General features: G+C 46.9%; 101 protein-coding genes and 1 pseudogene (2 of these 102 running past the window's edge). 22 read left to right on the top strand and 80 right to left on the bottom strand.

Annotated elements, in window-relative coordinates:
* The 19 genes from KFF03_RS03650 to KFF03_RS03560 form a co-directional block, all read right to left on the bottom strand.
* On the bottom strand, positions 1 to 1,837 hold the 5' portion of the coding sequence (locus KFF03_RS03650) for a polysaccharide biosynthesis tyrosine autokinase (RefSeq protein WP_255858959.1). The gene continues 353 nt to the left of window position 1, outside the view; the window shows 1,837 of its 2,190 coding nt (coding positions 1-1,837); its start codon is at positions 1,835 to 1,837; its stop codon lies beyond the left edge, outside the window.
* Between the two features lie 12 nt (positions 1,838 to 1,849).
* Positions 1,850 to 2,407, bottom strand: a complete 558-nt coding sequence (locus KFF03_RS03645; RefSeq protein ID WP_255858957.1) for a polysaccharide biosynthesis/export family protein — start codon at positions 2,405 to 2,407, stop codon at positions 1,850 to 1,852.
* Positions 2,408 to 2,491: 84 nt separating this feature from the next.
* Positions 2,492 to 3,694 carry an outer membrane beta-barrel protein gene (locus KFF03_RS03640; RefSeq protein ID WP_255858956.1) on the bottom strand — a complete coding sequence of 401 codons (1,203 nt, stop codon included), beginning with the start codon at positions 3,692 to 3,694 and terminating at the stop codon, positions 2,492 to 2,494.
* Entirely contained in the window at positions 3,691 to 4,113 is a 423-nt protein-coding gene (locus tag KFF03_RS03635; RefSeq protein WP_255858954.1) for a VanZ family protein, read from the bottom strand. Before KFF03_RS03635 ends, KFF03_RS03640 begins: the two co-directional genes overlap by 4 nt.
* Positions 4,114 to 4,142: 29 nt before the next feature.
* Positions 4,143 to 5,480 carry an undecaprenyl-phosphate glucose phosphotransferase gene (locus tag KFF03_RS03630; protein ID WP_255858953.1) on the bottom strand — a complete coding sequence of 446 codons (1,338 nt, stop codon included), beginning with the start codon at positions 5,478 to 5,480 and terminating at the stop codon, positions 4,143 to 4,145.
* Positions 5,481 to 5,864: 384 nt separating this feature from the next.
* Complete coding sequence (locus KFF03_RS03625; RefSeq protein ID WP_255858951.1) at positions 5,865 to 7,031, bottom strand: nucleotide sugar dehydrogenase; 1,167 nt, start codon at positions 7,029 to 7,031, stop codon at positions 5,865 to 5,867.
* Positions 7,032 to 7,103: 72 nt separating this feature from the next.
* Positions 7,104 to 8,588 carry an MBL fold metallo-hydrolase gene (locus KFF03_RS03620; RefSeq protein WP_255858949.1) on the bottom strand — a complete coding sequence of 495 codons (1,485 nt, stop codon included), beginning with the start codon at positions 8,586 to 8,588 and terminating at the stop codon, positions 7,104 to 7,106.
* A gap of 96 nt (positions 8,589 to 8,684) precedes the next feature.
* The gene (locus tag KFF03_RS03615; protein ID WP_255858948.1) at positions 8,685 to 10,052 is read right to left on the bottom strand and encodes a phosphomannomutase CpsG; all 1,368 of its coding nucleotides are present in this window, start codon (positions 10,050 to 10,052) and stop codon (positions 8,685 to 8,687) included.
* 20 nt (positions 10,053 to 10,072) lie between these two features.
* A complete protein-coding gene (locus KFF03_RS03610; RefSeq protein ID WP_255858947.1) occupies positions 10,073 to 11,497 on the bottom strand; it encodes a mannose-1-phosphate guanylyltransferase/mannose-6-phosphate isomerase in 1,425 nt (474 codons plus the stop codon).
* Between the two features lie 122 nt (positions 11,498 to 11,619).
* Complete coding sequence (locus tag KFF03_RS03605; RefSeq protein WP_255858946.1) at positions 11,620 to 12,645, bottom strand: acyltransferase family protein; 1,026 nt, start codon at positions 12,643 to 12,645, stop codon at positions 11,620 to 11,622.
* The gene (locus KFF03_RS03600; RefSeq protein ID WP_255858944.1) at positions 12,638 to 13,639 is read right to left on the bottom strand and encodes a right-handed parallel beta-helix repeat-containing protein; all 1,002 of its coding nucleotides are present in this window, start codon (positions 13,637 to 13,639) and stop codon (positions 12,638 to 12,640) included. The genes KFF03_RS03605 and KFF03_RS03600 overlap by 8 nt, the downstream gene beginning before the upstream one ends.
* Positions 13,636 to 15,063 carry an oligosaccharide flippase family protein gene (locus KFF03_RS03595; protein ID WP_255858942.1) on the bottom strand — a complete coding sequence of 476 codons (1,428 nt, stop codon included), beginning with the start codon at positions 15,061 to 15,063 and terminating at the stop codon, positions 13,636 to 13,638. The genes KFF03_RS03600 and KFF03_RS03595 overlap by 4 nt, the downstream gene beginning before the upstream one ends.
* Positions 15,064 to 16,062, bottom strand: a complete 999-nt coding sequence (locus KFF03_RS03590; RefSeq protein ID WP_255858941.1) for an acyltransferase family protein — start codon at positions 16,060 to 16,062, stop codon at positions 15,064 to 15,066.
* A 2-nt stretch (positions 16,063 to 16,064) separates the two neighbouring features.
* Positions 16,065 to 17,060, bottom strand: a complete 996-nt coding sequence (locus tag KFF03_RS03585; RefSeq protein ID WP_255858940.1) for a glycosyltransferase — start codon at positions 17,058 to 17,060, stop codon at positions 16,065 to 16,067.
* A complete protein-coding gene (locus tag KFF03_RS03580; protein ID WP_255858938.1) occupies positions 17,053 to 18,204 on the bottom strand; it encodes a glycosyltransferase in 1,152 nt (383 codons plus the stop codon). Before KFF03_RS03580 ends, KFF03_RS03585 begins: the two co-directional genes overlap by 8 nt.
* A gap of 9 nt (positions 18,205 to 18,213) precedes the next feature.
* Entirely contained in the window at positions 18,214 to 19,392 is a 1,179-nt protein-coding gene (locus KFF03_RS03575) for a glycosyltransferase family 4 protein (RefSeq protein WP_255858936.1), read from the bottom strand.
* A gap of 4 nt (positions 19,393 to 19,396) precedes the next feature.
* Positions 19,397 to 20,488: a heparan-alpha-glucosaminide N-acetyltransferase domain-containing protein gene (locus KFF03_RS03570; protein WP_255858935.1), complete on the bottom strand. Its 1,092-nt coding sequence runs from the start codon at positions 20,486 to 20,488 to the stop codon at positions 19,397 to 19,399.
* Positions 20,485 to 21,726 carry an O-antigen ligase family protein gene (locus KFF03_RS03565; RefSeq protein ID WP_255858933.1) on the bottom strand — a complete coding sequence of 414 codons (1,242 nt, stop codon included), beginning with the start codon at positions 21,724 to 21,726 and terminating at the stop codon, positions 20,485 to 20,487. The genes KFF03_RS03570 and KFF03_RS03565 overlap by 4 nt, the downstream gene beginning before the upstream one ends.
* Positions 21,726 to 22,619: a glycosyltransferase family 2 protein gene (locus KFF03_RS03560; protein ID WP_255858932.1), complete on the bottom strand. Its 894-nt coding sequence runs from the start codon at positions 22,617 to 22,619 to the stop codon at positions 21,726 to 21,728. Before KFF03_RS03560 ends, KFF03_RS03565 begins: the two co-directional genes overlap by 1 nt.
* Before the next feature lie 351 nt (positions 22,620 to 22,970).
* Between KFF03_RS03560 and KFF03_RS03555 the strand changes: the two genes are divergently transcribed.
* The 3 genes from KFF03_RS03555 to KFF03_RS03545 all read left to right on the top strand — a co-directional run bounded on the left by KFF03_RS03555 (position 22,971) and on the right by KFF03_RS03545 (position 25,482).
* On the top strand, positions 22,971 to 23,483 hold the full coding sequence (locus KFF03_RS03555; RefSeq protein ID WP_255858931.1) for a hypothetical protein: 513 nt from the start codon (positions 22,971 to 22,973) through the stop codon (positions 23,481 to 23,483).
* A 67-nt stretch (positions 23,484 to 23,550) separates the two neighbouring features.
* Positions 23,551 to 24,816 carry an O-antigen ligase gene (locus KFF03_RS03550; RefSeq protein WP_255858930.1) on the top strand — a complete coding sequence of 422 codons (1,266 nt, stop codon included), beginning with the start codon at positions 23,551 to 23,553 and terminating at the stop codon, positions 24,814 to 24,816.
* Positions 24,817 to 24,822: 6 nt separating this feature from the next.
* Complete coding sequence (locus KFF03_RS03545; protein WP_255858929.1) at positions 24,823 to 25,482, top strand: metallophosphoesterase; 660 nt, start codon at positions 24,823 to 24,825, stop codon at positions 25,480 to 25,482.
* 43 nt (positions 25,483 to 25,525) lie between these two features.
* Here KFF03_RS03545 and KFF03_RS03540 read toward each other — a convergent pair whose 3' ends face one another.
* The 5 genes from KFF03_RS03540 to KFF03_RS03515 form a co-directional block, all read right to left on the bottom strand.
* Positions 25,526 to 26,692, bottom strand: a complete 1,167-nt coding sequence (locus KFF03_RS03540; protein WP_255858928.1) for a hypothetical protein — start codon at positions 26,690 to 26,692, stop codon at positions 25,526 to 25,528.
* 142 nt (positions 26,693 to 26,834) lie between these two features.
* Positions 26,835 to 29,447, bottom strand: coding sequence for a LuxR C-terminal-related transcriptional regulator (locus KFF03_RS17670; RefSeq protein WP_304941522.1), 2,613 nt, complete (start codon positions 29,445 to 29,447; stop codon positions 26,835 to 26,837).
* Positions 29,448 to 29,459: 12 nt separating this feature from the next.
* Entirely contained in the window at positions 29,460 to 33,182 is a 3,723-nt protein-coding gene (locus KFF03_RS03525; RefSeq protein ID WP_255858927.1) for a hydantoinase B/oxoprolinase family protein, read from the bottom strand.
* 93 nt (positions 33,183 to 33,275) lie between these two features.
* Positions 33,276 to 34,793 carry a phospholipase D family protein gene (locus tag KFF03_RS03520; RefSeq protein WP_255858926.1) on the bottom strand — a complete coding sequence of 506 codons (1,518 nt, stop codon included), beginning with the start codon at positions 34,791 to 34,793 and terminating at the stop codon, positions 33,276 to 33,278.
* Positions 34,794 to 34,902: 109 nt separating this feature from the next.
* Entirely contained in the window at positions 34,903 to 35,493 is a 591-nt protein-coding gene (locus KFF03_RS03515; protein ID WP_255858925.1) for a cytochrome c, read from the bottom strand.
* Positions 35,494 to 35,863: 370 nt separating this feature from the next.
* Here KFF03_RS03515 and leuS point away from each other — a divergent pair, with 370 nt between their 5' ends.
* From leuS to KFF03_RS03495, 4 genes are all read left to right on the top strand, one after another.
* Positions 35,864 to 38,437, top strand: coding sequence for a leucine--tRNA ligase (gene leuS, locus KFF03_RS03510; protein ID WP_255860824.1), 2,574 nt, complete (start codon positions 35,864 to 35,866; stop codon positions 38,435 to 38,437).
* A 171-nt stretch (positions 38,438 to 38,608) separates the two neighbouring features.
* Complete coding sequence (gene lptE / locus KFF03_RS03505; protein WP_255858924.1) at positions 38,609 to 39,151, top strand: LPS assembly lipoprotein LptE; 543 nt, start codon at positions 38,609 to 38,611, stop codon at positions 39,149 to 39,151.
* A complete protein-coding gene (holA, locus tag KFF03_RS03500; protein ID WP_255858923.1) occupies positions 39,148 to 40,152 on the top strand; it encodes a DNA polymerase III subunit delta in 1,005 nt (334 codons plus the stop codon). The genes lptE and holA overlap by 4 nt, the downstream gene beginning before the upstream one ends.
* A gap of 330 nt (positions 40,153 to 40,482) precedes the next feature.
* Entirely contained in the window at positions 40,483 to 41,076 is a 594-nt protein-coding gene (locus KFF03_RS03495) for a hypothetical protein (RefSeq protein ID WP_255858922.1), read from the top strand.
* Positions 41,077 to 41,122: 46 nt separating this feature from the next.
* Here the strand turns inward: KFF03_RS03495 and KFF03_RS03490 are convergent, their stop codons facing one another.
* The gene (locus KFF03_RS03490) at positions 41,123 to 41,947 is read right to left on the bottom strand and encodes a sugar nucleotide-binding protein (RefSeq protein ID WP_255858921.1); all 825 of its coding nucleotides are present in this window, start codon (positions 41,945 to 41,947) and stop codon (positions 41,123 to 41,125) included.
* Positions 41,948 to 42,095: 148 nt separating this feature from the next.
* On the opposite strand from KFF03_RS03490, the gene KFF03_RS03485 reads away from it, so the two are divergent.
* Complete coding sequence (locus KFF03_RS03485; RefSeq protein WP_255858920.1) at positions 42,096 to 43,442, top strand: OmpP1/FadL family transporter; 1,347 nt, start codon at positions 42,096 to 42,098, stop codon at positions 43,440 to 43,442.
* An 85-nt stretch (positions 43,443 to 43,527) separates the two neighbouring features.
* On the opposite strand, the gene KFF03_RS03480 is transcribed toward KFF03_RS03485, so the two are convergent.
* Positions 43,528 to 43,902: a hypothetical protein gene (locus KFF03_RS03480; RefSeq protein ID WP_255858918.1), complete on the bottom strand. Its 375-nt coding sequence runs from the start codon at positions 43,900 to 43,902 to the stop codon at positions 43,528 to 43,530.
* A 177-nt stretch (positions 43,903 to 44,079) separates the two neighbouring features.
* On the opposite strand from KFF03_RS03480, the gene KFF03_RS03475 reads away from it, so the two are divergent.
* On the top strand, positions 44,080 to 44,817 hold the full coding sequence (locus tag KFF03_RS03475) for a glutathione peroxidase (RefSeq protein ID WP_255858917.1): 738 nt from the start codon (positions 44,080 to 44,082) through the stop codon (positions 44,815 to 44,817).
* 27 nt (positions 44,818 to 44,844) lie between these two features.
* Here the strand turns inward: KFF03_RS03475 and KFF03_RS03470 are convergent, their stop codons facing one another.
* On the bottom strand, positions 44,845 to 45,945 hold the full coding sequence (locus tag KFF03_RS03470) for a GGDEF domain-containing protein (protein WP_255858915.1): 1,101 nt from the start codon (positions 45,943 to 45,945) through the stop codon (positions 44,845 to 44,847).
* 188 nt (positions 45,946 to 46,133) lie between these two features.
* A pseudogene (gene glpK, locus KFF03_RS03465) lies at positions 46,134 to 47,620 on the bottom strand (glycerol kinase GlpK).
* Between the two features lie 150 nt (positions 47,621 to 47,770).
* On the opposite strand from glpK, the gene KFF03_RS03460 reads away from it, so the two are divergent.
* Both KFF03_RS03460 and KFF03_RS03455 read left to right on the top strand, forming a co-directional pair.
* Entirely contained in the window at positions 47,771 to 49,321 is a 1,551-nt protein-coding gene (locus KFF03_RS03460) for a PAS domain-containing methyl-accepting chemotaxis protein (protein WP_255858914.1), read from the top strand.
* Between the two features lie 40 nt (positions 49,322 to 49,361).
* Entirely contained in the window at positions 49,362 to 50,294 is a 933-nt protein-coding gene (locus KFF03_RS03455) for a LysR family transcriptional regulator (RefSeq protein WP_255858913.1), read from the top strand.
* Between the two features lie 185 nt (positions 50,295 to 50,479).
* Here KFF03_RS03455 and KFF03_RS03450 read toward each other — a convergent pair whose 3' ends face one another.
* Together KFF03_RS03450 and KFF03_RS03445 are read right to left on the bottom strand one after the other, a co-directional pair.
* Positions 50,480 to 52,012: an ATP-binding protein gene (locus KFF03_RS03450; RefSeq protein WP_255858912.1), complete on the bottom strand. Its 1,533-nt coding sequence runs from the start codon at positions 52,010 to 52,012 to the stop codon at positions 50,480 to 50,482.
* A 52-nt stretch (positions 52,013 to 52,064) separates the two neighbouring features.
* Positions 52,065 to 52,805 (bottom strand): response regulator, encoded by a 741-nt coding sequence (locus tag KFF03_RS03445; protein ID WP_255858911.1) that lies wholly within the window; start codon positions 52,803 to 52,805, stop codon positions 52,065 to 52,067.
* Between the two features lie 396 nt (positions 52,806 to 53,201).
* On the opposite strand from KFF03_RS03445, the gene nrdA reads away from it, so the two are divergent.
* From nrdA to KFF03_RS03415, 6 genes are all read left to right on the top strand, one after another.
* On the top strand, positions 53,202 to 55,475 hold the full coding sequence (gene nrdA / locus KFF03_RS03440; protein ID WP_255858909.1) for a class 1a ribonucleoside-diphosphate reductase subunit alpha: 2,274 nt from the start codon (positions 53,202 to 53,204) through the stop codon (positions 55,473 to 55,475).
* 81 nt (positions 55,476 to 55,556) lie between these two features.
* On the top strand, positions 55,557 to 56,687 hold the full coding sequence (gene nrdB / locus KFF03_RS03435) for a class Ia ribonucleoside-diphosphate reductase subunit beta (protein WP_255858907.1): 1,131 nt from the start codon (positions 55,557 to 55,559) through the stop codon (positions 56,685 to 56,687).
* Between the two features lie 11 nt (positions 56,688 to 56,698).
* Positions 56,699 to 57,166: a class I ribonucleotide reductase maintenance protein YfaE gene (gene yfaE, locus KFF03_RS03430; protein ID WP_255858906.1), complete on the top strand. Its 468-nt coding sequence runs from the start codon at positions 56,699 to 56,701 to the stop codon at positions 57,164 to 57,166.
* A 128-nt stretch (positions 57,167 to 57,294) separates the two neighbouring features.
* Positions 57,295 to 57,573: a hypothetical protein gene (locus KFF03_RS03425; protein ID WP_255858905.1), complete on the top strand. Its 279-nt coding sequence runs from the start codon at positions 57,295 to 57,297 to the stop codon at positions 57,571 to 57,573.
* A gap of 157 nt (positions 57,574 to 57,730) precedes the next feature.
* On the top strand, positions 57,731 to 58,207 hold the full coding sequence (gene bcp, locus KFF03_RS03420; RefSeq protein WP_255858904.1) for a thioredoxin-dependent thiol peroxidase: 477 nt from the start codon (positions 57,731 to 57,733) through the stop codon (positions 58,205 to 58,207).
* Between the two features lie 84 nt (positions 58,208 to 58,291).
* Positions 58,292 to 59,194, top strand: coding sequence for a hypothetical protein (locus KFF03_RS03415; protein WP_255858903.1), 903 nt, complete (start codon positions 58,292 to 58,294; stop codon positions 59,192 to 59,194).
* On the opposite strand, the gene KFF03_RS03410 is transcribed toward KFF03_RS03415, so the two are convergent.
* The 43 genes from KFF03_RS03410 to fliE form a co-directional block, all read right to left on the bottom strand.
* Positions 59,167 to 60,183, bottom strand: a complete 1,017-nt coding sequence (locus tag KFF03_RS03410; RefSeq protein ID WP_255858902.1) for an AraC family transcriptional regulator — start codon at positions 60,181 to 60,183, stop codon at positions 59,167 to 59,169. The genes KFF03_RS03415 and KFF03_RS03410 overlap by 28 nt on opposite strands.
* Positions 60,184 to 60,265: 82 nt before the next feature.
* Positions 60,266 to 60,511: a hypothetical protein gene (locus tag KFF03_RS03405; protein WP_255858901.1), complete on the bottom strand. Its 246-nt coding sequence runs from the start codon at positions 60,509 to 60,511 to the stop codon at positions 60,266 to 60,268.
* 173 nt (positions 60,512 to 60,684) lie between these two features.
* On the bottom strand, positions 60,685 to 61,059 hold the full coding sequence (locus KFF03_RS03400; RefSeq protein WP_255858900.1) for a DUF2802 domain-containing protein: 375 nt from the start codon (positions 61,057 to 61,059) through the stop codon (positions 60,685 to 60,687).
* A 9-nt stretch (positions 61,060 to 61,068) separates the two neighbouring features.
* The gene (locus KFF03_RS03395) at positions 61,069 to 61,551 is read right to left on the bottom strand and encodes a chemotaxis protein CheW (protein WP_255858899.1); all 483 of its coding nucleotides are present in this window, start codon (positions 61,549 to 61,551) and stop codon (positions 61,069 to 61,071) included.
* A 178-nt stretch (positions 61,552 to 61,729) separates the two neighbouring features.
* Positions 61,730 to 62,665, bottom strand: coding sequence for a chemotaxis protein CheW (locus tag KFF03_RS17665; RefSeq protein ID WP_304941521.1), 936 nt, complete (start codon positions 62,663 to 62,665; stop codon positions 61,730 to 61,732).
* Complete coding sequence (locus KFF03_RS03380; protein ID WP_255858898.1) at positions 62,658 to 63,131, bottom strand: hypothetical protein; 474 nt, start codon at positions 63,129 to 63,131, stop codon at positions 62,658 to 62,660. The genes KFF03_RS17665 and KFF03_RS03380 overlap by 8 nt, the downstream gene beginning before the upstream one ends.
* 1 nt (position 63,132) lies before the next feature.
* Positions 63,133 to 63,909: a ParA family protein gene (locus KFF03_RS03375; protein WP_255858897.1), complete on the bottom strand. Its 777-nt coding sequence runs from the start codon at positions 63,907 to 63,909 to the stop codon at positions 63,133 to 63,135.
* 150 nt (positions 63,910 to 64,059) lie between these two features.
* The gene (locus tag KFF03_RS03370; RefSeq protein ID WP_255858896.1) at positions 64,060 to 64,770 is read right to left on the bottom strand and encodes a flagellar motor protein MotB; all 711 of its coding nucleotides are present in this window, start codon (positions 64,768 to 64,770) and stop codon (positions 64,060 to 64,062) included.
* A 1-nt stretch (position 64,771) separates the two neighbouring features.
* On the bottom strand, positions 64,772 to 65,512 hold the full coding sequence (locus KFF03_RS03365; RefSeq protein ID WP_255858895.1) for a flagellar motor protein: 741 nt from the start codon (positions 65,510 to 65,512) through the stop codon (positions 64,772 to 64,774).
* An 11-nt stretch (positions 65,513 to 65,523) separates the two neighbouring features.
* Positions 65,524 to 66,540, bottom strand: coding sequence for a chemotaxis response regulator protein-glutamate methylesterase (locus tag KFF03_RS03360; protein ID WP_255858893.1), 1,017 nt, complete (start codon positions 66,538 to 66,540; stop codon positions 65,524 to 65,526).
* A 100-nt stretch (positions 66,541 to 66,640) separates the two neighbouring features.
* Positions 66,641 to 68,887 carry a chemotaxis protein CheA gene (locus KFF03_RS03355; protein WP_255858892.1) on the bottom strand — a complete coding sequence of 749 codons (2,247 nt, stop codon included), beginning with the start codon at positions 68,885 to 68,887 and terminating at the stop codon, positions 66,641 to 66,643.
* Between the two features lie 12 nt (positions 68,888 to 68,899).
* Positions 68,900 to 69,694, bottom strand: coding sequence for a protein phosphatase CheZ (locus tag KFF03_RS03350; protein WP_255858891.1), 795 nt, complete (start codon positions 69,692 to 69,694; stop codon positions 68,900 to 68,902).
* A gap of 15 nt (positions 69,695 to 69,709) precedes the next feature.
* The gene (gene cheY, locus KFF03_RS03345) at positions 69,710 to 70,096 is read right to left on the bottom strand and encodes a chemotaxis response regulator CheY (RefSeq protein ID WP_255858890.1); all 387 of its coding nucleotides are present in this window, start codon (positions 70,094 to 70,096) and stop codon (positions 69,710 to 69,712) included.
* 234 nt (positions 70,097 to 70,330) lie between these two features.
* Positions 70,331 to 71,062, bottom strand: coding sequence for an RNA polymerase sigma factor FliA (locus KFF03_RS03340; protein ID WP_255858889.1), 732 nt, complete (start codon positions 71,060 to 71,062; stop codon positions 70,331 to 70,333).
* A gap of 3 nt (positions 71,063 to 71,065) precedes the next feature.
* Positions 71,066 to 71,884 (bottom strand): MinD/ParA family protein, encoded by an 819-nt coding sequence (locus tag KFF03_RS03335; RefSeq protein WP_255858888.1) that lies wholly within the window; start codon positions 71,882 to 71,884, stop codon positions 71,066 to 71,068.
* 6 nt (positions 71,885 to 71,890) lie between these two features.
* Entirely contained in the window at positions 71,891 to 73,327 is a 1,437-nt protein-coding gene (flhF, locus tag KFF03_RS03330; RefSeq protein WP_255858887.1) for a flagellar biosynthesis protein FlhF, read from the bottom strand.
* 59 nt (positions 73,328 to 73,386) lie between these two features.
* Positions 73,387 to 75,594, bottom strand: coding sequence for a flagellar biosynthesis protein FlhA (gene flhA / locus KFF03_RS03325; protein ID WP_255858886.1), 2,208 nt, complete (start codon positions 75,592 to 75,594; stop codon positions 73,387 to 73,389).
* Positions 75,595 to 75,697: 103 nt separating this feature from the next.
* Complete coding sequence (flhB, locus tag KFF03_RS03320; RefSeq protein ID WP_255858885.1) at positions 75,698 to 76,852, bottom strand: flagellar biosynthesis protein FlhB; 1,155 nt, start codon at positions 76,850 to 76,852, stop codon at positions 75,698 to 75,700.
* Between the two features lie 6 nt (positions 76,853 to 76,858).
* Positions 76,859 to 77,635, bottom strand: coding sequence for a flagellar biosynthetic protein FliR (gene fliR / locus KFF03_RS03315; protein ID WP_255858883.1), 777 nt, complete (start codon positions 77,633 to 77,635; stop codon positions 76,859 to 76,861).
* A gap of 12 nt (positions 77,636 to 77,647) precedes the next feature.
* Entirely contained in the window at positions 77,648 to 77,917 is a 270-nt protein-coding gene (locus tag KFF03_RS03310) for a flagellar biosynthetic protein FliQ (RefSeq protein WP_255858881.1), read from the bottom strand.
* 29 nt (positions 77,918 to 77,946) lie between these two features.
* Complete coding sequence (gene fliP, locus KFF03_RS03305) at positions 77,947 to 78,720, bottom strand: flagellar type III secretion system pore protein FliP (RefSeq protein ID WP_255858879.1); 774 nt, start codon at positions 78,718 to 78,720, stop codon at positions 77,947 to 77,949.
* Entirely contained in the window at positions 78,717 to 79,178 is a 462-nt protein-coding gene (gene fliO / locus KFF03_RS03300; protein WP_255858878.1) for a flagellar biosynthetic protein FliO, read from the bottom strand. Before fliO ends, fliP begins: the two co-directional genes overlap by 4 nt.
* Entirely contained in the window at positions 79,153 to 79,740 is a 588-nt protein-coding gene (fliN, locus tag KFF03_RS03295) for a flagellar motor switch protein FliN (RefSeq protein WP_255858876.1), read from the bottom strand. Before fliN ends, fliO begins: the two co-directional genes overlap by 26 nt.
* 13 nt (positions 79,741 to 79,753) lie before the next feature.
* On the bottom strand, positions 79,754 to 80,722 hold the full coding sequence (fliM, locus tag KFF03_RS03290; protein WP_255858875.1) for a flagellar motor switch protein FliM: 969 nt from the start codon (positions 80,720 to 80,722) through the stop codon (positions 79,754 to 79,756).
* 9 nt (positions 80,723 to 80,731) lie between these two features.
* Entirely contained in the window at positions 80,732 to 81,268 is a 537-nt protein-coding gene (locus KFF03_RS03285) for a flagellar basal body-associated FliL family protein (protein ID WP_255858874.1), read from the bottom strand.
* Positions 81,269 to 81,496: 228 nt separating this feature from the next.
* Positions 81,497 to 82,750, bottom strand: a complete 1,254-nt coding sequence (locus KFF03_RS03280; protein ID WP_255858873.1) for a flagellar hook-length control protein FliK — start codon at positions 82,748 to 82,750, stop codon at positions 81,497 to 81,499.
* Between the two features lie 89 nt (positions 82,751 to 82,839).
* Positions 82,840 to 83,184, bottom strand: coding sequence for an Hpt domain-containing protein (locus tag KFF03_RS03275; RefSeq protein ID WP_255858872.1), 345 nt, complete (start codon positions 83,182 to 83,184; stop codon positions 82,840 to 82,842).
* On the bottom strand, positions 83,184 to 84,881 hold the full coding sequence (locus KFF03_RS03270; RefSeq protein ID WP_255858871.1) for a fused response regulator/phosphatase: 1,698 nt from the start codon (positions 84,879 to 84,881) through the stop codon (positions 83,184 to 83,186). Before KFF03_RS03270 ends, KFF03_RS03275 begins: the two co-directional genes overlap by 1 nt.
* Before the next feature lie 18 nt (positions 84,882 to 84,899).
* Positions 84,900 to 85,205, bottom strand: a complete 306-nt coding sequence (locus KFF03_RS03265) for an STAS domain-containing protein (protein ID WP_255858870.1) — start codon at positions 85,203 to 85,205, stop codon at positions 84,900 to 84,902.
* A gap of 75 nt (positions 85,206 to 85,280) precedes the next feature.
* Complete coding sequence (locus KFF03_RS03260; protein WP_255858869.1) at positions 85,281 to 86,321, bottom strand: chemotaxis response regulator protein-glutamate methylesterase; 1,041 nt, start codon at positions 86,319 to 86,321, stop codon at positions 85,281 to 85,283.
* Positions 86,322 to 86,380: 59 nt separating this feature from the next.
* A complete protein-coding gene (gene cheD, locus KFF03_RS03255; protein ID WP_255858867.1) occupies positions 86,381 to 87,049 on the bottom strand; it encodes a chemoreceptor glutamine deamidase CheD in 669 nt (222 codons plus the stop codon).
* Complete coding sequence (locus KFF03_RS03250) at positions 87,046 to 87,897, bottom strand: protein-glutamate O-methyltransferase CheR (RefSeq protein WP_255858866.1); 852 nt, start codon at positions 87,895 to 87,897, stop codon at positions 87,046 to 87,048. The genes cheD and KFF03_RS03250 overlap by 4 nt, the downstream gene beginning before the upstream one ends.
* Before the next feature lie 35 nt (positions 87,898 to 87,932).
* Entirely contained in the window at positions 87,933 to 90,671 is a 2,739-nt protein-coding gene (locus KFF03_RS17660; RefSeq protein ID WP_304941520.1) for a methyl-accepting chemotaxis protein, read from the bottom strand.
* 64 nt (positions 90,672 to 90,735) lie between these two features.
* Entirely contained in the window at positions 90,736 to 91,239 is a 504-nt protein-coding gene (locus KFF03_RS03235) for a chemotaxis protein CheW (RefSeq protein ID WP_255858865.1), read from the bottom strand.
* Positions 91,240 to 91,262: 23 nt separating this feature from the next.
* Complete coding sequence (locus KFF03_RS03230; RefSeq protein WP_255858864.1) at positions 91,263 to 93,458, bottom strand: chemotaxis protein CheA; 2,196 nt, start codon at positions 93,456 to 93,458, stop codon at positions 91,263 to 91,265.
* A gap of 5 nt (positions 93,459 to 93,463) precedes the next feature.
* Complete coding sequence (locus tag KFF03_RS03225; protein WP_255858863.1) at positions 93,464 to 93,826, bottom strand: response regulator; 363 nt, start codon at positions 93,824 to 93,826, stop codon at positions 93,464 to 93,466.
* 29 nt (positions 93,827 to 93,855) lie between these two features.
* Positions 93,856 to 94,143, bottom strand: a complete 288-nt coding sequence (locus KFF03_RS03220) for a lipid asymmetry maintenance protein MlaB (protein WP_255858862.1) — start codon at positions 94,141 to 94,143, stop codon at positions 93,856 to 93,858.
* Between the two features lie 183 nt (positions 94,144 to 94,326).
* Positions 94,327 to 94,782, bottom strand: a complete 456-nt coding sequence (gene fliJ / locus KFF03_RS03215) for a flagellar export protein FliJ (RefSeq protein WP_255858861.1) — start codon at positions 94,780 to 94,782, stop codon at positions 94,327 to 94,329.
* A gap of 12 nt (positions 94,783 to 94,794) precedes the next feature.
* Positions 94,795 to 96,135 carry a flagellar protein export ATPase FliI gene (gene fliI, locus KFF03_RS03210; protein WP_255858860.1) on the bottom strand — a complete coding sequence of 447 codons (1,341 nt, stop codon included), beginning with the start codon at positions 96,133 to 96,135 and terminating at the stop codon, positions 94,795 to 94,797.
* Complete coding sequence (locus KFF03_RS03205; RefSeq protein WP_255858859.1) at positions 96,125 to 97,123, bottom strand: FliH/SctL family protein; 999 nt, start codon at positions 97,121 to 97,123, stop codon at positions 96,125 to 96,127. The genes fliI and KFF03_RS03205 overlap by 11 nt, the downstream gene beginning before the upstream one ends.
* Position 97,124: 1 nt before the next feature.
* A complete protein-coding gene (gene fliG / locus KFF03_RS03200) occupies positions 97,125 to 98,162 on the bottom strand; it encodes a flagellar motor switch protein FliG (protein ID WP_255858858.1) in 1,038 nt (345 codons plus the stop codon).
* Positions 98,155 to 99,882 carry a flagellar basal-body MS-ring/collar protein FliF gene (gene fliF / locus KFF03_RS03195; protein ID WP_255858857.1) on the bottom strand — a complete coding sequence of 576 codons (1,728 nt, stop codon included), beginning with the start codon at positions 99,880 to 99,882 and terminating at the stop codon, positions 98,155 to 98,157. Before fliF ends, fliG begins: the two co-directional genes overlap by 8 nt.
* A gap of 14 nt (positions 99,883 to 99,896) precedes the next feature.
* The gene (gene fliE, locus KFF03_RS03190) at positions 99,897 to 100,289 is read right to left on the bottom strand and encodes a flagellar hook-basal body complex protein FliE (protein ID WP_255858856.1); all 393 of its coding nucleotides are present in this window, start codon (positions 100,287 to 100,289) and stop codon (positions 99,897 to 99,899) included.
* A 258-nt stretch (positions 100,290 to 100,547) separates the two neighbouring features.
* Here fliE and KFF03_RS03185 point away from each other — a divergent pair, with 258 nt between their 5' ends.
* Positions 100,548 to 102,155: a GMC family oxidoreductase gene (locus KFF03_RS03185; protein WP_255858855.1), complete on the top strand. Its 1,608-nt coding sequence runs from the start codon at positions 100,548 to 100,550 to the stop codon at positions 102,153 to 102,155.
* Positions 102,156 to 102,234: 79 nt separating this feature from the next.
* Here KFF03_RS03185 and KFF03_RS03180 read toward each other — a convergent pair whose 3' ends face one another.
* The 4 genes from KFF03_RS03180 to fliS form a co-directional block, all read right to left on the bottom strand.
* Entirely contained in the window at positions 102,235 to 103,602 is a 1,368-nt protein-coding gene (locus tag KFF03_RS03180) for a sigma-54 dependent transcriptional regulator (RefSeq protein WP_255858854.1), read from the bottom strand.
* A 51-nt stretch (positions 103,603 to 103,653) separates the two neighbouring features.
* Positions 103,654 to 104,898, bottom strand: coding sequence for a PAS domain-containing sensor histidine kinase (locus tag KFF03_RS03175; RefSeq protein ID WP_255858853.1), 1,245 nt, complete (start codon positions 104,896 to 104,898; stop codon positions 103,654 to 103,656).
* Between the two features lie 227 nt (positions 104,899 to 105,125).
* On the bottom strand, positions 105,126 to 106,586 hold the full coding sequence (locus KFF03_RS03170; RefSeq protein ID WP_255858852.1) for a sigma-54 dependent transcriptional regulator: 1,461 nt from the start codon (positions 106,584 to 106,586) through the stop codon (positions 105,126 to 105,128).
* A gap of 313 nt (positions 106,587 to 106,899) precedes the next feature.
* Positions 106,900 to 107,370 (bottom strand): flagellar export chaperone FliS, encoded by a 471-nt coding sequence (gene fliS, locus KFF03_RS03165; protein ID WP_255858851.1) that lies wholly within the window; start codon positions 107,368 to 107,370, stop codon positions 106,900 to 106,902.
* 279 nt (positions 107,371 to 107,649) lie between these two features.
* On the opposite strand from fliS, the gene KFF03_RS03160 reads away from it, so the two are divergent.
* Positions 107,650 to 109,560, top strand: a complete 1,911-nt coding sequence (locus KFF03_RS03160) for a class I SAM-dependent methyltransferase (protein WP_255858850.1) — start codon at positions 107,650 to 107,652, stop codon at positions 109,558 to 109,560.
* 303 nt (positions 109,561 to 109,863) lie between these two features.
* On the opposite strand, the gene ung is transcribed toward KFF03_RS03160, so the two are convergent.
* The gene (ung, locus tag KFF03_RS03155; RefSeq protein ID WP_255858849.1) at positions 109,864 to 110,541 is read right to left on the bottom strand and encodes a uracil-DNA glycosylase; all 678 of its coding nucleotides are present in this window, start codon (positions 110,539 to 110,541) and stop codon (positions 109,864 to 109,866) included.
* 175 nt (positions 110,542 to 110,716) lie between these two features.
* On the opposite strand from ung, the gene KFF03_RS03150 reads away from it, so the two are divergent.
* A complete protein-coding gene (locus KFF03_RS03150; RefSeq protein WP_255858848.1) occupies positions 110,717 to 111,208 on the top strand; it encodes a hypothetical protein in 492 nt (163 codons plus the stop codon).
* Between the two features lie 42 nt (positions 111,209 to 111,250).
* Here the strand turns inward: KFF03_RS03150 and lysS are convergent, their stop codons facing one another.
* Positions 111,251 to 112,792 carry a lysine--tRNA ligase gene (gene lysS / locus KFF03_RS03145; RefSeq protein WP_255858846.1) on the bottom strand — a complete coding sequence of 514 codons (1,542 nt, stop codon included), beginning with the start codon at positions 112,790 to 112,792 and terminating at the stop codon, positions 111,251 to 111,253.
* Positions 112,793 to 113,041: 249 nt separating this feature from the next.
* Positions 113,042 to 114,137, bottom strand: a protein-coding gene (gene prfB, locus KFF03_RS03140) for a peptide chain release factor 2 (RefSeq protein WP_255858844.1) whose coding sequence is annotated in 2 segments (ribosomal slippage) — positions 113,042 to 114,064 and positions 114,066 to 114,137 — 1,095 coding nt in all. Because the reading frame shifts where the segments join, the coding sequence is not laid out codon by codon here.
* A 285-nt stretch (positions 114,138 to 114,422) separates the two neighbouring features.
* Here prfB and KFF03_RS03135 point away from each other — a divergent pair.
* Positions 114,423 to 114,617 carry a (2Fe-2S)-binding protein gene (locus KFF03_RS03135; RefSeq protein ID WP_255858843.1) on the top strand — a complete coding sequence of 65 codons (195 nt, stop codon included), beginning with the start codon at positions 114,423 to 114,425 and terminating at the stop codon, positions 114,615 to 114,617.
* 233 nt (positions 114,618 to 114,850) lie between these two features.
* Positions 114,851 to 115,343 carry the 5' portion of a GlxA family transcriptional regulator gene (locus tag KFF03_RS03130; RefSeq protein WP_255858841.1) on the top strand. It continues 488 nt past the right edge of the window, so the window shows 493 of its 981 coding nt (coding positions 1-493); its start codon is at positions 114,851 to 114,853; the stop codon falls past the right edge of the window.

The following is a 115,343-nucleotide window of genomic DNA, read 5'->3' as shown; positions in this document are numbered from 1 at the left end:
TGACATCAATATTGAGATCATCAAAATGATGAATACTATTATCCAGCTGCTCGACATCAAGAATAGCATTGGATAAACCAGGTGCCGCCGCAGCCATTTGCAATTGTTTAGCCACCGTTGGCCGGCGCATATCCGCATCAATTAATAATACTTTTTCCACCTGACCATAAGCCGCAGCCAGATTCAATGAAGTCGTCGTTTTGCCTTCACCAGGCACTGAAGAAGTAAACAACAGCACCTTATGCGGCGATTGTAACGATGCCAGTGCCAGACTGGTCCGCAGTGTACGAACGGATTCTGAAAAACCGACATGTCGATCGCTGATGTAAGCTTTGGCCATATGGTTAACAGAGTCTTCAGCTAGTTTTTTATCCAGCTTTACAAATGGTATTAAGCCAACAATGGAGGTCGATAACTTCTTCGTAACGTCGTCACTGTTTTTAATCGTCGCATCAAGCGCATCTTTAAGAAAGACCAATGCAATACCAAACATAAAGCTGGCTACCATCGCCAGAGCAACAATTAATTTTTTCTTCGGTTTTACTGGGAAATCCGGTAAAACTGCCGGGTCAACGATACGTGCATTCGCCGTTTGCAAACCACCTGTCGCTGATGTTTCACGTACACGATTAAAAAAAGCATCATATAAAGATCGATTCGCCTGCACTTCACGAGTGTACTCATTCAGCTCAAACTCTTTGCGATTCAGTTGCTGTATCTTTTTCTTAATGTTCTGGAATGACTGCTCAAGTGATTGCTCCTGAGTTTTAGCCACCAGATAATCCTGTTCAATACCGTCAGCAATGCGCTTCATCTGAATTAATACAGAGTCTTTTACTGCATCTACATCCGATTGTGCTGCAATCATACGCGGGTGCTTGGGCCCATAACGCTTACTCAGTTCAGAAACCTTCAGCTCAGCAATCGTCTCCTGTTCACGCAGACGCACAATCAAAGGGTGCTTCAGAATTGCAGGCAGTACGCTCAGATTTTCATAGGTCAGGTTTGGTAATGATTGTAACTGCTTAAATGTACTTTCGATGTTAGAGCGGTTATTACGAGCATCAACCAACTTCTCCGTGATGCGTTCTAATTCTTTAAGATAAAAGGTATTTACGCCTTCAGCATCGACCAAACTGTTCGCTTCCCGAAACTGCTGCAACTCTTGTTCTGACTTTTCTAACCTTTCTTTAAGCCCACCTAAACGGCCACCCAACCAACCTGAAGCCTGGTTGTTCAACCCTACTTTTGCTTCCAACTGGCTATCAATATAGGCATTCGCGACCGCATTAGCTGCCTCTGCGGTGAAGGCCTTGTTCCGGCTTTCAACCGATATCTTAACCAGTTGTGTCTTCCTGACAGGAGAGATCGTAATTGACTTCCAAAAGTTATCGATCGTTACCTTAATGATCTTTTCCGGGGCTGGAAGCTCCTCTTCATCAATGATCAGAGATTTAATACTAAAGCCTTTTTCTGTAGCTGGATGAAAGGGATTAAATTCAGGGTTATCAATCAGATTGAGGCCTTCAACAACTCGTCTGGCAATGTCACGCGACTTCAGGATTTCAAATTGAGTCAGAAAATACTCTTTGGAATCTGAAGAGATACCATACACTTCCTCGATGGATAGCAGGTTGGTTTCTTCTGCCTCAATCAGCAGTGTTGTAGTTGCAACATATTTAGGTGTTAACGAGAAAACCACCAGTGCCGTGATAATGGTAACAACGGCAGATAAGGCAATAATAGTCGTTAGATTTCTGCGAATAATATTCCAGTAATAAGAAAGATCGATCACCTCAATCACTGGCTGACTGGTTAGTTCAGACCTTTGATTCATATTCCATATTCCTCAGAAAAAGCTTTGCTCGACAGTGATCACGCTGCCAGGCTGAACAAAATCAAACAGTTTTACTTTTTTTCTTTTTTGTTCATCTTCAACACTGTCTGGCTGCATCAGTTCTTTTAACTTCTGCTGATCATCAATCACATAAATGCTGGAGCGAGAGGCACGATCGGTAAAGCCTCCGGCAATCGAGATAGCACGATTAACGGTAAGACCCGGATGAAAGGCATAACTACCCGGCTTTTCCACTTCACCAATCACATAAAATGGACGATATTCAATAATTGAAACAGTGATATTAGGGTCAATCAAGTATGGGCCTTTCAGGCCGGAGGTCAGCTTTTTTTCAAGCTCTGAAGGGCTCAGGCCTGAAACCGCAACATCCCCCAGAAAAGGATAAGAAATAGAACCGGATAGACCGATGCGCATTTCAATATCGAGGTCGGGTTCATCGTATACACTGATACTTATAAGGTCACCGGCACCAAGTCGGTAGGCATCAACTTCTGCAACAGAGAATAAAGGAAAAGCAACGAAAAAAAGAAGACATAAAAAGCGCGACATGAGTACATCCTGTAACTTACTGCGAGCAGAGGGCTTACAGCAGCCAGCCCTCAGAATCTGAATATTACGTTAAAAGCAGAAAAATTATAATGCTAAAGTCACAGAAACATTGAATACCTGACGAGAGTAATCCAGATTGTCCGCTTCGGAATCACGGTTCTCATGTTTCAGAGAGGCCTTCACATCCATCCAGATACGCGGTGAATAGGTTACACTAGCTGATAGTGAGGTTATGTCATCTTCACGCTCGGAACCCACATAATCATCATGAGATAAGCTACCTTCCAAACCCGCAGCAATAAACGTAGAGAAGCTGTGATCCCAGCTTATTTGGCTATAACGGTTATCTATATAGTTACCAACACGATAAGTTTCATCGTTACTTTGTGCCGAATAGAAAGCTACGGACGACTGCAGTTGAGGCTTCCAGGTTAAATCAACCGACCAACTGAAGCGTGTTTCAGAATCTGCATCACCATTTTTGAAGTCCCGGGTTGAGGTACCAAATTTTGCTTCACCAGTTGTTTTACCAGTAATATCCCAACGGAAACCTGCTAATGCACGAATAGTTCCGCCTTCACGAAAGTCATCACTGTCTTCTTTATAACTCACTTCCGTATTTGAAAGTTCCACCACCGCTTTAGTTGCCGGGCTGATAGTGAAGTCCATACCTAACAATGCATTCCATTGATCATAATCGCGATCGGCATTGGAAATGTTTATACCATTTCGGGTTTCATTGTCTTCAAAGCGCTTCTGGTAACTGCCAAGCTTGGCATTAAAATCAGCCAAAGACTCGTCAGCGCCATATTTATATTCCAGATTAGCATCGTATTCATCATACTCATCAGGAGCCTCAAGAAACAGAGCCAAACCGCCTTCAATAGAACCTGCACCCCGTGCTTCATGCCCGTCGTGGAAACCCGCATCAAATGCAATCTGATGATAGCTATTCAGTTCATAATCAAGATCCACATTAAGATCCTGATCAAAATAGTCATCATCACCATCTTCACTATAAAACGCTTGTTCAAAGCGATAACCTGCCTGCCATTGCAGCGCTGGCATGTCACCTTTAAAAGTTACTCCGGGTGAGACTCGCGTAATTACAGAGTCTATTGTGTTATTTTCAAGCAAGTAGATATTATCGTTATGCTCAACTTCGGCTTTAACATCAGGGTAGACTGCAATACCACTACCAAGGCTTCTGCCGATTGGCTCGACAGCCAATACAGAGCCACTGATCAACGCCATAAAAAAAGTGATACCCGTGTTAAGTTTCATCATCGCTTCCCGATGCTCCCTATTATCAAACCATGACGCCGCATAATGCATGACAAGCGGAGTAATACTTGCCAGAAGAAAAAAACTAAAGCGCCAGCCATTACACCAGCAACTCCACTCAATGTATCCCGCCAATCAAAATGCCTTGAGCCAATCCAGAATTGACTTAGCTCATCCAGCCCTAAAATCAGAACCAGGAACAGTAAAGCGTATAACGCATCAGAATAAGCTTTTCTACCTAGCTGATGCAAAACCACAAGCAGCATCAGTGACAAAGGTATCGATAAAATAAAATGCATCCATTTGTCACCAAACATAGCTCGCTCGAGAGCCAGAATACTATCGGTGTGATACCCCAGTGACTTGCCTATACTTAAGCTCATTAAGAATATGGTATACAAACATAATGCAACTTTAGCCATCTGTTGCTTTTCTCTATTTAGCAGAAATTTCAGCGAGCATCGTTGCCAACAAACCCTTTAAAGAAAGTTAAAAATACAATTTTAATATCCATCAGTAATGACCAGTTTCGAATATAGTCCAGGTCATAATCAACACGCCCTTCCATTTTATCCAGCGTATCGGTTTCACCACGATAGCCATTGATCTGAGCCCAACCTGTGATACCGGGTTTTACTTTGTGACGCAACATGTAATAAGGAATAAGCCGGCGGTACTCTTCGTTGTGTGCTACAGCGTGTGGTCGAGGGCCAACCACAGACATTCTACCCTGTAATACATTAATAAATTGTGGCAGTTCATCCAGAGACGTTTTTCGGATAAATGCTCCAACGGCTGTAATACGAGCATCATTCTTTTGAGCCTGTACGACTTTGTTGCCATTATCCATCGTTGTCATGCTACGGAATTTCCAAACCTGAATCTTGCGTCCATCTAAGCCGTAGCGATATTGCTTAAAAATCACTGGCCCAGGTGAAGTTAACTTCACTGCCAATGCAATTACCAGCATAGGTAATGCAATCACCATCAAAACACAGCTTGAAAATATGATATCAAACAAGCGCTTCAAGATATCGTTAAAGCCCGCAAATGGGGTGTCGTAAATACTGATGGTTTGCACATTGCCGACATTGCCCAGCTGAGCATTGATCAGGTTATAAGTGAAAAAATCGGGAATCAGATGAACACTGGCAGTGGTATCACCACAACGTTCCAGAATTTGAGCAATTCGCTTTTGTGCTTTGAGTGGCAAAGCGATAAAGATCAGATCAAATTCACCGGATTTAGTGCGATTTAATAAATCTTCAATAGTGCCTTGCAACTGCTCATCCGGAAAATCTGAAGCACACCGCTGATGGCTACGATCATCAAAAAAACCTTCAAATCGTATACCAGTCTCAGGGCTATTCATTAACTCGCTTTTCATGCGAATTGCGTTGTCATTTAAGCCAACCACTGCAGCATGACGACTGTTATACCCCTGGCTTCGAAATACTTTTAAAATTTCCTGTAATAACAAACGCCAACTCAAGAGCAAAACCATGGTCGATAACATCCAAGTACCAATAACTAACCTCGAGTAATCAACACTGGCCTTGGCAAAAAAACCAACCAGTAACAACAAACAACAGCAGACACTCCAAGCAATGATCGTTGTCATGAACATTCGCAATGACGAAGCTGCTCGCCAGGAACCATACAGACCAGAAGATTCAGCAATAAAATAGAAACCAATAACACCCAACAAACAAACCAACAAATAGCCTGCATCAACGGTGATATCATAAATACCAGAAGAAACGATCAAACAGCTTATGATAATAAGCATATCTATAAGACGATAACCAGCAGAAAAACTTCCCTGATTAGAGCGTATCATTCCTTGATGGGTCATAAGAATCATCCTTGACTGATTTACTTTTCAGTCTGCTTCCAAATCCATTACATTGGAAATGTAGTCCGTGAAATCGGAAGCTATCACATCATTTTACAATTAACTACTCCCTGTCGCATTAAGTCATATCAATTTAAAAAAAACGTCATATTAAATGCATAAAAAATGGCCAAAACGGCCATTTTTTAATACTTATTTGCTAAACAATGAAAACTAATGATTTAGTGCTTTTTTCTTTTTATAAATCTCATTTCGCACCATCTTTTCTTACAGAATAGATTTATAAAAGCATAAAACCAATACATTATTATTAATTTTTTAATCACTGCCAAATAAATCACGAGTATAAACTTTGCTTTCTACGTCATTCAGCTCATCAGCCATACGATTGGCAATAATGACATCACAATCTGCCTTAAACTGAGTAAAGTCCGATTCAACCCGGGAACGGAAGAACTCAGATTCAGACATAGTGGGTTCGTAAATGACAACATCAATGCCTTTGGCTTTAATACGTTTCATAATGCCCTGAATGGCCGATGCGCGGAAGTTATCAGAACCAGACTTCATAACCAAACGATATATACCTACCACCTTCGGGTTACGAGCAATAATTGAATCTGCAATAAAGTCTTTTCGGGTGGTGTTAGCATCGACAATCGCGCGTACCATATTACTCGGCACATCCTGAAAATTTGCCAATAACTGCTTGGTATCTTTTGGTAAGCAGTAACCGCCATAGCCAAATGAAGGATTGTTGTAATGATCACCAATACGTGGATCCAGGCCGACACCTTCAATGATCTGACGACTGTTCAAGCCGTGCACTTCGGCATAACTGTCCAGCTCATTAAAATAAGCCACACGCATTGCCAGGTAGGTGTTAGAGAATAACTTAACGGCTTCAGCCTCAGTCGAATTCACAAACAGCTGATTGATGTCCTGCTTAATAGCACCAGCTGCCAGCAGAGCTGCGAATGTGCGGGCACGTTCGCTGTCTTCACCCACAATAATACGTGATGGGTACAGATTATCGTACAAGGCCTTACCTTCTCGCAGGAATTCTGGCGAGAAGATAATATTATCAGAGCCAACTTCCTGCTTAATTCGCTGCGTGAAGCCAACCGGAATGGTAGATTTAATGATCATCACCGCACTCGGGTTAAAGGTCATCACATCCTTGATCACAGCTTCAACACTGGAGGTGTTAAAGTAGTTGGTCTCAACATCGTAGTCTGTCGGGGTAGCGATGATTACAAAATCAGCGCCGTTATAAGCGGCTTCTTTATCCAATGTCGCATGAAAGCTGAGATCGTCTCGGGCCAAAAACTCTTCAATTTCTTTATCAACAATCGGTGACTGGCGATCATTTAATAAAGCCACCTTGTGTTCATCAATATCCAAGGCCACGACATCGTTATGTTGTGCCAGTAACATCGCATTGGATAAACCGACGTATCCTGTGCCTGCAACAGTAATTTTCATATTGCTTCCTGTTTAATTTTTAACCTACGCCGTAGCTTTACAGCCACGACTATAAATTCTGCGCACACCATATCACTGCGGAATCTGTACATCCACATCCTGAGCATGGTCATCATACAATTGGAGATAAACTGACTTTAACTGCTGCTTTGCATCCTCGTCACCATGCACAATACGAATATGCTTGGGCCAATGGCGCATGCGCTTAACAAAGTTGACCAGGCCAGCCTGGTCTGCATGGGCGCTATAGCCACTGAGTGTATAGATACCCGCGCGTATATCGACTTTCTCAGCAGAACCACCTTGCTGATCAAAGACGACATATCCCGGTGGTTTACCCTGACTAAAACGAGGACCATAGCGCTGAATATCACGCCCGGGCGTGCCTTTTGCCTGATACCCCACAAACACCACATCGGTGCGCTCATCAGGTAGCAGTTGTTGTAAATAGTTCTGCATCCGGCCCCCCGCGCACATGCCACTGGCAGCAATGACAATCGCCGGGCGACCACTATCTTTCAGGTATTGCACCAGCCTTGTATGCTCCTGATGCGTATTCACTGTTAACAAGTTTTCAAAGGATAAGGGATGTCGGCCAGAGCTTACTTTGCGCCGCGCCTCAGCATCCCACAGATGCTTTAAACGTTGATAGTGCTCGGTAAAACGGGATGCCAGTGGCGAATCAACAATGACATCCAGATGATGCCAAAGCGTATCGCCTTCAATGCGATCAGTCTGGGCGATAATATCTTCCAGCTCGTACAGCAGCTCCTGAGTGCGACCAATGGAAAACGCCGGGATTAAAACCGTACCTTTGTTCTGTAAACACCGCTCAACCACGGCTTTTAAACGCTTGCGGCGTAACTTTCGCCCTTCGTGCATTCTATCACCGTAGGTACTTTCAATAATCAGCTCATCACAACGATACGGCGATTTTGGAGCTGGCAATAAAGGAGAATAAGGTGCCCCCAGATCACCGGAGAAGATGACTCGTTTTGACTGCTCCCGTATTGACATCACTCTATCAGGCGATTGCCGGCCAGCAGTCTGCTGCATCGGAAAGACATCCAGCTCAATATAAGCCGACCCCAGAATATGCCCCGCCACTTTAAACCTGGCTTTTAAACCCGGCATCACTGCCTGCCAGTCATTATAATCTACTGCAACCAGCTGTTTTTTAAGCCTGCGTAATACCGAAGTAATAATCTGGCGATTACGGGAAACGCCTACCTTAATGGCATCTTCGATAACCTGGGGTAATAACTCAGCAGTAGCGCGGCTGGCATAAATCGGGCCGTTGAAACCAGCGGCTAACAAATAAGGGATACGCCCAACATGATCGATGTGGCAATGGGTTACCAGTAACGCTTTTACATTCGAAATATCAAAATCAATTTGCTTTTGGCCAAAGCCAGAATCTTCAGATTCACGATCAAACGACTCTGCGCCCTGAAACAAACCACAATCAATCAGAACACTACCACCAGAATCCAGCGTTAACTGATGGCAAGAACCAGTCACACCGGATACCGCACCATGATGACGAATAGAATACATAAACACCTCCGTGTGTTTTTGTGGGTTATTCCTAGCACCGCATCTATTTAATCATAGAGCGCCACATGATTCTGACTCCATCCAAGTATTGGCACATCAAACCAACTCAATCATCCGCTCAATATCAGCTACCAATACGTCAACGAGTTGAGCGTCTCCACGGGTTTCAATATTCAAACGCAACAGCGGTTCGGTATTCGAGGCACGAATATTCATACGCCACTCGGGCATTTCAAGGCTCAGGCCATCGGTGGTATCTATTACCGGATTCTTGGCAGCAAAATGCACTTTCACAGCCGCCAACACAGCTGGCACATCCGATACGCGATAGTTAATTTCACCACTGCATGGGAAGGCTGCCATACGCTCACCAACCAGCTCTGACATCGTCTTACCCTGAACACACAGCAGCTCAGCCACCAACAACCAGGGGATCATGCCACTATCACAATAAGCAAAGTCGCGGAAATAGTGGTGCGCGCTCATTTCACCACCGTATACGGCGTTTTCAGCTCTCATCCGCTCCTTGATAAAGGCATGGCCGGTTTTACTCTGAATCGCAACACCGCCACTGCGCTCAACCATATCGATAGTATTCCAGGTTAAACGTGGATCATGGATGATTTTTTCACCTGGATGCTTTAGCAAAAAGGCTTCGGCTAATAAACCAACAATGTAATAACCTTCAATGAATTCGCCGTTTTCATCAAACAAAAAACAACGATCAAAATCCCCATCCCAGGCAATGCCCATATCGGCCTTGTGCTCAACCACTGCAGCCGCCGTGGCAGAACGATTTTCGGGTAACAGAGGGTTGGGAATACCATGTGGGAAACTGGCATCAGGCTCATGGTGTACTTTGATAAATTCAACTGGCACACCACGCTGGTTCAATGCATTTTCAATGGCATCAATGCTTGGCCCGGCAGAGCCATTACCCGCATTTACGACTAATTTCAGCGGTTTAAAATTGCTTAGGTCAACATAACCCAGCAAGTGATCAACATAGGCTGACATCAAATCCAGAGAGGTAACTGACCCCTTATGCTCTACCTTGTTGAAGTCGCCAGATTCAGCCAATGCCTGAATATCTTTTAGCCCGGTATCGCCACTAATCGGTTGAGCACCACGGCGTACCAGCTTCATGCCATTAAAGTCGATGGGGTTATGACTGGCCGTCACTTCAATACCGCCATCCACATCCAGATGGAATGCCGCAAAATACACTTGCTCAGTCCCTGTCATTCCCAGGTCAATCACATCGCAACCGGCATCCGTCATACCTTGTGCCAGTGCTTGCTTAAGCGCTTCACTGGTTTCCCGAACATCACCGCCTACCACAACTTTTTTAGCATCCAGAAACTGGGCATAAGCCCGCCCGATACGATAAGCAATATCGGTATTTAATTCTTCGCCTAAACGGCCACGAATGTCATAGGCTTTAAAGCAACTTAACTGCGTCATAATTTCTATTACCTTTTGTGTCAGGCGCGACCGTATTTATCTTTGAGGCGAACGATATCATCTTCACCTAAATAAGAACCCGATTGCACTTCGATCATTTCCAATGGAATCACGCCAGGATTTTCCAGCGCATGCACCTGACCAATAGGGATATAGGTGGACTCGTTTTCAGTCACCAGATAAGTGTTATCACCATTGGTAACACTGGCGGTTCCTGAAACCACAATCCAATGTTCCGCACGGTGATGATGCATCTGCACCGACAATTTCGCGCCTGGTTTAACGGTAATGCGCTTAACCTGGTAACGCTCGCCATTATCGATGGAGTCGTATTTCCCCCAAGGGCGATACACTTCGCGATGACTGTAGTGCTCAGTACGACCTTGTTTTTTAATCTCGGCTACGATTTCTTTAACGTTTTGTACTTTATCTTTATCAGCGATCAAAATGGCATCCGGTGTATCTACCACTACCAGGTTCTCAACACCCAACGTTGTGATTAAACGATTTTCACTGAAGATGAAACTATCACGTGTGTCTTTTAATATCGCATGTTGATGAACGTCTTTACCAAGTAAAACATTGCCATCAGCACACTTCTCACCAATTTCCCACAGGGCAGACCAACTGCCGACATCACTCCAGCCAGCATTCAGTGGTGTAACCACCACATTACCGGTCACGGATAACGGCTCCATCACTGCGTAATCGATGGATTCATCCGGGCAGGCTTCAAATGCTTCTTTATTAACACGGGTAAAGTCCAGATCCTGCGAAGTATCCATCATGGCTTTTTCACAAGCCTGATAGATATCCGGCCGATACTCCTTTAACTCTTCCAGATAACGATCGGCACGAATCATAAACATGCCACTATTCCACAAGTAGTCATTTTCGAGATAAGTTTTCGCAGTTACGGCATCGGGCTTCTCAACAAATTGCTCGACATCAGCCACCACGTCAGAAGAAGCACGTTTTATATAGCCGTAACCCGTTGCAGGCTCGGTTGGCACAATCCCTAGCGTACCAAAATTACCCGCTTCAACATCTGGCAGTAAGGTTAATACTGATTGCTGAAACGCCTCAGTATTTTGAATAATATGATCAGAAGCCAACACCAGCATAACCGGAACATTATTAGGATTGTTTTTTAATAACTGAAACGCAGCCAGAGCGATCGCAGGTGCCGTATTACGACCGACCGGCTCCAGTAAAATATCCCCCTCAAGGCTCTGCTGACGCATTTGCTCTGCAACGAGAAAACGATGCTCTTCATTGGTTATTACCACTGGCTTGCCAGAGTGCAGGCCATCCAAACGCGCCGTAGTTTGCTGCAGCATGGTTAGCTGCTTACCTAATGCTAGGAACTGCTTAGGAAACGCCGTACGTGACATGGGCCATAAACGAGTACCGGAGCCACCGGCCATGATAACAGGAGTAATCATACTAGTAATTCTCAAATATTAACAACATGATACATACAACAATAATACATGGATGAAATCTTCTTAAAACACCCAACAAAAAAGGTAACACAAATAACAGTAAAATTTATCAGTTTCTCATTTTATTTCCTATACAAATAAAGCATTGACAAAAAAACATTCCTCTTGACCAGCTCAAAAATCACTATTGGGGCAACGATACTTATTATGAAAGTAACAAAAGCAATCAACACTGAGGGCTCTACAAACCTAGTGATAATCTTATTGGAGACAGCACCTAGATAGACATGAAAAATCAAAATAAATAGAGATGCCTGCCCTAAACGAATAAAAAAATTAGATAAAAACGATACTTTACTTAATAAATAGGCAACCTGAACCATCAAATAAATCCCTGCAAAAGAAGCAACAACCGAGTACATCGGGAACTCAAAGATACGACGGTTTAGGTCCACCTGAGGTTGAACAAATAAAACGATACTGAAGAAAACTGCAATTGCCAGAGTCGCGGCTACCAAGTTAGCTTTAAACTGCAGAACATATTGCTTTAAATAACTGCCAAGCAAAAAGTAAGGCAAGCTCACCAGAATAATATCTAAAGAATGAGGTAAGCCTGAAAAGTAAACTTTTTCGCCTAGTGTATTGGGGCTATACATCAATGAAAGGTTGTAAGCACCGACTAAAAGTATTGCTATTAATATAACAACAATAGATAAAGTACTTTCAATCTTATATAAAACAAAACTATAGAAAAGTTTTGCTAACACATAAATCCAAAACAGATGCACTAAAAACCATAAGGGCGTCCATTTCAAAGTATCTCCATTACCATAGAGAATACCTAGCGCTTGAATCATAAACGACTCACCCTGCAAAATAGTACTTGCTAAAAGAACAAGTACAAGAGTTACAAGGTACGGTTTTAATAATGCTGAGGCTTTTGAACTAACAATTCGATTCAGGTCTGTATTTAAATTAAAAAAAAGCCCCGATATAAAAAAGAAGAAAGGCATTCTTAAGACACTTAACGCATCCATAAATGAAGGGAAATACAGACTTACTTTACTATGAAATAACGCCACAAGAGTGATCGAAATACCTCTAGCAACATCAACGTGCGTTACTCTTTTTTTCTTTGATTCACTCATTTGAATAGCCCAACCCACCCGACAAAGTATTAGACTCAACTTCTATGTAATCAAACGCGGTAGCCTTCAACGAGTCATAGAATCTTATAAACAAGCCCCCCTCATTTTTGACATCATTACCTTTGATCAAAGCACTTCCATTACCAATAGCTATGGCATTGGCAATGTAGCCATTTCTATTTACAAAATTAGAAATTCTATTATTGAGTACTCGATACTTACCATCTACTTTTGGGAATTCAGAGGTAGATAAGGTAATGACACCATTAAACGCCAAATCAATATTATCGATACGATTATTTTGGATTAATACGTCAGATACATTGTATTTAATATCAATCGCTTCATTAGTCGTCTCAGATATGGAATTCCCATTAATCAGCACAGTCTCTATGCCACAAAGAGATGCCTTACCTGAACCAATATAAATGCCCTCACCGTATTGAGGGTTTTTCCTGCCTGTTGTCAAAATACGGTTTTCACTGATATTAAAATTGCCCGAATCGGTACTGCATTTATCAACAGTAGCAAGAATGGCTTCTTGCCCGACATTCTCGATCCAGTTTCTTTGAATAACCAAATCATGACTATCTAGAGCTCTAATGCCATAAAGCCCTCCAGAAACTTTAAACCCTTCAATACGAATGTAACTACTCTCCCTTAAACTAATACCTGTGCCTTTATAATCAGACAACGAAATATGAGCGCCCTTATCCACTATTGATTTAAGAACTATGGGTGAAGACTGAGTCGCATGTACATTTTCAATTGAGATTCCAGAGTATTGCCCTTCTTCAAAGCACACGATATCACCCGGCTGCAGCTTATCTTCTATATCCGCAAACGTCTGAAACTCATTAATAAAAGGAATATATGGAAAAAAAGATGCAGTCAATTGATAGGAACATCCAGTCATTGGCGTTGCACTGACTTTGCCAACAACGACGATCACGAGAATAAGACTTAAAAACATTCCTGCTGATCTGCTGTTCATCCGAATACCTTTTTACTCATAAAGAAAAAAACCGCAGAAAAAGCGATAGAAATACATGTCACAAAAGAAGCATCCATAAACGAAGTTAAAAGCTGATCTGGATAAACGTCTGAAACAGAAAAGAAGAACAAATTACAGTAAGGTAATAAACACAGAGTGAGTAAACAGAGAAACTTTATAGGCTGAACAGCTATAAATACCGACTTATGCATCAGCCAAAAACACTGAATAAAGTTCAGAATAAAGACCCCAATCAATAAGAAACATAGCCACAAAATATCATTCATAGCTATCCCTATGACAATAGCGGATACATTCACAACCGATGAAAAGACACCACAAATAAACAAGCTCTTGGTATCCCCAAAGGCTTGATAAATCCCCCCTGTGGAACTTAGCACCATCTGTAAAGGGATGGACACCGCAAGTACTTTCAAAATATCAGTCGCACCAAACCACTGATCACCAAACATAATAAAAAGTACATCGGCAGCACACCAATAAAGAACATTTGATGCAAAAAGCCCTACAACCGCTAACTTAGAAGCCACTCGATAAAACTCTTTCTGCACTACATCAGGTTGATCTTTATATTTAGTTAACACAGGTTGTAAGGCAGGCGTAATTGCAAAGGTGAACAATTGCAAAGGATAACGCATTAATTGATAAGACTTATCGTAAAATCCAACCACCGCGGTACCGAAATACTTAGTGACCAACAAGGTATCTAAATTGCGTGAAAAGAAATTTAAAAAGTTAAATAACACCTGAAATTTTGCAAATTGATAGAGCTCTCCGAATGCGCCAACATCCTTACCAATTCGAGGTCTTCCCAGTTGAGTGTTACTAGAAAAATAGAAATAACATACAAATCGTAGAAAAGGCGTTAATAGAATCTTAATGGCTAAAGCTTCGAGCCCCCATTGATAATAGAAGAATAAAAATAGGCATACACTCAGCAAAACAAGCTCTGCAATTACCTCGGCTGAGGATACCTTAATAAACATTTCATCTTTTTGCAGAGCAGCCACAGGCAACATCGAAACGCTGGCAAATAATATGTTTATCGATAGTAAAATCGTTAACATCCAGCTGTCTTCAATACCAAGCCAGATCAAAAAAGGAGAAGAGCAGAATGCAAAAAGAATGGCCAATACGACCCCGATTAAGATCGATGCACTAAAAATTCCATCACGTTTATCATCGGTTAACCCATCATGAAACACCACTGCTGGAGCTAGTCCTGAGGTTGCAACCATCTGAAAGAAAAGAGCAATTACTTGAACCGCAGCAATAACGCCAAATTCTTCTGGAGTAAAAATTCGAGACAGTAGGATAAGAGACAGTATTTGTATAACGTATAACGCGTATTTACCTGTAATACTTCGAATAATTGCTTTATTTAAATCTTTGGATATTGCCATTTATCTATAGGCTCCAAGTAACGTACCAGTTCTACTTTTTAGGAAGAACCTGAAACAATAAAAACTCATAACAGATAAACTAAGCACTAAAATAAAAACGATAATAAAACCTAAAATATCTTGAGGTAGAAAAGTGAACTTAGCGAATAGAGCTCTGAATACGGCCATGAAGTAACCATGAATAAAAAATAGATAAAAAGATAAGTCCGCCATCAAACCTAAAAACCTATTAGGTGAATTCGCTAAACGATAGAAACCTGAAAAAAGCATCACGCCTATAGCAATTTTCAAAAGTAAATCCACTCGAGAGTCCCATTCCCAAATAAAATAAATCGATGTAAGCAGCACTAAGAAGAAAAAGAAGTACAAATAGAAATAACGGGACAAGCTCTGATACATGACTTTATGGTGAAAAATGGCCATCCCCATCAACCAAACAGGTAAGAAATAGAAAAATGATTGAAGAGTATTATCGTTAGCAAGAGGCCTGCCTAAATAAAGAGCAGGTATTAACGCAAGTACAATTACAAGGGGTAAATAACGACTACTCGATAAGGCCTTAAAGATAGGAAAAGCCAAATAAAACAAAAACACCATAGGCATAAACCAAAGAGGCCCGAGATGTGCTCCCGTAAACAAAAAGTACAGGGTTTGTCCTATCAAACCATAGCTTTCTTTAAGTGCAGCTAAATCCACCCATGGATGAGCGCTCTTGTACCCTAACAAATAAATGGCCAATGCAGGCAGCGATATCACCATGTAAGGAATAACGACTTTTTGAAGTTTATTCACCAAATATGATTTATAAGTGTATTTAGAGACCAGATAAGAAAATAGCCAGCCGCCAATCAATACAAAAATAACAGTGCAATTTCTCAGCAAACTACGAATGACATCGGCAAACTCTGAATTACTGAAAGGAACAACAGAAATCACATGGGCGGAAATAACTAACAAAATAGCTAGTCCACGCAAGTTATGTACATATTGATAAAACATAACTAAGCCCTAATACACACTTTATGAATTTGCTTAGCAAATACCCTGTTCGTAATATCTCTAGAGACGTTATATCGAGGCTGAGTCAATAAGTCTTCAACACTTAAACTGGGTAACGACTCATTAGGGTATACAACATTCATAAGCGGATGATTAATCTCTTGTGCGATTTGAAGTTGATGGTCATCCGAAAACTCAGAAAATTTCTCAACTCGAGGCACAAAAAATACTCGCTTTTGATAGCTGAGCATCAAGTTAATACTTCCAATACCACAATGACTGACAACCAAACTCGCCTCTTTTACATACGCCTCCATATCCTGACGTGAGACTAAATTCACAACTTCACCGTTAGCCGGGTGTTTTTTCACTTCATTATCACCTGCCTGAATCACCCATCGAACCTTGGCACTTTTGTATAAAGGGTGCTCAGAAATGAGTTCCAATAAGCGCTGAAATTGATAGTCGGAAGTGCCTAACGTTACCAGTATTAAAGGTATTTTTGGCGAGTCTAACGGGGTGATTGAAACGTGTTCTTGGTTCTCATTAAGAATATCGAAACACTTGCCTATGTACTGAACATCATTTCGCTTAGCGATCTGCTCCCATTGAGAGAAAAATAAGTTAAAGAGCTTATATTTTCGGATCAGCTTTCCTGTGTTTGATAATTCAACCACGCGAGAAAGGGTATCAATAAACACAAATCTAAAGCGCAAAACCTTGGCCAACAAAGCGAAAGGTAAAACGATAGGGCCACCAGTACTTAAAATCGCTTTTGGTCGATGTCGTAATAATATAAATAAGGCAAAAAATACATTAATAAAATGTATAAACGGATTAAATTGAGTATCAAATATTTGATAAGCGCGATTGATACGATCGTCCGTTATGGTTATTTTGTTGCTCACCAAAACTATATCGTCAAACTCACTTGTAGCACACATGGCTTGAGTCAAATGACCACCTGCAGAAGCCACGATCAAAACTTTATTACCCATACATGCTCCCTCTTATAATCGAAATATAATGATCAATTATATTTTTGGTCAAAAATTTCTTTGAAGCTTCTGATTTATTAAATTCTCTTACGCCTGAAATATAATAATCAATATTATTAATAAGTTCTTTTAGTTGAATTTCAATTTCCTGATGATTTTTTGATTCTACTGAGACCCCAACATTGAATTCATCAAAATAGCCATCAATACCAGTTTTCTTATGATATAAAATAGGAACACCAGAAAATAACGCTTCAATATAGACCATACCAAAAGTTTCATTTGAGGCAGGTAATAATAACCCTCTTGAATTTTTCATTGATACTAACAAGCTTTCTCTACTTACCTCACCTTTTAAGCTTACCAAATCACCACAACCTAAATTGTCAATATGATTTCTTACTATTTCAAAATTCCGTTCATCACCACCACCATAAATATCAAGATAAACATTAATACCTTTATCCTTTAGAGAAGAAATAGAAGTTATAAGAGGTATTACCCCTTTCCTTTTGTATTGATGAAAACTTAAAACACTTATAAAATTTTTATGCATTAAAGAATCCTTATAAGAAAGTAAATCACCTGAAAGTTCACATACATTAGGAAAATCACTTGAATTTTTCACATTAAAAAAATCTGAATAAGAGCTCTTCATCCAAGGACTAACAAAAAATATATGTTTGGCATTGAGAGCTACTTCTCTAAACTTTTTCCTCGAACACGGCAATCGATTTATATTATGACTATCTGACCCACCCCTTACCGATATTAAATAAGGAATATTTAAAAATCGAGATAACCTATTGGCTATTAGCCCTTCTGTTGTCAACTTATGACCATGAATCAAGTCAAAGTTTTTATTCCTTAAAAATTGATAAAATATATATGACCAAACAAAAATTACTGGCATATATATATAAGGAATTGGTAAAGCCCAGTACACAATAGATAATCCTTTATCAAACTCCTTGACAGATACTTTAAATGGATTCGAAGTTCTATTAATTGACAGAACGAAATGACTCACTTCATGCGTTTCAAACTCAGTTGCTTCAATTAAATTGGAAACCGCCCTTGTAAAAGGATATGGCCTGCCATCTGGATAATCTTGATGAATGTGTAAAATCCGTTTACTCATCATTCAATACCTTTAGCTTTGCACCTTATCTAAAAGGCTGGTTGATACCGTTGTGGAATCGAAAGGCTCCACATGATCAGTGAGCAATTGAGAGTTTCGTGTCACCACAGAATGAATATTTTTTCTGAAGGTGGTATTAGAAAATCGCTCCGCATTGGCCCTAATATCTTCAACGCTCAAGTTATCCGATAGCGTTTCAAAACGGTTTACAGCAGCCTGAATAGATGCCGAAGTTTGCTCCTGAAAGTGCATGCCGGTTACGCCATTGCGAACAGTTTCCAGGCATCCCCCTTTACCATAAGCAATAACTGGAGTCCCACATGCTTGCGCCTCAACAGGTACAATGCCAAAGTCTTCTTCAGCTGCAAAAACAAACGCTTTGGCTTTTTGCATATGCGTGACCATGGCTTCATTCGACTGATACCCTAAGATTTCGATATTCGGGGCATTCTTGGCTAAATTCTTAATCTTACTCATATCCGGGCCATCACCGATGACCTTTAACTTTTTATCGGGCATATGAGTAAATGCCTCAACGATAAGATCAATACGCTTATAAGGAACTAAACGGGAGGCAGCCAGGTAATAGTCATCTTTTTCTTTACACACCTGAAAGCGTTCTACATCAACAGGTGGATACACTAGTAATGCTTCCCTGCGATAACACTTATAAATCCGCTTTTTAATAAAACCTGAATTAGCAATAAACTCATCAACACCGTTTGAAGTACGCACATCCCAAATTCTAAACTTATGCAGAAAATAACGAGCAATAATTGACTTCAAGCCCCGCTCGATGGCACTTTCTTTTAAGTATTGCGCCTGCAGATCCCAAGCATAACGAGCCGGTGAATGACAGTAACTGATATGAACTTGATCAGGGCCAGTAATTACCCCCTTAGCAACCGAATAACTCGAAGATATAACCAAATCATAATCAGATAGATCAAACTGCTCGATCGCAATCGGAAATAACGGAAAATAGTTACGATACTTGTTTTTTGCGAAAGGCAACTTTTGAATAAATGAAGTGGTCACCTTTGCATTATTCAACCAACCACGCTCTTTTTCAGGTAAGAAATCCACTAATGTAAAGATATCCGCATTCGGATACTGAATCAGTATTTGTTCTAGAACTTTCTCTGCTCCGCCATTTACGACGAGCCAATCATGGATTAATGCGACTTTCATAAATTCACCTGTTCGCTATAGGCATCAAGAACTTAAATTGCCAGATGGAATGTCCATTTCGCTTCTGCTCGTCTCGAATAACGATCAAAAGATAAAAAAGAATCATCAATAAAATAAAGGTAAACACTTCAACCAATTTATTATGACTCGGTGCCAAAGCAGCTAACGGCACAGAGAAATAAAGTGCATAGTGCAATACATAAGAAGCAAGAGAATTACGGCCAATGGTATCTACAACCGATTTAATTTTTGCAATCCATCCTTTAAATTGACTGAGCACTGCAACCAGCATGGTCACAGCAATAGAAAGCCCTAAGTAGAGACTCATATAAAGAGGATGTGGCGGCGCCTTATATTTAGCTAACGCAAGCTTTATGAGTGGCTGATCATCTATCAGGTTGAAACCAATAATTGATCCTATAATTAAAAATGCTGAAAGAGAGCCGTAAACTTTCACAACGGTAAGGTTACTTAAAGATCTAAAGTCTTTAGCGATTAACATACCGATAAGCGCTAAGGCGAAAAAAGGAAAGAACGGATAAACGTTATAAAACAGAACTCTAAACAAGTTACTGTTATCAGCAGCACCAAATGATAAGCCGATAGCATAAGAACCAATATAAAGACTGAAAATGGATACTAACGCGGTGCTGGTGTTAACTCGTTTCATCCATAAAATTGCCAGCGGAGCCAAAGCAACAGCCATCAAATAAAAGGTCAGTATCTCGCCCCCTTTCGCAAACTGTTGATAAATCATGATCGTGAACAGCTGATCCATCATCTCTGGAAAACGAAATGCTAAAATCAGAACGATCATTTCCCTAGCTATGAATATCTTAAAAATACGAACTTTTAATTTTTGATAAAGAGAAGGCATCGATGATAAACCATCAACTTTTCTTGAGTAGGCAATAAAAAAGGTAAACCCAAAGATTAAAATAAAGTATGGCGTCGCAATTCGGAAAAACGCTTTTAACCAGTTCAAAACCTCTTCCGAGATAATTCCTCTTGACTCTAAAGCACCAATATAATGAGCAAAAATTAGCAATATAATGGCTAATCCTCTGCCTGTATCCAGCCAAGTAATACGACTCATAACTTTGCCTTCTCCAACTTAAAACACGTAGAAGTGATAACTATTAAGCACAATAACCAAATCATATTCTGATCTCGAAAGATCGAAGATTCCGTTAAGTTGTGAATGATAGGAATGGCCATAGCAGAGACCTGCCAGCCGTAAGAAAATCCTTTAATTAGATAGGCAATAAAACAAAGTACGAAAAGCGTCAGGATATATCCTAATTGGAGAATTAATTCCAAATAGCCATTATGTGCCGTCGTAATGCGTTTAATAAAACTAAAGTCATCGTCAAAATAAAACGGTATAGATCCTGTACCAAAGTAGCCACCATAACCATAACCGAGCAGTACCTTGTCAAAGGTCTTGATGTCAAAATACAACGTATCCCAAATAAACCCCCTGCCCGTTAAAGCATCAGGTTCTAAAGACATGCCTGGGTTCCATTCAAAGTTCAATGTCAGAGTAACCAAAGGTACTATTACAAATAACATTACTGCACCAGTAAACAGAGAAAGCACTACTGGGGTGGAAAACACAGGACGTAGCCAAACAAGAAAAAAGAAAAGACACGCTATGAATATGTTGGTTTTGCTTTTGGTCAGTATAAGCAACGCCATCAAACCAAAAGTCATCCAGAGTAATTCTTTCCTTGCACCCATATGAACAATCAAAAGCGTCACAAGTGCAATCAGAACGATGAGGTTAATGGCATTAACATTTTTTCCAGCCACATAAGCAGATAATGCGCCAGACGGGGTAAAACCAGCCCCAAGCGCAATGGAGATGAGCGTTAACAGAAAAACCACGCAAACTGCCACCACCACGGAACGGTATAAACCACCGCGTTGATAACTGTAATAAAACGATAAACAAACCGTAAAAATGAAACAGAGCTGAAAGAAAGACCGCTTAATCACGTAGCTGGACTGTTCAGCCCAAATCGCGCTAACTAAGGCCACCGAGGGTAAGACCAACAACCAAAATAGCTTTTTGCCCAATTCTTTGGACGCTAAACTATTAACTAGAAAAAAACGACTGATATAGAAAAGGAAAAAGCTAATCCAGAAGAGTTGTTTGATGAAATTGCCGCCGGATTTATTGGCCATCCTTTGTGAAAAGTCAGCCTCCATCATACCGCCTTTACTCGTTAAATCAGCCTGAAAAACACCAAGGCAAAACAACAGCACGAGACAGAAACCGTATTTCTCCCATAGGTATGAGATAGAGCTGCCATTCCCTTCCAGCAGCCTCATCAGTACAACTCAACCACACGTTTAGAAAATAGCGCTTTTAGCTTTCCGGCTTTATCTACAAAACCAAGTAACGGTTTAAAATATGAATTTTTCCCCATTGGCAAAAGCAACAACATCCACACTAAAAACACCAATCCCTTTAGAGAGTTTTCAGCCATATAACGAATTTTCTTAGAAGAGGCTTGATCAAGCAGTCGATAGCGTGTGTATGTTTCACCAACTCTGAAACATTTTTTTAAGATATACGATGAATTAAGTCGATCTTGGGCGACCTCTTCTGACACGGTAGCATTATTAGATGTAACTAATTTAGCTCCCAGCTCGTGCATTCTATGGAATAAATCGGCATCTTCACCGCCGGTAAGACCATAAGCCTCGTCAAATTTTAGAGCGTTATGATCAAGAAAAGCTTTATTGACCAAAGTGGAATTAGTGCCACCACTCGTTACAACAGAGCCATCAGGACGTGTAGGTCGCTCAAAGGCACCAGATTTAATCACCCATTGAGGCGTATTTTCTGGATACAAAGAAATAACACGGCCAAAAACCACATCCGCCTGATAAGCTTCAGCAGTGGCTAAAAGATGTTTAATCCATTGCGCATCAGCAACTTCATCATCATCGATAAAAGCAAGCCACTCGCCAGAAGCATTCGCGATGGTTTTATTTCTAGCTTTTGCAATATTTTTCGCCGTTTCCTGAGCGTAAACTACAGGAACCACCATTTTCTTAGCTTGATTTAAAACTAGATCTCTTGCGAACGCACTTTCGTCATTATCAACTACCACAACTTCTAGATTGATACCTTCAGGCAATTGTTGTTGATCGATACTTTTCAGCGTTTCGACTACATGCAACCGCTTATATGTGCACATACAAACTGAGATAAGCATAATCTGTCCATAGCGTGTCATTCAAAATATTAGAATCCCTAGTCATCAGAACTTTACACATCCGCTCTCATTTTGTGAATGACTTACTCTAAAAAACTTGCCATTTACCGCCATTTTTACCGGTAGTCTCAAAATATCTAAACACTTTTCTATTTGTCATATATCGATCATATTTTTTGCTTATCATTGGCCAGCTAATGAATTAGAACTAGATATTAAGCCCTGATGAAAGTGATCAAATTACGCCACTTTCACTTGGCTTATGGAGATATAACCATTAGACTTCCAATGTATTCGTTCTGCACAAGAGGGATCTTACTAATGAGAACTTTACTGCTTCTTATGACTTTTATGACAAGTCTGTCAGCCTTTGCCGATTTAAAAACCGATTTAACGACCCTTTCTCCCGCTGAAGCCATGCAAAAGGCCGTTGATGCTTGTAGTAGTGCTTCTTGTGCACAAGACCTGATTACAGAAATGTTAGACGCAGGTGTATCGCTCAATGACACCATGGCTGCTGCTATTGCTGCCGGCATTCCTGCCGCGGATGCCGCCAGTGCTGCATTAGCCAATAATCAGTCAGTTGCTGATGTTCTTGCCGCTACCACTGCCGCTGGCGTTAGTAATGCTGACGCCGTCGCTGCTGTTAATACGGCCGCACAAAACAACCAAATTGATAGTGCATTAGTGGTTGCAGCAGCACAAAACCAGAACATTTCTGAAGCTGATATTGGTGCTGCGATAGCACAATCGCAATCACAAAGCCCTGCTACCGGTACTGTTACAACAGCACCTGTTGGTGGTTCGACACCAGCTCGTCCTGCCCCAGTTGTCGGTGCCCTACAACCCGTTAGCCCTAACTAAGTTTTAGGCTTTGTAGTTCATATCTTTATTACCCGGCTTGCCGGGTTTTTTGCTTTATGCTGGCCTTATGAGTAACTGGAAATACTATCTGCTTGTTTTATTTACATTGCCTCTGCCATTTTCTGGTAATGTTGATTGGGCCTGGCCGTTGTTTTGCGCCGCTGTCTTTTTCATGCTTTTTTATGAATTAAAAACATCGGTTTATCCCCTGGTTTTAACCAAAGCCTCACCCGTCTGGCTCTTGTTATTAGTTGCTCAACTGTGGGTGATTATACAAAGCCTGCTGTTGGATAACCGCCATGATATCCAACATTCTTTATTACAGGGCCTGGGGCTGGTCGCTTTTTTTGTACTGACATTGTTGCTATTAACAACTCGTGAGCGTATCAAGCGTGCGATTTGGGTTGTTATTCTCGCGGCCAGTTTTCAGGCCATTTACGGGGCACTGATGGTACTGAGTGGTCTGGAGTGGAGCTTTTTTACTGAAAAGTCCAGTTACCGTGGCACAGCCACCGGCACCTTTATTAACCGCAACCACTTAGCGGGCTACCTTGAGATGAGTCTGGCGCTGGGTATTGGTTTCTTATTGTCGCAGTCAGCACGTTATCGAGGTAGCTGGCGACAACGCCTACGGCAAACCATTGATACTATATTAAGCCCTAAAGTGATTATGCGCTTATTATTAGCCGTAATGGTGATTGCGTTAGTATTAACCCGCTCTCGTATGGGCAATACCGCTTTTTTTGCCAGCTTGATGATCACTGGTGCCCTTGCACTGCTGCTCATGAAAAACCGTTCGCGCGCCACTACAGTTCTGCTAACCAGCTTATTGGTGATTGATGTTGCCATTGTGGGCACTTTTTTTGGTGTCGAAAAAGTAGCCGAACGCCTGCAAAACACCAGTGTTGAAAAAGAAAGCCGCGATGAGGTGGCACGCGATACTTATCAGATGTGGCAGCAAAACCCGGCATTGGGTATTGGTGCGGGCAGTTATCAATACACCTACCCGGCCTATCGCAGTGCTGATGTCACCGTCCGGGGATTATACGACCATGCCCATAATGATTATCTGCAGTTTTTAGCCGAGTTTGGCCTGCCTGGTTTTATTGCTTTGATGTTAGCCGCTGTCTGGTGTGGCTGGCTGGGGCTGGTTGCTATGCGTAAACGGCACAGTAATTTGATGAAAGGATTAGGTTTTGCCTCGACCATGGGCCTGTTAGCCATTGCGATTCATTCCAGTGTGGATTTTAATCTACAGATTCCGGCCAATGCCTTTATGTTTGTCTTTTTAATGGCCATGGCTTGTATTGCCCGCTATACACCATTGCGATAACTCATTATGAAACTGAGTGCCTCTAAATTAACACTGCCGGTAAATACCTCTGGTCGAGACTTTGTGGTGGGCGACTTGCACGGCTGTGTCGACGGCTTGTATCAACAGCTGCAGCAACTAAATTTTGATAAGCAGCAAGACCGGCTGATTTGTGTGGGTGATTTGATCGATCGAGGCCCTCAATCACAACGTGCCTTGGAGTTGTTGGAAAAACCCTGGTTCTTTTCGGTATTAGGCAATCACGAATACCTGATGGTGAATGCGCTGAAATACCATAACAATCAAGACAAAATGTTATGGCTGCAGCATGGCGGTGATTGGATCACAAGTACCGATCCTTGCCATTGGCCAGATTGGTTCTGCGCTATCGAAGCGATGCCAATTGCCATTGAGGTACACAATGCTTCGGGTTTGGCGTATGGCATTGTTCACGCTGATTATCCGCTGAATGATTGGCACCAGTTTGAAACACTAACAGAGCATGAATTGAAGCAATGTATTTGGGGACGAACGCACTTTAAGGAGCGCAGCCAGCATGTCGTTGCCAATGTCGACTGCCTGGTTCATGGTCATAATATTTCTGAGCAGGAGTTGCAGCTGGGTAATCGCTTGTATATCGATCAAGGGGCTTACCTGGGTAACCCGCTGACCATTAAGCAGTTGTAGCTATAGCGTCGTAAAGCACCCATGTCGTTGAATGCCCGTGTCGCTAATGTTCCGTTGGCATACGTTCAACCAATTTATTTAACAGTGAAGCATCAATCTGTTTCTGATTGAAACTTTCTTCAACCAGTGTCAGAAAGTCTTTCAATTCGCGGTCTAACGTCATCCCACTATTAAATATCTTATTGGTATCGAGAATGCCGGTTTCCATAATTTTCTGAATGGCCATTTCCTGGCTTTCATCCAGTCCTAAAAAGTGCACGCTGTTATCCATGCCTTCTGCCATAGTTTCAACCACATCGACAATTTGTCGCATCACTTCCTGATAAGAATCATCCACATGTTTCATCAACTGGTTCATTTTTTGGGTCATTTGTTTAACCAGAGCACCTTCTAATTCAAGGTTTTTCTGATTATCCAGAGCCACCACACGTGCATGAGTTCCCTGTAATAATGAAAATACATTGTCTTTAATCGCGCCGTATTTTTTTTCATCGTGGATCGGCATGTTTTTAACCAATAACGATACGCTCTCATAATTCATAATGGATCGATGGCCAAAATCCACGTAACGGCCCTGATTTTTGCATTGTTCCAACAGTACCGATTCCATCGCTTTTGCCATGCCATTGGCTTCCATATTTTTAACGCCATGCGTACTGCGCATTTGTAAACTGCAGTTCAGCCCGTAACTCTGCAATGCCTGAAACAATCGCATGCCGAGTTCATCCAGGTTATTACAGGTATTGCAGTCGAGTAAAAACTGAACATTCACCCCCAGGTCGGAGGTATCTGACATGGCAATAAAGGCCATTTCATTGGCTTGCTGTAGCTGAGTTTTTAATTGCACGTTGGCCAGTTTATTAAAAACAACCCGATCTAATCTGGCTTTTAATTCCCACATCGAGTCGTGGCAAATAAAGTCATCAAAACCAGCGGCCAGTGCATCCATACGGTCTGCCAATTCGTCGCGGCTTGCCAATACAATCACCGAGCTATCCTGGTATTTGGCATGTTGCTTTAATAACTCACAGCTTTGGATTGCCTGACCCATCCCCAAACTAACGGCATTGATGACAACCACTGAAAAATCCATTGTTTTTTCATGGATATTATCAATGGTCGCAATATGAGTGAGTTCATAAGCAGAGCCAAGTTGCTGATCAAGATTCTGGCAATCTGTCACGCCAACCAATAACGCAGGGTAAGCCATTATTAAAGCCTGAGTAGTTAACTAATTACTCAGGTTTAGCTAATGACTTACTGATATGCCAATTCAAACAGGCTTTCTGATCGTTTTTTTAACAACTGCTATGAGGAATAATATTTCTATCTCGAATGGTTATAAAAACAAATCAGATAAGTAGTAACTCTTTGGCTCGGTGCAATGCTTGTGTTCGACTTTTAGCACCTAGCTTAACGTTAATTTTACGCGCATGTGTTTTCACGGTATGAAGGGAAATAAACAATAAATCGGCAATTTCCTGATTGGATAACCCCTGGTCTATTTTGCGCAATACTTCAAGCTCTCTCTCACTGAGCGATACATTGTCTGGTACTTTGGTGAGTAGTTCGACGTCTTCACTCCAGTTAGTATGCAGATTAGGTATCCATTGGCTCATATCCATACCAATGCCTTCGCGATCAAGGATTGTTTGCAGGTGGCGTAACTGGGCTTCTCCTTCGGCTGGTTTTTCTGCGCGCAGCGCCACCGCTCGGAGCATCATGATAACCACACTCATTAAATTCTGACTGTTGTTACGTAACCATTGATCCGCTTCAGCAATACAGGCTTTGGGGTTATTCGCTTTAAGATACAAACGTGCACGGGTAACCGAGATAAAGTCGGGCAACATTGGAAATACGTCCGAGCGTACCAACGGGCCATTTTCCTGCATTTTTATGAATTCATCGATGTAACTCTGAGCACGGGTCAATTTACCCTGATAAATCCAGACATTGGCCTTCACCATTGCCAGCCATTGGTAGTTTTCAATACGTACCTGCCAGCGTTGCATCAGACGCTCAACCTGATCCAGCAAATCCAGTGCTTCGTCGTATTGGCCCACTTCGGCCTTGGCCATGGCCAGGAAGGCATAACCATAACAAACGGCAGTATCATGACTGCGACTGCTGGCTGAGATACCCTGCTGCATCATATCAATCAGTGGCTTACGGTCATGCCCCATCAGCCACAGCATAAAGGCTTTGTATGACAATAAACGGCCTAATGAAATACCACTGTTTTTGTTCGCCGTTAATAACGTCAGCCCCTGTTCAATCACTGCCAGGCTACGTTTAATATGGCCGCGATTTAATTCAATCCGACCATAATCAAACAATACCTGAGCTTCCATTGCCGGTACCTGGTGCTGGCGCGCCAGATCCTGAGCAAAGCGATTCCAGATTCTGGCCCCATCCGCATCGTTATTGACCAGACAAAGTAAAGACAAGCTGGTACCCATCAGAATACGGATGGTAAAACGATCTTCAGGTAAATGTTCTAAGGCAAACTTACAGCGCTCTTCGGCATGTTTGATATCACCATCCAGGCGCGCCAGATAACCCTGCAATGCGGCTTTTTCATACTCTGAAATCTGCTCGCTCTGAATCAGCGTATTCACCAACGGCAAAGCTTTATCGCGTTGTTGAGTAAATAACCATGACCAGGCGGCAATCATCATCAGATGAGAAGAGCGGCGTAATAACTCATCCCCTAATCCCTCAAGCCACTCAAGCATGGCAGCAATATCCAGACTCCCAATCAGATGGTCGACCTGTTCTTCAACCCAAGGAATGACCTGTTGGGATAAACCCGCTTCTTTGGCATGAAACAGTGCAGCCATTCGATCGTTGCCACGTCGTAACCAATCGTATGCCTGAGCATGAAGGGACTGACGCGATGCCTGCGGTAACTGCTGACTTAACAGGGAAGCCATCACCGGATGAAAGGCATACCAACCCGGCCGGTCTGACAGAGGTTCAATAAACAAATTTTGTGACAGCGCTTGTTGTAATAAGCCGTGGAAGTTATGGCTGCCAAGGCAGTGTTCCAGAAGCGATTCATTGAATGTCCCCACCACCGCCGCTTGCTGGATAAATTGCTGCATATCCGTTGATAATGCATGTAAAGCTTCGCCTTGCAGGTAATCGCTCATTTCCAGCTGCCCCAGGAGCACCGGCGGTTCAGACGGTTTACCTAACGCCCGGAAACAACCGAGCCACAAACTCAGGCCAGCGGGCCAGCCCTGCAAGCGTGAATGAATTACCGGTACCAGGCGACCCGCCTGCTCAACGTCATTATTCATCAGAAAACGTTGAACCTGATCATCATTAAAGGTCAGCTCCTGACTACTCAACCAGACAATATTCTGTTGCAGCCGTAAACGTCCTAATGATTGTGGCAAGTAACGTCCGGCCAGCAGCAACTTAAGATTATTTGGCCGTTCCGATATAAGGCGGGCTAATAACGATTGAACATCATCACTTTTTAATAAGTGAACATCGTCCAGACACAAGACAACGGGTTGCTGATACGCCGCGATTTCATCCAACCACAACAGCAGGGATTGATCCGCATCAACCGTGGTACTGGGGTGCTGGGCAGCAGACAGTTGCCGATGCGATAACGCGAGATTTTCTATCTCCATTAGTTGCGCCGCACACACTTCCAGCAAGTTATCCAGAAATGCCATCGCGGAGGCATCACGATCATCACAGCGAAACCAGATGACATGCGATTGCTGATCACAGTATTCCGCCATCAACAAGGTCTTGCCATAGCCTGCCGCGCAGTTGAGCCAGACAATATCCTGCTGCTGAAACGCTTTTGTTAACAACTCCGACCGTCGCCAGAAATGAGGAGCAAATACAGGGCGTCTGGCCTTATTATGAATAACCGCCTGGCGAGCACGCTGTTCCAGCTGTTTTTTCATCGTTTGCGGATCGATTGTGTGTTTCTCCGTCATTTTATTGTTCCATCACTCAGCGGTAGATTGAGAGGTTGGCTCACCAAAACCACCTCCTCCCGGAGTATGAATGCAAAACACCTCTCCCGCTTGTAATTCAACATCGGCACAACCTGCTAATTTCTCCAGCTTGCCAGAGCGACGTTTAACAAAATTAAAACCAACCTGCCCGGAGCTGCCCCCATTCAGGCCAAAGGTGGTTTGTTGACGATGGCCACTGATAATATTTGCCCGCATATTTTTTAAAAAACGAATATGGCGCTCAACTCCATGACCACCATTGAACAAGCCGCTACCACCGGATAACGCACGCAAGTGAAAATGTTCCAACATCACAGGAAAACGTTGTTCTAAAATTTCCGGGTCGGTTAAACGCGAATTCGTCATATGACTGTGGACCCCACTGGCACCATCGCCCTTGTGGCTGGCACCCACCCCACCGCATAAGGTTTCGTAATATTGGTGGGAGTCATCACCAAAGGTGAAATTATTATTGGTGCCCTGACAGCCCGCCATTAGCCCTGACGCACCCATCATGCAGTCGGTTAAATATTGCGCGGTTTCTACATTACCCGATACCACCGCCGCTGGATAAACCGGAGCAATAATCGATTGCGGCGGAACCTTAATGGTTAACGGTTTAAAAAATCCGGCATTTAATGGCATGGGTTTATCTACCAGCGCGCGGAAGCTGTATAACACCGCAGCATAAACCACCGAGGTAGGGGCATTAAAATTACCGGGATGCATTAACTGATCTGGGCGGTAGCCGGTTCCGGAAAAATCAATCACCGCCGTTTGAGTGGTTTGATCGACCTCGATAGCCACCTGAAACTGAGTGCCGTCATCCATGGCATAACAAAATGAACCGCTGGGTAAATCCGCTAAGCAATCGCGCAGGGTTTGTTCGGCATTTTCCTGAACGTATTGCATATACGCCAATACCGTTGGCAAGCCATATTCAGCGCAGACACGTTGCAGTTCACTGGCGCCTTTCTCACAAGCCGCCACTTGTGCGGTTAAGTCGGCAATATTTTGTTGGGGATTTCGTGCCGGATATTTAGCCGCAGACAATACGTCTAGAATGCTTTGCGTTTGAAATTCGCCATCACGTATCAACACCAGATTATCGAGTAACACTCCTTCTTGTTCGATATGCTGGCTATTGGCAGGCATTGAGCCGGGAGTAATACCGCCGATATCGGCATGGTGACCACGGGCTGCAACATAAAAGTCGGGTTTTTCATTTATCAAGTTCTGCTGAATAAATACCGGTTTTACAACAGTTACATCCGGCAAATGCGTACCGCCGTTATAGGGCGTATTTAATACAAAAGCATCGCCGGGCTGCATATTCGGATGATCTTTTATCACCACTTTAATGCTTTCGCTCATTGAGCCTAAATGCACCGGAATATGCGGCGCATTCGCCACCAGCTCGCCATCACCATCAAAAATGGCACAAGAGAAATCCAGACGTTCTTTAATGTTGACGCTGGTTGCGGTTTTTTCCAGTACAAACCCCATTTGTTCAGCGGCTGACATAAAAATATTATTAAATATTTCTAATCGTACTGGGTCGTTCTTAACAGCATCGTTTTTAATGCTTTCAGGCTCTGACGTCAGCGCGCTTTTTTGCACAGCGCTTTCCGCTGATAAAGATTTTTTAATAACTAACGCGCCGCTGGTTAATACTTCCAACTGCCAGTTCGGTTCGATCACAATCGTGCTATTGGCATCGGTTAATAACGCAGGGCCTGCCAAGCTAAAACCAGCGGGTAATTGCTCACGAGCATATACATTGATTGCGTGTTGTTGATTGCCAGAGAAAAGTTCGCTGGTTTCTGTCACAGCAGGCTGACCCGATGGTAAAGTTTGTGGCTCTGGCTGATAACCCCCGGCAACCACTTCGAGTTGCACCGCATCGAGCAATAATTCTTTGTCGCGGTAAATAAAACCAAATAATTGCTGGTGTTGCTGTTCAAAGTTTTCGCGCATGGCAGGCGCATCAGAAAACTCAACCAATAAGTGCGTGTCCGAACCGTCATACCGACAATAGGCACGACGCGTTTCGGTTGCTTGAGAGCCACTTATGTCCGACTGTTGCTGAAGTGTTAAAAAGGCCTGCTCTGCTGCGGCCAGTGTCTCTAGAGGTTCCTGACTCAGAGACTTTTCAACCGCTTCTTCTCCCAACCAGCGTTGTTCAGCCAGACCAATACCATAAGCTGATAATACGCCGGCCAGAGGATGCAGATAAACATGCTCCATACCCAAAGCATCGGCAACCAAACACGCATGTTGCGCGCCCGCGCCACCAAAGGCATTGAGTGCATAATTCTGAATATCATAACCACGCTGCACGGAAATCTTTTTCACGGCATTGGCCATATTATCGACCGCAATGGTTAAGAAACCTTCAGCAATCTGCTGTGGTGTGAGCTGCTGGCCACTTTCCTGTTGAATCTGTTCTGATAACTGCCAGAATTTCTGCTCAACAATTTTCTTATCCAGCGGCTCGTTTTGTTGTGCACCAAACACATAAGGAAAGTGTTGCGGTTGAATTTTTCCGAGCAACACATTGCAGTCGGTGACCGTTAACGGCCCACCATTACGATAACAGGCTGGTCCGGGGAACGCGCCAGCTGATTCCGGCCCGACCTGAAAACGACCATCGGCAAACTTCACAATCGAGCCACCACCGGCGGCCACCGTATGAATATTCATCATTGGCACCCGCAAGCGGATACCGGTTACCTGTGTTTCGGTTTCACGCTCAAGTTCACCAGCCCTCTCTCCTTTTTCACCTGCGGTGTAGTGGCTGACATCGGTGGAGGTGCCACCCATATCAAAACCAATAATCTGGTTAAAACCATCTTGCTCGGCAGTGCGCACCATGCCCACCACACCACCGGCCGGGCCGGATAACACCGCATCTTTGCCATGAAATACGTCGGCATCGGTTAAGCCGCCATTGGATTGCATAAACTGTAAATCGGTTGGCTTACCGTTTACGGAAACCGGCAGTCCATTTTTTACTTGCTGTACGTAACGCTTTAACACCGGGGATAAATAGGCATCCGCCACCGTAGTGTCACCCCGCGGCACGAATTTAATCAGCGGGCTGACCTGATGCGATAACGAAATCTGAGTAAAGCCCATGTCACGGGCAATATCAGCGACCATTTGCTCATGCTGCGGGTATTTATAAGCGTGCATAAACACTACCGCCAACGATGTTAGCCCCTGCTCGCGGGCTTCACGCAGGATGACCTGAACCCCTTCTTCATCCAGTGGCATATCCACCGTGCCATCGGCTAATACTCGCTCCGGTGCTTCATACACACAACGATACAACAACTCTGGTTGTTCAATATGAATGGCAAAAATATCCGGCCGGGTCTGATAGCCAATTTCCAGCTGGTCGCGCAAGCCATGGCTAATTAACAGGCAAGTGTCTTCACCTTTGCGTTCCAGCAAGGCATTGGTGGCTACTGTGGTGCCCATTTTCACCGATTCAATCTGACCGCTACCGTCTTGCGGAAACTGGGGGAATTCGGCACGAATACGGCGAATCCCCTCAACGGCGGCATCTTGGTAATGTTGTGGATTTTCGGATAACAGCTTACGGCTTAATAATTCACCATCCGGACGACGGGCAACAATATCAGTGAACGTGCCGCCCCGATCGACCCAGAATTGCCAGAAAGAATGATCAGAAACATCAGAAGCAGACATGAGAGTACAACCGGAAACCGAATAAAGAACAAACCGCGATAGTAGGCAGTCGCTACGCCCAGTTCAAGCATCAACACCAACTAGCAAGCCCGGCTATAACTCCGATTCAATTGGCAACCACCCCAGAAACCATGATTGCAGGCGACGCCAGCTGCTGGCCTGAGGGTCGCTGTCATACGTTTTTTCGACACAGTCCTGGCGCTGCTCATGCCAGGTCAGTTGGTTATCCTGTAACGATAAACGATATGCCTGGGTTGGTAATTGCTGTGCCATCACACGTCGGATTTCAGTGGCCATCTGAGCCTGCTCAAACAACAACCCCATCTCAGTATTCTCAACAACGGATCTTGGGTCCAGATTCATGGAGCCCACAAAAATATAACGCTGGTCAGCCACCAGCATCTTGGCGTGTAAACTGGCGGATGAAGAGCCACTCCAGGAAGTCACCGGCTCTTGTCTCAGGTCGGGTTTCAGTTCCCATAAACGAACACCTCCTTGTAACAAACCACGGCGGTATTTTTTATAGGCAGAGTGCACCGCCGGAACATCCGTCGCAGCCAGAGAGTTCGTTAGTACGGTAACCTCTACACCGCGATCAACCAGTTGCTTCAGGTATTTCACTCCCTCATCACCTGGTACAAAATAAGGCGATACCACCAATAAACTCTCTGTGGTCTGATCACTGATCTGGCTGATATTGTCAAAAACCGCGGAGTGACTTTCTGGCTTAAGCAGTTTGTCAGGGGAATCTCCCAGCAGATAGGCCTTTCCTTGTCGTAATTCTTGTCCGGAACTCGGCACAGAACCTGACCCGACTTCCACACCCGTCTTCAGCCCAAGGTCCGAGACTAATTCACCGGCTCGTTTTTTTAATGCCTTTAAATACGGGTGTTCTTGCTTGTTTTGAGCCCACTGCTCGAGCTTTTGACGAGAGGCGGTTAACTGTTCAGCGCTAATGTCTTCCTGATACAACTGCTCCACCGGAAAACTGAGCGAGCTGTTCCAATAGCGATCAAAAGAAACCGAGGCATCACTGACTACCGGGCCTGTAAATAAAACATCAAGGTCACCAAACACCACGTCATCGCGAGCGGCATTAAAGTATTCATCGCCAATATTTCGCCCCCCCACAATCGCCATCAGATTATCGGCAATCATCGCTTTATTGTGCATGCGCCGGGTGGACACGCCATAACGGGTGATGAACTGTAGTTCTCTGGAGTATTCACGGCGGAACGGATTAAAAAAACGAATATCAATATTTGGGTGAGCTGCCACCTGAAACAGTGCTTCGTCTTTTCCACGGGTCGCCATATCATCGAGCAATAAACGAACACGCACTCCACGATCAGCAGCCTGCAATAAGGCCAGTGTCAAAGCACGTCCGGTCAGATCGTCATGATAAAGATAATATTGCAGATCCAGTGTTGACGTTGCAGCCTGGATCAGCGCCAGTCGGGCAATAAAGGCATCAAGACCATCGCCTAACAATTTTAAACCGGCCTGTTGGCCCGAAGCGTCAGACAATGTCGGCACAGAAGCCAGGTCAGTGACAGAGCGAAGTTCAGTGACAGAAGTCGAAGCAACAGATGAGGGCTGCCATTGCTGCAAAGGTGAATGCTCGGGTGCAGAGCGATGATATTGTGGCGTGAGATTAGAATATTCAGGGAAAGATGCGCAGCTACTCAGTAGCCACGCACAAAAAATAAGGCAAAAACAGTTACGGCATGTGCGCCACATAGGCTGCTACGTCCTTCATTTGCTGTTCATTCATATTCTGAATAACAGAAGACATCGGAGAGTTCTGGCGTTCCGGGTCTTTGTGCAAAAACTTCATCAGCGTTTTTTCCAGGTATTCGTACGGTTGCCCGGCAATACGCGGATACTGCTGATTACCATACCCATCATTACCGTGACAGGCAAAACACATGGAACGGTAAATCTGCTCACCTTTGGCGTTGCTTTCAACCGGTTGCTGACGTTTTGCCACCGGGCTTTGCGAAAAATACAAAGCAATATTGATGCGATCTTCTTTGCTTAAATGGCCGGCCAGTTTACTCATCACATAATCTTTACGAGTGCCATCGGCAAAATGTTCAAATTGAGTGAACAGGTATAACGCATTCTGACTGGCCAGATTCGGGATGTAATCACGCTTGGAGTTACCATCATCACCATGGCAGCGAAAACACAGTTGTCCACGTTCACGACCATCGGCAACCGCGGCCTGCATCAGTGCCGTATTGTTCTGAATCATGGTCATTTCAACCAGCATATTCTCGACCGTCTCTGCATACGAGGGCAGAGTCATAGATAGAGATGCTGCTATCAGGGTACGGATCAGATACTTCATACAGGGTAAATTTTTCAATATTTGATATTTGGTGCAGCGAAAATACGCATATTGCTGGCTCAGGCCAAGTGACATTATTTGCCAACCACCTGAAAAATGAATCTTGCCTGACTTGTATCAAGTATCACCCGGCGGTTATTTCTTTTTAAGTCGCGTGATTACGACCTTGGTTTATGACACGGCGGGCAAGACTTCTCATCAGCGACTGCTCGGATTTGGTGTGATCCGGGGTCGGATTCGGGTACACTTTCGCGCTTTCTTATTTCTTCTGTTTAGTCAGTATCTGCCGCCGTCGCTGGCGCAGATCAGAATTTATAGTGACGCCATGATGCAAGAGACTTATCAACCAAAAGCCATTGAAGCCTCAATCCAGAGCCAGTGGGAAGAACAACAGGTATTTAAAGCCGTCGTCGATGCCAATAAAGAGAAGTTTTATTGCCTGTCGATGTTCCCTTACCCAAGTGGCCGTCTGCACATGGGTCACGTGCGTAACTACACCATTGGTGATGTAATTTCGCGCTACGAGCGTATGCAGGGAAAAAACGTGATGCAGCCAATGGGCTGGGATGCGTTTGGTCTGCCAGCGGAAAACGCAGCGATCAAAAACAACACAGCACCGGGTAAGTGGACCGACGAAAACATTGCCTACATGAAAGGCCAGCTGAAATCGCTGGGCTTTGGTTATGACTGGAACCGCGAACTGGCGACCTGTAAGCCTGAATATTACCGCTGGGAACAGTGGTTCTTCACCAAGCTGGTTGAGAAAGGTTTAGCGTACAAAAAAGTTTCTGCGGTTAACTGGTGCCCACACGATAAAACCGTTCTGGCCAACGAACAGGTGATCGACAACTGCTGCTGGCGTTGTGATACGCCGATCGAGCGTAAAGAAATCCCACAGTGGTTTATCCGTATTACCGATTACGCCGAAGAGCTGTTAAACGATCTTGATCAGCTGAAAGGCTGGCCGGAGCAAGTGGTTGCCATGCAGCGCAACTGGATAGGCAAGAGCCAGGGCGTTGAATTACATTTCGGTATAAAAGATCGTGAGGAAACCCTTGAGGTCTACACCACTCGTCCGGATACCTTAATGGGTGTGAGCTACGTGGCCGTTGCTGCGGGTCACCCATTAGCCGCCGAAGCCGCTGAAGGTAATGCGGAGCTGGCTGAGTTTATCGAAGAATGCAAAAAAGGCGGCACCGCAGAAGCGGACATCGCCACCATGGAGAAGAAAGGTTTCGCCACCGGTCTGACTGCGATTCACCCTGTATCTGGCAAAGAAGTCCCAATCTGGGTCGCGAACTTTGTACTGATGGATTACGGCTCTGGCGCTGTGATGGCGGTTCCTGCACACGACCAGCGTGACTTCGAATTCGCTCAGAAGTATGGCTTGGAAATTAATCAGGTAATTGAAGCGCCTGCAGACTTTGATCTGTCGGCGGAAGCCTTTACCGAAAAAGGTAAGCTGATTAACTCCGGCGAGTTTGATGGTCTGGATTTCGATGCCGCTTTTGATGCTATTGCCAAGTGGTTATCGGATGCGGGTAAAGGTCAGGTCAAAACCAACTACCGTCTGCGCGACTGGGGTGTGAGCCGTCAGCGTTACTGGGGTACCCCGGTTCCAATGATCAACAAAGCCGACGGTGAGCAAGTACCCACACCAGCCGATATGCTACCGGTAGAATTGCCAACCGATGTGGTGATGGACGGCGTCAACAGCCCGATCAAAAACAACCCGGAATTCGAAAACATCGAGTTCGAAGGCGAACAGGCCTTCCGTGAAACCGATACTTTCGACACCTTTATGGAGTCTTCCTGGTACTACGCGCGTTACTGCTCTCCGTGGGACGACACACAAATGGTCGACCCAACCGAAGCTGATTACTGGCTACCAGTGGACCAATACATCGGTGGTATTGAACACGCCATTCTGCACCTGTTGTATGCCCGCTTCTTCCACAAGCTGATGCGTGATGTGGGCCTGGTTAAAGGTGATGAGCCATTTGCCAGCCTGCTGTGTCAGGGCATGGTTCTGGCGGATGCGTTCAGCTATCAGAATGAAAACGGCGGCAAAGAATACGTTGCACCCAAAGACGTAGAAGCTGAGCGTGACGAAAAAGGTCGTCTGATCAAAGCCATGTGGAACGGCCAGGAGCTGAAACACGAAGGCATGATCAAAATGTCGAAGTCGAAGAACAACGGTGTTGATCCTCAGGAAGCCATCGATGTTTACGGCGCCGACACCGTACGCTTGTACACCATGTTCGCTGCGCCACCGGAGCAAACGCTGGAGTGGTCTGAAAACGGTGTTCAGGGGGCACAAAAATTCCTGCAGCGGGTATGGCGTTTAAGTTTCGAACTGCTGCAACAGGAAGATCGTTCAATCGTTGCTGCTGATCAGCTGAATAAAGCCGAAAAAGATGCACGCCGTAAAGTGCACGAAACCATCCAGAAAGTGAGCGATGACATCGGTCGTCGTTATTCTTTCAATACCGGTATCGCTGCCATTATGGAACTGATGAACACTTTGCAGAAGCTGGATCTGTCCAGTGCCGGTGGTCGCAGCGTGATTGCCGAAGGCCTGAATGCGGTTGTCCGTATGTTAAGCCCGATGGCACCACATATTGCGCAGGAACTGTGGACGGCCTTTGGTAACGACGGTTTAGTTCTGGATGCGGCATGGCCAGTTGTGGACGAAAGCGCGCTGGTGAAAGACAGCATCGTACTGGTTGTTCAGGTGAACGGTAAAGTTCGCGCCAAATTGGACGCGCCAGCCAACGCTTCTAAAGATGATCTGGAAGCCATGGCCATGGCCGACGATGCAATTCAGAAGCAGATTGACGGCAAAACCGTGCGTAAAGTGATTGTGGTGCCGGGTAAGCTGGTTAATATTGTTGCTAATTAATCTGTAAAAACGACTGGAAGCATACTTCCTTACTTCAGCCGGAGGGAGGCATCCATTATTTAAAGCAGCAGAGGGACTCTGCGGTAGCGCGGCAGGGCCAGGGATGGCCCTTCGGCGCGGTGACTAAATAATGGATACCTCCCACCGGCTTTGACCCGATCAGGAAAAACCATGCGCTTAATCATCTGGACCTTAATGCTTTCAATGCTCACCGCTTGCGGCTGGCACCTGCGGGGTGTATCACCACTGCCTAAGGAATATCGCGTTTTATTCCTGCAAAGCCAGGCCGGTAACAGTTTTGATCAGCAATTAATCCTGCAGCTGGAGTTTAACGATGTGTTACTCACACAAACGGCTGCCGATGCACCGGCTATCCTGCAGGTCAACAAAGTTGAAATCGATAAGCGCACACTATCCGTCAGCAGCTCCGGGCAAATTTCCGAATATGAACTGAATGGCCGTTTAGACGCTCGCCTGATTCATATTGAGCGTAACAGCGAACTACCGATTCAGGTGAAGTCGCGTCGCCGCCTGACCAATGACATTAATAATGTTGGTGGTACCGCCAGCGAAGAAGCTGTCCAGCTGAAAGAAATGGAAAAAGATCTGGTGCGTAAATTGATGCGTCGCCTGCAAAGAGCACAAGCGGATGCCTTTATTGCGATTCCTGCGCCTGCTGCAGCAAAACCTTCCAGCGTACAGGCTCAGCCATGAAGATCCGTCAGGATCAGCTGACAGCCACCCTACAAAAAGGCTTGGCACCCTGCTATCTGGTATCCGGTGATGAACCCTTATTAGTCATGGAAGCGTGCGACCAGATTCGTATGGCAGCACGCCAGGCGGGGATCGAAGATCGGGAGTTATTCCATACAGAAGCAGGCTTCGACTGGAATCATCTGCGCGAAGAAGCCAACGCTATGTCACTGTTTGCCAGTCGTCGGATTCTTGAAGTCCGTATCCCCAATGGCAAACCGTCGGATAAAGGAAACGCCTTACAGGATCTGGTAAAGCAACCCAACCCGGATAATCTGCTGCTGATTATCTGCCCACGGATTGATGCTGCCACCCAGCGAACAGCCTGGTTTAAAGCGGTTGATAAAGCCGGTGTCTTTCTTCCCGTTTGGCCGATTGAACGCAATCAGTACCCTGGTTGGCTGAAGCGCCGCTTACAAGTGGCGGGCTTACAAGCCGAGCCTGCTGCCATTGCAGCATTGGCACACCAGACCGAAGGCAATTTATTGGCCGCCGTTCAAGAAGTGGAAAAACTGCGCTTGTTAGGCGCATCAACCATCACTGAAGAAATGATCAACGACGCCATTGGTGACAGTTCACGTTTTGATGCCTTCAGCCTTGCTGATGCATGTCTGCTGGGAAAACAGGCTGAAGCCAGCCGGATTCTTTCTCATCTTCGTGGCGAAGGCGTTGAGCCAATTATGATCTTAGGCGCGTTAACCCGGAAAGTACGCCAGCTGATCTCCCTGAAAAACACCTCGGGCCAACAACTGAGCGAAGCCTTTAAGAAGAATAATATCTGGCCCAAACAACAGCCCCCCTACAAAAAAGCCCTGCAACAACTCAGCATCAGTGACCTACACAGTGCTCTGCAAAAAGCCACCGATATCGACAATGCGGTCAAAGGAAGTGGTGAAGATCCCTGGTTACTGTTAAGTGAGTTAACCCTGCTGTTAACAAATGTAAAACTGCCAACCAGTTAACTTCAGAAATACACACAAGTGCACATCGAACTATCCGGTTCTGCGTCATACTAAGAACTATCAACATGCTCTGACTCTGAGAACGATCACAGACTTTGAGTTTTATCAGCATTTAGTATGCATAGCCACACTGGCTTAACAGAACGATCCGGCTCAACAGGACAATCTGAGACAGAAGCGTGAAGCAGTGCTCATTCTTTTGTCATCAAGGTGACAATTTTGGTCACCTTATGTCAAAGTAAGACCAGCAATGTGGTGTATTTGCTAAACTAATTTGAGATTCGCGTGACTAAATAACACTCGATTCTCATAACAAAGGGGTAAACATCAATGAATAGTATGGCAGGTCAACAAAATGCTGACCTGGTTTGGGACTTACACACCCTAAGCCAGCACCAGCGGGCCATGAATTTTGTTAAACAGTTTGAGAATCGACTGTGTGTATTTTCTGGCTCAGTAAAACAGCTATACACCAACTACAGCATCTTCTTTCCTGAAGAAGCCAACCGCCAGATGGTGATCCTGCCAGACCCGTATGCATTTCATGATACATTCAGCCACCTGAATGCTGATGCAGTCCAGTCCACTGGTCTGCACGTCATTCCAGGCAACCTGATTGGTAAGCAGGGCTTGTATCTGGTGATCTCGCACAAAAACAAAAACGTGCGCTCTGTCCCGATTCCGTTTCAGGAAGGTATGCGCCAGATTTTACGCCGCTCGAACAGCGACGATCCGTTTTTGCCGGTTCTGATGAAAGGTGATTTACGGGAATTTAACGATAAGCTGCCTTGTCTGCACCTGAATCGTCTTCGTCTAAGCGAACTGAAGTCTCTGTCCAGCCTTGAACGCGAAGGTATTCGTACGGTGATCACTGACAAGCTGATGGCCCTGTACCAGGAATCCACTGCTCTGAATCTGGCATAAACCACTGTTACAACGATAACAGCGGTTTAGCTAACACGACTTTGACTCAGGATTCTTCAACCCGGTAATACTTCTGAAGCTGACGCCCCAACCCCTGGCGCCAGGCTTTAGGCTTAACACCAAAGGTATGAAAAATCCGGGTATTGTCTGATGATACCGCCCATGGAGATGGCATCATTCCTCCCTCTTGAGACCCCAGCTCAACCTTTGACAGGTCTTCATACTGGCTAGCCAGCGCCATTAATGCTTCAGCGAAACCGAATGCCGATACTGGTTCAACGCCACTGAAGTGGTAAGTGCCAAAAAGCTCATCGCTGCAAGCTAGCTGACGTAAAACTGCCAATAAAACATCCGCGACATCATCCACCGGCGTCGGATCAAATAAGCGCTGCATATCAACACTCAATGGCTCTGATAAGCGGGCTTTGGCCAATAGCTGACTAGCAAAGTCATCGTTTTGTAATGAGAACAACTGGCCAGTCCGCAAGATAACATGACGTTCATTTTCACGAGCCTTGCTTTCCATTGCTAATAATCGATTGGCCACTTCCGTATCAGCAACATTTGGGTCATCTTCTGTGACAACGTTATCCGCGCGATACGCAAATAACGCCAGTGAGGACAATAACACCACCCCGGCATCCATTTCTCTGGCGCGTTCCAGCCAGAAATCAACGGAATCTGATTGCTCATTCAATGGTGGCGTGATCACAAAAAAAGGCTGACCGGAAGAAGAAGCCGTCAGTTTATCGCGACTCTCCAATGTGATGCTCTGATACATCAGCCCCTGAGAGTTTAAATTCCGGACCAACTGCTGACCCACAGGCTGATCGGCACCAATAACATAGGTTTGGAACGCACTACTGCTCACGACATATTCCCATAGAAAAACCAATAAGCCTGAACCATAACCATGTGGCTTTTTTTGGTCAATTCCTCACAGAGTGCGCATTTACCTCTTGATGATAATCTCACTTAATGTACCTTGGTACCAAATTAGATTGAGTAAGGGGATTACAATGACAAAAATAAAAATCTTAGCTGCGGCTATGGCAGCCATAGCTGCCTCACAGGGACATACACAGGGCTTTTATGTCGACGAACAGTCTGCCATCCGTTTAGGCGACGCTTTTTCGGCCGGTGCAGCTGCAATCAGTGATGCTTCCGTTGCGGCATACAATCCGGCAGCCATGCTGGCCACTCAGGAAGAGCTGGCAATTAACCTGTCCGCCATCTCGGTACAATCTGAGTTTAAAGGAGATGCCACCACACTCAACAACACACCAATTCAAGGCAAAAAAGCTGAAGCGAATAACTTTGACCTGTTACCCACTCTGTATTTCGTCACTCACCTGGACGAGAGTTTAGCTATGGGAGCCTTTATCAATGCCCCTTATGCCACCGGTACAGACTTTGGTGATGACAGTGTTGCGCGTTACGCGGTTACGGAAAGTGAAATTACCGGTATCGATGCTGGTGTTTCTTTTGCTTTTCAGGCAACCGAAACAACATCTTTTGGCTTTAGTATTATTTCCCAATACTTAAATGCAAAAACGGCAGCAGCCATTAACCTGACTGCTGCTTGCCTAGCCGAAGCCCCTGAAGCAATTTGTGCAGCAACTGGAGTTCCAGCATCAGAACTGGGTGACACCACTCATGATGGACAGTTTGAGATAGAAGGTAATGACGTTGCCTTTGCTTTTGCCGCCGGGGTATTTACTGATTTTCAGAATGGCGGTCGGCTTGGCCTGAATTACCGAACCCGGGTCGTGCACGACATCAAAGGTACCGCCAAAGTTAGCTTCAAAGAAAGTACCAACAGGTTTGTTGAGTTAGCCGGGCTGGAAAACACGACAGCACAAGGCAAGGTACAAATTACCACCCCTGAAACAGCCAACATCAGTTATTCCCATGAATTCGGCAAGCTGACGCTGCAATCAGATGTTCAATGGACCAAATGGTCGCGTTTTGATCAGATCAAAATTGAAAGCAGCAACTCAACCGTCAGCGCGCTGACGGCCATCCCTCAGGAACACAACTGGGAAGAAAGTTTCCGCTTCTCTTTAGGGGCGAATTACGCGCTGTCAGAGCAACTTACCCTGCGGACCGGTATCGCCCTGGATCAAACCCCAATCCCAACAGAAACAGCCAAGGTTGATTTCGCGTTTGACGACTACAAAGCCATGTCGATCGGGATGTCGTACCAGTTAACGGAAGATTTGGCTCTGGATGCAGGCTATCAGCACACCCTGGCACAGGAGCGTGCAATTACTCAGGATGAACTGGCATCAACAGGCTCTCGCTTACAAGGTGACGTTAGCAACGATATCAACTCATTTGCTCTCGGATTACGCTGGGCAATGTAAAAGAGGCCCTCAAGACTGGGTTAGTTGCCATCAGTTAACCCAGTCTCATTGCTACCCCCACCTTATTTCTACATCAGCTTTATTTCTAGCCCAGCTTCATCCGGGTCACTTCATTCTGATTACGCAGTGCATCCTGCTTTGAAGGAAACATCTGCACATCATTTAATGTAATCAACAATACACGCCCATCACTCAAGCCAACGTAGCCCGCTCGGTGCTCCTGAAGATAACGATCATTTTCCAGAGGTAAACAAAACGCTTCAGGCAATGCCACACTGCGAATCAGGCCATTGCCCAGTTCATTACCAACATCTTCAGGCCTTACGAACAAAGCCAACGCATCATCACTGATGACCAGAACCTGACCGTTTACCAATACAGCCAGGTCAACCCGCTTACCGGATGACAAAGATCCCGGCTGAACACTCTGAATCAAATCAGAACTGTTTTCTATCAACATACTTATAACTGCTCTATTGTGTATCTGGCGGATTATACCTGACGGATCGAAGAGTAATAGACATGCCATTACCAAAAACTAACACACCAATAAAAACAATTGATTTTAGCAATGAACTATTTTTGATCCATACTAAACTCATTGAATTAAGACACACACTCAATAAAGGGAAACATCATGTCTGCATTTGAAAACAAAGAAGGCCAAAACGTTCCTTCGGTTAGCTGGCCAACTCGCTCAGGTGACGATTGGGTAACGGTCACCAGCGATGAGATCTTTAAAGGTCGTACCGTTGCTGTTTTTTCATTGCCAGGAGCATTCACACCAACCTGCTCAAGCACACACCTGCCACGTTATAACGAATTGGCGAAAGTCTTCGCCGATAATGGTGTCGATGAAATTATCTGCATCAGCGTTAACGACACTTTTGTGATGAATGCCTGGGCGGCGGATCAGGAGTGCGAAAATATTCGTATGATCCCGGACGGTAATGGTGAATTTACCGAAGGCATGGGTTTATTAGTAGACAAAGCGGAGTTAGGTTTTGGCAAGCGTAGCTGGCGTTACAGCATGCTGGTTAAGGATGGCGTGGTCGACAAGATGTTTATTGAGCCACAAAAACCTGGCGACCCGTTTGAAGTATCCGATGCCGACACCATGCTGGAATACATCAATCCAAGCGCTCAAAAGCCTCAATCCATTGCCGTATTCAGTAAGCCGGGTTGCCCATTCTGCAAAAAAGCGAAAGAAGACCTCAAAAATGCGGGTCTGGAGTTTGAAGAAGTCTTAATGGGACGTGATGCAACTCTGACAACGTTGCGTGCTATGAGCGGAAGAGAAACGGTGCCTCAGGTATTTATTGGTGGTAAACACATCGGTGGCAGTGAGGAGTTGGCTGAATATCTGAAAGCGTAAACGGCCATTCACTGAATATCAGCAGCCTCAGAGTGCCTCTTCACTAAAAAGAGACAGCTCCTGAGGCTCTGCTTTTACGCGATTTCGTCCACCACGCTTTGCTTCATACAATAGCCGGTCGGCACGGTTTAACATCACCTCAGCACCTTCGTTAAGGTGATGCTCAACAACACCAACAGACACGGTTAACGGGATATTCATGTCGGTATAGCGTTGTTCTGACACCTGCATCCGTATACGCTCTAACGCCGTTCTTCCCGCGTCCAGATTGACCCCACTTAACAACAGCACAAACTCTTCACCGCCATAACGCGCGGCCACATCCACTTCGCGTACAGCGTCTTTTAATAGCAATGACAACTCTGTAAGAACCTGATCCCCGACGCGATGCCCATGTATATCATTGATTTGCTTGAAGTGATCAATATCGACAAAAGCCAGTACAAATGGCAGACCTTCACGATTGGACAATGCCTGCTGTTTATCCAGCATTTTTAATAAATAGCGTCGATTAAATAATCCGGTTAATTCATCGGTGATCGCTAACTCTTCAATTTTCACCAAAGCACGCCGCAATTCACGATTTTTCTGACGATAAGCATCCCTGAGAATACTGAATTCTTTACCAATAACGGTGTAAGCCATAATGCAGGCGAGAAAGGCCAGCCCCGCCAGTAATTCCATTTCCAGGCTCCATACAGAAAGCTCATAGACATGGAAGTAGCTCAACACACCGCTGTAACAGGCTAATACAAACAGACAAATACACAGATACTCTTTCCAGCTTAAACGAAACACGCCAAATGGCATGACCGCCAGGTAAGCCATGGTCCAAACAGGCCGTAATACATCGGAATTAATTAACATCAAGGTGATAAAGCTGATACCTGCCAGCATAAACGGAATCATCAGGCTCGGATCCTGATACCGTTTACTCCGCCCGGATATCACCAGATACAGTAAAAAACCATGCACACACCAATAACTCATTAATAAAAAAATGAGTTCATGAAGCGCTAACGGCGTCAGGCCAAAAAGATAACTGATGCTAAACAATACACTGAATAACAGAGCGGCAGCTGAAGCCTGAGTGTGGCGACGAATGATATCCCGATGAAGCTGTTCCACTAAAGCGTCCTGTGCACAAGAACAAAACGCAGATTATAGGGATTAAAAAATAAACAACCATGGCGTATGCCATAAAGTTATTAAAGAAGGGAAGTTGCCATGCACAAACTGGCCATAGCTTTTTTTTTGTCCTCAATGGGCCTCTGAAACGTATCAGTTTCAGAGGCAATACATATCCGCTTATGCCATTAATGCTGAACCCTGACACGCTCAACAGCATCTAACCAGCCCTGATAAAGACGTTCTCGCGTCGCAATATCTTGCTGACAAACAAACTCTTTTTCATGCGCCCAAAGCTGCGCCAGTTGCTCCAGGCTGTCGTATATTCCCACCTGCAAACCCGCCAATAATGCGGCACCCAGCGCCGTTGTTTCCGTTACTTGTGGCCGGGTAATAGGCATTGCCAGTGTGTCTGCCAGAAATTGAATCAACCAGTCATTCACCACCATGCCACCATCAACCCGTAAGGTTGCTGGTTTAACACCGTCTTCGGCCATGGCTTCCAGCAAGTCACGTGTCTGATAACACACCGCTTGTAATCCGGCCGTGACAATTTCTTTAATCCCGGTATCCCGGGTCAGGCCCATAATGGCGCCCTTCGCTTGTGGGTCCCAGTAAGGCGCGCCCAATCCGGCAAAAGCAGGTACCATGTAAACCGGATTGTCGTAACCGGTCGCTTCCGCTAATGGTTGCGTTTCTTTGGCGTGGCCAATTAAATGCAAACCATCACGAATCCATTGAATCGTTGCCCCCGCCATAAAGATGGAGCCTTCCAGGGCATACGTCGTTTCACCATTAATGCGGTAACCGACTGTTGTCAGCAATCGATTCTTTGATTGCAGTGCTTCGGTCCCTGTATTCATCACCATAAAACAGCCAGTGCCATAGGTACTTTTCGCCATGCCCGGGCTAAAGCAGGCCTGGCCAATCAATGCGGCTTGTTGATCACCGGCGATGCCACCAATCGGTATGCCAGCTCCCAAGAGTGCCGCATGGGCACGGCCAAAATCTGCGGCACTGTCCTTCACAACAGGCAACATAGCCGCAGGTACACGGAAAATTTCCAGCAGTTCCTCATCCCATTGCTGAGTATGAATATTGAACAACAAGGTTCTTGAAGCATTGGTCGCATCGGTGGCATGGCTTTGACCATTGGTCAGGTGCCACAACAAATACGAGTCCACCGTACCAAACGCCAATTCTCCCTGCTCTGCCCGCTGCCGGGCTCCCTCAACGTGATCGAGAATCCAGGACACTTTGGTGGCAGAAAAATAAGGATCCAGCAATAGCCCGGTTTTGTCAGAAATCCGCTGTTCCAGCCCATTCTGCTGCTTAAGTTCAAGGCATTGATCCGCCGTTCGGCGATCTTGCCAGACAATCGCAGGATAAATGGTTTTGCCGGTTTTACGATCCCAGACTAAGGTGGTTTCGCGCTGATTGGTGATGCCAATTGCAGCAATATCTTCCGCCGTACAAGCCGCTTTTCAATCGCTGCGCGGGCACTGGAGATCGTGCTCTGCCAGATCTCGTCCGGGTCATGTTCTACCCAGCCAGGTTGCGGAAAATGTTGCGTAAACTCCTGTTGCGCAGTCGCAATAATGTCTCCCCGATCAGAAAACACAATCGCTCGTGAACTGGTGGTTCCCTGGTCCAGGCTCAATAAATAACGTGGCATGAATGACTTCCTCTTTTTATGACACGCATATTACTGTGAAGCCATTTCTGCTGCCAGCTTATGCAAAACACATTTGCCTGAGACCGTTCATCCAACAAACACCGTCAATTCAGCTACACTTTTTAAAATGTACAAAAAGTGAACAGCGCCATGAAAAATAATCAACCGGTAACACAGCAGGAAATTAAGTTAAAACAAGGTTGCCATCTGGTTTCATCAACCAACCTCAAGGGCGTCATCACCCATTGTAATCAACACTTTATCGATATCAGTGGTTTCGAAAGAGACGAGTTAATCGGTTCACCACACAATATTGTCAGACATCCGGATATGCCAGCCATTGCGTTTGAAGATATGTGGCAAACCCTGAAATCGGGCAACCACTGGATTGGCTTAGTGAAAAACCGTGCTAAAAACGGCGATCACTACTGGGTGGATGCTTATGTCACTCCGCTATACGACCAGTCTGAAGTGGTTGGCTATGAATCCGTAAGAGTCATGCCACAGGCGGATCAGATCCGCCGTGCCGAACAAGCTTATCGCCGTATCAATGAAGGGAAAAAACCCATTCCGGGAAGACGTTATCTGAAATCCCTGTTGTATTTTGCTGTTCCCTGGCTGATCACGGCGATCGTGTCAGCAATCAGCACAGCTCCTGCATGGTTAACCTGGCTTGTGGTTGCCATGGCAACCTTGTCGTTCAGCACTAACCGACGATTATTTAACAACATCAGCCAGGCAACACAAAAGGTCAGTAATAACGAGCTGATGACCTGGATCTACACAGGTAGAACCGATGCATCCGGAGAGATTGAGTTCACCATGCATACTCTGGAAAGGCGCTTACAAACCGTTCTGGTAAGAATTGCGGATAACTCAGAGCATTTATTACGCACCACAGCCACGACGGTCAATATCTCTCAGGAAACACTGCAGCGTGTCCGCCAGCAGCACACCTATACCCAGCAGGTTGAACAAACCAGTCAACAAATTGTGAGTGCCGCAACGGACTTAAGTGATAACAACACGCAATCCGGTAACGCCAGTAATAAAGCCACACAAACGGCCCAGCAGGGAGAGCAGGAAGTCGAGGTCATGGTGGAACAGACCAACAACCTGCAACAGCAGCTGAAGACTACCGCCAATGCCATTGGTGCCCTGGCTCAGGAAACCCAGGCCGTCAATCGGTTTCTTAAAGCCATCACTGAAATCGCTGAACAAACCAATTTATTGGCGCTAAATGCAGCCATTGAAGCAGCCAGAGCCGGTGAACAAGGCCGTGGGTTTGCCGTCGTTGCCGATGAGGTACGTAACCTCGCTCAACGCACACAAGAATCGGCAGGAGAAATTCAAACCATTGTTAACGGGCTTAATCAACACAGCGACCATGCCGTTGATGCCATGGAAAAAGGCCTGCAATCCACAGAAAATACACTGCACAAAGCACACAAAGTGACCGATGTCTTTGCCGCCATCCGCAACGAGCTGGACGTTATTCATCAACTGAATCATTCCAACAGCACGGCTGTGCAACAACAAAACCAGGCCGCCAATGATATCGGCAGCAACCTGCAACAGTTAGAAGCGTTATCCGATGAAGCAGAAACCATGGCAGAAGACATGCACCAGCATTGTGAGCAGCTATCCCAGCTGATGCGTGACCAGGGCAATATTATTCGCCGCTTCCAACGAGGACTATGAATGTTTAACATAGCTTAATCTATTAAGCTGAGATTTGCTCATGTCCACTCTGGATATCAAACACCTGCGCACTCTGACTGCCCTGCGTGATGGGGGAACACTGGTCGAAGCTGCGCGTCGCCTGCATCTGACACAGTCTGCGCTTTCGCATCAATTGAAAGATTTGGAAGAGCGCCTGGGCGTTTCGTTATTCTTACGCAAAACCAAGCCTTTGCGCTTTACCCGAGCTGGGCTGGAAGTGCTGCAACTGGCCGATCAGTTGCTTCCTCAGATTCAGCAAACCGAACGCAATCTGAAAAAGCTTGCTGGCGGAGATATTGGCCGATTGCACATGGCGATTGAATGCCATAGCTGCTTTGACTGGCTGATGCCCGCCATCAATGCTTTTCGTGACCACTGGCCAGAAGTGGAAATCGACCTGAGCACCAGTTTTAACTTTGAGCCTCTGCCTGCACTGGTTCGTGGCGATATTGACTTAGTGGTGACCTCTGACCCACATGAGCATAACGATATTTACTACCACCCCCTGTTCCGCTACCAGTCCATGCTCGCGATCGCTAACCAACACCCCCTGGTACAGCGCAACGTGATTCAGGCAGAAGACCTGCAAGATCAAACTCTCATTCACTATCCGGTGGATCGCAAACGGCTGGATATTTTTGAACGTTTTCTTGTGCCTCGGGGCATTGAACCGCATATGACACGACAAACAGAATTAACACTGATGATGGTTCAGTTAGTGGCCAGCGGTCGTGGAGTGGCGTGTTTACCCAACTGGGCATTACAGCCCTATTTAGATGCTAAATTAGTGGCAAGTCGACCATTGGGGGAACAAGGCGTTTGGCCAACCTTGTATGCTGCTATTCGCAAGGAGCAGAAAGAAGCCACTTATATTCAGGATTTTCTTGATCAGGCGCTACAAACCTGTTTTCAGTCTTTACCCGGAATCCTGCCTGCCAATGGCAATGCGTGAGGCTTTTTCTTCAGGCATAAAAAAAGGGTTCAGAAACCTGAACCCCAAAAAGCGAATTTCTTCGCTACATTCTCACCACGTCTCCTAAGGATACGCAAGGTCCATATTGCCGTTAATAACGTGTCAAATCTGTTGTAAATGCGTATATGAATGTAACCAAATGTATACACACGGCTAAAGTATCGTTAATCCTGATGTTTTCGTGGCCAGATCAGACTGAACTTGGCCCCTCCTAACACCTCACTGCGTGACACCATTGCCCGACCACCGTGCCAGTAGGCTATCCGCCGAACAATCGACAGTCCTAAACCATAGCCACCGGATGCCCGGGTACGGCTGTCATCAAGGCGAGCAAACGCGGTGAATACCCGATCCCATTCATCTTCCGGAATACCCGGACCATCGTCTTCAACATCGACCCGACAGGTATCGGTTCCAACACTGCAATTCACTAATACCCGAGAATTGGCATAACGTCCGGCATTGCCCACCAGGTTCTGAATGGCGCGGTGCACATAACGGGGTTCAACCTCTGCAGTTTGGCTGATTTGAGGGTTAATCCCGACATACTCGACCGTAATATTTTCAGGCGGGCGTGCCTCTTCAACAACCTGTAATGCTGTATCCGCAATATTCACCTGTTGGAAATCCAGAATCGGGCCACCCTCTTCCAGGCGTGCATAGGTCAGGATTTCATCAATCAGCTCATCCAACTCCTGAATGTCAGAGTCCATGCCTTTTAGCTGCTTGGCAACAAACGGATCATCAAACAGAGTATCTTCGATGATCTGTACGCCAAACCGAATCCGGGCCACCGGGGTTCTTAATTCATGGGAAACGGCACGCACCATTTCACGCTGAATCGAAATCAGGCGCTGGATATGTTCTGCCATTTTATTAAAGGCTGATCCCAAACGACTGACGGCATCACCCGAGGTGATTGCCACACGGGCGTTCAGGTGGCCCTGTGCCAAGCGACTGGTGGCCTGCTCCAGTTTGCGTAAGCGAGTCTCAAAAGAATTCACCACCCAATACACACCCAAACCAATCAACATGGTACCTATCACGGTAATAACGGTGATTGCTTGCCAGGAATATGGGTTAAACGCATTGATGGGGCCTACAACTAATGCCTGATCTTCACCAGGCAACTTGGCTAAGGCCTCTGCACGGTTTCCTTCAATAGAAATACGGACCAAAATATCGCCATACAACATCCTGCCCTTATCCGTTTCAGTGAGATTGAGTTGTTCATAGGGCAGTACTTTCAGAGGAAAACCAAAATGGGGCTGCATCTGCTGCAAAAACGCGTCAATGCTGAGGCCACTGCGACGAAAATCCTGCATCAGCAGAAACGCAACCGCCTGGGCCTGTAAATCGGTCACGGCGTTCAGTTCGATATACAACAAACGTTGTCCACTGAGAGACTTTAACAGGCGAACGCTGCGTCCTTCATTGGTATGAAAAATCAACGCCTGCCCACGCGATAAGCGATCCTGCTGATAACGGTCAAGGTCCGGAGCGGCATCCTCATATGCTAACAGACGCATATCTGCATCAAATAAGGCGGCCAACTCGGTTAAAGCGGCGGGGTTATCTTCGAGGCGCTGCGACAACATGTACAGCGTCCCCTGAGCGATTTCTTCGTTAAACTGAGAAGTCCGGACAAAGTTGACCAGCTGCAGCGCAGCCGTGCATAACAATGCAACGACCAGCAAAGCAGCCAGCAGACCGGAGTAAACACGGATAAAGATACGCTGTCTCCTGCGATCAGATTTCCTTCACAAACAGGTATCCCTTGGAACGTACGGTTTTAATACGTTTAGGGTTCATCGGGTCATCGCCGACTTTCGGGCGAATGCGCGACACACGAACATCAATAGAACGATCCTGTCCATCGTATTCAATGCCTCGTAACTGGTGGAAAATTTCTTCCCGGGTCAGCACCCGGCCAGCACTGGAACTCAGCAACCACAACAAATCAAACTCGGCACTGGTCAAGTCAATGCTCTGACCATCCAACCAGGCTTCGCGCATAGCATTGTCCACCACCAGATTACCGAAGGTCAGACGGTTATCACTGGTGGTTTCAACTTCTTCCTGCTCCGGTTCTTCTTTAACCCGGCGCAATAAGGCTCGAATACGCGCCAACAATACTCGCGGACGAACCGGTTTGGCCACATAGTCATCCGCGCCCATCTCCAGTCCAAGCACCTGATCCAGATCTTCAGTACGGGCCGTCAACATCAGAATCGGGCCTTTGTAATAAGGGCGAACGATGCGACAAACGGCCAAACCATCCTCACCCGGTAACATCAGATCGAGTACCACCAGGTCGGGTTGTTCTGTTTTGATACGCTCAATCGCCCGGCTACCGTCACCTTCCACGGATACTTTCAGGCCATTGCTTTCCAGATAATCCTTGGTCAGGGTTGCTAAACGCTCATCATCCTCAACAATCAGAATGCGCCAGTTTTCTTCTGGGTTATGACCACTTTCTTGTTTCAACATGGTTTATTACCAATCCTTAAACTACTTCGCCAACCGGCTGCTTCTTTTTAACTTTAGACCCAGTTACGCTTTGTTGCATAGTAACGGAAAAACATTTGTAAAAATGCGCTTATCTGACCAATCCAGACAGGATAATGGCTGCATAAAATCATCAAAATGCTGTCCACCAACTACACACAAGTTATCCACATGAGATTTTACAAACACACTATATATTGGGGTTGAAAACCCACCTGCACCGCATTATCTTGTGCTACGCGCTTTAGAAATCCATCGATAAGTCAGTCACTTAGACAAGCTCTACAGGGTTTTTCATCCAGCGTCAATCATATGGATCCACAACATTTCTATCAGGGATAGATGGAGTAGTTTCCCTTGAATACAGGCACAATCAGCATGAACAGTCAGCTCCAAGTCAGCAAACGTGACGGGCGCAAGGAATCTCTCGACCTCGAGAAAATTCACAAAGTAGTTACCTGGGCCGCCGATGGCCTGGACAAAGTGTCCGTTTCTGAAGTTGAGCTGAAAGCCCATCTGCAGTTTTTTGATGGTATTCAAACCTCTGAAATTCATGAAACCCTGATCAAAGCAGCGGCTGACCTGATCTCTGAAGAGTCTCCGGACTATCAGTATCTGGCAGCACGTCTGAATATTTTCCACCTGCGCAAAAAAGCCTATGGCTGCTTTGAGCCACCCGCGCTGTACGACCATGTGACCAAAATGGTCGACAGCCAGCGTTATGACCAGCATTTGCTGGAAGACTATACCGCTGAAGAATTTGCCGCGATGGATGCGTTTATCGACCATTCGCGCGATATGAACTTCAGCTACGCTGCGGTTAAGCAGCTGGAAGGCAAATACCTGGTACAAAACCGGGTAACCGGCGAAGTGTATGAAAGTGCTCAGTTCCTGTACGTGTTAATTGCTGCGTGCCTGTTCGCCTCGTATGACAAAGAGCGTCGCCTGGACTACATCAAACGTTTCTACGATGCGGTATCCACGTTCAAACTGTCGCTACCAACCCCAATCATGGCCGGTGTTCGTACGCCAACACGTCAGTTCAGTTCTTGTGTATTAATTGAAGCCGGCGACAGCCTGGATTCTATTAATGCCACCGCTGGCGCCATTGTTAAATACGTTTCTCAACGCGCTGGCATTGGCATCAATGGCGGTCGCATTCGCGCATTGGGCAGTCCAATTCGCGGTGGTGAAGCCTTCCATACCGGTTGTATTCCGTTCTACAAACACTTCCAGACCGCGGTGAAGTCCTGTTCTCAGGGCGGTGTTCGTGGTGGTGCAGCGACCTTGTTCTACCCATTGTGGCACCTGGAAGTTGAAAGCCTGCTGGTACTGAAAAACAACCGGGGTGTTGAAGAAAACCGTGTGCGTCACCTGGACTACGGCGTACAGATCAACAAAACCATGTACGAGCGCCTGATCAAAAACGGCAATATTACCCTGTTCTCACCATCGGATGTACCGGGTCTGTATGATGCTTTCTTTGAAGATCAGGAACTGTTTGACCAGCTGTACAAAAAATACGAAGCCGACGACAGCATTCGTAAGCAAACTGTCAAAGCGGTTGATCTGTTCTCGGCCATGATGCAGGAACGTGCCAGCACCGGCCGTATTTATGTACAAAACGTCGACCACTGTAATACCCACAGCCCGTTTAACCCGAAACGCGCTCCGGTTCGCCAGTCAAACCTGTGCCTGGAAATTGCCCTGCCAACCAAACCATTGAATGAAATCAATGATGAAAATGGCGAGATTGCCTTGTGTACGTTGGCTGCCTTTAACCTCGGAACGGTCGAAGACCTGAACGAACTGGAAGAACTGGCTGACTTGATTGTACGCGCCCTCGACAGCCTGCTGAGTTATCAGGACTACCCGGTAACGGCCGCTCAACGCGCCAGCCTGGGCCGCCGTACTCTGGGTGTGGGCGTGATCAACTATGCCTATTACTTAGCCAAAAACGGCGTGAAATATTCCGACGGCAGTGCCAACGGCCTGACCCATCGTACTTTTGAAGCGATTCAGTATTGGTTGTTAAAAGCATCGAATGAACTGGCCAAAGAACAAGGTAAGTGTGAACTGTTTGATGACACCACCTATGCCCAGGGCGTATTGCCAATCGACAGCTACAAGAAAGAAGTCGATAGCTTCTGTGATGAAGCACTGCAACTGGATTGGGAATCCCTGCGCAGCGACATCAAAGAACACGGCCTGCGTAACTCCACACTGACTGCTCTGATGCCTTCTGAGACGTCCTCTCAGATCAGTAACGCTACCAATGGTATTGAACCACCGCGTGGCTATATCAGTGTGAAACAAAGTAAAGACGGCATCCTGAAACAGGTGGTGCCGGAATACGACAAGCTGAAAAGTCAGTACGAGTTGTTATGGCAAATCCCGGACAACCAGGGCTACCTGCAACTGGTCGGCATTATGCAGAAGTTCGTCGACCAGGCGATTTCGGCCAACACCAACTACGACCCATCGCGTTTTGGCGGCAAGGTACCGATGCAACAACTGCTGAAAGACCTGCTGACAGCGTATAAAAATGGTTTAAAAACTCTGTACTACCACAACACCCGTGATGGTATGGAAGACCCACAAGCGGCCGAACCAGAAGATGACGGCTGTGAAGGCGGCGCTTGTAAGATCTGATTCCTGCTCAGGAATCCACACACTACAAAACGACAAATCCGGCGGTGCTGTTTCTGCAGCACCGTCATCGAGAAGAAACGAATGGCTTATACCACTTTTAACCGCAACGAATTTGATACCTTTGCTCAACCGATGTTTTTTGGTGAGCACGTCAACGTCGCACGTTACGACCAACAAAAACACAAAATTTTCGAAAACCTGATCGAAAAACAATTGTCGTTTTTCTGGCGTCCGGAGGAAGTGGATTTAACCAACGACCGTAAAGATTTTCTTGATTTACCAGAGCATGAGAAACATATTTTTGTTTCTAACCTGAAATACCAAACGTTGTTGGATTCGGTTCAGGGTCGCTCGCCAAACGTAGCACTTTTGCCGGTGGTATCTTTGCCAGAGCTGGAAACCTGGATTGAAACCTGGTCATTCAGTGAAACCATTCACAGCCGTTCGTACACCCATATCGTGCGCAATATCGTGCCTAACCCGGCCGAAATTTTTGACGATATCACCAAGAACGAACACATCACTAAACGTGCGGAATCGGTCACCAAGCATTACGACGACTTTATCGCGTTGTCTAACTATTACATCCAGTTAGGTGAAGGTACACATACGATTAATGGCGAGACCATTGAGGTCAACCTGCGTGAATTAAAGCGCCGTATGTACCGCATGATGATTTCCGTTAATGTACTGGAAGCCATCCGTTTTTACGTTAGCTTTGCTTGCTCATTTGCGTTTGCCGAACGCGCCAAAATGGAAGGCAATGCCAAAATCATCAAGTTAATTGCTCGTGATGAAGCCCTGCACTTAACCGGTACTCAGCATATGCTGCAGATTATGGCTCGTGGTAAAGACGACCCGGAATTTGCAGAAATTGCTGAAGAGTGCCGCGGTGATATGGTCACTATTTTCCGTGAAGCGGCGGAGCAGGAAAAAGAATGGGCTGAATACCTGTTTAAAGATGGCTCCATGATTGGCCTGAATAAAGATATCCTGTGCCAGTACGTAGAATACATCACCAACCAACGCATTGGTGCTCTGGGTTTTGACCCGATCTTTGAAACCAAAAACAACCCGCTGCCATGGATTAACGCCTGGTTAAACAGCGACAACGTGCAGGTTGCCCCACAGGAAGCAGAAATCAGCTCCTACCTGGTGGGTGCCATCGACAGTGAAGTCGATACCAGTGACTTTGGTGATTTTGATCTTTAAGGTGACACGGGATGTCTGCTGCATTAGCTATGTCGGATAAAAAAGACGATACCTTCCAACTCAATGCTGAGTCGTTTAAAGCGGATCAGTTTGAGTTGGAGCCTGTGATTCCGGAAACTGACGAATCTGCCCTGCAAGGTGAACTCTACTTACCGGAAGGCAACGCCGAACAGCCTGAAGTCAATCCTCAGATTGAACTGGATGGCATGGCCAAACCGGTTTATGCCGTAAGTGTTGAACAAGGTGCTGATGTTCAGGCTGTTCAGTTCCAACACGCTCATACCTTGCTGGAGTCGCTTGAGTCGCAGAATGTTGATGTGCATTACCAATGCCGTGAAGGTTATTGTGGCAGCTGTCGGGTTCAGCTGCTGGAAGGTGACGTGCACTACAATGAAGAACCAATGGCCTGGGTGAATGAAGATGAAATTCTGCCTTGTTGCTGCATCCCTAAATCGAATCTGAAAATTAAGATCGACTAAGCTCTGTTCCCTCAATTTATGTAGGGTCAATTACCTGCTGTAAATCAATTATTGATAGCGGCTCTTGATCTACCATCAAACTTGTCTTTAATAAATCAATTAACAACAAGTAGAGAAGGGAACCCAGCATGTCTTATATCTGTATTACACCGAATGTCGCCATGGTTCGTATGAGTGCACGCGATCACCTGGAAGAAATTCCAGGCGATTTCTACATCAATCTGAACACTCTGGTTGAAGCCCGTATGCGCCCGGTGCGCGCAGAACATGACGGTGATTTTTGCGCCGATGTATTACTGGTAATGGAAAATAAAACCCATGAGTTTTTATTCCGCAACAGCCCGGCAGGCAATAAAGCCAAAGAAACTCTGACGTCTTACCTGAAAGATCAGTGCATTAACCTGTAATGCACTAAACGGTAATGCTTTGCTGCATTAAAATGAAAAAACAACCGTGAAAACCCTGCTCTTTTCGCGGTTGATTTCTTCCCGCCATACGATAGCCTTAATCACAACGTCCATATCATAAAACCCATATCATAAAATACCGTAACAAGAGCATTGTATGAGCAAGTTAAACCTGCCTGAAATTGGCAAAGCTGCACCGGATTTTTCAACCCTTGATCAGGATGGCAATAACGTCTCGCTGAAAGACTTACGTGGCAAAACGGTTGTTTTGTATTTTTACCCAAAAGCCATGACCCCAGGTTGCACCGTACAAGCACAGGGTATTCGTGATCATAAATCTGAATTTGAAAAGCTGAATGCCGTAGTACTAGGCATCAGCCCGGATGAAACCAAACGCCTGGTAAAATTTACTGAGCGCGACGAGCTGAACTTCACCTTGCTATCGGATCCGGAACATAAAATTGCCGATGATTATGGCGTGTGGGCTCTGAAAAAGTTCATGGGCAAAGAATATGAGGGGATTCATCGCCTGACCTTCATTATTGATCCTGAAGGTAACCTGGTACACATCATGGAAAAGGTGAAAACCAAAAGCCATCACGATGACGTCCTTGAAATTCTTAGAAGTCTTTAACACAGCTCAGGTCGCAACGGAATCGTTCTGAACGACCTTCAAGAACTGATTCTGTCCGCCGATAAACGAGCAATGAAAGTCTTTTTGTTGCTCGTTTTTTTATCCTTGCCTGCCACGCTCCAGGCCCGCCATCTTGTTGGTTGTGGGCCAGTATTTATCAGCGCCACCCTGCCAATGTCAGACATACTGACCTCTTCAGCAGATCAATACCTCGCTGGTGCCTGTTATCTGCGGCAAAACCCAACCACTGGAGAAAACCGCTGGTTTCCTGATTTACCTGAGTTACAAGGATTGAGCGCCATTCCCAGTGAGTTTTCTGAAGCAGGAGCGGATGCTCAATTCCAGCAATTCGGCATTCGTTTACCCATCAGGCGCTTTCAGCAATTCCAGTTGGCATTCGTCGCGGACTATCAACAGCAACAGCTGAAAAGTGAGCTGAAAGAAAATACCTACTGGTCACGAACTCAACAGGTGATCGCCAAAGGACAAAACTTATTCATTGAACGCCAGCAATTACGCTACGGTATTGATCTGACATTATTGGATGCCCAACAGCCACTTAACACGTTGCGCATTGCTTACGAACAGAACAAACAACCGGTTCATATCCAACAGCAACAACCGGGCGAAGTAGAAGTCTTAACCCCCGCCCTGTTTAACATCACACAAATATCCGGCGGTTATCAGGGACATCACTGGGGCTGGAATCTTAATTGGCTGGTGAGTATTGGTTATGGGTATTTGCGCGATAACGGTGTAACCCTGTTCAAAGACAGTGGGCAAGACAGTCGCTTCAACCAGGTTCGTTTGGATATATCGGCATTATATCGCTGGCGCTTAAGCCAACGTTTCAGTGCCTCGCTTGGGATCAGCAGCCAGGCGGAATTTTTTAATTTTTCTCACCAGGCCGATACCGAGCGTTACCAGTTCAATAACAGCAATGCTCTGCTCTATCAGCTTCAGTCTGGCATCGAATGGTTTTTCTGACGGAATTCCAGCGGTGTCATGTTCCACCAGCGTTTAAATGCACGACTGAAGGCACTGCTTTCGGCAAAACCCAACTGCTGACTGATGGTTGTCAGTGATAATTCCGTTTGTGCCAATAAATGCTCTGCACGCTGTTTGCGTTCTTGCTCAAGCAAAACCTGAAAAGACGTTCCGGCTTCCTGCAACTTACGTTGCAGGGTACGGCTGCTGATATTCAGATGACGCGCCACATCTTCACGATCAAACGACAACTCCAACGCATTACGTAACATTTGCTCAAGTAACCGGACAACATCGGGCTGATCCAGCGCCGCCAATTGCTGCTCCAGCATTTGTTCATGGACTGCGGCCAGATTCTGGTCACTGAAGGCCAGAGGCTCCTGCAGAATTTCAACCGGAAACACCAACGCATTCCGTGTCGAGGAAAATTGCAAAGGCGCATTAAAAATACGTTGATAATGACTCAGATCAGCAGGCTGCGGGTGGATAAATTCGACCCGGGTCAACGCCAGTGATTTACAGGTCAGCCAGTTGGCAAAATTGCGCAATAACACCAGAACGGCATCAATCTGATGACGACTGAAACTATCCATCGCCGGTTGGTAAATAATCGCCGCCTGATCGCCTTCAACCTGCAGATGATATCCACCACCATCACTGACCAGGCGAGTATAACGATTGGATTTCTCCAATGCAGAAGCCAGCGTTTCACTGTGCATCAGACTCAAAGCAAACAACTGAAAATGGCTGGGCTTTACCTGCTCTCCCATCAGCAGACCAAAATCCAGCGAGGGTGATAACGATTCGGCCGCACGCCAGATTGCTAATGTCTGATCCAGACTGACACGACAATAAGGCTGCGCCAGCAGCTCATCGTCGATCCCAGCAATATCCATCAGAGCCTGGCGTTCTAACCCCTGATGCTCGGCTCCAAGCAATAAGGCACGAATCCATAAACCGGATACTGTTCTGATGGGTGGTTGCGGCATGAGAGCACTTTATTCAGCTAATCAGTCAAAGTCCTGATCATAAAGTTCATCGGCCACACAGAGCAAATATTAACGGCAACAACTAAACGTTGAGATGAACGCCACGGCGTTTATAGCAGTGAGACGCGTTGCAATAGATGGTGATCAAACGCCCCTTGTCCGGAGTCTGAATAATGTAGAGGTCGGTGAATTCCGGCGTCCTCTCCATAAAAGTTGCGTTATGAATCTGTTGTGACAGCAGAATGCTGTCAGCACGGGATGTATTTGGGGTATCCTGAATTCCCATCATAGCGGTCAGCACCGCCAGCAGACAGAATATTCTCATCATTTTCACCTCCAGCCATCGGCCACACTTTTCAGTATAGAAACGATCAGAGTGCAGCGATGTATTTTTTTGTTATAAGCCAGAGATACAAAAATGCCTCCACCCGGTTAGAGTGGAGGCATTAAAATCATCGGTTGGCTACAGTCGTTCTGTAGCCGTTTATAGCCGTAGCCAATCTATTGCCGCTTTAGAGACACCAGTAATTCCGCTTCGCCTCTGGCCATGCCACAACTGTCGACCAGTTCAGCAGCGGTTGCGCCTAAACCAACAAGACGGGATGCCTGCTCAAAGGTTGAGTCATCCGTGTTGGGCAACATCGCCTTTTTTTCGACTTTCTGAAAACGTGCTTCCATCTGCTTAATACGTCGCCCCATACCAATCGCACTACGACTGAGGCCTTGATTCGTTTCATCAAGCGCCATCAGAGTGGCATTGACTCTGGACTGTTCCTGCAACTGTTGTCGGCGTAACGACCACAAAAAGGAACCAACAACCAATAACATGGCAAAATTGCCGATTAACAACCAATGCACCAGAGTCAGTGACGACATAGCAAACCTCTACAAACCTTGAAGCTCGTTCCACTCCTCATCTGTCATCAGTTTTTCCAGGTCGACCAGAATCAACAGTTCGTCGTTCTTATGGCAAACACCCTGAATAAACTTGGCACTCTCTTCGTTACCGACATTAGGGGTGGTTTCAATTTCTGACTGACGTAGATAAACCACTTCAGCCACCGCATCCACGAGAATGCCCACCACCTGATTTTCCGCTTCGATAATCACGATACGGGTCTGGTCGGTTGTGTCAGCTGTCGGCAAACCAAAGCGCTGGCGCGTGTCGATTACAGTGACCACGTTACCGCGCAGGTTAATAATACCTAACACGTATGGGGGCGCACCCGGCACCGGGGCAATTTCACTGTAGCGCAGCACTTCCTGCACCTGCATTACATTAATACCGTAAGTTTCGTTCTCCAAACGGAACGTCACCCACTGCAGAACCGGATCGTCTGCACTCTTGTTTCCGGCTATTGCTGACATAAAACATCCTCACTAAGAAAGGGTCAGTGCGTCAAAAAGACGTTGAAACCTCTCTTAACTATAGATCAGAGCACAAAGTGTACCAGCCGAATTCAGGTATTTTTTTCAGAGAGTTATTAGAGCGGCATGTGCACAGTGAAAAGAGACAGGCACAACAAAAAAAGAGACCAGAGAAAGGTTACTGACGCACGTTTTCCTGTAATAAATCCATCAGGTTAGGCACATCGACTAACGCACACATTTCAGAAATGACCGTACCCGCCAACCAGGGTCGTTTGCTGCGATCCCCACGCCATTTAATCGAGTCATACACCAGGGTGACGGTTTCGCAGATTTCCTGGCAGGCCAGTGCCCAGGGCGAACGATCCAACTGAATCACAAAGTCGTAACCTTGATCCTGCAGAGAAATTCCACGCTCCGGCATGATCAATGCGGCGCTATCAATGATGGTGAGTTTTTGTTCTTCGGTTTGCCACACCCCCAGCGACCAACTGGCCTGACCGAACAGGGGAGTGATCCGGCTTTTACCGCTGGAGTCATCGCGATTATGCACGCCCCCTAGCAACGACAAAGGGATCGCTAACTTCAGACCTGCCACTTTAAAAATCAGGCATTCCACGCCTTGAACAGAACGCCAATTCAATGCATCCGTCTGCTGTGCTTGAGGTTGCTGCTGTGCTTGAGGTTGCTGCTGTGATTGTAGTTGCTGCTGTGATTGTAGTTGCAACTCCGTCTCCACAGCAGGTGTTTCAAGCGGTTCAGGTTCCGCGGCTATCACCTCAGGTTCAGAAGTGACAGGAATCACAGCAGGCTCAGGCACCGTTAACGCTGGCTTTAGAGCAGGCCGCTCCAGCTCAACCGGTGCATAAGTACGCTGCTCTGTCAGTCGTTCAACTTTCACTTCTGACATTTGTGGCACTTCACGCTGCAATTCGGCCACCGCAACCCGTTCGGCCGTTGTCTGTGACGAGATAGCAGAGGTGCTAAGTTCGGGCGGCTCGGTTTTTTCCAACGGAGCCGTTGCCGTTACCAGTAACTGATCCAGATACCCCTGCAATACATCATCAACCTGATTGGTTGATTTTGTCTGTGTTTCAGGGCGTTGCTTATTCATGGCTCAATGCCCGCTCAGACTGAACGACACCATTAATCCACAGAGGAAAAGGCTGACCCGTGTGATCGGATGACAAAGACTCCAGTGTCTGATCGCAGTGTTGTAAAACACACAAACGCAGACGGGATGCCGGCAGCTGCTTCAGCAACATCAGTGTATTCAGAAAATAACTGTATCGCCCGGCTAACGGCAGCTCTTGTTCGGCGACACAAAGAACCGGCTCTCGTCCCGGAGCTAATGTCGAAGAAGAAAATGTTGAGGCCGAGAATGTTGCAGCGGCAGACGGAGCAATGTCTGACTGCAAACTGATATCAGCTTGAGAGTCTGGCTTTTTGTCATCAGGCTGATCCGTGAAAGGTTCAACCGCTTGCTGCAATAAAGTATCCCAATCCGCCGCCGAATTTTCGGGCGGTGCCAGCAACGCATCCAGATAATCATCCAGTGGATTGTTCTTTGCACCACTCATATTAAGACTCCACCGGCGCATTCAGTTGCTTCAGCAAATGGCGATAAGCACGAACCCCCCGACCATCCGGTTCCAGCTGATGTGGGAACACGCCCTGATGGCTGGCATCACGCAGGCGGGTATCCACCGGGATAGCCTCATCCCAAAGAGTATCCGTATAGGTACGGCGCATTTCTTTTAATGTGGTCAGTGACGCGCCGGTACGGCGGTCAAACAAGGTAGGAACAATGGTGTAAGGCAAATTACGGTTTTGTGAACGCATCACCATTTTTAACGTATGAATCATACGCTCCAGGCCTTTCATGGCCAGATGCTCGGTTTGCGTCGGTATCACCAAACGCTGACAAGCCGCCAATGCATTAACCAGCAACACACCAAGAATTGGCGGAGTATCCAACAAGACGTAATCGTAATCATCCCACAACTGCGCCAGACTGCGTGCCAGGACCAAACCCATACCGTCCTGACCACTGACCTGACGCTCAAGCGTGGCCAGTGACGTGGTTGCAGGCAACAAAGAAACATTGGGCAAACTGGTGGGTTTGAGCACACTCTGAACAAAGGCTTTGTCTTTGTGACGCTGCTCAAAAAACAAGTGGTATAAACTGCGATCCAGACTATCCGGATCCTGCTTAAAATAACTGGTCAGGGAGCCATGAGGATCAAGGTCAACCAACAGCACACGATGGCCCTGCTCTGCTAATAAGCCACCCAGTGATACCACACTGGTGGTCTTACCCACGCCACCTTTCTGATTTGCAATTGACCAGATTCTCACTGATGCCACCTTCTGTTTGTTGCAGAGTCATTTATATCAGGTGGTTCTGTATCTTGACGCGAAACAGAACCATAGGTGGAGAAAGCAAAAACTGTGTCAATTACCAAAGATCCGCATCAGGCAGCCGTCAGTCGTTTTTCCAACAGGCTGCTAAAGCTCGGATGGCCGCGACCAGGGCTTATCAAACGACCCTTGTGTCATAAAGATCACTACCCGCCGGTTTTTCGCTTTAGCCTCGTCAGAGTCGCCTTCATCAACCGGGTGATAATGCGACATGCCCATCGCCGCCATTCGTTGTGGCGCAACGCCATATAACGCCAGGTTCTGCACCACCGATGCGGCTCTTAATACCGAAATTTCCCAGTTGCTAACCCCCACAGAAGGGGTGTCATCACTGTGGCCCTGAACATTAATTGGAAACGGCCAGCCGCGCAGGTGCTCAGCAATGGTTTCAATCAACGGCAAGGCCTGCTCGCGCAGACGGGTCTGACCGCTTGCAAACAATAAGTCGGCATTCAAGGAGACACTGATCCAGTCTTCTTCACCATGTACTTCTATATCGTCCGATTCCGGAATTATTTGAGTCACCTGACGAATATCGGCCAACAGTGGTAATAAACCATTGCCTTTGGCCAGCGGTGTCGACAGCTGTGGCACGGGTAAATCCGTGATAGGGAGTTGATTGGAAAAAACGGCTTCGATTTCACTGCGAATGGCGGCACCTTCTTCTTCATCAACCAGTTGTAAGGCATACAACATGATAAAAAAGGCGCACAGCAGCGTCATGTAATCGGCATACGATACCAACCAGCGGTGCGGATCAGGTCCTACAGTCTTGCTGCGATCGTTGTTGGTTGCCATCTCAAAGCACCACACCCTGTAACCGGAAACGCAGTGCAATCGGGTTAACCCCCTCCTTCACCGACAACAGTCCCAGTAACATGGCATCGTAATAACGTCGGCGGATGGCAATATGTTGCCGCAGCGTGTTGGCAATCGGAATCACCACCAGGTTCGCGGCGGCAACACCATAAAAGGTGGCAACAAAAGCAGTGGCAATCCCCTGTGCTAACGCCTCTGGCTGTTGAATATTAGATAACACCTGCATCAGACCCAACACCGCACCAACAATGCCAAGCGTGGGTAAATACCCGGCCAGATTATCCAGCACCGAAACAATATCCAGATCACGCTCTTCCAGCGATTTCAGTTCAAGCTCCATGGTTGCTTTCATGGTCTCATCATCGTAACCATCCACCAGCAAGGTCAGCGCTTTTTTAAAGGTCGGATCATTTTCACTGTTAGCCAGACGTTCTAACGCCAGAATACCGTCACGACGCAACGCATTACCGCAAGTCACGAGTTTATTAATCAGACCATCAAACGAATAAACGGGTGGCGCAAACAGCCAGCTCAACATCCCCATGAGTGGCTTCAGATAGGCTTTTGGAATTTGCGCCAGTGCGGCAAAAAATGAACCGGCAAACACAATCAGAGCCGCCGCTGGATTCCAGAGTAAGCTTAACGCTCCTCCTTCAAGGGTATGCCCTGTCACAACCACAGCCAGGGCAAAAAAAACGATCACTAAACTCCAACGATCCATGTTTCGCTCCGTCAGCCTATATCTTTACTGAGCCGCGGCCCAACATCAGACAATGGCAGAATATCGTCGCTCAGACCTTCTTTAATAACAGCCAGCGGCATACCAAAAATCACACTGCTCTCTTCATCCTGAGCCCAGATTGTTGAGCCAGCCTGCTTCAGCAATCGCGCGCCTTCCTTACCATCAGACCCCATGCCAGTTAACACCACCCCCAGAGTACTGCGGCCAAAATGTTTGGCAGCGGATGCAAAGGCAATATCAACACTGGGACGGTAATTCACCCGCTGATCACTCTCATGAATATGAATAGAACCGCCATTCCGTTTGTCCACCATCAGCTGCATACCACCCGGAGCCACATAGACATGACCCGGTTTCAACAGGTCACCTTCTTCCGCTTCTTTCACCGTTAACGGGCTCATGGCATTTAAACGTTCAGCAAAGGCTTTGGTAAATGAACCTGGCATGTGCTGAACAATCACAATGGGGGTTTTAAAGCCAGCCGGGATGGCCTTGAACAAAGTCTGCAGGGCTGCCGGACCACCGGTAGAGGTACCAATCATCACCAGCTCTTTTTTCCCCACAGGCTTGGGAGCCACTGGAGCAGCAGCCGACGGCATCACCCGGGTCTGATTTTTAGCCACGCCAGCAATTTTATTGGTCAGAGCTTTACGAACTTCCGCCGTACCTTTGGCAATGGCGTCAAAATTTTTGGATAAAAAATCGAGTGCACCAGCATCCAGTGCGTCCAATGTCACCCGGGCACCTTCAAAGGTCAGCGAAGAAAACATCAGAATAGGAACCGGGCGCTGCTGCATGATGGTACGTACGGCAGTGATGCCATCCATCACCGGCATTTCGTAATCCATCGTGATCACATCCGGCTTAAGCGACTCGTTTAATTCAACCGCTTCACGGCCATTAGCCGCATCACCAACAACCTCCATACGGCCATCGGCATTAATAATTTCAGAAACCCGACGTCGGAAAAAGCCGGAATCATCCACCACCAGAACACGAATCGTCACTCAAATTTCCTCGATAACACCTCGCTCAGTTGACGAGATAGATTATTAATGCGGCACCCTGTGACACAGGAAAAACCTTATTCAGGCTACTCATCACACGCTAGCGTGATGAGTAGTGATTCAGCATACTTGGAATATCCAGAATCAAAGCAATGCGGCCGTCACCCGTAATCGTGGCCCCGGCCATGCCGGCAGTGCCATGCAACATTTTGCCCAGCGGTTTGATAACCACTTCTTCCTGGCCAATAAGCTGATCCACCACGAAGCCAACCCGTTTGGTACCGACCGACACCACCACAACATGCGCCGTTTCATCGGCTTTGGCATGGGCTTCACCTTTCACTAACCAACGTTTGAGGTGGAAAAGTGGTACCGGCTTTTCACGCACAACAACCACTTCCTGACCATCCACAATATTGGTCTGCGTCAGATCCAGGTGAAAAATTTCGTTCACACTCACCAGCGGGAAAGCAAATGCCTGATCTTTCAGCATCACCATCAGCGTTGGCATGATCGCCAGAGTCAGCGGCACTTTGATACGGATACTGGTGCCTTTACCCATTTCCGAATCGATGTTGATGGTACCGTTCAGCTGGGTAATTTTGGTTTTCACCACATCCATGCCAACACCACGACCCGACACATCCGAGATCTGCTCTTTAGTGGAGAAGCCTGGCGCAAAAATCAGGTTGTAACACTCATTTTCAGTCAGGCGATCAGCCGCATCCTGATCCATCACACCTTTTTCAACCGCTTTACGGCGCAACACGTCAGCATCCATACCACCACCATCATCTTCGATGATCAGCAGAATATGGTCCCCTTCCTGTTCAGCTGACAACACGACGGTACCCACACGTGCCTTACCGGCCTGCTCACGCACGTCTGGCATTTCCACACCGTGGTCAACCGCGTTACGCACCAGGTGAACCAAGGGGTCGGCTAAGGCTTCAACCAGATTTTTATCCAGATCGGTTTCTTCGCCGCGCAGTTCAAGGTTAATTTCTTTCTTCAGCTGACGAGCCAGGTCACGTACAACCCGAGGGAAACGACCAAACACTTTTTTGATTGGTTGCATCCGGGTTTTCATCACCGATGCCTGTAGGTCGCCCGTCACCACATCCAGGTTAGCCACGGCTTTCGACATCGATTCGTCGTTGCTCTTCAGCCCTAAACGAACCAGGCGGTTTCGCACCAACACCAGCTCGCCCACCATGTTCATGATGTCATCCAGGCGCTTGGTATCAACCCGTACCGTGGCTTCAGCTTGTGGAGCACTGTCTTTATCAGCCGGGCGCTTCGCAGCAGGTTTTGCAGCCGCTGGTTTTGCCGCAGCCGCTTTGGGTTCCGGCTTAGGCTGTGGCTTGGGCTCCGCTTTTGGTGCTGGCTTAGGCGCTGATTGGGTTACTTCAGCAACGGACTCTGGCGCTTTTTCTTTAGCGGAAGACTCATCCGCCGCTGCTGAGTGTTTCCCTTTTCCATGTAAACGATCCAACAGCTCTTCAAATTCGGAATCGGTAATCAGGTCATCACCCGATGACGGCGTCGCCGGCTCAGCCGCGACTTCAGGCTCAGCTGCCGCTTGTTTGGCATCATCAGCGCTGATGTGTTTACCTTTGCCATGGATCTGATCCAGCAAAGCTTCAAATTCATCTTCCGTAATTTCGTCATCACCGTCGTCAGCACCAGCAGCACCGTCAACATCAATAAACAGCTCAGCACCATCATCTGCAGCCGGAGCAGTGCCAGAGGCTGCCTCTGCCGGAGCACCATCTAAGGCATCCAATAACTGCTCAAATTCATCGTCGGTGATGTCGCCCGAGTCGCTTTCTGATGGCGTTGGTATTGGTATTGATGTTGACGCTTCTGTAACTGGCGTTTCTTCGGCAACAACCGGCTCAACGGCTTCCGGTTCTGGCGCAACCTCTTCAGCAGCCGGTGACGAGTCACCTTCACCTTCTGGCAATGCCAGCTGATGTAAGCGCTCAATTAACGCGGGATCTGCCGCTTCTGGCTCAGCACCGGAACGCACGCTCTCGAACATTTCGTTGACTGAGTCCAGCGCTTGCAACACCACATCCATCAAATCCGGATTAACGCTACGATTACCATTACGCAAGGTATCGAACACGTTTTCAGCGGCATGACAACAATCAACCAGCGCATTTAACTGCAAGAAACCTGCGCCACCTTTGACCGTGTGAAACCCACGGAAAATAGCGTTTAACAGATCATTATCATCGGGTCGTTGTTCAAGATCGACGAGCTGCTCGGAGAGTAATTCAAGAATTTCTCCGGCTTCAATCAAAAAATCCTGGAGGATTTCTTCATCTGCATCGAAACTCATCCGTTAGCTCCTTTAAAAGCCAAGACTGGATAACAAATCATCAACGTCATCCTGGCTGCTCACTACATCATCACTGTCTTTGTTAATCTGCGGGCCTTCAGCAACAATATCTGCTTCTTCAGCGACCGCCTCTTCAGTGACAGACTCTAAATCCGAATGAGTGATTCCCGTGATGGAGTCAATATGCCCTGCCATCGCTACCAGGTTCACTAACCGGGTTTCCACTTCACGCACCAGTTCAGCCACTTTATGAATGACCTGGCCGGTTAAATCCTGAAAATCCTGCGCCAACATAATGTCGGATAACTGGCCTTGCAGCGTTTGTGACTGCTGGGCACTGTCTTGCAGAAAAACATTGATTGATTTGGTCAATGAACGAAATTCTTCAGGTTTTAATTCTTTATTTAAAAAGCGCTGCCACTGAACCGACAAATCGGCAGCACGATTGTGAATATCAGCTGCCAAAGGCAAACTGGCATCCACAAGATCCATGGTGCGGTTGGCCGACTTATCGGTCATTTCAACCACATAAGCGAGCTTATCCGTTGCGTGTTCTATTTCAGAACCAGCACCAATGGAGTCAATCTTCAGATTTTTAATGGATTCGTGCAGCGCTCGCGTCAGCAGACCAATCTCGTTGTATAAGGTGCGATCACGTAATTCATTCAGATCGTTTACCATGGCAACGGCTTTGCCAAGGTTGCCACCTTCGAGCTGCTTCAACATATTTTCTGCCAGCGAACGAATCTCGGAGCCAACTTCGTGGCTGTCTCCCGGTTCTTTGCTATCAGCTGTGTTATCAGCCATGAGTTTGCCTTCCGGTTAGCCTTCGACGCGTTCAAAAATCTTATCGATTTTTTCCTTTAGGACAGCGGCAGTAAATGGTTTCACTACGTATCCGTTAACACCCGCCTGTGCTGCAGCCACGATCTGATCACGCTTCGCTTCTGCAGTCACCATCAATACCGGCAAAGATTTCAGGCGATCATCCGCCCGAACCTTTTTCAACAGATCGAGGCCCGTCATGCCCGGCATATTCCAATCGGTAACCAGAAAATCGAAGTCTCCGTTTTCCAGCATTGGCAGCGCGGTTGTACCGTCATCGGCTTCTGCGGTATTGGTGAAGCCCAGATCACGCAGTAAATTTTTGACAATTCGTCTCATCGTAGAAAAATCATCAACGATAAGAATCTTCATATTTTTGTCCAAAACGACCTCCACTAATCGACTTTGCACATTCCAAGTCGTTACTAAGATTTAGTGTAGACCTTGTCGGTGCTTTATCCAGAAAGGAATCAGGGATAAGGAGGATTCTTTTACGATTACTGATCAGAAATGGGAAACAGGACAAGTTTCCTTGATTATCAGCAAGTTAGATAAACATGATAAAACAGTGCATGAAGCAGGTTACGACAGGACAAGAGCGGCCAGGTGCTGTTAAGGCTAGTGAATCCAGTCAGTCAAACGGGAACGTAATCGTGCCGCAGCCTGACTGTGTAGCTGACTAACCCGGCTTTCACTAACGCCCAGCACTGCGCCAATCTCTTTCAGGTTGAGTTCTTCATCGTAGTAGAGTGCCAATACCAACTGCTCACGCTCTGGTAACAGCTTAATGGCTTCGGCCAGGTGTTGCTGAAACGCACCGCGCTCAATGCCTTCCAGAGGATTGGGGTTTTCACCCACAAACACATCGGCACCGGATTCGGTTTTTTCCAGCACTTCTTCATAGCTGAACAGACGACAGCCAGCGCTGTCCTGCAATATCGAGTGATACTCTTCCTGAGAAATGCCCAGATGCTCCGCCACCTCTGCATCTTCAGCATCTCGTCCTTTGACACTTTCAATTTGTTTAATCGCATCGGAAATACGGCGGCTGTTACGGTGCACCGAACGGGGTGCCCAATCGCCACGACGAATTTCGTCCAGCATGGCACCACGAATACGAATACCGGCATAAGTTTCAAAGCTGGCACCTTTGCCGCCATCGTATTTACGCGCCGCTTCGAGCAAACCAATCATGCCCGACTGAATCAGATCATCCACCTGCACACTGTCTGGTAAACGCCCCAGCATATGATGGGCAATACGTTTTACCAGCGGTGCATGCTGACGAATCAATTCGTCGACATTATTATTCTGAACTTCGCTATACACCAGACAACTTCCAGCAGACACAAATCAAGCCTCTGTTTCCTGCACCAGCCGATCAACAAAAAATTCCAGATGACCACGCGGTGTCGCTGGCAATGGCCAGGAATCCACTTTTTTCGCCAACGCTTTAAATGCCGTCGACGCTTTTGCCCGAGGGTAAGCATCCACCACGGCTTTCTGGCGCTGTACCGCACGTTTGATGGCATCATCCTGAGGAATCGCGCCAACGTACTGCATGGCAACATCGAGAAAACGATCCGTCACTTTCGTCAGCTTACCGAATAACGCATTACCTTCCTGGGGAGACTTCACCATGTTGGCAATGATACGGAACCGGAACACACCGTAATCCCGGTTCAGTAATTTGATTTGTGCGTAGGCATCGGTGATGGAAGTGGGTTCATCCGTTACCACCATCAGCACTTCCTGCGCAGCGCGAACAAAACTCATCACTGTATCCGAGATGCCCGCGGCGGTATCAACAATCAATACGTCAATATCATCACCGATATCGCTGAATGCCTGAATCAGGCCCGCATGTTCCATCGCATTTAATTGCGACAGTTTTTGCGTACCAGAAGACGCCGGAACAATACGGATTCCACCCGGCCCTCTCACCATCACATCACGTAACTCGCACTCACCCTGCAACACGTTTTCAATGGTTTTGGTTGAGCTGATGCCTAACAGAATATCAATATTGGCCAGGCCCAGATCGGCATCCAGTACCACCACACGACGGCCCATCTCAGCCAGCGAAATAGCCAGGTTCACCGATACATTACTTTTGCCCACGCCGCCTTTACCACCGGTGACAGCGATCACTTGTACGGGATGCCTCGACATATCCGATTATGCTCCTTGTTGAAAACGGGATTGAGTCGCCAGATGCATGGCTTCCGCCGCTTGCCAGCGGGTACGCGCCATACGGGCCATTTGTTCGGCCAGTTTTACCAGCTTATCCGCTTCCGGGTAATGCACATCATCCGGAATATGCGGCCCATCGGTAACAATGGTGACGGGCAGCTGGGTCAAGGCCGCTACACTCATCGCAGGGCCCAGGCTGAAACACTCATCCAGTTTGGTAAATACGCAGCCAACCAGGCCAGCTGCTTTAAAATGTTCATAATTTTCCTGCAGGCAACGCCCCTGACTGGTCAGTGGCAGTACCAACAATTTCTTCAGGCCAGAGCCCGCTCGTTTAAGCATAGACAATTGTGTCTGAAAATGTGCGTCCTGACTGGCTAATCCCGCACTATCCACCAACACCAGCTTTTTATCCTGGGTTTTCAGCAGCGCATTTTTGAGTTCTTTTTCGTTGTGAACTTTGTGCAGTGTCACGCCTAACAAACGTGAGAAGGTGCTGATCTGGTCGTGGGCTGCGACACGATAATTGTCCAGCGTGATCAGTGCGACCGAATCAGCGCCGTGATGAATCACAAACTGCGCCGCCAGTTTACCAATGGTGGTGGTTTTGCCCGCCCCGGTTGGCCCTACCAAAGCGTAACGTCCGCCTTCTTCCAGCAGTTGAGGTGGCGCAACAGGTAAATCGGCTGCGATTAATTTCAATGCCTGTTGCCAGGCTTGTTCCATCGCTTGACCATCATCAATCTGGCTGGCAATGCGATCAGCCCAGGCCGGCTCCAGACCCACATCCTGACAACGCTGCCATAACTGAGACTGCTGCCAGGTCAGAGGACGGCCAGTATCCCAGGCGCTGCCCTGATGGCTGACCATCCAGTTTTTTAGTTCACGTAACTCATCACTCATGGCGCTCATGGCATTGCCATAACGTGCTTCGGAGGCTTTAACCCGCTCCCCCAATGACTGCACTGCACTCAGATCAGCAGCTGGCTTAACCGAGTCTTGTGTTGAAGCCGGTGATGAAGAGGAAGCCGATGCCTGAGCCGGGCGCTGAGAGGTATTGCTGTAGCTTTTCTGCTTCAGCCCCTGCAACACATCTTTCAGCCCTTCTGCTGAGCTGACATCCGAAGAACGGGCGTACTGAAGTCGTTGCTGTTTGTCCAAAGATTGCTCATCAGAAGCATGTCCATCTGACGTCACTTCACGACTGGCTTTTACCGCTTCCAGCTCGCGCTGTAATTCCAGCTGACGGGCGACATCCGGGTTTTCTTCCGATGCCCCTGATTGATAATCCAGCGCCGCCACGACTTCAAACCCTTCAGCCACTTTTTTGCTCGACATAATCACCGCATCGGCTCCCAATTCCTGAGAAACCTTGCGTAGGGCAAGCTGCATATTGGCAGCAACAAAGCGTTTCACTTTCATTATCCAACCCCGTTAATTATGTTGATATCAGCAACCGGCTGATGGCTGTCGGTAAAAAATTAATTGTTCTGAGCGCCCACGTTAGCAACGATGGTAATACTCTTGTTATCCGGTATTTCCTGATACGCCAACACGGTTAATGCCTCGATGCCATTACGGATAAATTCCGCCATTGCCGCCCGTAATTGTGATGTCACCAATAACACCGCCGGACGACCTGCCATCTCTTGCTCCTGTGCCGCATCAGCCAGAGAACGCTGTAACGTTTCTGCCATGCCTGGCTCTAGGATCAGGCCATACTGTGCACCTTGCTGAGCACTCTGCTGTAGTGTCTTAAGCAACAACTGTTCCAGTTGAGGTTCTAAGGTGATTACCGGCAGCTCATCCTCGCTGCCAAAGACACTCTGGACGATCATGCGGGCTAATGACAGGCGGGCAGCACTGACCATGGCGGCGGTATCTTGACTCTGACCGCCCATATTCGCCAAAGACTCGGCGATAGAGCGCAGATCACGTACCGGTACACCATCCTTCAGCAACGTCTGTAAGACATTGAGTAACTGGCTGATGCTAACAGTATTTGGCACTAGTTCTTCGGCCAGTTTCGGAGAGGTTTTCGCCAGCATATCCACCAGCTTCTGAACGTCTTCATGGCCAATTAATTCATGCGCGTGTTTTTGTAATTTCTGGTTGATATGAGTCGCCACCACCGTACTGGCATCAACCACGGTGTAGCCCAGTGTTTGCGCCCGGTCTTTTTGTTCCGCATCAATCCAGAAGGCTTCCAGACCAAACGCCGGGTCCTGAGTCGCCAGACCATCGATCTTGCCAAACACCTGACCCGGATTAATCGCCAGTTCCCGCTCCGGATAAATTTCAGCTTCCGCCAATGTCACGCCCATCAAGGTCACGCGGTATTGATTGGGCATCAGATCGAGGTTGTCGCGGATATGCACAGACGGCATCAGGAAGCCCAGATCCTGAGAGAGTTTACGCCGCACGCCTTTAATGCGATTCAGCAGCTGGCCACCTTGGTTTTTATCCACCAATGGGATCAGGCGATAGCCCACTTCCAGCCCCACACGGTCCACCGGCTCGACGTCATCCCAGCCCAGCTCTTTCACTTCCATTTGTTTAATGGCGGCTTCAGCCTGCTGTTGAGGCGCGGCCAGCGCATTACCGGGTTCAGCCCCTTCGGTAGCGGCGGCGACTTTAGGCTGTCCGCCCAAACGCTGAGCAATGGCATCACCCAGCTTGCCACCTTCGGTTTTCCAGTGGGAAAAATACGCGGCTATACCACATGCCGCAGCGGCACTGAGAAATACCAGATGTGGCATACCCGGTACAATGCCCATCAGAAACAGCAAACCAGATGTCACGCCCAGGGTGCGTGAAGAGCCAAACATCTGGCCCACCACCTGATCCCCCATGCCTTCATCACTGCTGTTACGGGTGACCATAATGGCGGTGGCGGTTGACAGTAACAGCGATGGAATCTGCGCCACCAGACCATCACCAATGGCTAATAAACTGTATGCAGAAATCGCATCACCAAAGCCCAGAGAATGTTGGCTCATACCAATCGCCAGACCACCCACCACGTTGATAATCAGAATCAAAATACCGGCGACGGCATCACCTTTAACAAACTTACTGGCACCGTCCATCGAACCATAAAAGTCAGCTTCGGCAGCGATATCACCACGGCGTTTTTTGGCTTCATCCGCTTCGATTAAACCCGCGTTTAAGTCCGCATCAATCGCCATTTGTTTACCGGGCATGGCATCCAATGTGAAACGCGCACTTACTTCCGAAACACGGCCAGCGCCTTTGGTCACCACCACAAAGTTGATGATCACCAGAATGGTAAACACCACCAGACCCACGGCGTAGTTACCACCAATCAGAACTTCACCAAAGGCTTCGATCACTTTACCAGCCGCATCGCCACCTTCGTGGCCGTACAACAACACCACCCGTGTTGAGGCCACGTTTAGTGCCAGACGTAACAAGGTTGCAACCAGAAGAATGGTGGGGAAAACCGCAAAATCGAGGGGACGCTGAGCGTAAACACTCACCAGTAACACCACAATGGATAAGGTGATGTTAAAGGTGAAAAACATATCCAGCATAAAAGGTGGCAGTGGCAGGGTCATCATACCCAGCAGCACCAACACCATAATCGGAATGCCTAAATTACCTTGTGCCAACAAGCTGGCGGCCTGTTTGAGTTGGCCTGTTACCTGTTGTTTGGAAGCTACCGCCATGTGCACTCTCTGTCTGTGTAAAACATTCTGTAAAAATGTGTCAAAAAATCATCAGTTTTACAGTTAGTGCAAGAAGCTTTCCTAAATCGAACAATCCGAAAATTTAATTGGGAGAACTGCCATCCGGGTCCACACGCAGGTCTCTCGGAATCGGCATATCCGGCTTGCGCTCTGGTTTCGGACCACTGCCTTTAACAAACTGATCCATCTGGAAGACGTAAGCCAGTACCTGTGCCACGGCAACGTATAAACCTTCGGGAATTTCCTCCCCCACCTTGGCGTGGGTAAATAACGCCCGCGCCAGCGGCGGTGCCTGCATTTGGGCAACGTTATGCTCTTTGGCAATTTCACGGATTTTCAGAGCAACCTGATCACTGCCCTTCGCCACCAGTATCGGCGCCTGCATGGATTCCGCAGCGTATTTTAATGCCACGGAATAATGGGTTGGGTTGGTAATCACCACATCGGCATCCGGCACATCGGCCATCATGCGACGCTGGGCGACTTCGCGCTGCAGCTGGCGAATTTTACTTTTAACTTCCGGCTTACCTTCGGTCTCTTTGTATTCGTCTTTGATCTCCTGCATCGACATCCGCAGTTTTTTGGTATGGCTGTACACCTGCCAGGGGACATCAGCAATGGCAATTAAGATGGTGGATAAACATAAAAAAATCACCGCCCAGATAATGGTGTCGATGGTGTGCATAATTGCCAGTTCCGTGGGCTCGTGTTTAATGCCCATGATGTAATCAAACGAGAACAGCAAAACCGCCACAGCAACCGCACCCACCACCAGCACTTTGGCCCAGGCCTTAACCAGCTCCACCAGCGAATTCATCGAAAACATGCGTTTAAGTCCACTGAGGGGATTTAAACGATCCAGTTTTGGGGTAATGGCTTTGGTTGAAAATAACCAGCCCCCTACGCCCAGAGGCCCCGCGAACGCGGCAATTAACACCAGAATCAGCCAGGGCGTCAGTGCCAGTGTGGCTTCCCATAACGCTGCACCCAGGTGATTTGACATAATACGGGTATCAAATAAGGCTTCGCGCTCAAGACTGAAACTGAAACGCGCAATTGTATTGATATGGTCTGCCATCCAGGGGCCAAAGGCCAATAAACCCAACGCACCAATCACCAACACCAAAGTGGTGGCCAGTTCTTTGGATCGCGGAACCTGACCTTCTTCACGGGATTTCTGGAGCCTTCGCTCCGTGGGTTCTTCGGTTTTTTCCTGACTGGAATCTTCTTCTGCCATAACGACCTACTGCAGCGTCAGCTTTTTCATGAATTCAAACAGGGTATCCATTTGCGCCTGAAAACCTGTCGCCATTTCGCCAACACTGAGCCACATAACAAACAAACCCACAATCATGGTCACAGGGAAACCTAAGGCAAAAATATTCAACTGTGGGGCAGCCCGGGTCATTACACCAAAGGCCAGGTTAACCACCAACAGTGCGGCAATCGCAGGCAAGGCAATCACCAGTGCAGCCGAAAACATCCAGCCACTCCAGCGCACGATCAAACCAAAATCTTCCGCACCAAACCCCTGCATCGACACCGGAAACGTGGTGAAGCTATCGATTAAGATTTCAATTAATACCAGGTGGCCATTCAGCGAAATAAACACCAGGCTGACGAGGAATAAAAACCATTGAGAAATCACCACAACGGATGCCCCCTGGCTGGGGTCAACTGTCGTCGCAATACCCAAACCGGTTTGCATCGCAATTAACTGACCTGCAATCACATAGACCTGGGTCAGCATTTCAACGATAAAACCCAATGCAATGCCAATCAGCATTTGTTGCAGAATAATAATAAACGACGCCAAGGAGATAGCGTCGACTTTAGGCATTGGAGGCAAAACAGGCACGACCGCCAAGGTGATAGCAACCGCTAAAAAAATCCGCACCCGCTGGGATACCATACGACTGCCAACCAGAGGCATCACCATCAATAACCCGGCGATACGGGCAAACGGATAAAGGTATCGACTGATCCAGTGGCTGACATCAAGCGGGTCTACTTCCAGCATCGTGCTTTTCCGTCAGCCAATAATAAAAGGAATGTTCATGTAAATCTGGCGGGTAAAATCCAACACCATGGCCACCGCCCACGGGCCAAAACCAATAATGGCTAAAAGCGTCACCACCAAACGAGGCAAAAAACTCAGGGTTTGTTCGTTAATCTGTGTGGCTGCCTGAAAGGTGCTGACCACCAGGCCGATAATCAGACTCGGAACAATCATCACCACCACAATAATCAGGACGATATACAGCGCGTGGGTAAATAAATCGCCTATTTCAGTGGGTGTCATCCGCTTACTCTCCCGCTATGCGCTTTCATTCAGACAGTGCCAAAGCTATTCGCCAGGGTGCCCATGATGAGTGCCCAACCATCAATTAATACAAACAACATGATCTTAAATGGCAAAGAAATAATAATCGGCGACAGCATCATCATACCCATGGCCATCAGGATACTGGCGACCACCAGATCAATAATTAAAAAGGGAATAAAAATCAGAAAACCAATCTGAAACGCCGTTTTTAATTCGCTGGTGATAAACGCCGGAATTAAAATATGAATGGGGGTTTCGTCCGGAGTGGCAATATTCTGCTCCCCACTGATACGGACAAATAAGTTCAGATCCGTTTCACGGGTCTGTGACAACATAAATTCATGTATGGGTTTCAGAGCCCGTTCGGCGGCTTCTAATGGTGTAATGGTTTCCGCCAGATACGGCTGAACCGCTTCCACATTAATCACCCGAAACACCGGCATCATAATAAACAGTGTCAGGAACAGAGACAGACCGAGAATAATCTGGTTGGAAGGCGTTTGTTGCAAACCCAGTGCCTGACGCAAAATCGCCATCACCACAATAATCCGGGTGAAAGACGTCATCATAATCAGCAGTGACGGTAACACCGTCAGCACAGTCATGATGGCTAAAATCTGAATACTGATGCTGTATTCACCACCGGAGTCATTGGCCTGATAAATCAGTGCCGGAATACCCAGATAATTTTTCTCAGGCTCTCCCTCTGCGGCAGTAGCCTGCGCAGAAAATATGACCGAAGACAGCATCAGAACCAGCGATAACCACAGCGCTTTCATGAGCGAATCGCTTTTTTTAATAGCTCAGAAAAAGCCGGGGACTGGGTTGGATTATTCACGGGCAAGGGTTCATCCAGCTCAGCCAGACAAGTAATTTGTTGCTGTGTGATGCCCACCACCAATTGCTTATCACCCACCTGAATCACGGCAATTTTTTCTTTCATGCTCAGCGGCAGTGTGGCGATGGTTTTCAGCGGTGCATCTGACACTGAAAAACCCGCCAGCGGAAAGTTACGGCTTTTACCACTTAACCAGGCCAACAATAAAATCAGGCCAATGATCAGCACCAGAAAAACCACCACTTTTCCAGCCGACGCCATCGGGTCAAGCGCCAATGGATTGTTATCTGCTGCTTCAGTGGTTTCGCTGGCCAGTGATAACAGAGGCAGCAGCGAGCCAAACAGAATTGCAGTGATCGCCGTCAGGCGTGGTTTAACGTAAGCGCTGAATACGTTCACTCTGGCTCACCACATCGGTTAAACGGATACCAAATTTATCGTTCACCATCACCACTTCACCGTGGGCGATTAACGTACCGTTTACCATCACATCCAATGGTTCACCGGCCAAACGGTCCAACTCAACCACCGACCCCTGGTTCAGTTGTAATAAATTTCGGATTGGAATCTGAGTGGAGCCAACCTCCATCGAAATACGTACCGGGATATCGAGAATGACGTCCAGTTCCGGGCCATCTTCGGGAATGGTGCGTGGCTGCCCTTCGTCTTCTAATGGGTCCAGCGGCATCGCCTGCACATCGTCACCACCATCAGAGCCGCCTTCACCGGCCTCTTCCATCGCCGCCGCCCATTCATCCTCAACGCTGCCATCACCATCGCCGGACTCTTCCATCGCTGCGGCCCACTCATCGGCCAACGCTTCGTCTCCGGAGGCTTCTTCTACCCCACTGGCAACGGCGTCCGCCATGGCATCAGCATCTGACCCCGTATCAGCTGCCGGATTTTCTGGCGCAGCATCATTATCTTCAGGCGTCAGGTCCTTATTGTCGTCATCACTCATTATTTACTCCCCATTAACGCCGTCTGTGCTTTAACTGATCGATGATTTTCACCGCCAGGTTTTCATTTGAGATGCCCATTTTTCCGCGAAAAACCGGAATGCCATTGGCTTCTAAGGTAAATTCTTCCGGCATATCCACTGGAATCACGTCGCCGGCTTTTAACTCAGCAACTTCACGCAGGGTAATATCCCGCTCAACCAAGGTGCCATGCACCGGAACCGGTGCGTCCATAATGTCTTCACGTAATGACTGGGTCCAACGCTCATCAATATCGTCGATATCACTCTGAACACCGGCATCCAACACTTCACGAATGGGCTCAATCATGGAATACGGAATGGTCATGTGAAAATCGCCGCCACCACCATCGAGTTCGATATGGAAGGTACTGACCACCACCACTTCACTGGGGCTGACAATATTGGCCATCGCCGGATTCACTTCTGAACCAACGTATTCAAATTCCACTTCCATCACCGGCTGCCAGGCTTCAATCATGTCACTGAAGATCTGACTTAATACCAGCTGTACTACCCGCACTTCGGTGGGGGTAAATTCACGTCCTTCAATTTTGGCGTGACGGCCATCACCACCAAAAAAGTTATCCACCAGCTTAAACACCAGCTTGGCGTCCATAATAAACAGAGCCGTGCCGCGTAAAGGGCGCATCTTCACCAGATTCAGACTGGTAGGGACATACAGGGTATGTACGTACTCACCAAACTTCATAATCTGTACGCCACCTGAAGCAACGTCGGCACTGCGTCGCAAGAAATTAAACATACTGATGCGGGTATAACGGGCAAAGCGCTCGTTAATCATTTCCAGCGTTGGCATACGACCGCGAACAATGCGGTCGTTGCTGGTGAGGTCATAATTTTTGACCCCGGTTTCATCAATGTCTTCTTCCGGCTCTATATCACCGTCATCAACACCGTGAAGTAACGCATCAATTTCATCTTGCGACAGTAAATCTTGCACGCATCCGTCCTACTGCATCACAAAGTTAGTAAAGAGCACCGCCTCAACTTCTGAGCTGCCGGCCTCTCGTTTCATCGACATTTGCAGGTGTTTAAGCAATTGTTGCTGCAACGCCACCCGCCCTTCAGCCGTTCTCAGCTGATTAAAGTCCTGCTCTCCCATAATCCGGATGATGTCATTACGAATCATAGGTTCGTGCAGTGTCAGCGCATCAACAATGGTTTGTTTACGGGTCATCACTTCAATACTGGCCTGTAAAAAACGCTGGCGTGTGCCAACCTGAAAACTGACCACAAACTCGGGTTTTAACACCACATACTGCGCCGGGATCTCAGGCTCTTCCTCGACCACTTCTTCCGCTGGTGCTTCTTCCACCGCAGCATCCGCTTCGGCTTCGTCACCACCACTCATCAGAAACCAGGTCACCCCAACAGCAATACCCACCAGCAGCAAAGCGCCGACAATAATAAGAATCAGCTTTTTTTTGCCACCGCCTGATGCGGCTTCTTCCGGTGTATCGAGTTTTAAATCCTGCTCTGCAGCCATAATCAGCTTCTCCTGCTCTCAGTCAAAATAGCAATACTCATGCCACGCTTTTTCGTCAAAAATGCGACACATGATTTTTACATTACTTCTGAAGTTTAGAAGGTTCTGGCATAAGCGCCGGAGTGATCTGACAGAAATCGGAGGGAAAGACGTGTTTAAACAGGATCCGGGCCTGATAGAGGTAGCCCGAACCCTTCAGAAGAAAGCTAAAGAAGTTTCATCCAGTGGTCAGGCATAGGCGTCAAGTAAACCATCACTTTGACGTACGGTCACCGTGGCAGCACCAGACTCATCAGCCGCCATTAATGTGTCAGTGTTACCAGAATCTCCCGCCGGAGCATCCTGCTGCTGTCCACCCTGGCCAGATTCCGACTGCTGCTGACTGACATCAAAGCCAGCCAACTCCAATCCTTGCTCAGCCAGAGCATCACGTAACCGCTGGGCGTTCGCTTCTAACACATCACGCACTTGGGGTGACTGCACCTGAACCTGAATGCTGGTTTGCTCCTGATTCAGCTGCATCTTAATTTCCATGGAACCCAGTTCCGGTGGATCCAAATGGATTTCAGCCTGCTGAATATTATCCGCTACCATGGTGACAATGCGGCTGCCCAGCGCCGGCGCCCATTGTTCTTTATCACGGCCAAATTCCAGGCGCTCTTTATTCTGAGTCACCAGCTCCTGCTCTTCCAGCTGTTCCGCTTCGGCTTCGGTGACAATGACGTCATCGGTCATCTCAGCGTCAGCCGACAGTGCATTGGATACCGGTGTTATATCCGCCATGCCAGACACTTTAACATCGGCCACATCGGCACCCTGAGCCAACTTAGAGGCAGCAACAGGCTGGTCACTACGAATCTGAGTCACTGCAGAACCCTCGGCTTCGCCTTCAGACTCCAGCGTCATATCTGATAGCTCAGATTCCTCCAACATAGCCGTTTCTTCAGTTGGATTATTAGTGGCATGGCCATTGATCACTTTCAGTGCGGCCATATCTTGCTGCGTTAGTGGTTGTGTTGATTGCTGTATCGTTTGTTGTGCTGGTATCCCGGACAGAGCAACGGAAGTCGCTCCCACCACAACAGCTGGAGTGTCAGTGTCGGATAGTGAAGAAGGCAGAATCAAAGCCGAGCCTTCACCATCTTCCTCAGCAAACATCTCTTCTGTTACGGCATCACCGGTTTGTAGTCCAGAAGAAGCGATGCCCTGAGATTGGCGAATACTGGCTAATAACACCGACGGTTGAATAGGCTCTCCGCCAGGTTGCGGCAAAGGCTGTCCGTTCAGCGGCAACAGTTGCGCTGCCAAAGGCTGTGCGCCATCGCTAAGTTCAGACGGCTCAAGCAACGGGGTCAGCCCTTCCAGCAAAGCACCAAATTCGCTTTCCTGATCTGACCAGACCCCACCTTGCGGGGTTTCTATGGTTGAAAATGCGGGTAAAAGACTGAACAAGCCACCCTGGCTGACTTCGGTCGGGTTCATGCCACTCTCCGTACAAATAAAATACCTGAGAGATAAATAGCAACCGTTAGGCCAACTTTAACATCCGTCGTTTGAACAAAAGGGAAAAATCAGAGAAGGGTCTGGATTAACGCTCTGACCTGAGCATATTCAACGTCGATTTGGCTCAATACCACATCCAGATCATGAAGCTGTTCATCGCGGGCGGCCTGCTCAACCTGGCGACACAGTTCCGCTAAAGGGGCAGCGCTGATATTGCTGCTGGAGCCTTTAAAACTATGAGCAAGCTCTCGCAACTGTGTTGCATCACTCTCATGTAGCGCCTGGTGAAGAGTCGGTAAACGCTGATCGGAATCTTTAACATACACAGTTAATAACTCATCAAATTCGTCTTCCATAACGTCTTTCAACATTTCAAAGGATTCCAGATCAAAATGATCTGCCATTGATCCCATCAGCCCGTCCTCTTATTTGGCCAGCGTATCACGGCCTCCACCTTATTGCCTTTGTCGTGATATTTCAATGATTCACAGACTTCGGAGATCAAAGGAATACCACGTCCGGAATAAGGGTTTTCCTGACAACGGATGGCATTAAAATCAAACCCGTCACCACTGTCTTCTATTAATAAGGTTAAACTGCCGCTGTGGCCATCCCCTTCATGTTTCATGTGGATATCAATAAAACCACCGGATAATTCGGCCAGACGTTTTTCACGGTCTTTATAATATTGCAGGAAGCCATCAGCACTGGATTTTTGAGCAGAATGCAGCCCAAGTACGCCGTGCTCAAACGAATTAGAAAACAGTTCCGCCATGACCGTATATAGCTGCCCGCCCATCGCACGCAAGCCAGGTACTTCCATCATGACATGAATCATCAGTGGCAACGGATTGAAGTTTTTTAACGTTTCCGGACCAAGGTGATAATGCATTTGCCAATCAATCGGGCCAGATACCGGGCCGGAATTCATTTGCATTTCCATATCATCACGAACCGAATCTTCCACCATTTTCACTTCAATTAAGGTGGTATCGTCATCGCGTTCACTGCCTTCGGTAAAAGACGCCAACTGATGCTGAATGTCTTCAAAAACCGATGCTGGTGTATGAGCGGTATCAAAAATGGATTTCAGCCGCTCATCACCAAACATTTCACCCTGTTGGTTTCTGGCTTCAAGAATACCGTCAGACCATAAAAACAAACGGTCTTCCGCTTCCATGGGGAATTCCTGCAATTCGTCGCTAAATTGTTCATTGCTCAGAACACCCAAAGGTAAGTTTGATGATGACAGGGTTTCAACAACCTTATTATCAGCACGTAACAAATAACAATCCGGTACCCCCCCCATCCATACAGAGGCACTTTTACGCTCGGTATTAAGATCCACCATCACGGCACAGCAAAAAAAGCCGATGGGTAAAATACCTTTTAATTTCAGGTTAATTTCGCGCAGGATTTCACGAATCGCAAAACCTTTTGCCGTCATACCATAAAAGATTTCAGCCAGTGGCATCGCACCAATAGCAGCGGGTAAGCCATGGCCGGTAAAGTCACCCAATAAAATGTGCATACCGCCGGCTGGTTTTTTTGCCGCTAACAATACGTCGCCATTAAAAACGGATAATGGCGATAACATGTAACGAATGTTGGGCGCAGACAAACAACCGGCGTGGGCAACATTATCAAACACGGCCTTGGCCACCTGTTGCTCATGCAATAAATGCTCATTATTACGGGCAATGGTGTCTCGCTGCGCTTGCATGGTTTTATGCATGTTGCGCATTCGCGAAAAAGAATTAATTTTGGCCTGAAGAATAGTGGGATTATACGGTTTGCTTAAAAAGTCATCGCCACCACTATCAATACAATCTGACAGACTTTGTGCATCCGTCAGAGACGTAAGAAAGATAATAGGAATAAAGTCATCGTCGGCGTTCGATTTGATATGTCGCGCGGCTTCTTTACCATCGACTTCCGGCATCATCACATCCATCAGAATGATATCCGGCCGAAATTGAGGAACCGTATCGATGGCTTCCTGGCCATTGGCAACTTCGCACACTTCATAGCCCTGATTACGGACTATTCTCGACAGCACCATACGGTCAATCTGATTATCATCAGCAATCAGGATTTTTATGGCATCCATGTCAGTGTGCTCAATCAATTATTGAATGGTGAAAAGTTGTTCAAAATTAGAAATGGTCAGAATTTTTCGGACATCCTGATTGCAGTTAACAATTTTCACATTAGCATTGTCACCACCGGCATGGTCGCGCAACAGTAACAACATGCCCAGCGCCGAGCTGTCCAGATAAGATGTCGACGCCATATCCACGGTGTAACTGGTAATCTGACCGGATGCACCTTCATAAGCATCACGGAATTCCTGATGCGCACTGAAATCAAAACGACCATCAATTTTGATCATCAATTCCTGACCGTTTCCAGCAAGTGAGGCCTGAACTGTCATCCGTTTTCTCCAACAAAAAAAGTATTATTAATATTTAGCACAAAGCCTGCATTTGTCATGCAACCTGAGCGAAATTTATCCGTTTTGTTGCGCAGCTTTCAGTATACTGGCGGCCATATTCGGCAACGATATCAACTCATCCACAGCACCGAGGTCGTAGGCTGCTTTTGGCATTCCCCAAACAACCGAGGAGGCCTCATCCTGGGCAAAGCTTGCTGCTCCACCATCTTTCAGCCGTTTCATCGCCTCAGCACCATCACGCCCCATGCCTGTCAACATCACTGATACCAGTTTGTTGGCCGGAACCAACTGCTGTAAAGAATCAAACATGACCTCCACGGACGGCTTATGACGGTTAACCCGTTCACCGTCATCAAGTTGACAAACAACTCGCGTTCCTTCTTTACGGAATCTCAGGTGATAATCCCCCCGAGCAATGATCACACGTCCCGGACGCACCTCCATACCTTCCTCAGCCTCAACCACCTCCATTGGCAAAGCACGGTTGAGGCGCATAGCAAACGAACTGCTAAACACCCCTGGAATGTGCTGGGTAATCACAATAGGTGGACAATTAACCGGGACTCCGCTCAGTACTTCCCGTATCGCCTCGGTGCCGCCGGTTGAAGAACCAATACAAACCCACTTGTGATAAGGAATTTTAGAAACCGGCTGGGGTGCGGCCTTTTTTTCACCGCTATAAGCGCGAACCCGCGCTTTAGCGGCCATCAGAATTTTTTCTTTGAGGCTGGCAGCAAACTGCTGAAATTCAGCCTGATCCTGGGCTTTGGGTTTGGCAATAAAATCAACCGCTCCCAGCTCCAGAGCCTCCAGCGTTTCTGGTGCACCGGCTTCGGTCAGCGTCGAGACCATGACCACAGGCATTGGCCTCAGACGCATCAGGTTGCCTAAAAACTGCAACCCATTCATTCGGGGCATCTCAACATCCAGTGTTAACACATCCGGATTGAGTCGTTTAATTTTATCGCGCGCAATGTAAGGGTCTGCAGCGGTACCCACCACTTCGACTTCGTCAATCGTTGAAAATATTTCCTTAAGCATCTGACGAATCAATGCTGAATCGTCAACAATTAATACCTTTATTTTTTCAGCCATATTATCCTCTGAACCGTACTGCTTGCGGCCATCTTAATTCAGGCAAGTCTCACTTTTAGTCAGAATAAATCGATTGAGCCTGCAGAATTTTGTTGTGGGGTTTCTACGGATTTCTGATATTCAGTTTCCCGTTTAATCAATGTGTCATTACGGGTTTGTTTAATACGCCGGACTTTGACGCAGCCGGTATCTGGGAAATATAAAACCTTACGGGCAAAAACATCACCCACATCAGCAGCTGCGACTTTCAGACCTTCGTTTGCTAAATAATTATAGGCAAATAAAATATTGCGTTGACCAATATCACTCATTGAAGCAATCATCTGGCCACCACCAAACAACTTCACTTCAAGGTTCTCACGTTTACCACCACGCTTCAGAATTTCATTAATCAGAAATTCCATTGCCCAATTGCCATAACGTGATGCATGTGTGTCAGGGTTACTGCCCCAGACATCCGACGAGAACTCTCCCTGACTAGGCAGCATAAAATGGTTCATACCACCAATGCCCCGAACCTTGTCACGAATACACGCAGAGATACAGGAGCCTAAAACAGTGACAACCATTTCACCATGAGTTGAAACATAAAATTCACCGGGTAAAATTTTTGCCGCCCACACGTTGTGAACCGAATCCCAGTAGCGATTAACATGCTCAAACCCGGAACTGACAGGGGGCTGAACTGGTCGACTATTAATTGCCTGTGAGTGTTGTGTTGATATCATTTAATCTTCCGGTAAATCGTATTGCCCAGGCTTTCAAAGCGATCACTGATGCCATTAAGATTTTCAGAATGACCAATAAACAAGTGACCACCAACAGGTAACATATCGGCATAACGATCAAACAAAACCCGCTGGGTTTCTTTATTAAAATAAATCACAACATTACGACAGAAAATAATGTCAAACGGCCCTTTCATCGGCCAGTTTTCTAACAGGTTCAGACGTTTAAAAGTGACCATTTGTCGTAATTCATCTTTCACCTGAACGGAGCGATGGTCACCACTCTGGCGAAAGAAACGCTTCACGGTTTCATCATCAATCGAATCGATATGAGAAGCCGGATAAATACCTGACTTACCGGTTTCAACTACATTAGAATCCAGATCCGTCGCCAGCAGCTTGATATCCCAATCGGATGGAAAACCGGCACGTTTCAACGTCATCGCAATAGAATACACTTCCTGGCCAATTGAACATCCGGCAGACCAGATACGCAGCCGTTTAGTGCTTTTATTGGCAAAACGCAGAGCCGGCAATAACTCATCCTGAAGAAATTCAAAATGATGATTTTCACGAAAAAAAGACGTTAAGTTGGTCGTCAGTGCGTTAATAAATTCTGAAGCTTCCTGAGCATGATTATTCTTCAGGTAAGTCAGGTACTCGCGGAACGTTGTTAGCTTCAGTTCACGAATACGGCGTGCAATACGGCTGTACACCATATCGCGCTTATGTTCCGCAAGAACAATACCACTGAAGTCCATGGCCAGCTTTGATATTTCGTCAAAATCAGCTGACGTCATCAAGAATTCGCGCTGCTCTGCTGCAGTAGCGCTGGTGATGCTTGTCATAAAATCTACCACTTAAATGAAAGGAATCAGCCGAATTAAAATTCGGCCCATTCATCATCGTCATCGCTGAATGACAAGCTACCGTTTGAATTAGCTGCGGGAGCAGCTGACATGCTGGCGACCGGAGCAACCGGTGCTGGAGCAGGCGCTGGCATTTCCCCCATGGTGGTGACGGCATTTGCATCGACCGAGAAAAACTCCATCATCTGCATCATAGACTGGGCTTGTTCTGCCATGGCTTCACCCGCGGCAGAAGCCTCTTCAACCAAAGCGGCATTTTGCTGGGTCATTTCATCCATCTGTGCCACTGCAGCATTCACCTGATCAATACCGGATGACTGCTCACGCGCTGCGGTACTGATTTCCTGAATCATATCGGACACACGATCAACCGACTGAATGATATCGTTTAGTGTTTTACCGGATTCATTCACCAATGCGGTACCCGCATCGACTTTATCCACACTGTCACGAATCAGGTCTTTAATCTCTTTGGCAGCACCAGCAGAACGTTGTGCCAGATTACGAACTTCACCGGCTACAACCGCAAAACCACGACCTTGCTCACCGGCACGGGCAGCTTCTACCGCTGCATTTAATGCCAGTAGGTTAGTTTGGAAAGCAATCTCATCAATCACACCAATAATATCGGCGATTTTTTTACTGGAGTGATTAATTTCATCCATGGCATCAACGGCTTTACTCACCACATCACCACCGGATTGCGCTTTTTGTTTTGCCGAGGATGCCAAGTCATTGGCATGAACAGAGTTTTCACCGGTTTGTTTTACCGCACTGGTCATTTCTTCCATGCTGGAAGCGGTTTCTTCCAGGCTGGAGGCCTGAGACTCGGTGCGTTTGCTTAAATCAGCATTACCTTGTGCAATTTCACTGGCGCCGGTTGCTACCGTAGAAGCAGAGTCGCGGATGCGGGTGATAATATCGGTTAAACGATCCACCGTACTGTTAGCATCCTGCTTTAGCTTATCAAAGGCACCTTGGTAATCCTCATCAATTTTACGGGTCAGGTTGCCATGAGCCAGGGCATCAAACACCCGGATCGTGTCTGAAATCACACTATCGGCGATGGTCAGCAGTTTGTTCAGACCTTCAGCCAGATTCAGGAAGAAGCCATCTTTACCATCAACAGAAATGCGGCGGGACAGGTCACCCATCGCAGCGGCTTCAACAATCTGGTCGATTTCCTGTTCTGCAAAGACTTCGGCGGTACGGTCTTTCCACTCAACAATGGTGCCGATACGTTCATTGGCGTCATTAAAAATTGGATTCGCAATCAGAGAGAAGGTACGGCCACCCACTTTAATCTCAGTTTTATATTGCTTCTCAAGCGCTTTCACCATATGACGCTGGTGTGCCGGATTTTTATGGAAGATATCAATATTCTGACCTTCCAGACGAGATGCATCAAAACCAGGAATGTCCGTCCGGATATCAGCTTCTGCATTAGTCATCATTTCTTTAACCGCCGCATTCATATACACGATATTAAAATCGTTATCGGCAATCATGGCATTATTCGATACCACATCTAACGCTTGTTTAACCCGGGCATTGGCATCGGATATCGCTTTATCAGCTTCCTGCTGTGCCAGTTCGTCAGTAATGTCTTCCCATTCAATTACGGTTCCCAAACGCTCGCCTGCCTCATTTTTCCAGGGAGAGGCAATTAACGAGAAGGTAATTTCACCCGCTTTGATTTTTGTTTTAAATGGTTTCGTCAAAGAGGAGATCATCGAACGCTGATGATCTGGGTTTTTATGGAACACATCGACATTGGTACCAATCAAACTGGTAACATTAAACGCTGGCAATGCCTCTTTCAGCTCTGTTTCTCGCGCGGTTAACGCTTCGACTAACTGATCATTCATATAGGTAATGGTCATGTTGTTGTCAGCCAACATGACATTAGTCTGTGCAATTTTTAACGCACTGGCGATATTAGCGTTTTTCAGATTGGTAACGGCTTGCTCTTTTTGGGCAGTGATATCTGTAGCATACTTAACCACTTTAAATGGTTTTCCAGTGTCATCAAAAATAGGATTATAAGAGGCCTGAATCCAAACCGATTGGCCGTTTTTACCAAAACGTTGATATTCACCCGAATCGTAATGGCCCTGAGCTAACTGGCTCCAGAAGTTTTTGTACTCAGCTGAATCAGCGTAACCCTGATCCACAAACATGCGGTGGTGCTGCCCTTTAATTTCGTCTAAACGATAACCTGTGACCGCCAAAAAATTATCATTTGCATGAATAATGGTGCCGTCCAAATTAAACTCAATCACCGCCTGAGCTTTGCTTATCGCTTCCAGTTGCCCTTCGTAATCCGAGTTTTTACGTTTTTGATCTGTAATATCTGCAGCATATTTGATGACTTTATAAGGCTTTCCATGTTCATCCATCACCGGGTTATAAGAAGCCTGAATCCAGATAGCTTCACCCTGGCGATTCACTCGTCTGAATTCACCCGCCTGAAAAATACCGCGATTAAGCGTATCCCAAAATTCACGGTATTCAGCACTATTGCCATATTCACTATCGACAAACATACGGTGATGCTGATTCTGAATCTCATGCAGCTGATAACCAACAGCACTCAAAAAGTTAGCATTCGCCGTGATAATGGTGCCATCCATATTAAATTCGATCACGGCCTGGCTTTTATCCAGAGCATCGACCTTCGCTTTAAGCTCACGCATTAAAGCAGCTTGTTGCGCGGCTTCTTCACCGGAAAATAATGATTTCAACATATTCATAACCAAGCCCTTTGTTCTTTCCTGACCGTACCACGGCGCAATATCTGATTGCTGTCTGTTTAGGTTAGCCCTGAACCAGCTGGTCCAGTTTATTTTTTTCAAAGCTCAATAGTGATTCAACATCGAGCAGAATAATCATTTTGTCATTCACATTGACCAAACCACGGATAAATACTGAATTCTGATCTTCACTCAGCTCCGGAGTTTTACGGGTTTCGTCTTCAGAGATGGAATACACATCGGATACCGCATCTACCACAATCCCCATCACGCGCTCACCTTTATCGGTATCAAACTTGAGGATAATGACAACAGTAACCGGACTGTATTCCACTTTTTCCAAACCAAATCTCAGGCGTAAATCCATAATCGGAACAATGGTTCCGCGCAGATTAATCACACCCTTAATATAATCCGGTGCATTAGGAATCAGCGTTGACTCTTCCCAACCGCGGATCTCCTGAACAGCCAGGATATCCACACCATATTCTTCGCCTGCCATGATAAAAGTCAGATACTGCTGCTCAGCATCATTTTCAGTGGCCACTTGTTCGTTCATTGCTTCCATAATACGTTCTCTATAGATCAGGCTTATGCCGCTTTACCCGCCTGACTGGCAGCATCAGAAGTGGACAAACGCTCGGCATGGCGCCCTACACTGGAAATATCAATAATCAGGGCAACGGTTCCGTCACCTAAAATGGTCGCGCCGGAAATACCATCAACCCGCTGATAGTTCTGCTCCAGACTTTTAATCACAACCTGCTGTTGGCCTAACAAATCATCAACTACCAGACCTATTTTTTCGTTATCACTCTCCACCACTACCAGCATTTCTTCATCGCTGTCTTCACTGCGACGCGACAAGTTAAACACCTCATCGAGTCGCACAATAGGGATGTACTCGTCCCGCAGCTGCATCACCTGCTGACTGCCGGTGATGTTATTGAGTGATTTTTTCTCCAGCTGAATGGACTCAACAATGGAGACCAGTGGGAAGATATAAGTCTCGTCAGCCACTTTCACCAGCTGGCCATCGAGAATAGCCAGAGTTAATGGCAGACGAATGGTAAAAGTCGAGCCTTCACCGGTTTTGGAAGTCACATCAATGGTGCCGTTTAATTCATTAATGTTACGACGCACCACATCCATACCGACGCCACGACCAGAAATATCGCTGACCGCATCGGCAGTCGAGAATCCAGGTAAGAAAATTAACTGATGAATTTCTTCACTGGATAAACTTTGGTCTTCTGATACCAGGCCATTAGCAATGGCTTTTTCAAGAATTTTTTCTTCATTTAAGCCAGCACCATCATCCTGAATTTCAATCACAATATTGCCACCCTGATGGAAGGCATTCAGAGTAATAGTGCCGTCTTCTGACTTTCCAGAAGCCAGACGTTTTTCGGTGGTTTCTAAACCGTGATCCATGGAGTTACGCACCAGGTGTACCAGTGGGTCACCAATTTTTTCCATCACGGTTTTATCCAGCTCGGTATTTTCACCCAACATCACCAGGTTCACTTTTTTACCTAACTGGCTGCCCAGATCTCGAACTAAACGCGGAAAACGACTAAAGGCGAAGCTGATTGGCATCATGCGAATTTTCATCACACTTTCCTGTAGCTCGCGGGTATTTTGTTCTAACTGAGATAGCCCTTCCTGCAATCGGGCCAGTTTAGTTAAATCGAAATCCTGCCCTAATTGCCCCAGCATGGATTGAGTAATGACTAATTCACCCACCATATTAATCAGGCTATCGACTTTATCGATGGATACCCGGATCGAGGAATTCTCATTTCCCTTATTGTTAGCCTTGGCAGGGGCTTTCGGACTGGCTGCTTTTTTGGCTTCAGCCACTTTTGTAGAGACGGCTTCTGCAGTTTTTTGTGAAACCGCTTCGACAGTTTTTTCTGAACCTGGTTTTTCCTCAACAGTGTCAGATATTTGATCTAATACTGGCGATGAAGCGGTTTCGGATGAAGCTGTATCCCCTAGCGGCGAATGTTCTGCCGTAGCTTCCTGAGCTTCGTCAACAGTTCCAGACGCCTCAGACAGTGGCGTGTAAGTAATCTCGCAGTCGTCTTCAACCCATTCAAATACCGGCGTAATTTCACTCACATCAATGGCTTTAGTGACACGTAATTGCCATTGCAGATAACACTCTTCCGGGTTCAGGCTGGTGAACTCAGGTAACTGATCAAGTAGTGGAGTGACATCCAGATTTTCCGCGCCAACAATGTCAGCCAGCTCACGGAACATACGAAAGGGTTCGTTACCGGTGCGTAAAATATCCGCATCCGGTTTAAACAGAATCAACCAACCTGCTGATTCTGGTTCCTCACGTTGAGGAGTGGCACTGCTGTCGCCGGTTTGTTGATCAGCGGCGGCATCATTACCATTTAAAATACGTTCAAAGTCCGTTTTTAATTCATTGGCTTTTTCCATATCGGGCTCTGCACCATCCTGCAAACTACCCAACATGGATCGTAAACAATCCACCGACAATAAAAACAGATCAACATAATGTTGTTCCATTGAGCGCTGCCCTGCACGGATTTCATCCAGCAGGGTTTCCACTACATGAGTGAAGTCGGAAATTTGCATAAAACCAAAAGTCCCGGCTCCCCCTTTAATGGAGTGCGCTGCGCGAAATATGGTGTTAACCGTTTCTCCATCCACATCACCAGGCTGAAGGTCCAGCAACTGACTTTCCATAACATCCAGGCCTTCAAAACTTTCTTCGAAGAACACCTGGTGGAATTGTGACAGGTCAACACTCATACCAATTATCCCAATACGCGCTTAATCGTGCTTAACAGCTGATCCGGGTTAAACGGCTTCACAATCCAGCCGGTTGCGCCCGCCTGTTTACCCTGCATTTTCATGTCCCCGGCGGACTCAGTGGTCAGCATTAATACCGGGGTAAATTTATAATCGGCCAGTTGTCGCAGCTCTTTAACTAACTCAATGCCATTCATATTGGGCATATTGACGTCAGACAAAACCAGATCAAACTTGCCTTTTTTAGCTGCAGCTAAGGCTTCAACGCCATCGCTCGCTTCAACAACCTGATAGCCTGCGCCTTTTAAAGTGAAAGACACCATCTGTCTCATGGACGCAGAATCGTCGACAGCTAAAATACTCGCCATTGTGGAGAACTCCTGTTGGGTATAACTACTTATTCGGGCCGTGACAGACCCAGAGATTCATTAAGTCCGAGGTAACCACAGGTTTGCTGCAACACTTCGCTGGTTTCTAACCAGTGAATATCATGACTGGTTTTCTGCATCTCTCGACGCAAACTCACCAGCAACTGCAAGCCAGCGGTATCACAGTAATGAACCTGCCCGGCATCCAGCTCAACATCCGCTTCTGATGCCAGCGCACTTTCCATTTCGCCATATAAAGCTTCAACATGTTCAATGCTGAGTCGCTCGCCACAATGAATACGGATTCGTGCTGACATGATTCACCTGTTTCTTAATGCTCTGGCTTAAGGGTAGACGGCTATCAAGAAGCTGCTAAATAAGAAGGGGGGGAAATATCGATTTAATTAAAAAGACTGTTGAGAGACATCAAGTCCATACGGATGAATTTTGAACAACAGAAAGGTTTGTAGAATATACGTATAAATAAACCAACAGAGTCGTCAGTTTTTTTGCGCCTGAAAAGCCGCACGGTTGGCCCATTCATCGGCTAAACGCTGAGCTTGTTTGTCCTGCTGTTGATCAAATTCCTGATCGAGCTTGTCTAATAAGTTATGCAACGCTTTTACCTTAGCGTGTTGCTCAACATATTGCTTTTGCGCCTGCTCCACTTGCTGTTGCAGCAAGTGGAGCTGCTGATTTTGCTGCGTTAACGCCTGTTTAATCTGACCAATAAAGCCCATAGCGTTCTGAATCTGGCCACCACTGAGGGCTTTATCGGAGGGTGAAGAAATACCACGTTGATATTCTTCAACGTATTCATCCAGTTGCTGTTTCTGCTGTTGTTCCTGCTGCAACTTTTGTTGCAGTTGCCCCCACTCAGACAGAGCCTGCTGCTCGGCTTTTTCAGCCAGATCAACAATCAGTTTTAAACGTTTGGCACGGGGATGGCGATGCATATTCGTTTGATCCTACTGCGCCTGGGCTTGAGCTGCAGGATCAGGGAACAGTGCTTGCAGCTGTTGCAGGCTGTCTGCTAACGGAGCGCCTTCATGCAATTGCTGACGCAACATAGCTTTGATATTCGGCATACGATCAATGGCCGCATCCAGTACCGGATCACTGCCAGCCTGATAAGCACCAACACTGACCAGATCCTGATTTTCACGGTAATGCGCCATTAAATGTTTACACAGCTGGGCTTTTTGCAGCCAATTCTGATCAACAATTTGTGGCATCACCCGGCTAACGGACGCTTCAACATCAATCGCCGGATAATGGCCTTCTTCCGCCAGTTTACGCGACAACACAATATGACCATCAAGAATCGCCCGGCTGGCATCCGCAATCGGATCCTGCATATCATCGCCTTCACTGAGCACGGTATAGAAAGCGGTAATAGAGCCGCCACCCGCAGGGCCATTACCGGTTCGTTCCACCAACTTGGGCAATTTATTAAAAACCGACGGTGGATAACCTTTGGTAGCAGGAGGCTCTCCCACCGCCAGGGCAATTTCACGCTGAGCCTGGGCATAACGCGTTAACGAGTCCATCAGCAGCAGGGTATTTTTTCCCTGATCGCGGAAATATTCCGCCACCGAGGTGCAATATTGTGCGGCGCGCAGACGCATTAATGGGGAATCATCCGCCGGAGAAGCGACCACCACTGAGCGCTTTAAGCCTTCTTCGCCAAGAATTTCATCAATAAACTCTTTTACCTCACGGCCCCTTTCACCAATCAGGCCAACCACCACAATATCGGCCTCGGTAAAACGGGTCATCATGCCCAACAGCACCGATTTACCCACACCACTACCGGCAAACAAACCAATACGTTGTCCGCGACCAACGGTTAACATGCTGTTAATCGCACGAATACCAACATCCAACGGGGTACGAATCGGGTCACGATGCAGCGGGTTAATAATGCGCCCCTGCAGATTGCCCGCCACCGGATCTTCGATCGGACCGGATTCATCCAGCGGCCGACCTGTGCCATCCACGACTCGGCCCAACAAGCCATAACCCACCGGCACATCGGAGCTGCCGTGTAATGGCCAGACTTTGGCTCCGGGCCGCAGGCCATCAACCTGTTCGATGGGCATCAGGAAAATACGTTGCTGGTCAAAGCCAACCACTTCGGCTTCAACATCTTCAGCACCGTCACGCTGAACCATGCAACGATCACCCACTTTGACGTTTAAGCCCACCGCTTCCAATGTCAGACCAACCATACGAATTAATTGGCCTGCCACTTTGGGACGATAGGCGTTATCCGGTAACGAGAGGTCGGCCCACAGCTCACTCAGCATTTGGGGTATCCGGCTGGGAAGACGATTCGGAACCTGCTTCAGATTCCGAATCGGCTTCAGATTCAGAGGCAGCTTCTGGCTCAGATTCAACAACGGGTTCTGCCACCGGATCAAACTGTGGTTCACGGTCAAAATCCGGCACCAAGGAATTGCTGGCAGCCTTTAACAAACGGGGAATAAACTGCTCAAGTTGCTGGCTTAAGGCATCCGATAATGAATACTCCACCAGCGTCTGGGAACTTTGCAGGCGACATTCACCGGGTTGCAACGCCGGATCAGAATGAAAATGCAGCACCTCAGTATCAAACCCGGACTTATCCAGATGCGTCAGATCTGACGCACTGAGGTACACCTGAATATTTTTTTCACCGGCGGGAATTTCACGCAGGGCGTCCTGTAAAAAACCACTGATCGCCGACTCGCTCACGGATAATTCATGCCCAAGCAGCTGCTCAGTCAGGTTGCTGATCATACCAGCCAACACGTCAGGCAATTGCTGATCACGTTCAACCACATTGGCCTGTAAATGCTGATTAACCCGAGTCAGTCGTTCACAAGCCTGCTGTATCTGTTGCTGCCCTTGTGCCAAGCCTTCCGCTTCACCCGTGGCAAAACCTTGCTGACGCCCTTCCTGTTCGCCTTTTTGACGCCCTTCTTCCAGCCCTTGTTGTAAGCCCTGCTCGTAACCTTGTTGTTCACCTTGCTGACGACCTTCAATCAGGCCTTGCTCCAGTCCGGCGTTGTAGGCCTCACGGCGAATATTCTCGAGCTCTTCAGCGGTTGGCAACGGGAAGGTTTCCGGCTCATCTTGTTGCTCTAACACTTGTTCTTTGGCCAGCTCTTGTTGCTGTTCTTGCTTTTCTTTTTCGATCAGCCAGGCGGGCTTTTCGGTCCAGAAAGGCAAACGCCAGGGTTTAACCTCTTCGCCTTCTTTGATTTCTTCCGAAGCGATGGGATGAAAGTGGTGATTTTGACGATAATCAGCCATATCACATCATGGCCTCGCCACCACCACCAAGGACAATTTCACCGGCATCGGCTAAGCGGCGTGCAATGGTAAGAATTTCTTTCTGAGCACCTTCCACTTCGCTGACTTTAACCGGACCTTTGGCTTCCAGATCATCACGCAGCAATTCGGCAGCCCGTTTCGACATGTTTTTGAAGATCTTTTCCTGCACTTCCGGGTCGGCACCTTTGAGCGCCACCACCAACAGATCGGTGGATACTTCGCGCATCAGCGCCTGAATACCGCGGTCGTCGACATCCACCAGGTTGTCGAAGACAAACATCAGATCCTGAATCTGAGTACCCAGATCTTCGTCCACTTCTTTGATTTGCTCCAACAGGTCGTTGGCCATGTTGCTGTCGACCATATTGACGATATTGGCCGCCACTTTGACACCACCCATCGAGGTGGTCTGGCCACCAGCATTGCCAGTAAACTGACGTTCCAGAATGTCGTTCAATTCCTGCAAGGCAGCCGGCTGAACCGCTTCCAGTGCTGCCACCCGCATGACGATATCCAGGCGTACTTTTTCATCGAAGTTAGAGAGAATTTCCGCCGACTGGTCGGAGTCAAGATACGACACTACAATCGCCTGAATCTGCGGGTGCTCATGACGGATTAAGTCAGAAACCTGACGCGGCTCCATCCACTTCAGAGAATCCAGCCCGGTGGTGTTGCCGCCCAGCAAAATACGGTCAATCAGGGCACCGGCTTTATCAGAACCCAGTGCCTGGGTCAGCATATTACGGATATAGGCATCGGAGCCCAGGCCCATACCGGTCTGACCACTGACAGACTCAAGGAATTCAGCCACCACACCTTCGACCTGAGTCTGGTTCACATTGGTCAGGGTCGCCATGGTGGTGCCGACTTTCTGAACCTCTTTTGGCCCCATGTGTTTAAGAATTTCTGCGGCGTCTTTTTCGCCCAGTGTCATCAGCAATACTGCTGCACGATCCACCCGGCTCAGGGAAGACAGGTCACCATCACCTGCTTCTGCCGGTGCATTTTCTTCAGCCATCGCCTTCGTTCACCCATTTAATTACGACTTGCGCCACCCGTGCCGGATCTTCAGCAATCAGACCTTTTAATGCGTCCAGTTGACGTTCAAAACTTTCCGAGGCGCCCGGCAGCAGGAACTCATCCATACCCGACAGCGTGACTTTCTCTTCATCCAGGCCCGCTTCGGCATCTTCCAGTTCTTCCAGCAGCGTCAGCTCATTATCTTCACGGCCACGGTTGGCAATACTTTTAATTGTAGGCCGGATCACACCGAAGATAAGTACCAGGATAAATAGTCCGGCCATGATTTGTTTCATGATTTCCCAGAACCATGGCTGAGTCCAGAAATCCGGATCGCCCAGCGACAAATCACCGTCGCCCATAAAGGCGGAATTAATCACGTTCACACTGTCACCGCGAGCGGCGTTAAAGCCCACAGCATCTTTCACCAGCACTTCCAGACGCTGTAAATCGGCCGCCTGCCAGGGCACATAGACGGTATCGCCATCGGCATTCAGGGTTTCACGATCATTCACCACCACGGCAACCGTTAAACGGCGAATACGGCCCACCTGATGTTGTTTAAAACTGAGGGTACGATCGACTTCGTAATTGCGGGTCGCTTCTGAGCGGCGATTCACCGGCGCACCACCTCCGGCGCCCGGGCCAGTCGCTTCTTCCGGCACCGTAGCATCAACTGGCGGTTGATTGGATAACGCACCCGGAATGCCACCATCGGGAGCACCTGAGTTTTCTTCATCAATTAATTGTTCGCTGCGCAGCGCAATCAGATCCGGGTTGTACAGTTCTTCAGTTTGTTCCTGAACGGTGAAGTCGACATCAGCTGAGACTTCCGCTTTGTAATTTTCTACACCTAACACTGGTCGCAGAATATTATTCACCGCCTGAGCAATCGAACCTTCGACTTTTTCGGTGTATTCCAGTTGTTTGGTTGCCAGAATTTCGTCGCTTTGCTCTTCTTCTTTGGACAACAAGTTGCCTTGCTGGTCCACCACCGACACATCACCTTTGTCCATCTCAGAAACACTCGATGCCACCAGATTGACGATGGCTTCGACCTGATTTTTGGACAACTCACGGCCGGGATAAATTTCAACAAATACCGACGCTCGTGGCTTGCGCTGATCGCGTACAAACACCGATTGTTTTGGCAGCGCCAGATGAACGCGGGCATTACGCACCGCTTTTACAGAGGTGATGGTACGCGCCAGTTCACCTTCTAAACCACGACGGTAACGGGCATTTTCAATAAACTGACTGGTGCCAAGTTTGCTGTCCTGATCCAGCACTTCCAGGCCCACAGTTTTATCATCGATTAAACTGGCCGATGCCAACACCATACGTGCTTCGTGCAGATCATTGGCCTGCACCATTAAAATCTGAGAACCCGGATCAATTTCAAACGGTATGCCTTCACGCTGCAAAACTTCAATAATGTCCTGAGCGTTATGATCCTGCAGACGGGTAATTAAAGGTTTGTAGCTGGGGTCCTGAGACCAGATCATGATCGCAATCGCCAACGCAATTACCAGAGCAACACCAGCAATCACGCCAGCCTGACGCACAATGGTCAGTTTGTTAAAACCAGCCAGAACCGGGTGTGCGCCTTCATCCGGATTTTCACCCGTATTAGCCGGGAGTTCTTCCTGGTTTACCGGTGCATCATTGGTCGCTGGATTGGCTGCTGCCGGGGCAGTTTGTGCAGGTGCATTTTCCATGATTCAGATCCTGCTTACACCGGCATGTTCATCACGTCTTTATAAGCTTCAACCAGCTTATTACGTACCTGGGTCATTGCCTGAAACGATACCGATGATTTTTGCATGGCAATCATCACTTCCGGCAAGTCAACGCTGGGGTCGCCCTGCTCAAAACGCTTCTGCAAATCACCCGAGGTCTTCTGATTGGCATTAACGGTATCAATGGCGTTTTTAAACATATCCTGAAAGTTGGGTGCTGTCGGATCACCGACCGGCTTTTCAGCGCCCTGAGGGTTCGTGATCGCCTGCGGACGCAGCTGATCAACCTGGCCGGCATTCTGGTTTTCATGGTTACTGCGAATCTGGTCTTTCACCTGGCGCATTTGCATTAATACAGCATTCACATCAACGCGATTATTTACCATGTCATTTACCTCGAAAGCCGAATCCAAAACCATTTACTGACGCTGTTATTCTGTTTGCGCGTCATTTTTTTAACTCTTGACTGAGTTTTGCAAACTGCTTGCCAACTCCTGTTACTTCTTCACGATTCATGACCTTTTTTCTCTGCCCTCACGAAACTTTCACGGTTTTACAGAGCTTTATTATCAAAATACTTATCAAAATATGGGCTGTGCGTTATAACAACGGCATAAAAAATAAGATCAAAGGAAATACAGGTCATGAGTTACGACTATTTGATTGTGGGTGCCGGCTCCGCAGGCTCTACCCTGGCACGACGTTTATCTGAAGACCCAAACAACAAGGTCTGCTTGCTGGAAGCAGGCCCGGCTGATAACAGCCTGATGGTAAAAATTCCGGTAGGGGTTATTGCCATGATGCACAGTAAAAAGCGCAACTGGCAGTACTGGACCGAGCCTCAGGAGCAATTGGATAACCGCGAAATTTTTTGTCCGCGAGGTAAAACCTTCGGTGGCTCATCGTCCATCAATGCCATGATCTATACCCGCGGCCATCGTTGGGACTACGATCACTGGGCTGAACTGGGCAACAATGGCTGGAGTTATGACGACGTTCTGCCCATTTTCAAACGCAGTGAAAATCAGGAACGGGGTGCCGACGATTATCATGGCGTTGGTGGTGGCTTAAACGTTGCCGATCTGCGTTATCGCCACCCGGTGAGCGAAACCTTTGTTGAAGCCGGGCAGCAGGCTGGTTTTGCGCTGAATAATGACTTTAATGGCGAAGAACAAGAAGGTGTTGGTTTTTATCAGGTCACACAAAAGAATGGTGAACGCTGGTCAGCCGCTCGTGGGCAATTGCACCCAGTGCTTGATCGCTCCAATCTGACGGTTATCTCAGGCGCACTGGCTAATCGTGTGCTGTTTGATGGTAAACGTGCCAGTGGCGTTGAGTACACACAAAACGGTGAAAGCGAGACTAAGCGCATTGATGCCACTCGAGTGATTTTATCCGGTGGCGCGATTAACTCTCCACAGTTATTACTGTTGTCTGGAGTTGGCCCAAAAGCCGAGCTGGATCGCCATGGCATTTCTCAGGTAGCTGAACTGCCCGGCGTGGGTGAAAACCTGCAAGATCACCTGGATGTGATTGCGGTTACCAAGTCGACAAAGCGCAATGCCTTAAGCTTTGCCCCAAGCTATTACATCCCGACTGGCGTGAAAGCCGTTGCCAATTACGCTCTGAATCGTGAAGGCCCACTGACGTCCAATGCAGCGGAATCCGGCGGTTTTATCAAAAGTGACGAACAACAGGACATTCCGGATTTACAAATCCACATGACCGCAGCACCGCTGGACAACCATGCACTGGATCTGCGTTTTACACTGCAATGGGCTTACTCTTGCCATATCTGTGATCTGCGTCCCAAAAGCCGCGGCACGGTACGCTTAAAGAGTCGTAACCCGGCAGAGGCTCCGGCGATTGATCCGCGTTATTTATCCGATCCGGCCGATGTTGAAACTCTGCTGAAAGGGATCAAGCATGTGCGCAACATTATGGCTCAACCCGCATTTGATCACTGTCGTGGCGACGAAATTTTCCCGGGGAGTGATGTTCAAACCGATGAAGAATTAGTTGAGTTTATCCGTAAAAAAGCAGACACCATTTATCACCCGGTGGGCACCTGTAAAATGGGTGATGATGACATGGCGGTTGTGGATACTGAGCTGAAAGTTCATGGACTTGAGAATTTATGGGTTGTTGATGCTTCCATTATGCCGACTCTGGTTGGCGGCAATACTAATGCCCCGACGGTAATGATTGCCCATAAAGCAGCGGATATCATGCTGGGTGAAAACCTGGATTAATTCGCAGCATACATATCCAGCCATAAAAAACGCCAGCCTTTTCACGCTGGCGTTTTTTATGGTTTAAATCAGCGGACGATTAACACGCTGCAAGCATGCTTTCGACATCAATTCCTTCGTCCCGTAACTTTGCCACTTTATAACGCAAGGTTCTTGGGCTGATCCCCAAACGGTCTGCTGCATCTTTACGGCTGGGCTCTTCTTTTAAAGCACGGACAATCAGTTCCACTTCTCGATTTTTTAAATCGTTTCCAAGTTCGCCTTCATCCACCGCTGCTGTTTCGGCAACCGGTGCAGGTACAGCGGCCTCAACCTGACGGTTTTTCGGAACCGGTGTCAGAATAAAATCATTGGCAAATAACTGTGGCCCTGCCTGAATAATCAACGCCCGTTGCATGGTGTTATCCAACTCACGCACGTTGCCAGGCCAGCTATGGGTCATTAATTTCTGCTCAGCCTCCGCCATCAATTGTGGCACCGGGCGTTTCATTTTTTGAGCATGATGCGCCAGCAGGCGTTTGGCCAATGGCAAGATATCATCCTGGCGATCACGCAGCGGTAACCACTGCAGCGGGAATACACTCAGGCGATAATATAAATCTTCGCGGAATTTCCCTTCAGCGACATAGTCAGCTAACTCGCGGTTGGTGGTAGCAACAATGCGTACATCCAGATCAATGGTTTTTTTACCACCTAAACGTTCTACTTGTCGCTCTTGTAGAACACGCAATAGTTTTGCCTGCAGACCCAGATCCATTTCGGTGATTTCATCAAGCAATAACGTACCACCTTCGGCCTGCTCGAATTTACCCGGCATCGCGTTATACGCGCCGGTAAAGGCGCCCTTTTCATAACCAAACAACATCGCTTCCAGCATATTCTCCGGAATCGCTGCACAGTTAATGGCAATAAACGGCTGTTTTTTACGATCCGAATTCTGGTGAATATAACGCGCAAGGACTTCTTTACCCGTACCACTTTCACCACTGATTAATACCGTTGAATCGGTTTGTGCAACCCGTTGCGCTAACTGAAATAACTGCTGCGACGCTAACGCTTCACACACAGGTTCCGATTCATCAGCCAGTTCGCCCTGGGTATTAAAAGGTTTTAACAGCGCATCTAATTCCGCCAGCTCAAAGGGTTTCATCAGGTAATCATTGGCGCCACGTTGCATCGCTTTAACCGCCTGGCCAACATCGCCATAAGCCGTCATCAATACCATGGGCAACCAGGGATGTGCTTGTTTAACGTTATCCAATAACTCCAGACCATCCATGCCCGGCATATTAATATCAGATAACACCAAATCTAACGCATGAGAACGAACAATCGCCATACCTTCAATACCATTGGGTGCTTCAAACACCTCATGCCCTTTCAGCATCAGGGTATCAACGATGGCTTCACGCAAACGCGGATCATCTTCGACCACTAAAATACGCATATTATTCTCCTCAAAAAAATTTCTGCAGCAGATCCAGTCCAGACTGCTCAGTTAGCTCTGGAACGATGGCTTGCGGATTAACGGCAAACATAACTCAGCCGACAAACCACCTAAATCACTATCAGCCAAGGTAAATTCACCACGATGTGCCCGTACAACCGCTTGAACAACCGCCAGCCCAAGACCGGTGCCATTGCTTTTGGTGGTGTAAAAAGGCTCCATCATGTGTTGTTTTTGTGACGGACTCAGGCCGGGACCGTTGTCCATCACCTGAATTTTTAATTGTTGTTTTTCAACCGACAGGCGGATAAGAATTTCGATTGGATATTCACCGGATTCCAGTGCGTTATTAATCAGATTCATCAGACTGCTGATCAACGCATCTTTATTACAAACCAGTTGTAAATCACCTACCTGATTATCAATCTCGCAACGCGCCTGAAATTGTTGCAACGCGACTTCCATCGCACCCTGCAGGCCACCAACCAACTCAGAAATACCGACTTCATCATTAAGAGGGGCTTCGCCACGGGCAAAAATCAGCATGTCACGCACCTGGTTTTCCAGATGATGCAAACGTTCCTGTAATTTTCCGGCAAACCGGATTCGGGTATCTGGCTGAATATCATCCGTGGCTAAATGCCCGGCATATAAGGTTGCGGCGGCTAACGGCGTACGAATCTGATGAGCCAGTGACGCCACCATTTTTCCCATCGCGGATAAACGCTCGTGTTGGCTGAGCTGAGATTGCAATGCGCGGGTTTCGGTCATGTCGGTTAAGAGAATTAACTGACCATAATTATTCGCCATGGCAGCGGTACGCAAATTGACTTTACGGCCATCCACTAATGAAATTTCATGGCCGTCGTCGTTTTGTGGTTTGAAGCAGCGATGAATTAATTGCACCCAGCGCTGTCCAATCAACGAAGGCGCGCCACTGGCTTTTAATAATAAATCATCTGCCGTGGGGTTGGCCTGGCTAACAAAACCATTTTCATCGAGTACCAGAACACCCGCAGGCATCATCTGTAAAAGACTTTCCAGGCGGTCGGCCAGCTGTTCTTTTTCTGCCAGCTCCTGCATCCGTTGTGCCGAGACACTGGCAAGTTCACCACTGAGCTGTTCAACCTTGTCTTCCAGAAAACTATAGGAGTCAGACAGTTGTTGTGACATTTGATTGAACAAGGTAAACGCCTGCTTTAATTCAGCGCGACCCAGCTGGGTATCATTACCTGCCGCCAACGATTCAGCAGGAATAAAAATGTCACTGTCCTGGCGTAATGCAGCATTGGCCATACTCACCCCTTGTTCTCCACATCAGGTCCTTACGGATTGTCGGGTATCCGACGCCTAAATAATCTGTAACAGGGTTGAGCAATTAGCGTGCCGTATTTTTTACTCTATTTTTTATTTTTTACGTCAAAATAATGATACCAATGATCATTAAGTTATTTTTCAGTCGCGAAAAACGAAAAAAGCCGGCAAAAAACCGGCTTTTTTAGTCATTTTACGAGACGATCAGCTTACACGCTTTCTTTGTCCTTTCTGGAAATATTGTACTTCCGCATCTTCTCCACCAGCGTGGTACGGCGGATATTCAGTTTTTCAGCCGCACGTGCCACCACACCATTGGCGTCATCCAGCGCCTGTTGAATCAAAGAACATTCGAGGTCCGACAAATATTCGCGCAGATCCAGACCATTTACCGGGAGTAATGCTGGTGAATCAATACCGGCCAGGCCTGCTTCATTCTGAGTGACATCCGCAACCACCGGCACAGAGAAGTTTTCGTCTGTATCATCCACATGACGGAATTTCTTCGGCAGCTCGTTGACCCCCACCACACCGTAAGGATGCAGAATGGCCAGGCGCTCAACCAGATTAGCCAGCTCACGAACGTTGCCATGCCAGTCGTGACGGCACAGTGACATAATGGCGGCGGAGTTAAAACGAATCGAACCACGCTTCTCGTTTTCCAGACGTGACACCAGCTCATTCAGCAACAGTGGTAAATCTTCCACCCGCTCACGCAGAGACGGCATATCAATCGGGAAAACATTCAGGCGGTAATACAAATCTTCGCGGAAGGTGCCTTCTTCGATCATCTTTTCCAGATTTTTATGCGTTGCCGCAATAATCCGGACATTGGCATTCAACGTTTTGTTGCTGCCAACGCGTTCAAAAGTATGCTCTTGTAATACACGCAGAATTTTCACCTGCATGTTTAATGGCATATCACCAATTTCATCCAGGAACAGCGTACCACCTTCAGCCATTTCAAAACGGCCCGGACGGCTGTTGATCGCTCCGGTAAACGCACCTTTCTCATGACCAAACAACTCACTTTCAAGCAGTTCAGCGGGAATGGCGCCGCAGTTAACCGGAACAAAAGGTTTATTTCGACGATGGGAATGGTAATGCAGGTTACGGGCAACCACCTCTTTACCAGTACCGGATTCACCCTGAATCATCACGCTGACGTCTTTATCGGCAACCTGCATGATCAGCTCGCGTACGTTCTGAATCTGGCGACTGGTGCCCACCAGGCTACGGAACAGCTGTACTTCGCGACGCTCACCACGACTGCGGTTGTGGGTATATTGCTCACGATAGACCTGACAACGATGCAAACTATCCAGCAGTTTGTTGTAACTCGGAGGCATCTCAACAGCGGCTAACAAAGCGCGACGAATACCTTCCGGCAACATCTCCGGTTGCACTGCATTGCCTATCGATAAGATAGGTACACCTTTATCCCAGGTTAATAACGCTTCGATAATATCGGCCGAAGGAATGGAATGACTATCCCCTAGCAGCACTGCACTGATTTCAGTGCTGTCTTCAATCTGGCTCTCTACTACTCGTCGCCATTCATCAGGACCAGCAACAATGGCTTCTTCCCCTAAGAAGTCCAGAATCACCTTCAGGTCATGACGTCTCTGCTCATCATCATCGATCAGCAGAACCTTAATTTCTCTCCACATGGCGACCAGCCTTTCCTTCCCAATTCCGACCCGGAGGTCATAAAAATACAAGCATCTTTGCGTCAGTTGTTTGACTGAGCCTAAAGCAGTTAAGTACCAAACCACCCATAAGTCAAACTTCTGACGTTATTATTTTTTGTCTTTTTAATTTTAAAAACGACGCACTTTATAGCTGAATCTGTCGTCGGATGACAAGGCGTTAACCGCGAAATGTTAACGCCGAACAAATGAAAAGAGAATTTCCAGAATCCCAGCTACTCATAGCAGTTCTGAGTAGCAGTTCTGATAACCAGGCTGGAATTCCGAGAAATGATCAGGCAGTAACCTGACTGGTTAAACGACTTTCCTGATCCGCAGCAGAGACCGGACTGCGACCATGGGTTGAATCAAGATATTCCTGACGAATACCATCCCAACCACTTTTAACTTCCAGCAATAATCCCATCACTTCATCAATCATATCCAGGTCATTCAGGCTGCTGGCTTCCAGCAAACGACGATTCATGTAGTCGTACAGTCGTTCAAAGTTAGCAGAAATATCACCACCATTAGAATGATCCAGGCTATCTTGCAGTGTCTGAATAATTTCCATCACACGCCCTAACAAGTTGGCTTTGGTATCCATCTCGTTACGTTCAATCGCCCCTTTTGCCTGAGACATGCGTGTCAGTGCAGCTTCCATCAATAGCTGAATAAGGCGATGAGGGTCAGCATCCAGAACCTCAGAGGTACCATTAACCTGCTGATACTGCTTAGCACCTGACTTAATACCTGAATTGTACATGAGCATGTCTCCTGAATGTGTCGGCTCGCTTTCTTTATGACGGCACGATGTTGCAAACCTTTAACAGATTTCTTCACTAAACCGGATTTAGCCCCCTTACAGCATTATTCCCGGCAGCGGCAAAAGCGGCAAGCGCATTCCTCATGCAGCCTTTACCCACACCCTAAAGAAATAAAAAATCTTTTATTTTCAATGACTTATAAATTGGCACAAGGCCTGCTTAATGCCGTATTCACTATCACAGCAAAATAGCATGCTGGAGAAGCGCGGAGCAAAACCATGGCAACAGCACAGCTCAACCTACAGAACATTCAGCACGATGCGGGTAAACACCAGCATCTTTATGACCTGGCCAATCGCTTCTATCGGGATGCCAGTGAACAAGGCAATCATCTGTTGCTGGACGATGCGACCCAACTGGCAGAGCTTGCCTGGCAGCAAAAGCCGGAATACCTGCCTGGCATCAACCTACTCGCCCGCATTGCACTACAACAAGATAAGCTGAATAAAGCCTGGGAATGGATTGGACTTGGACTGAGCAAAAAGCCTGACAGCGTTACTCTGCTCTACAGTGGCGGCCTGACCGCACTGGCTGAACACGACCTGGATAAAGCCGAAGAGTATTTTGCCGCTGCGTATCGCATTTCCCGGGTTGCTACAAAATCAGCCAATTACCTGGCTCATATTGCGCTGCTGAAAAAAGATTACCTGTTAGCTTTTCAGTATTATCGTGAATTAATCAAAACCCAGGCTGATGATCAGCAAGTAAAAGCTGGATTGTTTTCGGCTGCCGAACAACTGAGTGCCGATTTTTATTCCGACGAACTGGAACAGGATTTATTGCGCTACTTTGAATTCACCGATGTTGATCATTCACAATTACGTTCTCTCACCACCAGTCTGTTAAAACATAAACTGCATTTGTCTGAAACGGGCTGCCCATTGGAGCTGGAAAATCTGGCTACAGATCCATTGTTGCTCACCGCACTAGAAAAGTTCTATTTCTGTGACCCATTACTGGAGAAGCTATTAATCACCCTACGACAAAGTATTTTTATTTCCAGCAGCGCTAAATTATCGATTGAAAGCCAGCTTATTCCACTCGCCAGTGCACTGGCCTGGCAAACCTATTTGAATGAGTCGGTTTGGTATCAAACGGAACAAGAACAAAAGTTGCTCCGTCAGCTTGAAACGTTATTGTCACGCATGATCATCATGCCGGATTTGAGCAATCACGATTTATACCCGGTTTTATTACTGGTTTTAATGTATCAGCCACTACAACAGTGCTCATTTGCACATCAGTTGAATCATGAAGCACTGGCCTGGCCCATTACCTTAGGCCCATTAATTGAACAAGCGATGGTTGCCGTTAATACTCAGGAACAACATCGCCAACAGCTGACGCGTTTTGGTAATAGCAATAACGTCGTATCGGCTAAAGTTGCACAACAATATGATCTGAATCCTTACCCTCGCTGGGTCGATATTGGTTATAGCCAGCCCTCCGACTATTGTCAGGCGCTGACTCAGATCTTCCCGGAAAAATTTAAAACATTATCCTTACCGTCGCCAACACAGGTATTGGTGGCAGGCTGCGGCACTGGCCGACATGCGCTCAGGCTGGCTCGTTATTTTTATAACATGCAGGTCACGGCGGTTGATTTAAGCGAACAAGCACTGGCGTATGCCAGCAGTAAAGCGCAACAATATCAAATCAATAATATTGAATTTTTACAGGGTGACTTATTGCTCAGTGAACGCCTGGGGCAACAATTTGATGTCATTGAATGTTCCGGCGTATTGCATCATATGGAAAACCCAGCAGCGGGTTTAGCAGCCGTTAATAAACAACTAAAACCGGGTGGCTTATTAAAAATTGCCTTATATAGCCGTGCAGCACGCCGCTGTATTGAAGAGTTGCGTGAACAGCTTGCGGATCACCTACCGGAAACGGCCCATGATATGCGCCTGGTCCGTGAAGCGTTATTAAATGGCTCGTTAGGTAACGAATGGAACACTGTGATCAGCTCGCCAGACTTTTACAGCTTGAGTGCTTGCCGTGATTTATTATTCCACCAGCAAGAACACACATACGATTGTGAAGAGTTACAACAGCTGATTAACAACGAAGGCCTGGAATTTATTGGCATGATTCCGCAAGGTGAATCAGAAAAGCTGGCACAATAGTTATTTAATAAACCGGGGCATCAACTGACATTAAGTGAATGGGGTAAACTGGAAAAAGAAAAAACAGACTTATTTGCTGGGATGTATCAGTTTTATGTGCGTAAGGCGTTTTAGTTTTAACAACTTCATTACCAAGCGGAGCGTGGGAACGAGAATAAATTAACAAGAACAGCTATGTTTCATAGCAGCAACAGGATGTTGCGGTAGCGCGGCAGAGCCATGGATGGCTCTTCGGCGCGGCGGCTGAAGCATAGCCGTTTTTGTTAAACGCTCATTTCGATATAAAGAATTTAATGACTTAAATTATAGTTGCCAATTAATCGGAGCTTGCCCCTGATTCATTAAATACTGATTAATGGTCGAAAACTGACGCTGGCCAAAAAAACCACGATGAGCAGACAACGGTGACGGATGCACAGACTTCAGCACCAAATGCTTACTCTGATCAATCACCGCCCCTTTCTTCTGCGCATAACTGCCCCACAACACAAACACTAACCCATTGTGCTGCTCGTTTAATGTTTTGATCGCAGCATCGGTAAATTCTTCCCAGCCTTTCTTTTGGTGAGAACCGGCCTTGGTTGCTTCAACCGTTAATGTTGCATTCAGTAGTAAAACACCCTGATCGGCCCAAGGTGTTAAGTCACCCGTACCCGACATCTGAATGCCCAGATCAGCGTTTAACTCTTTGTAGATATTCACCAACGACGGCGGCACCTTCACACCATCTGGCACAGAGAAGCTTAAGCCCATCGCCTGACCTGGGCCGTGATAAGGGTCTTGACCAATAATCACCACCCGCACCTGATCGAACGGCGTATGGTTAAAAGCATTAAAGATTAACGGGCCGGGAGGGTAGATTTCTTTGCCCGCTTGTTTCTCAACACGCAGAAACTCACGCAGGTTCTGCATGTACGGTTGCTGTAGCTCGTGGCCCAATACCTGCTGCCAGGAAGGGTGAAGTTCGCCTGGTTTGCCCATTGCGGTGTTATACCTTGAAGTAGTCGTTCAGACACGAACCATAACAGATTTCAACATAGAGTTGACTTTCAATTGTAGATTGAAGAGGCATTAAAAAATAGAATAAATAATAAATTACTCAAAACAATGCTAACCTACATGTAAAGTAAACTGCCGAAATCTATAAGGAAGTTCTGTGACCAAGACATCCCCCAATGACGACCTAGTACTCAATCTTTACACACAAGCTCAGCTATGGTTGAGACACAATGAAGACCTTATCATTAAGGCAAACTCTATTTTAGTATCAATAATGTCCATCAGCACTGTTGTTTTTTTCAGAGACAGCAGAAATCTCAGCACAGAACATATAGCATTAATATTAATTGCCGTATCTATCACAGGAATATTATTAAATTCGATATTAAAGAATAGGTTTTTGGAGTCTTTAGATAGAGTTATTAAATATGAAAAAATACTTGGAACTCATAAATCAAAAAATAATCTTTTAAGCCAGCAAGATTATGATGAAAAATGGGGAACAGCTCTGACCCCCAAATACCTTCACTCTCCACCAAGCAAAGGGCCAGAGATATACATTCTTTTTCAAGCAATTTATATCCTAACATTTACTATAACCTTTACACTGCTAACAAACTCATTGATAGAATATTTGACAGCATGTTAAAAGGCAGCTTTCGCTGCCTTCTCTTAAAACCAGTCCAGGTAATTAAGCATCGCCCTGCGGCTTCATATGCGGGAACAGAATCACATCTTTAATGGTGTGGCTGTTGGTGAACAACATCACCAGACGGTCGATACCAATACCCTGCCCCGCTGTTGGCGGCATACCGTACTCCAGTGCACGAATATAGTCGTCGTCGAAGTGCATGGCTTCGTCGTCGCCCGCGTCTTTTTCTTCCACTTGCTTACGGAAGCGTGCTGCTTGATCTTCAGCGTCATTTAATTCCGAGAAGCCGTTTGCCAATTCACGGCCACCCACGAAGAATTCAAAACGGTCAGTCACAAATGGGTTGTCATCGTTACGACGCGCCAGTGGCGATACTTCCCATGGGTACTCGGTAATGAAAGTTGGCTGATCCAGTTTTTCTTCGGCGGTTTCTTCGAAGATTTCGCAAATGTATTTACCCGGCCCCCAGGCTGCCTGCTTAGGAGAATCCGGCACACCCACTTGCTTGGCGTACGCTTTTAACTGCTCGAAGTTTTCTTCCGGATTATTAAAGACGTTAACATCGAATTCCGGGTTGTACTTCATCACCGCTTCAACCATGGACATACGCTGGAATGGCTGAGCAAAGTCGTACTCAGATTCACCGTATTGAATGATGGTGTTGCCCAGAACCGTTTCTGCGATGGTACGCAGCATATCTTCGGTCAGATCCATCAGGTCGTGGTAAGTTGCATACGCCTGATAGAATTCAATCATGGTGAATTCTGGGTTATGACGCGTGCTCAGACCTTCGTTACGGAAGTTACGGTTAATTTCGAACACTTTATCGAAACCACCCACAACCAGACGCTTCAGATACAGCTCTGGCGCAATACGCAGGAACATATCAATGCCCAGCGCATTATGGTGTGTTTCAAATGGTTTTGCCGTTGCACCACCCGGGATGGTTTGCAGCATAGGGGTTTCCGCTTCAATATAACCACGCTGAGACAGATAAAAACGCATGGTTTCAATGATCTTGGAGCGGATCATAAAGGTGTTACGGGTATCTTCGTTAATGATCAGATCCACGTAACGCTGACGGTATTTCATTTCCTGGTCGGCTAAGCCGTGGAATTTATCCGGCAGTGGACGCAGGGATTTGGTCAGAATGGTGAAACCTTCAACGCTGTCGACTTCAACGTACAGCTCACCTTTACCGGATAATTGCAGCGTACCGGATGCACCAATAATGTCGCCGATATCCAGCTTCTGCCAGGCATCGCTTTCTTTCTGCAGTTGTTTACCCATGTAAACCTGCAAACGCGAGGTGCTGTCCTGGAAACCGACGAACGGGCCACGCTTGCCCATCACACGGCCAGCAACAGAAACTTTAATGCCCGCTTCGGCTAATTCTTCTTTCGATTTTTCACCGTGTTCAGCTTTTAAATCACCCGCCAGGTTTTCACGTTTAAAATCGTTGCGATGACCATTAGCGTTACAACCGTCACGCATTTGCTCAAGCTTCTGACGACGCTCGGCAATTAACTTATTTTCTTCTGCGTTTTGAACTTCAGGAGCAGGAGTGTTTTGATCTGTCATATTTAATTCCAAATTCTGTTCTGTGCCGAATTCTTTTAAGCCTTCAGGTAATGATTTATTTCATTTTTAATTGAAGACTGCACAAGCACTTCACAAGATTTTTTCACTCGCACCCATCGTAAGGCACATCCCTGTGCCTGCGATGGGCACGCAACGTCCTGTTGCTGCTTTGAAAAAACTTCTGAAGTACTTATTGTTTAATTAGCTAAGTTTGTCGCAGTGTTCTGGCTTTAATTAAAGACCCTGTAATTAAAGGCCTTGCTTTAAGCTTGCTTCAATAAAGGCATCCAAATCACCGTCCAATACCGCCTGGGTATTACGGTTCTCTACACCAGTCCGTAAATCCTTAATACGAGCATCATCCAATACATACGAACGGATCTGACTGCCCCAACCAATATCCGCTTTCGAGTCTTCTAATGCTTTAGACTCGGCATTACGTTTCTGCAGCTCGTGCTCATACAACTTAGCTTTTAACTGCTTCATGGCCTGATCTTTGTTCTTGTGCTGAGAACGATCATTCTGACACTGAGTTACAATATTGGTTGGTAAGTGAGTAATACGTACCGCAGATTCCGTCCGGTTAACGTGCTGACCACCCGCACCGGAAGCACGATATACGTCGATCCGTAAATCCGCCGGATTAATTTCAATATCGATGTTGTCATCCACTTCCGGCGAAACAAACACAGAAGAGAAAGACGTGTGACGACGGTTACCGGAATCGAATGGTGATTTACGCACCAAACGGTGAACACCGGTTTCAGTACGCAACCAACCATAGGCATACTCACCTTCGACCCGAATGGTTGCGCCTTTAATACCGGCAACTTCCCCTTCGGACACTTCCATCAGCTCACCTTTAAAACCGTGAGCTTCGATCCAGCGCAGGTACATGCGCAACATCATATTGGCCCAGTCTTGCGCTTCGGTACCACCGGAGCCCGACTGAATTTCCACATAGCAGTTGTTTTCATCCAGCTCACCAGAGAACATACGGCGGAATTCCAGCGTCTCTAACTGAGCCTGTAAACCGTTCAGTTCTTCACGAACGTCATCAACTGTACCTTCATCGTCTTCTTCCACCGCCATATCCAGCAAGTCACGGCTATCTGCCAGACCCGTGTTCAGGTTATCGATGGTTTTTACTACCGCTTCCAGTGAAGAACGTTCTTTACCCAGTTCCTGAGCACGGTCTGGATCATCCCAAACGTCTGGTTGTGCCAGTTCCTGTTCTACCTCTTCTAAACGCTCGGTTTTGGTAGCGTAGTCAAAGATACCCCCTAAGCACGTCTGTACGCGCTTGCAGGTCTTTAATCTGTTCGACGATTGGGTTGATTTCCACTGCGTTATCCTGATGTTGTCTGTCGATGGATCGTCACCGCTGGCAGCCTAATTCCCCGATGTCAAAGCACCTTAAAGAAGCAGCGGTCAAAAGAGGCGGCATTTTACCTGAGGCAGGATCAGGATGCGACACCCCACAGCCCTAGCACAATTGACGTATCTAAACTGTCTTTTACGAATACAATTACAAATGCGAATACAAACTTGTTGCAAATTCTTCGCATTCCACTTAAAGTTCAACCCATAGTCATTCTCATTCAGATTTTCATCAAGGTTGAGACCCCCAATGTACGTTTGTTTATGTAAAGGCATCACACAACAGCAGCTGCAACAAGCTGTTGAACAAGGTGACAGCTATGCACAGATTCGTCAGAAAATGGGCGTTGGTACCGATTGTGGCTGTTGCGGCCAGAGTGCAAAACAAATGATTCGCGAGCACACCAATAAGATGCCGGTGTGTGAGTTCGCAGAAGCCAGCTAACACCGTACAGATAGAACTAAAACCAGCCAAGAGCTGGTTTTTTTATACCTGCCGTTTATCAATGATGCGCCCGAGTACACCTCTAAAATAATTCAGTGCCGCGGACTTTGACCAGTTTTGTCACAAACAACACCAATGCTGCTTGTTTCGCCAACCACAACCGGGCATTATAGCCACCAACCACGTTATTCGTGACACACTTCCGCAACCAAACGGACAAACAGGTAAACCCAATGCTGAATATTGTTGTTATCGGATTTGATAAAGCACTTGCGTCTGCAATCACCGGTGTCACAGACCTGTTTGGTTTGGCGGGCGTTACCTGGAATCTGATTCAGGGTCAGCAACCTGAAAAAGCCTTTAATGTGAAAATCGCCAGCAGAGATGGCAGCCCGATTCAATGTATTAACGGCCTGCAACTGGGAGCGCACCTGAGCTTTGATGAGATTCACGATGTTGATGCTGTGATCATTCCCACGATTGGTGGCCCGGTTGAAGATGTCATCACACATAACCCAGAACTGCTGGACTTATTACAACATGCCCAGCAACAAGGCTGGACCATTGCCGGTAACTGCACCGGTAACTTTTTATTGGCTGAATCCGGTATCCTGAATCACAAAACAGCCACCACGCACTGGGGTTTTAAAGAGCAGTTTCAACAACGTTATCCGCAAATTGAATTAAAAGCCGATCAGCTGATTACCCGCAGCGACAATATTTATT

The organism is Bacterioplanoides sp. SCSIO 12839, assembly GCF_024397975.1.
Lineage (GTDB): Bacteria > Pseudomonadota > Gammaproteobacteria > Pseudomonadales > Oceanobacteraceae > Bacterioplanoides.
This window is presented reverse-complemented; position numbering and strand designations above follow the sequence as displayed.

What these genes read in the sequence shown, in the direction of transcription:
- KFF03_RS03645 (WP_255858957.1), bottom strand. Translation starts at nt 2,407, where the DNA reads ATGTCGCGCTTTTTATGTCTTCTTTTTTTCGTTGCTTTTCCTTTATTC.
- KFF03_RS03640 (WP_255858956.1), bottom strand. Translation starts at nt 3,694, where the DNA reads ATGATGAAACTTAACACGGGTATCACTTTTTTTATGGCGTTGATCAGT.
- KFF03_RS03635 (WP_255858954.1), bottom strand. Translation starts at nt 4,113, where the DNA reads ATGGCTAAAGTTGCATTATGTTTGTATACCATATTCTTAATGAGCTTA.
- KFF03_RS03630 (WP_255858953.1), bottom strand. Translation starts at nt 5,480, where the DNA reads ATGCTTATTATCATAAGCTGTTTGATCGTTTCTTCTGGTATTTATGAT.
- KFF03_RS03625 (WP_255858951.1), bottom strand. Translation starts at nt 7,031, where the DNA reads ATGAAAATTACTGTTGCAGGCACAGGATACGTCGGTTTATCCAATGCG.
- KFF03_RS03620 (WP_255858949.1), bottom strand. Translation starts at nt 8,588, where the DNA reads ATGTATTCTATTCGTCATCATGGTGCGGTATCCGGTGTGACTGGTTCT.
- KFF03_RS03615 (WP_255858948.1), bottom strand. Translation starts at nt 10,052, where the DNA reads ATGACGCAGTTAAGTTGCTTTAAAGCCTATGACATTCGTGGCCGTTTA.
- KFF03_RS03610 (WP_255858947.1), bottom strand. Translation starts at nt 11,497, where the DNA reads ATGATTACTCCTGTTATCATGGCCGGTGGCTCCGGTACTCGTTTATGG.
- KFF03_RS03605 (WP_255858946.1), bottom strand. Translation starts at nt 12,645, where the DNA reads ATGAGTGAATCAAAGAAAAAAAGAGTAACGCACGTTGATGTTGCTAGA.
- KFF03_RS03600 (WP_255858944.1), bottom strand. Translation starts at nt 13,639, where the DNA reads ATGAACAGCAGATCAGCAGGAATGTTTTTAAGTCTTATTCTCGTGATC.
- KFF03_RS03595 (WP_255858942.1), bottom strand. Translation starts at nt 15,063, where the DNA reads ATGGCAATATCCAAAGATTTAAATAAAGCAATTATTCGAAGTATTACA.
- KFF03_RS03590 (WP_255858941.1), bottom strand. Translation starts at nt 16,062, where the DNA reads ATGTTTTATCAATATGTACATAACTTGCGTGGACTAGCTATTTTGTTA.
- KFF03_RS03585 (WP_255858940.1), bottom strand. Translation starts at nt 17,060, where the DNA reads ATGGGTAATAAAGTTTTGATCGTGGCTTCTGCAGGTGGTCATTTGACT.
- KFF03_RS03580 (WP_255858938.1), bottom strand. Translation starts at nt 18,204, where the DNA reads ATGATGAGTAAACGGATTTTACACATTCATCAAGATTATCCAGATGGC.
- KFF03_RS03575 (WP_255858936.1), bottom strand. Translation starts at nt 19,392, where the DNA reads ATGAAAGTCGCATTAATCCATGATTGGCTCGTCGTAAATGGCGGAGCA.
- KFF03_RS03570 (WP_255858935.1), bottom strand. Translation starts at nt 20,488, where the DNA reads ATGAGTCGTATTACTTGGCTGGATACAGGCAGAGGATTAGCCATTATA.
- KFF03_RS03565 (WP_255858933.1), bottom strand. Translation starts at nt 21,726, where the DNA reads ATGAGGCTGCTGGAAGGGAATGGCAGCTCTATCTCATACCTATGGGAG.
- KFF03_RS03560 (WP_255858932.1), bottom strand. Translation starts at nt 22,619, where the DNA reads ATGCTTATCTCAGTTTGTATGTGCACATATAAGCGGTTGCATGTAGTC.
- KFF03_RS03555 (WP_255858931.1), top strand. Translation starts at nt 22,971, where the DNA reads ATGACAAGTCTGTCAGCCTTTGCCGATTTAAAAACCGATTTAACGACC.
- KFF03_RS03550 (WP_255858930.1), top strand. Translation starts at nt 23,551, where the DNA reads ATGAGTAACTGGAAATACTATCTGCTTGTTTTATTTACATTGCCTCTG.
- KFF03_RS03545 (WP_255858929.1), top strand. Translation starts at nt 24,823, where the DNA reads ATGAAACTGAGTGCCTCTAAATTAACACTGCCGGTAAATACCTCTGGT.
- KFF03_RS03540 (WP_255858928.1), bottom strand. Translation starts at nt 26,692, where the DNA reads ATGGCTTACCCTGCGTTATTGGTTGGCGTGACAGATTGCCAGAATCTT.
- KFF03_RS17670 (WP_304941522.1), bottom strand. Translation starts at nt 29,447, where the DNA reads ATGACGGAGAAACACACAATCGATCCGCAAACGATGAAAAAACAGCTG.
- KFF03_RS03525 (WP_255858927.1), bottom strand. Translation starts at nt 33,182, where the DNA reads ATGTCTGCTTCTGATGTTTCTGATCATTCTTTCTGGCAATTCTGGGTC.
- KFF03_RS03515 (WP_255858925.1), bottom strand. Translation starts at nt 35,493, where the DNA reads ATGACTCTGCCCTCGTATGCAGAGACGGTCGAGAATATGCTGGTTGAA.
- leuS (WP_255860824.1), top strand. Translation starts at nt 35,864, where the DNA reads ATGCAAGAGACTTATCAACCAAAAGCCATTGAAGCCTCAATCCAGAGC.
- lptE (WP_255858924.1), top strand. Translation starts at nt 38,609, where the DNA reads ATGCGCTTAATCATCTGGACCTTAATGCTTTCAATGCTCACCGCTTGC.
- holA (WP_255858923.1), top strand. Translation starts at nt 39,148, where the DNA reads ATGAAGATCCGTCAGGATCAGCTGACAGCCACCCTACAAAAAGGCTTG.
- KFF03_RS03495 (WP_255858922.1), top strand. Translation starts at nt 40,483, where the DNA reads ATGAATAGTATGGCAGGTCAACAAAATGCTGACCTGGTTTGGGACTTA.
- KFF03_RS03485 (WP_255858920.1), top strand. Translation starts at nt 42,096, where the DNA reads ATGACAAAAATAAAAATCTTAGCTGCGGCTATGGCAGCCATAGCTGCC.
- KFF03_RS03480 (WP_255858918.1), bottom strand. Translation starts at nt 43,902, where the DNA reads ATGTTGATAGAAAACAGTTCTGATTTGATTCAGAGTGTTCAGCCGGGA.
- KFF03_RS03475 (WP_255858917.1), top strand. Translation starts at nt 44,080, where the DNA reads ATGTCTGCATTTGAAAACAAAGAAGGCCAAAACGTTCCTTCGGTTAGC.
- KFF03_RS03460 (WP_255858914.1), top strand. Translation starts at nt 47,771, where the DNA reads ATGAAAAATAATCAACCGGTAACACAGCAGGAAATTAAGTTAAAACAA.
- KFF03_RS03455 (WP_255858913.1), top strand. Translation starts at nt 49,362, where the DNA reads ATGTCCACTCTGGATATCAAACACCTGCGCACTCTGACTGCCCTGCGT.
- KFF03_RS03445 (WP_255858911.1), bottom strand. Translation starts at nt 52,805, where the DNA reads ATGTTGAAACAAGAAAGTGGTCATAACCCAGAAGAAAACTGGCGCATT.
- nrdA (WP_255858909.1), top strand. Translation starts at nt 53,202, where the DNA reads ATGAACAGTCAGCTCCAAGTCAGCAAACGTGACGGGCGCAAGGAATCT.
- nrdB (WP_255858907.1), top strand. Translation starts at nt 55,557, where the DNA reads ATGGCTTATACCACTTTTAACCGCAACGAATTTGATACCTTTGCTCAA.
- yfaE (WP_255858906.1), top strand. Translation starts at nt 56,699, where the DNA reads ATGTCTGCTGCATTAGCTATGTCGGATAAAAAAGACGATACCTTCCAA.
- KFF03_RS03425 (WP_255858905.1), top strand. Translation starts at nt 57,295, where the DNA reads ATGTCTTATATCTGTATTACACCGAATGTCGCCATGGTTCGTATGAGT.
- bcp (WP_255858904.1), top strand. Translation starts at nt 57,731, where the DNA reads ATGAGCAAGTTAAACCTGCCTGAAATTGGCAAAGCTGCACCGGATTTT.
- KFF03_RS03410 (WP_255858902.1), bottom strand. Translation starts at nt 60,183, where the DNA reads ATGCCGCAACCACCCATCAGAACAGTATCCGGTTTATGGATTCGTGCC.
- KFF03_RS03405 (WP_255858901.1), bottom strand. Translation starts at nt 60,511, where the DNA reads ATGATGAGAATATTCTGTCTGCTGGCGGTGCTGACCGCTATGATGGGA.
- KFF03_RS03400 (WP_255858900.1), bottom strand. Translation starts at nt 61,059, where the DNA reads ATGTCGTCACTGACTCTGGTGCATTGGTTGTTAATCGGCAATTTTGCC.
- KFF03_RS03395 (WP_255858899.1), bottom strand. Translation starts at nt 61,551, where the DNA reads ATGTCAGCAATAGCCGGAAACAAGAGTGCAGACGATCCGGTTCTGCAG.
- KFF03_RS17665 (WP_304941521.1), bottom strand. Translation starts at nt 62,665, where the DNA reads ATGAATAAGCAACGCCCTGAAACACAGACAAAATCAACCAATCAGGTT.
- KFF03_RS03380 (WP_255858898.1), bottom strand. Translation starts at nt 63,131, where the DNA reads ATGAGTGGTGCAAAGAACAATCCACTGGATGATTATCTGGATGCGTTG.
- KFF03_RS03370 (WP_255858896.1), bottom strand. Translation starts at nt 64,770, where the DNA reads ATGGCAACCAACAACGATCGCAGCAAGACTGTAGGACCTGATCCGCAC.
- KFF03_RS03365 (WP_255858895.1), bottom strand. Translation starts at nt 65,512, where the DNA reads ATGGATCGTTGGAGTTTAGTGATCGTTTTTTTTGCCCTGGCTGTGGTT.
- KFF03_RS03355 (WP_255858892.1), bottom strand. Translation starts at nt 68,887, where the DNA reads ATGAGTTTCGATGCAGATGAAGAAATCCTCCAGGATTTTTTGATTGAA.
- KFF03_RS03350 (WP_255858891.1), bottom strand. Translation starts at nt 69,694, where the DNA reads ATGGCTGATAACACAGCTGATAGCAAAGAACCGGGAGACAGCCACGAA.
- KFF03_RS03335 (WP_255858888.1), bottom strand. Translation starts at nt 71,884, where the DNA reads ATGTCGAGGCATCCCGTACAAGTGATCGCTGTCACCGGTGGTAAAGGC.
- flhF (WP_255858887.1), bottom strand. Translation starts at nt 73,327, where the DNA reads ATGAAAGTGAAACGCTTTGTTGCTGCCAATATGCAGCTTGCCCTACGC.
- flhA (WP_255858886.1), bottom strand. Translation starts at nt 75,594, where the DNA reads ATGGCGGTAGCTTCCAAACAACAGGTAACAGGCCAACTCAAACAGGCC.
- flhB (WP_255858885.1), bottom strand. Translation starts at nt 76,852, where the DNA reads ATGGCAGAAGAAGATTCCAGTCAGGAAAAAACCGAAGAACCCACGGAG.
- fliR (WP_255858883.1), bottom strand. Translation starts at nt 77,635, where the DNA reads ATGCTGGAAGTAGACCCGCTTGATGTCAGCCACTGGATCAGTCGATAC.
- KFF03_RS03310 (WP_255858881.1), bottom strand. Translation starts at nt 77,917, where the DNA reads ATGACACCCACTGAAATAGGCGATTTATTTACCCACGCGCTGTATATC.
- fliP (WP_255858879.1), bottom strand. Translation starts at nt 78,720, where the DNA reads ATGAAAGCGCTGTGGTTATCGCTGGTTCTGATGCTGTCTTCGGTCATA.
- fliN (WP_255858876.1), bottom strand. Translation starts at nt 79,740, where the DNA reads ATGAGTGATGACGACAATAAGGACCTGACGCCTGAAGATAATGATGCT.
- KFF03_RS03285 (WP_255858874.1), bottom strand. Translation starts at nt 81,268, where the DNA reads ATGGCTGCAGAGCAGGATTTAAAACTCGATACACCGGAAGAAGCCGCA.
- KFF03_RS03280 (WP_255858873.1), bottom strand. Translation starts at nt 82,750, where the DNA reads ATGAACCCGACCGAAGTCAGCCAGGGTGGCTTGTTCAGTCTTTTACCC.
- KFF03_RS03275 (WP_255858872.1), bottom strand. Translation starts at nt 83,184, where the DNA reads ATGGGATCAATGGCAGATCATTTTGATCTGGAATCCTTTGAAATGTTG.
- KFF03_RS03270 (WP_255858871.1), bottom strand. Translation starts at nt 84,881, where the DNA reads ATGGATGCCATAAAAATCCTGATTGCTGATGATAATCAGATTGACCGT.
- KFF03_RS03265 (WP_255858870.1), bottom strand. Translation starts at nt 85,205, where the DNA reads ATGACAGTTCAGGCCTCACTTGCTGGAAACGGTCAGGAATTGATGATC.
- KFF03_RS03260 (WP_255858869.1), bottom strand. Translation starts at nt 86,321, where the DNA reads ATGGCTGAAAAAATAAAGGTATTAATTGTTGACGATTCAGCATTGATT.
- cheD (WP_255858867.1), bottom strand. Translation starts at nt 87,049, where the DNA reads ATGATATCAACACAACACTCACAGGCAATTAATAGTCGACCAGTTCAG.
- KFF03_RS03250 (WP_255858866.1), bottom strand. Translation starts at nt 87,897, where the DNA reads ATGACAAGCATCACCAGCGCTACTGCAGCAGAGCAGCGCGAATTCTTG.
- KFF03_RS17660 (WP_304941520.1), bottom strand. Translation starts at nt 90,671, where the DNA reads ATGAATATGTTGAAATCATTATTTTCCGGTGAAGAAGCCGCGCAACAA.
- KFF03_RS03235 (WP_255858865.1), bottom strand. Translation starts at nt 91,239, where the DNA reads ATGGAAGCAATGAACGAACAAGTGGCCACTGAAAATGATGCTGAGCAG.
- KFF03_RS03230 (WP_255858864.1), bottom strand. Translation starts at nt 93,458, where the DNA reads ATGAGTGTTGACCTGTCACAATTCCACCAGGTGTTCTTCGAAGAAAGT.
- KFF03_RS03225 (WP_255858863.1), bottom strand. Translation starts at nt 93,826, where the DNA reads ATGGCGAGTATTTTAGCTGTCGACGATTCTGCGTCCATGAGACAGATG.
- KFF03_RS03220 (WP_255858862.1), bottom strand. Translation starts at nt 94,143, where the DNA reads ATGTCAGCACGAATCCGTATTCATTGTGGCGAGCGACTCAGCATTGAA.
- fliJ (WP_255858861.1), bottom strand. Translation starts at nt 94,782, where the DNA reads ATGCATCGCCATCCCCGTGCCAAACGTTTAAAACTGATTGTTGATCTG.
- fliI (WP_255858860.1), bottom strand. Translation starts at nt 96,135, where the DNA reads ATGCTGAGTGAGCTGTGGGCCGACCTCTCGTTACCGGATAACGCCTAT.
- KFF03_RS03205 (WP_255858859.1), bottom strand. Translation starts at nt 97,123, where the DNA reads ATGGCTGATTATCGTCAAAATCACCACTTTCATCCCATCGCTTCGGAA.
- fliG (WP_255858858.1), bottom strand. Translation starts at nt 98,162, where the DNA reads ATGGCTGAAGAAAATGCACCGGCAGAAGCAGGTGATGGTGACCTGTCT.
- fliF (WP_255858857.1), bottom strand. Translation starts at nt 99,882, where the DNA reads ATGGAAAATGCACCTGCACAAACTGCCCCGGCAGCAGCCAATCCAGCG.
- fliE (WP_255858856.1), bottom strand. Translation starts at nt 100,289, where the DNA reads ATGGTAAATAATCGCGTTGATGTGAATGCTGTATTAATGCAAATGCGC.
- KFF03_RS03185 (WP_255858855.1), top strand. Translation starts at nt 100,548, where the DNA reads ATGAGTTACGACTATTTGATTGTGGGTGCCGGCTCCGCAGGCTCTACC.
- KFF03_RS03180 (WP_255858854.1), bottom strand. Translation starts at nt 103,602, where the DNA reads ATGCGTATTTTAGTGGTCGAAGATGATCCGCGTTTGCGTGAAGCCATC.
- KFF03_RS03175 (WP_255858853.1), bottom strand. Translation starts at nt 104,898, where the DNA reads ATGGCCAATGCTGCATTACGCCAGGACAGTGACATTTTTATTCCTGCT.
- KFF03_RS03170 (WP_255858852.1), bottom strand. Translation starts at nt 106,586, where the DNA reads ATGTGGAGAGAAATTAAGGTTCTGCTGATCGATGATGATGAGCAGAGA.
- fliS (WP_255858851.1), bottom strand. Translation starts at nt 107,370, where the DNA reads ATGTACAATTCAGGTATTAAGTCAGGTGCTAAGCAGTATCAGCAGGTT.
- KFF03_RS03160 (WP_255858850.1), top strand. Translation starts at nt 107,650, where the DNA reads ATGGCAACAGCACAGCTCAACCTACAGAACATTCAGCACGATGCGGGT.
- ung (WP_255858849.1), bottom strand. Translation starts at nt 110,541, where the DNA reads ATGGGCAAACCAGGCGAACTTCACCCTTCCTGGCAGCAGGTATTGGGC.
- lysS (WP_255858846.1), bottom strand. Translation starts at nt 112,792, where the DNA reads ATGACAGATCAAAACACTCCTGCTCCTGAAGTTCAAAACGCAGAAGAA.
- KFF03_RS03135 (WP_255858843.1), top strand. Translation starts at nt 114,423, where the DNA reads ATGTACGTTTGTTTATGTAAAGGCATCACACAACAGCAGCTGCAACAA.